This is a genomic window from Micromonospora sp. NBC_00860 (assembly GCF_045207375.1).
Classification (GTDB): Bacteria; Actinomycetota; Actinomycetes; order Mycobacteriales; family Micromonosporaceae; genus Micromonospora; species Micromonospora vinacea.
Window position 1 is genome coordinate 971,222 of the sequence record NZ_CP108825.1, and the last position, 115,343, is coordinate 1,086,564.

86 protein-coding genes and 3 pseudogenes (2 of these 89 running past the window's edge) are annotated in these 115,343 nt (G+C 68.4%); 35 read left to right on the top strand and 54 right to left on the bottom strand.

Annotation, left to right across the window (positions count from 1 at the left end):
- A protein-coding gene (locus tag OH804_RS04430; protein WP_406062921.1) for a helicase-related protein crosses the window boundary here: on the bottom strand, positions 1 to 3,230 show its 5' portion. 271 nt of this gene lie to the left of the window's left edge; only the first 3,230 of its 3,501 coding nucleotides appear in the window; it begins with the start codon at positions 3,228 to 3,230; its stop codon lies off the left edge, out of view.
- 349 nt (positions 3,231 to 3,579) lie between these two features.
- On the opposite strand from OH804_RS04430, the pseudogene OH804_RS04435 reads away from it, so the two are divergent.
- A pseudogene (locus OH804_RS04435) lies at positions 3,580 to 3,777 on the top strand (transposase); the annotation flags it as partial.
- Here the strand turns inward: OH804_RS04435 and OH804_RS04440 are convergent.
- Together OH804_RS04440 and OH804_RS04445 are read right to left on the bottom strand one after the other, a co-directional pair.
- Positions 3,757 to 4,237 (bottom strand): annotated as a pseudogene (locus OH804_RS04440) (prepilin peptidase); the annotation flags it as partial. The pseudogenes OH804_RS04435 and OH804_RS04440 overlap by 21 nt on opposite strands.
- A 120-nt stretch (positions 4,238 to 4,357) precedes the next feature.
- Positions 4,358 to 8,152, bottom strand: a complete 3,795-nt coding sequence (locus tag OH804_RS04445) for an NACHT domain-containing protein (protein ID WP_406062923.1) — start codon at positions 8,150 to 8,152, stop codon at positions 4,358 to 4,360.
- Positions 8,153 to 9,108: 956 nt separating this feature from the next.
- On the opposite strand from OH804_RS04445, the gene OH804_RS04450 reads away from it, so the two are divergent.
- The 4 genes from OH804_RS04450 to OH804_RS04465 all read left to right on the top strand — a co-directional run bounded on the left by OH804_RS04450 (position 9,109) and on the right by OH804_RS04465 (position 16,442).
- Entirely contained in the window at positions 9,109 to 12,471 is a 3,363-nt protein-coding gene (locus OH804_RS04450; RefSeq protein ID WP_406062925.1) for a hypothetical protein, read from the top strand.
- A gap of 264 nt (positions 12,472 to 12,735) precedes the next feature.
- On the top strand, positions 12,736 to 13,086 hold the full coding sequence (locus OH804_RS04455) for a hypothetical protein (protein ID WP_406062927.1): 351 nt from the start codon (positions 12,736 to 12,738) through the stop codon (positions 13,084 to 13,086).
- Complete coding sequence (locus OH804_RS04460; RefSeq protein WP_406062929.1) at positions 13,086 to 15,587, top strand: hypothetical protein; 2,502 nt, start codon at positions 13,086 to 13,088, stop codon at positions 15,585 to 15,587. The genes OH804_RS04455 and OH804_RS04460 overlap by 1 nt, the downstream gene beginning before the upstream one ends.
- Before the next feature lie 186 nt (positions 15,588 to 15,773).
- Positions 15,774 to 16,442, top strand: a complete 669-nt coding sequence (locus tag OH804_RS04465) for an HNH endonuclease family protein (protein ID WP_124771555.1) — start codon at positions 15,774 to 15,776, stop codon at positions 16,440 to 16,442.
- A gap of 51 nt (positions 16,443 to 16,493) precedes the next feature.
- Here the strand turns inward: OH804_RS04465 and OH804_RS04470 are convergent, their stop codons facing one another.
- The 4 genes from OH804_RS04470 to OH804_RS04485 all read right to left on the bottom strand — a co-directional run bounded on the left by OH804_RS04470 (position 16,494) and on the right by OH804_RS04485 (position 17,879).
- Positions 16,494 to 16,745 carry a hypothetical protein gene (locus OH804_RS04470; RefSeq protein WP_141910295.1) on the bottom strand — a complete coding sequence of 84 codons (252 nt, stop codon included), beginning with the start codon at positions 16,743 to 16,745 and terminating at the stop codon, positions 16,494 to 16,496.
- 129 nt (positions 16,746 to 16,874) lie between these two features.
- On the bottom strand, positions 16,875 to 17,108 hold the full coding sequence (locus OH804_RS04475; RefSeq protein ID WP_406062932.1) for a hypothetical protein: 234 nt from the start codon (positions 17,106 to 17,108) through the stop codon (positions 16,875 to 16,877).
- Entirely contained in the window at positions 17,108 to 17,266 is a 159-nt protein-coding gene (locus OH804_RS04480) for a hypothetical protein (protein WP_406062934.1), read from the bottom strand. Before OH804_RS04480 ends, OH804_RS04475 begins: the two co-directional genes overlap by 1 nt.
- A 151-nt stretch (positions 17,267 to 17,417) precedes the next feature.
- Entirely contained in the window at positions 17,418 to 17,879 is a 462-nt protein-coding gene (locus tag OH804_RS04485) for a DUF6745 domain-containing protein (RefSeq protein WP_406062936.1), read from the bottom strand.
- Positions 17,880 to 18,230: 351 nt separating this feature from the next.
- Between OH804_RS04485 and OH804_RS04490 the strand changes: the two genes are divergently transcribed.
- The 7 genes from OH804_RS04490 (at position 18,231) to OH804_RS04520 (ending at position 34,518) form a co-directional block, all read left to right on the top strand.
- Positions 18,231 to 18,470 (top strand): pentapeptide repeat-containing protein, encoded by a 240-nt coding sequence (locus OH804_RS04490; protein ID WP_406062938.1) that lies wholly within the window; start codon positions 18,231 to 18,233, stop codon positions 18,468 to 18,470.
- The gene (locus OH804_RS04495) at positions 18,388 to 18,561 is read left to right on the top strand and encodes a pentapeptide repeat-containing protein (RefSeq protein ID WP_406066424.1); all 174 of its coding nucleotides are present in this window, start codon (positions 18,388 to 18,390) and stop codon (positions 18,559 to 18,561) included. Before OH804_RS04490 ends, OH804_RS04495 begins: the two co-directional genes overlap by 83 nt.
- Before the next feature lie 263 nt (positions 18,562 to 18,824).
- A complete protein-coding gene (locus OH804_RS04500; RefSeq protein ID WP_406062940.1) occupies positions 18,825 to 22,085 on the top strand; it encodes a DNRLRE domain-containing protein in 3,261 nt (1,086 codons plus the stop codon).
- Positions 22,085 to 25,747, top strand: a complete 3,663-nt coding sequence (locus tag OH804_RS04505; RefSeq protein WP_406062942.1) for a LamG-like jellyroll fold domain-containing protein — start codon at positions 22,085 to 22,087, stop codon at positions 25,745 to 25,747. Before OH804_RS04500 ends, OH804_RS04505 begins: the two co-directional genes overlap by 1 nt.
- A gap of 466 nt (positions 25,748 to 26,213) precedes the next feature.
- Positions 26,214 to 32,222 carry an RHS repeat-associated core domain-containing protein gene (locus OH804_RS04510; RefSeq protein WP_406062944.1) on the top strand — a complete coding sequence of 2,003 codons (6,009 nt, stop codon included), beginning with the start codon at positions 26,214 to 26,216 and terminating at the stop codon, positions 32,220 to 32,222.
- Between the two features lie 172 nt (positions 32,223 to 32,394).
- Positions 32,395 to 32,937: a DUF1877 family protein gene (locus OH804_RS04515; RefSeq protein WP_406062946.1), complete on the top strand. Its 543-nt coding sequence runs from the start codon at positions 32,395 to 32,397 to the stop codon at positions 32,935 to 32,937.
- 444 nt (positions 32,938 to 33,381) lie between these two features.
- Entirely contained in the window at positions 33,382 to 34,518 is a 1,137-nt protein-coding gene (locus OH804_RS04520; protein WP_406062948.1) for an IS701 family transposase, read from the top strand.
- A gap of 538 nt (positions 34,519 to 35,056) precedes the next feature.
- On the opposite strand, the gene OH804_RS04525 is transcribed toward OH804_RS04520, so the two are convergent.
- From OH804_RS04525 to OH804_RS04535, 3 genes are all read right to left on the bottom strand, one after another.
- Entirely contained in the window at positions 35,057 to 35,455 is a 399-nt protein-coding gene (locus OH804_RS04525) for a cupin domain-containing protein (protein WP_406062950.1), read from the bottom strand.
- A 19-nt stretch (positions 35,456 to 35,474) separates the two neighbouring features.
- A complete protein-coding gene (locus OH804_RS04530) occupies positions 35,475 to 35,774 on the bottom strand; it encodes a hypothetical protein (protein WP_406062952.1) in 300 nt (99 codons plus the stop codon).
- A gap of 463 nt (positions 35,775 to 36,237) precedes the next feature.
- The gene (locus tag OH804_RS04535; RefSeq protein WP_406062954.1) at positions 36,238 to 36,405 is read right to left on the bottom strand and encodes a hypothetical protein; all 168 of its coding nucleotides are present in this window, start codon (positions 36,403 to 36,405) and stop codon (positions 36,238 to 36,240) included.
- A gap of 467 nt (positions 36,406 to 36,872) precedes the next feature.
- Between OH804_RS04535 and OH804_RS04540 the strand changes: the two genes are divergently transcribed.
- The 5 genes from OH804_RS04540 (at position 36,873) to OH804_RS04560 (ending at position 46,963) form a co-directional block, all read left to right on the top strand.
- Entirely contained in the window at positions 36,873 to 38,612 is a 1,740-nt protein-coding gene (locus OH804_RS04540; protein WP_406062956.1) for an Hsp70 family protein, read from the top strand.
- 1 nt (position 38,613) lies between these two features.
- Positions 38,614 to 40,713: a hypothetical protein gene (locus tag OH804_RS04545; protein ID WP_406062958.1), complete on the top strand. Its 2,100-nt coding sequence runs from the start codon at positions 38,614 to 38,616 to the stop codon at positions 40,711 to 40,713.
- A gap of 377 nt (positions 40,714 to 41,090) precedes the next feature.
- Positions 41,091 to 44,150, top strand: a complete 3,060-nt coding sequence (locus OH804_RS04550) for a BTAD domain-containing putative transcriptional regulator (protein ID WP_406062959.1) — start codon at positions 41,091 to 41,093, stop codon at positions 44,148 to 44,150.
- A gap of 215 nt (positions 44,151 to 44,365) precedes the next feature.
- On the top strand, positions 44,366 to 45,757 hold the full coding sequence (locus OH804_RS04555) for a hypothetical protein (RefSeq protein ID WP_406062961.1): 1,392 nt from the start codon (positions 44,366 to 44,368) through the stop codon (positions 45,755 to 45,757).
- Between the two features lie 354 nt (positions 45,758 to 46,111).
- On the top strand, positions 46,112 to 46,963 hold the full coding sequence (locus OH804_RS04560; protein ID WP_406062963.1) for a hypothetical protein: 852 nt from the start codon (positions 46,112 to 46,114) through the stop codon (positions 46,961 to 46,963).
- 391 nt (positions 46,964 to 47,354) lie between these two features.
- On the opposite strand, the gene OH804_RS04565 is transcribed toward OH804_RS04560, so the two are convergent.
- From OH804_RS04565 to OH804_RS04610, 10 genes are all read right to left on the bottom strand, one after another.
- Positions 47,355 to 47,855: a hypothetical protein gene (locus OH804_RS04565; RefSeq protein ID WP_406062965.1), complete on the bottom strand. Its 501-nt coding sequence runs from the start codon at positions 47,853 to 47,855 to the stop codon at positions 47,355 to 47,357.
- Positions 47,856 to 48,188: 333 nt separating this feature from the next.
- Positions 48,189 to 48,650 carry a DUF4262 domain-containing protein gene (locus OH804_RS04570; protein ID WP_393227643.1) on the bottom strand — a complete coding sequence of 154 codons (462 nt, stop codon included), beginning with the start codon at positions 48,648 to 48,650 and terminating at the stop codon, positions 48,189 to 48,191.
- Between the two features lie 16 nt (positions 48,651 to 48,666).
- Positions 48,667 to 49,035, bottom strand: coding sequence for a hypothetical protein (locus OH804_RS04575; RefSeq protein ID WP_406062968.1), 369 nt, complete (start codon positions 49,033 to 49,035; stop codon positions 48,667 to 48,669).
- Positions 49,036 to 49,140: 105 nt separating this feature from the next.
- Positions 49,141 to 49,458 (bottom strand): hypothetical protein, encoded by a 318-nt coding sequence (locus OH804_RS04580; RefSeq protein ID WP_406062970.1) that lies wholly within the window; start codon positions 49,456 to 49,458, stop codon positions 49,141 to 49,143.
- 219 nt (positions 49,459 to 49,677) lie between these two features.
- The gene (locus tag OH804_RS04585) at positions 49,678 to 50,289 is read right to left on the bottom strand and encodes a hypothetical protein (protein ID WP_406062971.1); all 612 of its coding nucleotides are present in this window, start codon (positions 50,287 to 50,289) and stop codon (positions 49,678 to 49,680) included.
- A gap of 272 nt (positions 50,290 to 50,561) precedes the next feature.
- Positions 50,562 to 52,199: a VWA domain-containing protein gene (locus OH804_RS04590; RefSeq protein ID WP_406062973.1), complete on the bottom strand. Its 1,638-nt coding sequence runs from the start codon at positions 52,197 to 52,199 to the stop codon at positions 50,562 to 50,564.
- Between the two features lie 36 nt (positions 52,200 to 52,235).
- Entirely contained in the window at positions 52,236 to 53,411 is a 1,176-nt protein-coding gene (locus tag OH804_RS04595; RefSeq protein ID WP_406062975.1) for an AAA family ATPase, read from the bottom strand.
- 352 nt (positions 53,412 to 53,763) lie between these two features.
- Positions 53,764 to 54,240, bottom strand: coding sequence for a hypothetical protein (locus OH804_RS04600; RefSeq protein ID WP_406062977.1), 477 nt, complete (start codon positions 54,238 to 54,240; stop codon positions 53,764 to 53,766).
- A 107-nt stretch (positions 54,241 to 54,347) separates the two neighbouring features.
- Complete coding sequence (locus tag OH804_RS04605) at positions 54,348 to 55,442, bottom strand: DUF4314 domain-containing protein (RefSeq protein ID WP_406062979.1); 1,095 nt, start codon at positions 55,440 to 55,442, stop codon at positions 54,348 to 54,350.
- Between the two features lie 68 nt (positions 55,443 to 55,510).
- Positions 55,511 to 56,182: a hypothetical protein gene (locus OH804_RS04610; RefSeq protein WP_406062981.1), complete on the bottom strand. Its 672-nt coding sequence runs from the start codon at positions 56,180 to 56,182 to the stop codon at positions 55,511 to 55,513.
- 224 nt (positions 56,183 to 56,406) lie between these two features.
- Here OH804_RS04610 and OH804_RS04615 point away from each other — a divergent pair, with 224 nt between their 5' ends.
- Entirely contained in the window at positions 56,407 to 57,234 is an 828-nt protein-coding gene (locus OH804_RS04615) for a DUF4253 domain-containing protein (RefSeq protein ID WP_406062983.1), read from the top strand.
- Here the strand turns inward: OH804_RS04615 and OH804_RS04620 are convergent.
- From OH804_RS04620 to OH804_RS04695, 16 genes are all read right to left on the bottom strand, one after another.
- The gene (locus tag OH804_RS04620; RefSeq protein ID WP_406062985.1) at positions 57,194 to 58,336 is read right to left on the bottom strand and encodes a M23 family metallopeptidase; all 1,143 of its coding nucleotides are present in this window, start codon (positions 58,334 to 58,336) and stop codon (positions 57,194 to 57,196) included. The two genes, OH804_RS04615 and OH804_RS04620, sit on opposite strands and share 41 nt — an antisense overlap.
- Positions 58,337 to 58,443: 107 nt before the next feature.
- A complete protein-coding gene (locus tag OH804_RS04625; protein ID WP_406062987.1) occupies positions 58,444 to 58,857 on the bottom strand; it encodes a hypothetical protein in 414 nt (137 codons plus the stop codon).
- Between the two features lie 135 nt (positions 58,858 to 58,992).
- On the bottom strand, positions 58,993 to 59,391 hold the full coding sequence (locus OH804_RS04630) for a hypothetical protein (protein WP_406062989.1): 399 nt from the start codon (positions 59,389 to 59,391) through the stop codon (positions 58,993 to 58,995).
- Positions 59,392 to 59,608: 217 nt separating this feature from the next.
- Complete coding sequence (locus OH804_RS04635) at positions 59,609 to 60,196, bottom strand: hypothetical protein (protein WP_406062991.1); 588 nt, start codon at positions 60,194 to 60,196, stop codon at positions 59,609 to 59,611.
- A gap of 104 nt (positions 60,197 to 60,300) precedes the next feature.
- A complete protein-coding gene (locus tag OH804_RS04640) occupies positions 60,301 to 60,978 on the bottom strand; it encodes a GGDEF domain-containing protein (protein ID WP_406062993.1) in 678 nt (225 codons plus the stop codon).
- A 94-nt stretch (positions 60,979 to 61,072) separates the two neighbouring features.
- Positions 61,073 to 61,990 (bottom strand): MarR family transcriptional regulator, encoded by a 918-nt coding sequence (locus tag OH804_RS04645; RefSeq protein WP_406062995.1) that lies wholly within the window; start codon positions 61,988 to 61,990, stop codon positions 61,073 to 61,075.
- A 154-nt stretch (positions 61,991 to 62,144) separates the two neighbouring features.
- On the bottom strand, positions 62,145 to 62,537 hold the full coding sequence (locus OH804_RS04650; RefSeq protein WP_406062997.1) for a hypothetical protein: 393 nt from the start codon (positions 62,535 to 62,537) through the stop codon (positions 62,145 to 62,147).
- Complete coding sequence (locus OH804_RS04655) at positions 62,534 to 63,166, bottom strand: hypothetical protein (RefSeq protein ID WP_406062999.1); 633 nt, start codon at positions 63,164 to 63,166, stop codon at positions 62,534 to 62,536. The genes OH804_RS04650 and OH804_RS04655 overlap by 4 nt, the downstream gene beginning before the upstream one ends.
- A gap of 458 nt (positions 63,167 to 63,624) precedes the next feature.
- Positions 63,625 to 64,341: a hypothetical protein gene (locus OH804_RS04660; protein ID WP_406063001.1), complete on the bottom strand. Its 717-nt coding sequence runs from the start codon at positions 64,339 to 64,341 to the stop codon at positions 63,625 to 63,627.
- A 479-nt stretch (positions 64,342 to 64,820) separates the two neighbouring features.
- The gene (locus tag OH804_RS04665; protein ID WP_406063003.1) at positions 64,821 to 65,696 is read right to left on the bottom strand and encodes a replication-relaxation family protein; all 876 of its coding nucleotides are present in this window, start codon (positions 65,694 to 65,696) and stop codon (positions 64,821 to 64,823) included.
- A 209-nt stretch (positions 65,697 to 65,905) separates the two neighbouring features.
- Positions 65,906 to 68,383, bottom strand: a complete 2,478-nt coding sequence (locus OH804_RS04670; protein ID WP_406063005.1) for a helicase HerA domain-containing protein — start codon at positions 68,381 to 68,383, stop codon at positions 65,906 to 65,908.
- 32 nt (positions 68,384 to 68,415) lie between these two features.
- The gene (locus OH804_RS04675; protein WP_406063007.1) at positions 68,416 to 70,206 is read right to left on the bottom strand and encodes a VirB4 family type IV secretion system protein; all 1,791 of its coding nucleotides are present in this window, start codon (positions 70,204 to 70,206) and stop codon (positions 68,416 to 68,418) included.
- Positions 70,203 to 71,126, bottom strand: coding sequence for a PrgI family protein (locus OH804_RS04680; protein WP_406066426.1), 924 nt, complete (start codon positions 71,124 to 71,126; stop codon positions 70,203 to 70,205). Before OH804_RS04680 ends, OH804_RS04675 begins: the two co-directional genes overlap by 4 nt.
- A gap of 35 nt (positions 71,127 to 71,161) precedes the next feature.
- A complete protein-coding gene (locus OH804_RS04685) occupies positions 71,162 to 72,076 on the bottom strand; it encodes a conjugal transfer protein TrbL family protein (protein ID WP_406063009.1) in 915 nt (304 codons plus the stop codon).
- A gap of 5 nt (positions 72,077 to 72,081) precedes the next feature.
- Positions 72,082 to 72,462 carry a pilin gene (locus OH804_RS04690; protein WP_406063010.1) on the bottom strand — a complete coding sequence of 127 codons (381 nt, stop codon included), beginning with the start codon at positions 72,460 to 72,462 and terminating at the stop codon, positions 72,082 to 72,084.
- A 742-nt stretch (positions 72,463 to 73,204) separates the two neighbouring features.
- On the bottom strand, positions 73,205 to 74,083 hold the full coding sequence (locus tag OH804_RS04695; RefSeq protein WP_406063012.1) for a hypothetical protein: 879 nt from the start codon (positions 74,081 to 74,083) through the stop codon (positions 73,205 to 73,207).
- An 845-nt stretch (positions 74,084 to 74,928) separates the two neighbouring features.
- Here OH804_RS04695 and OH804_RS04700 point away from each other — a divergent pair.
- The 9 genes from OH804_RS04700 to OH804_RS04740 all read left to right on the top strand — a co-directional run bounded on the left by OH804_RS04700 (position 74,929) and on the right by OH804_RS04740 (position 81,011).
- The gene (locus tag OH804_RS04700; RefSeq protein ID WP_406063013.1) at positions 74,929 to 75,858 is read left to right on the top strand and encodes a hypothetical protein; all 930 of its coding nucleotides are present in this window, start codon (positions 74,929 to 74,931) and stop codon (positions 75,856 to 75,858) included.
- Positions 75,851 to 76,834, top strand: a complete 984-nt coding sequence (locus OH804_RS04705) for a DNA methyltransferase (protein WP_406063015.1) — start codon at positions 75,851 to 75,853, stop codon at positions 76,832 to 76,834. The genes OH804_RS04700 and OH804_RS04705 overlap by 8 nt, the downstream gene beginning before the upstream one ends.
- The gene (locus tag OH804_RS04710) at positions 76,831 to 77,697 is read left to right on the top strand and encodes a hypothetical protein (protein ID WP_406063017.1); all 867 of its coding nucleotides are present in this window, start codon (positions 76,831 to 76,833) and stop codon (positions 77,695 to 77,697) included. Before OH804_RS04705 ends, OH804_RS04710 begins: the two co-directional genes overlap by 4 nt.
- Positions 77,694 to 78,245, top strand: coding sequence for a DNA cytosine methyltransferase (locus tag OH804_RS04715; protein ID WP_406063019.1), 552 nt, complete (start codon positions 77,694 to 77,696; stop codon positions 78,243 to 78,245). Before OH804_RS04710 ends, OH804_RS04715 begins: the two co-directional genes overlap by 4 nt.
- Positions 78,214 to 78,951 (top strand): hypothetical protein, encoded by a 738-nt coding sequence (locus tag OH804_RS04720; RefSeq protein ID WP_406063021.1) that lies wholly within the window; start codon positions 78,214 to 78,216, stop codon positions 78,949 to 78,951. The genes OH804_RS04715 and OH804_RS04720 overlap by 32 nt, the downstream gene beginning before the upstream one ends.
- Positions 78,952 to 79,061: 110 nt before the next feature.
- A complete protein-coding gene (locus OH804_RS04725) occupies positions 79,062 to 79,445 on the top strand; it encodes a helix-turn-helix domain-containing protein (protein WP_406063023.1) in 384 nt (127 codons plus the stop codon).
- Positions 79,433 to 80,068: a tyrosine-type recombinase/integrase gene (locus OH804_RS04730; RefSeq protein ID WP_406063025.1), complete on the top strand. Its 636-nt coding sequence runs from the start codon at positions 79,433 to 79,435 to the stop codon at positions 80,066 to 80,068. Before OH804_RS04725 ends, OH804_RS04730 begins: the two co-directional genes overlap by 13 nt.
- Positions 80,058 to 80,555, top strand: a complete 498-nt coding sequence (locus OH804_RS04735) for a tyrosine-type recombinase/integrase (protein ID WP_406063026.1) — start codon at positions 80,058 to 80,060, stop codon at positions 80,553 to 80,555. The genes OH804_RS04730 and OH804_RS04735 overlap by 11 nt, the downstream gene beginning before the upstream one ends.
- A gap of 18 nt (positions 80,556 to 80,573) precedes the next feature.
- Positions 80,574 to 81,011 carry a hypothetical protein gene (locus tag OH804_RS04740; RefSeq protein ID WP_406063029.1) on the top strand — a complete coding sequence of 146 codons (438 nt, stop codon included), beginning with the start codon at positions 80,574 to 80,576 and terminating at the stop codon, positions 81,009 to 81,011.
- 76 nt (positions 81,012 to 81,087) lie between these two features.
- Here OH804_RS04740 and OH804_RS04745 read toward each other — a convergent pair whose 3' ends face one another.
- Complete coding sequence (locus OH804_RS04745) at positions 81,088 to 81,618, bottom strand: hypothetical protein (RefSeq protein ID WP_406063031.1); 531 nt, start codon at positions 81,616 to 81,618, stop codon at positions 81,088 to 81,090.
- 82 nt (positions 81,619 to 81,700) lie between these two features.
- Entirely contained in the window at positions 81,701 to 81,952 is a 252-nt protein-coding gene (locus OH804_RS04750) for a transcriptional regulator (protein ID WP_210787601.1), read from the bottom strand.
- Between the two features lie 53 nt (positions 81,953 to 82,005).
- On the opposite strand from OH804_RS04750, the gene OH804_RS04755 reads away from it, so the two are divergent.
- Positions 82,006 to 82,653, top strand: a complete 648-nt coding sequence (locus OH804_RS04755; protein ID WP_406063034.1) for a hypothetical protein — start codon at positions 82,006 to 82,008, stop codon at positions 82,651 to 82,653.
- Positions 82,654 to 82,662: 9 nt separating this feature from the next.
- Here OH804_RS04755 and OH804_RS04760 read toward each other — a convergent pair whose 3' ends face one another.
- The 4 genes from OH804_RS04760 to OH804_RS04775 all read right to left on the bottom strand — a co-directional run bounded on the left by OH804_RS04760 (position 82,663) and on the right by OH804_RS04775 (position 86,525).
- Positions 82,663 to 83,412 (bottom strand): hypothetical protein, encoded by a 750-nt coding sequence (locus OH804_RS04760; protein WP_406063036.1) that lies wholly within the window; start codon positions 83,410 to 83,412, stop codon positions 82,663 to 82,665.
- 36 nt (positions 83,413 to 83,448) lie between these two features.
- The gene (locus OH804_RS04765) at positions 83,449 to 83,766 is read right to left on the bottom strand and encodes a hypothetical protein (RefSeq protein ID WP_357633324.1); all 318 of its coding nucleotides are present in this window, start codon (positions 83,764 to 83,766) and stop codon (positions 83,449 to 83,451) included.
- A complete protein-coding gene (locus OH804_RS04770; protein ID WP_406063038.1) occupies positions 83,759 to 84,421 on the bottom strand; it encodes a hypothetical protein in 663 nt (220 codons plus the stop codon). The genes OH804_RS04765 and OH804_RS04770 overlap by 8 nt, the downstream gene beginning before the upstream one ends.
- Positions 84,422 to 84,629: 208 nt before the next feature.
- Positions 84,630 to 86,525 carry a tyrosine-type recombinase/integrase gene (locus tag OH804_RS04775; RefSeq protein WP_406063040.1) on the bottom strand — a complete coding sequence of 632 codons (1,896 nt, stop codon included), beginning with the start codon at positions 86,523 to 86,525 and terminating at the stop codon, positions 84,630 to 84,632.
- 622 nt (positions 86,526 to 87,147) lie between these two features.
- Between OH804_RS04775 and OH804_RS04780 the strand changes: the two genes are divergently transcribed.
- Together OH804_RS04780 and OH804_RS04785 are read left to right on the top strand one after the other, a co-directional pair.
- Complete coding sequence (locus OH804_RS04780; protein ID WP_406063042.1) at positions 87,148 to 89,799, top strand: DUF3696 domain-containing protein; 2,652 nt, start codon at positions 87,148 to 87,150, stop codon at positions 89,797 to 89,799.
- Positions 89,799 to 90,845, top strand: coding sequence for a hypothetical protein (locus tag OH804_RS04785; RefSeq protein ID WP_406063044.1), 1,047 nt, complete (start codon positions 89,799 to 89,801; stop codon positions 90,843 to 90,845). The genes OH804_RS04780 and OH804_RS04785 overlap by 1 nt, the downstream gene beginning before the upstream one ends.
- A gap of 525 nt (positions 90,846 to 91,370) precedes the next feature.
- On the opposite strand, the gene OH804_RS04790 is transcribed toward OH804_RS04785, so the two are convergent.
- On the bottom strand, positions 91,371 to 95,006 hold the full coding sequence (locus tag OH804_RS04790) for a hypothetical protein (RefSeq protein ID WP_406063046.1): 3,636 nt from the start codon (positions 95,004 to 95,006) through the stop codon (positions 91,371 to 91,373).
- A gap of 1,330 nt (positions 95,007 to 96,336) precedes the next feature.
- Here OH804_RS04790 and OH804_RS04795 point away from each other — a divergent pair.
- The gene (locus OH804_RS04795; protein ID WP_406063048.1) at positions 96,337 to 96,798 is read left to right on the top strand and encodes a DUF6924 domain-containing protein; all 462 of its coding nucleotides are present in this window, start codon (positions 96,337 to 96,339) and stop codon (positions 96,796 to 96,798) included.
- Between the two features lie 184 nt (positions 96,799 to 96,982).
- On the opposite strand, the gene OH804_RS04800 is transcribed toward OH804_RS04795, so the two are convergent.
- The 5 genes from OH804_RS04800 to OH804_RS04820 all read right to left on the bottom strand — a co-directional run bounded on the left by OH804_RS04800 (position 96,983) and on the right by OH804_RS04820 (position 99,841).
- Complete coding sequence (locus OH804_RS04800; RefSeq protein ID WP_406063050.1) at positions 96,983 to 97,339, bottom strand: AEC family transporter; 357 nt, start codon at positions 97,337 to 97,339, stop codon at positions 96,983 to 96,985.
- Positions 97,340 to 97,362: 23 nt separating this feature from the next.
- Positions 97,363 to 98,583 (bottom strand): HEAT repeat domain-containing protein, encoded by a 1,221-nt coding sequence (locus OH804_RS04805; RefSeq protein ID WP_406066428.1) that lies wholly within the window; start codon positions 98,581 to 98,583, stop codon positions 97,363 to 97,365.
- 109 nt (positions 98,584 to 98,692) lie between these two features.
- Positions 98,693 to 99,160 (bottom strand): hypothetical protein, encoded by a 468-nt coding sequence (locus OH804_RS04810; RefSeq protein WP_406063052.1) that lies wholly within the window; start codon positions 99,158 to 99,160, stop codon positions 98,693 to 98,695.
- On the bottom strand, positions 99,136 to 99,270 hold the full coding sequence (locus OH804_RS04815) for a hypothetical protein (RefSeq protein ID WP_406063054.1): 135 nt from the start codon (positions 99,268 to 99,270) through the stop codon (positions 99,136 to 99,138). Before OH804_RS04815 ends, OH804_RS04810 begins: the two co-directional genes overlap by 25 nt.
- A gap of 136 nt (positions 99,271 to 99,406) precedes the next feature.
- Positions 99,407 to 99,841 carry a hypothetical protein gene (locus OH804_RS04820; protein ID WP_406063056.1) on the bottom strand — a complete coding sequence of 145 codons (435 nt, stop codon included), beginning with the start codon at positions 99,839 to 99,841 and terminating at the stop codon, positions 99,407 to 99,409.
- 816 nt (positions 99,842 to 100,657) lie between these two features.
- On the opposite strand from OH804_RS04820, the gene OH804_RS04825 reads away from it, so the two are divergent.
- Both OH804_RS04825 and OH804_RS04830 read left to right on the top strand, forming a co-directional pair.
- On the top strand, positions 100,658 to 102,328 hold the full coding sequence (locus OH804_RS04825) for a glycoside hydrolase family 10 protein (RefSeq protein ID WP_406063058.1): 1,671 nt from the start codon (positions 100,658 to 100,660) through the stop codon (positions 102,326 to 102,328).
- Positions 102,329 to 102,678: 350 nt separating this feature from the next.
- Positions 102,679 to 105,684 carry a family 16 glycoside hydrolase gene (locus tag OH804_RS04830; RefSeq protein WP_406063060.1) on the top strand — a complete coding sequence of 1,002 codons (3,006 nt, stop codon included), beginning with the start codon at positions 102,679 to 102,681 and terminating at the stop codon, positions 105,682 to 105,684.
- A gap of 403 nt (positions 105,685 to 106,087) precedes the next feature.
- On the opposite strand, the gene OH804_RS04835 is transcribed toward OH804_RS04830, so the two are convergent.
- Together OH804_RS04835 and OH804_RS04840 are read right to left on the bottom strand one after the other, a co-directional pair.
- Entirely contained in the window at positions 106,088 to 106,651 is a 564-nt protein-coding gene (locus OH804_RS04835; RefSeq protein WP_406063062.1) for a hypothetical protein, read from the bottom strand.
- Positions 106,648 to 106,980, bottom strand: coding sequence for a PadR family transcriptional regulator (locus tag OH804_RS04840; protein ID WP_406063064.1), 333 nt, complete (start codon positions 106,978 to 106,980; stop codon positions 106,648 to 106,650). Before OH804_RS04840 ends, OH804_RS04835 begins: the two co-directional genes overlap by 4 nt.
- 1,177 nt (positions 106,981 to 108,157) lie before the next feature.
- Here OH804_RS04840 and OH804_RS04845 point away from each other — a divergent pair.
- Complete coding sequence (locus tag OH804_RS04845; RefSeq protein ID WP_406063066.1) at positions 108,158 to 110,731, top strand: hypothetical protein; 2,574 nt, start codon at positions 108,158 to 108,160, stop codon at positions 110,729 to 110,731.
- 128 nt (positions 110,732 to 110,859) lie between these two features.
- On the opposite strand, the gene OH804_RS04850 is transcribed toward OH804_RS04845, so the two are convergent.
- Positions 110,860 to 111,294 (bottom strand): CHAT domain-containing protein, encoded by a 435-nt coding sequence (locus tag OH804_RS04850; protein ID WP_406063068.1) that lies wholly within the window; start codon positions 111,292 to 111,294, stop codon positions 110,860 to 110,862.
- 157 nt (positions 111,295 to 111,451) lie between these two features.
- On the opposite strand from OH804_RS04850, the pseudogene OH804_RS04855 reads away from it, so the two are divergent.
- Positions 111,452 to 112,054: pseudogene (locus tag OH804_RS04855) on the top strand (IS5 family transposase); the annotation flags it as partial.
- On the opposite strand, the gene OH804_RS04860 reads toward OH804_RS04855, so the two are convergent.
- The 3 genes from OH804_RS04860 to OH804_RS04870 form a co-directional block, all read right to left on the bottom strand.
- On the bottom strand, positions 112,023 to 112,640 hold the full coding sequence (locus OH804_RS04860) for a hypothetical protein (RefSeq protein ID WP_406066791.1): 618 nt from the start codon (positions 112,638 to 112,640) through the stop codon (positions 112,023 to 112,025). The pseudogene OH804_RS04855 and the gene OH804_RS04860 sit on opposite strands and share 32 nt — an antisense overlap.
- Before the next feature lie 102 nt (positions 112,641 to 112,742).
- Positions 112,743 to 114,707 carry a hypothetical protein gene (locus OH804_RS04865; RefSeq protein WP_406063070.1) on the bottom strand — a complete coding sequence of 655 codons (1,965 nt, stop codon included), beginning with the start codon at positions 114,705 to 114,707 and terminating at the stop codon, positions 112,743 to 112,745.
- 172 nt (positions 114,708 to 114,879) lie between these two features.
- Positions 114,880 to 115,343, bottom strand: partial view of a CHAT domain-containing protein gene (locus OH804_RS04870; RefSeq protein WP_406063072.1) — the end only. It continues 829 nt past the right edge of the window; only the last 464 of its 1,293 coding nucleotides appear in the window; its start codon lies off the right edge, out of view — the gene reads right to left on this strand; the stop codon is at positions 114,880 to 114,882.

Sequence of the window (115,343 nt, forward strand, 5' to 3'; positions counted from 1 at the left end):
GTGCTTGAGCGAACATCGTAGCCGGGGTTGTTGTGAGCCATCTCCTCCGGGATCCGTCCCAGTTTGCGCTCCTCCTGCAGGACCAAATCGACTGCGCGTCGTTCCACCAGCGCGGTGTCTCGGGCGTACACCTCTGGCGGGCCATCCCGAGAGCCGGCCAGCCGGTCGAGCAGCCCTTGCGGGATGACCAACGCGGCTCCAGCCACCCGCGGTGGCCGGATCTGGAGCCTCTCGGCACAGTCGAGTTCGACCATGCGGCGTTCCAGACGCTGTTCAAGGTCCCGTGCGCGCCGCGCCGCGATCTCAGACTTGATCTTTACCGACTTGCCAGCGGCTTCGGCGTCACGGATATCAGCCTGCCGAGAGTCCCAGTAGTTGATTTCTTGGAGAAGGCGTTGGCGGACCAGGCGCCGGGTCCGCTCGGTCTCGATCGACACCCGCTGCTGGATTTCCGCCACGTGCGCCGCTAGCCCGTCGGATATCGCCCAGCTGATCGCGATGTCCTCCACGCCGCTGGCAAGCCAATCCTGCTGGGTTACCGCCGCGACGAGGCGCCGCTCCTCCTCACTTGCCGGCGCGTAATCGAGGTAAGGGGCGGAACCCGCAGCACGGGCATGGAACTCGCCAATCTCGACGAAATCGAACCGCTTGCTGATGGTGCGGGGCCGCTCGTGCCCGTCGGCTATCTCCTGGGCGACAGCGACGAGTAGGTGCGGCTCTTCGCCGACGTCGCGACGGTTTACCAGCACGGCCCCTTGCTTGAGTTGCGTGCCGTAGCGCTCGACGATCAGGGCAACAACCGTGTCGAGAAGCGGGTGACCGGGGGCGACGAGGTCGGCCTGAGCCACGCCCGCGGGGCGGACAAGGTCCCGGTCGAAGGTTACACGCTCGTATCGGCGCAGGACCGGTGTGCCGATCTTTATGAGTCGCTCGTAGCCTAGTACGTCGCCGGGAACATAAGTGATCTCGTAGCGGCTCGGTTCGCGCTCGGAGATCCGGCCGCCTAGCAGCTTAAAGGCGGCGATGAAGAACGCCTTGATGTAGTGCGGTTGCAGGCGGCGAGCGCGCGCCTCCTCCATTCGCAGTCTCCAGGTCGCGACGTCAGACTCGGCCAGCTTCTGGTGCGCAAGGGCGCGCTCGGCGAGCAACTTCTCCAAACCCTCGCCTACCGATGCATCGATGACCTTGTTGAGCCGGTCACGGACCTCGGGCCGGTCACCATACTGGATGGCCTGCATGAGAAGTCCCCGCAGCGGCTGGTCCTGGAACGCCTCGCCGAGCACGTCGAAGACCTTGCCCTTGTACGCGCGGCGCTGCTCATCGATCTTGTGGAGGAGGCGGATAAAGACTGCACCTTCCCGGGTGTCCTCGGCGACGAGGTTCCACAGGTGGCAGACCTCGGTCTGCCCGATGCGATGGATGCGGCCGAAGCGCTGTTCGATCCGGTTGGGGTTCCACGGCAGGTCGTAGTTGACCATCAGGTTGGCCCGCTGAAGGTTGAGGCCTTCACCGGCGGCGTCGGTGGCCACCAGGATCCGGCAGTCCTTGTCCTGCGTAAATAGCTCCTTGATCTTGCGGCGGTTGTCCCGGGATACGCCGCCGTGGATGGACACGACGGCCTCTTCGCTGCCGAGCAGGGCGCGGATACGGCCGACTAGGTACTCCAAGGTGTCCCGGTGCTCCGTGAAGACGATTAGCTTGCGGGGAGTGCCGTCACTATCGCGGATCATGGGATGGCTGAGCAGCAGCTCGCTCAGCTCGGTCCACTTCTTGTCGGTACCCAGGTCCCGGACGCGGCGCGCAACCTCGACCAGGTCGGCGAGGATGGCGATCTCCTTGTCTAACTCGGCGATGGTTTGGGCGGTGGTGGCGGCGTTCACCACGTCGTCTTCGAGCGCTTCACGCTCGGCGCCGGGCATGTCTTCCAGCGCAGCGTCATAGTCCACCGGCCCTCGGCCGAGGATGCCCGCGAGGCGATCACGCAGTCCACCGTCCGGGGCGCCATTGACGATCAGTTCCTGGCGGAGCAACTGCAACCGGCGGTGGCGGCGTACCAGTGACTGAAGGATCGCCTCGGGGCTGGAGGCCAGGCGCCGCTGCAGGACGGTCAGGGCAAAGCCAACAGTGTTGCCCCGCCGGCTCTCGCCACGTTCGGCGAGTTGTTGGGCCTTGCCCATCTGTTCGCGCACGTACTCGGTGACCACCTCGTACAGCTCCCACTCGGGTTCGGAGAGCTGGTACGGCACCGTGTACGCCCGGCGCTCAGGAAACAGCGGCTTACCTTCGAAGGTGAGCAGGTCTTCCTTGACCATGCGACGCATGAGGCCGTCGGTGTCGGTCGAGCTGACACCGTCGCGATAGCGGCCCTCGAATCGGTCGGAGTCGAGCAGGCCCATGAACAGCTGGAAGCTCGCCTCGTTGCCGGCGTGCGGGGTCGCTGTCATCAGCAGCAGGTGCCGGGTGTGCTTGCCGAGCAGCTCACCCAGGACGTACCGCTTGGTCTTCTTCAACTCGTCGCCAAAGTAGCTGGCAGACATGCGGTGCGCCTCGTCCACGACTATGACGTCCCAGTCGCTTCGCGTGAGCTGCTCCTGCAACTCCTCTGAGCGGGCAAGCTGATCCATGCGGCCGATGAGCAGAGGAAACTTGTCGAACACGCTCTGATCGATCTGGCTGGCGATCAGGTCGCGGGTCAACACCTCAAATCGGAGGCCGAACTTATCGAGCAATTCCTCCTGCCACTGATCGATAAGCCCCCCGGGCGCCACGATGAGGCAGCGCTCCAAGTCACCACGAAGCATCAGCTCCTTGATATAGAGACCAGCCATGATCGTCTTGCCGGCACCGGGGTCGTCGGCGAGCACGAACCGAAGCGGGCTGCGGTCCAGCAGGTCGCCGTACACCGCCTGAATCTGGTGGGGCAGTGGTTCCAAATCGCTGGTAGTGACCGCGAGCATTGGATCGAACCTGGCCGCCATCTGGATGCGTAAGGCCTCGGCGGCCAGTTTAAACAGCGCGCCATCGCCATCGAACCCGTAGGCCGAGGAAACCTTTTGCACGCGCAGACGGGCCTCGTTGTCGCGGTAGAGCAGCTGATCGGCAACCTGACCGCTCTCGTCGCGGTAGGTGACGTTCACGGCATTGCTGCCGTACCACTTCGCAGCCACCACGACCACCGAGCCGGCTGCCGTCACCCCGCTCACGATGCTGCCCGGCGTGAGATCCTCCAACCTTGCGCCACTCACTGCTGCCCCTCTCGTGAGCCTCCAGCCCGCTGGCAAGGTACTTCGTGATCGTCTTGCGCCAGCCCTACAGCATAACCTGACCTTCGATACATGCACGTGATCGCCCCTGCGGCGAGAGGGCCATATAGCTCGCTCGGTCAGGACCTGACTATTTCGGGGAAGAAGGGATATGGCTCAGTTCTCGGGGCGGGTCGTTCGGGGACTGGCCGAGTAACGGTGCAACCGGTCGGGCCTGATACGCCGAGAATGGTCGGCTTGGCGGGAAGGGCACGCAATGAAGGAGATCGTCAAGTCTGTGCCGAGATCGAAGGATACTCGACAGTTCGTGCAGTAGCTGGTGAAGCAGGCCTGCGCCGAGGGGTGTGGACCTACTCGGCCAGAACGGGCTGCTGTCCGGTCTGACGAAGACGGTGCTGGAGACCGCCCTGAAAGCGGAGGTGACCGAGCACCTGGGCTGTGACTACACGAGCCGGCCGGCCGCGACGGCACCCACTCCCGTAACGGAACTCGGTCAAAGACCGTACTGGCCGAGATCGGACACTCCCTCGGCACGTGATCGGCTGTTGGCCACGGCCGCTATCAGCGCCCCGGCGACGAGGTACGGACCGAAGGCGACGCTGTGCGCACGGCGCAGTGCCAGGCGTGCCAGTGCTTCGGGGACGGCGAGCACGAAGGGCAGTAGGCCGCCGAGGAGCACCGCAGGCCAGCCGGTGGCGCCCAGTGCCGCGCCGAGCAGAGCGAACAGCCGCACGTCACCCAGGCCTATTCCGCTGCCCGCCACGAGTACCAAGGCCAGATACAGGCCGCCTAGCGCCGCCGCGGCGAGCATGGCGGTGACCAGCGTGTGGGCTTGGCCCGTCGTCGCTGCTTGGCCGGCCAGTACGACGCCGACGGCCAGGGCGGCGGCGCTGATCGCGGGGGGTGGGCAGCCTGCGGACTGCGATGTCGACGGCGGCGAGCAGCACGCCGGCGTGCACCACCACCAGCCAGACCCATCACCCTAGAGTCCAGGTTCCCACAGAGCTGAGGCCTCACGAGACACCATAGTGACCCTTATCGAGGCACGAAGTGACGTGCCCCCGACTGCGCTTGCGAGCTGCTCGCCGCCCGAGTCAAAGTCTGGTCCCCCCAGTATCGCCGCCCATACCTGATGAGACCCAGTCGCCGGGAAGGGTGAACTTGACCGCTTCGAACGCCTCGGCGGTGTCCGCCTGAACACGGAGGCGATGACGACCGTCGTCTCGCAGGACCACTTGCGGGCCGGAGAACCAGCGGACTGGCGGGCCGTCCGGGCGCGACCACAGCAGGTGGTCGGGGAGCGGCAGGCGGGGGTAGCGCCGCTCCAACTCGGTCAGGGTCTGCTCGTCGAGACCGCGGTGGCCGGCGAAACGGACGGTGCCGAATAGCGCCTCTGACATCATCATCTCCACGAAGGCCGTGGACACCCTGCCCAGGTACGGTCGCCACTCGCCGCCGGCATACCCATCGACCCGGATCATCACCGGCGTCCCGGCTCGCAGCGTGTCATCCAGCGGGACAGCCCACTCCGCGGCGCCGTCCTCGGCGACGCGGAAGACCAGCATCTCGCCGTCGACGTGTAATTCGGCCGGCCGCAGCAGCCGATCGCCGCGCTGCGCCGGGTCATCTCTCCCGCCAATCAGGTCGTACGCCCGCGCGAAGGCCCTCGGCAGACTGGTGCGCAGTTCCGGCGCTATGCCGTTTCGGTCCGGCCGATCGGCGCGACCGATCGGGCAGCCCTGGTAGGTGGCGTACTCGCGGAGGAACCGGAGCTCGGACGCGGTGTTCGTTACCGCGCGGGCCAGCCGGGCGGGCAAGTCGAAGCCGGTGGTAGCCATCGCTCGCACCTTGGCCTCGATCAGCGCAGGCGACAGTTCGGTGCTGAGCACGCCGCGGAGGCGGTCCAGCCACAGCTCGTCGTTGATTACCGTGCGAAGAAAGGCGAAGTGTGTACTGCGGTTCACCGGTCGCTGTTCGAACATGGTCATGAGCTGCGGCACATCGTCCAGGAGCTGCGGAAAGACGGAGAGCGAGACGACCAACGGCGACCAGTCGGTCCGGCGCTCGGTCCCGCCCTCGACGACGGCCGAGACGAGTGCGCGAACTTCGTCGTAGTCCCACTGGACGGTGACCAGCCCCAACGCGTTGATCAGCATCTGGCGGAGGTCGTCGGGCAGTGGCTGCCCGAAGGCGCTAGTCAAGGTGTCCGGGAGGTTCAAACCGCTGTGCAAGGCCGAACGCAAGTCGCCTCCTGCCAGCTTGGCAAGAATCTGGCGGCGGAGGTAGCCGGTGTGCGGCGCGTCCCGGTCTCCGCCGAGCCGCTCGGCTAGCGCGAGCGCCTGCGCCAGGGCCGGCATGCCCAGCAGTCCCGCTTCATAGGCGGAGGCCCGTCTCGGACGGTGGTCCAACTGGAAGATAATGTGGTCGCCGGGGCGCAGCGCCATCGACGAGGCGAGACCGCGCCACGAATCCTCGGCCAGTACGGCCTGCCACAGCCGCGCCATGGCTCGCCACTCACGCACCTCGTCGGTGGCGTCCGGCACGATCACGGAGAGAGGCACGCGGCCCTGGCAGGACAGCAATGTCACCAGATTCGCCGTGTACGCTGCCCGAGCTCGTACCGGATCGAGTTGCTCCGGCTGATATCTCTCGAACTCGACCGAGATCGTCCGCCGTCGCGCCTGCGCCAGCAACCGCGCGAGCACGCTCTGGACGGCCGCCCGCTCCGCGTCAGGCAGAGTGTCGGCGGTGCTCCGCAGGAATCCCAGCACGCGTGGCTCCGCCGCAAGGGCCCGGAAGGACAACAGCGCATGTAGCACGCCGTCGTCCAGACGGGGTGCCAAGCGCACTCGCCGCGCGGCCGGTTCCACCGCTGTTGCGATTTCCCGCACCTCGTCCAGGACACTGCTCGCCACCAGGTACTCACCGAACGTGCTATGCAGGAACTCGTACGATTCCCGCCGCTTGATGTAGTCCGGGACCTTCGCGGACGCCGCGTGCACGAAGAAAAACTGGCCGATCACCTCGTGACCGCCGCCAGCCGCTACCGGCGCGCCCAAGCCGGCCAAGTCCGCCTCTAGCTCGCTGTCGAGCACGAATGTCCGCCGTCGGTTAAACATCGACAGGGCCGCCACCCCCAGTTGCCAGCGGCGGCGGGCGATTTCGCTGGGCAGGTCCACCGGGGCGATCTGACCGTCCTTATCCACCTCGCGGCGGATGAAGTTGTCGATCAGGCGATCGTAGAGGTCGACCGCCGACGTGTCGCCGCGCAAGTCGGGGCTGTTCGGATCTGCGGCGTACAGGGCGATCAACAGGAGGAGCAGCGGCTGCCGGGCCAGGTCGGTCAGCGATCGCACGGCCTCGGCGCTTGGGAGTCGGATACCGTGCCCGCCCGCGTTGGCTGCGTGCCACCCGGTCACCCAGGCGCCGACCTGGTCATCGTCGAAGTCGGCCAGTTTGATCGCGAGGCAGTCGGGCGGCACCCACATCCGTCCGGTCACCAGGGTGCGTGAGGTGACTACGGCGCACACCGGCGAGCCGGCCGCCGCCTCAACATCCTGGAACTCCTGGATCTCGCGCAGGTAGTTGCGGCCCACGCCGACGCTCTGGATCAGCTCGTCCAGACCGTCGAAGATCACGACCCGGATCAGGGCACGGCTTTCGTCGGCCAGCACGTTCCACTGCGCGCGACCGTTGAGCAGGTCGTCGAGGGCCTCCTGCACCTGCACACGTACACGCTGATCGGCTGTGACCTCTCGCAGCGGCACCCGGACCACCAGGTACCGGTCGGCGGGTAGCCGGGCGGCAAGGACCTTGGTCATGGTCGACTTGCCCGAGCCGGGGTCGCCGAGAACCAGTAGCGGGGACTTAGCGGCAGCCGGCGACATGAGATGCCCGGCTAGGAAGGTGTCCAGGTCGTGGTTGACCGAGTGCTGGTTCCACCAGTTGTCGTCGGCGATGTTGTCGTCCCGGCTGCGCACCGCAAGCCGATAGTGCGGCGTGACGTAGCCTTCGTCAATCGACGGGAAGCGCAGACCCTCTACGTACCGCAGCGTGTCGGCGGTGATCGGGGGCCGGCGCAGAACGGCCAGGTTCGCCTGGTGCAACAGGACCGACTGCCCGGCCGGGCCTGGGCCGGGCTCGGGCGGCGTCAGCAGGGCGGTGAGTCGCGCCAGCCCGGCCGACTGCTCACCGGCCTGACGCGCGAGGTCGGCGCGCAGCGAGTCCTGCCCGGCCAGGATTGCCCAGATCAGGAACTCCCTGACGTCGGCCGCGAGCTGGAGATACAGCGTCCGGTACCGGTCGAGCGCGTCGCCCACCACCTCGTCGGCCAGTTCCGGGGCTGCCAGCCAGGTGTGCCGCTCCCCGGCGGCCAGCCCGGCGAAGAACGACTGACCGGCGGCGACTGCGCGGCTCAGGTACGGCTCCAGCTCGGACCGGCCCGCGAAGCCGGTCGGCATTGGAATCTCCGACCGGGCCAGCACCTGAACCAGGTCTTCGCCGTCCCGATCGGTCAGCAGCCGGATCCGCTCCTCGCGGGTGACCTCTAGCTCGGCCCACACAGGACCTAGCCGCGCTTGCCATGCCTCGAACAGCGCCGCTCCCACGATCGCCGTGTGCGCTGCCTGCAACAGCTCGAACCGGTCGCGGCCAGTTGCCCCCGACAGGCGCCCGGCGCCAGCAGCAACCAGTCCGCGTAGTAGCCGAACCGCCTCGTTCTTCTGATCCACCGCGCCCCACAGGAATGCCGCCGCCTGCGCCCCGCCGAACGATGTCGGCCCAGCCGCTAGGATCACGCCGCCGAGCAGACCGTCCAGAAGGGTCAGCGCCTTCAGGTCGTGCCGGCCGAGGAGACGCAGCGCGCCCTGGTAAGTGAGAGCGGGAGTCATCCCCGAACTTTAAGCGTCCGCAAGGATCTTGTCCGTCGCCCCGAATAGCCAGGGTTGATCCAGGGGGCGGATGATGGAGAGCCGTCTTCCACGTTTCGCAGCCTTGGCCGAGTTGCTCAGCCCCATCATCGTGGGCGAACACCAACGAGGGCCTGGCCGCCAAGTTGCCCCCAGGCGTCCCGGCAACGCTCAACGGTGCCCCCGTTACCCCCGAAGAACCCTGCAAGTGTCTACGCCCCACGGAGTTGAACACCATGCCACCAGTACCCGAGGACTGTCCGTGTCGCAGGCGGCGAGGGCAACGTAGTGCCTCTTATGCAGGCCGAGTTGCGGATGTCAGGTCCACGATCTCGCGTCTAGGTCTGAGTCCTTCGGTAAGGGTGTCGTCGTCAAGCCATCAGTAGGCCGTGATCTTGACGTACGACCACACCCCGCTCCTCGTGCCCGGGCGCGGCGCGAGCACGGGGCGCAACTCGGAGATTGGCTCGGGCCAGCCTAGTAAGGTGCTCGCGGGCACCCGAGGTAGGCGCCGGTCTGCGGCAGGCGGCGGGCCGATCGTTGATCCGTCTGAGAGATTGACTGCTATGATGCGATCGAGCATGGCCATCTTTGGGACGTGTGCCGCAGTTGCGGTGCCGCCGTCTGGTGTTCTGGCTCGTTGACGACAGCAGTTTGGGAAAGCTCAGCCGGCGGTCTCGGCACTGGCTTTGGTCGCTGCGCTCGGCATCGCGATCTGGGCCGCGCTGCGGCCCGACACCCGGAACTTCCGTTCGGCCTACGGCGGGGCCGGCGGTAGCGCGATCATCTGGGAGGTGATCAGCGGGCTGTCGGTGCGGCGTGGTCAATCGCTGTTCGAGCGGCACGTCGACATCGAAGGGACTGGGCGGCCGAGGCGTCCGACGGCGGACAGGCAACTAGCGGCGCCGCCCTCTGATCCACGAGAGCGAGCATCACCGATGCCACGACGGATTGCCGCCTCGCAGACTGGGGCGGCCACCGCCAGCCCGGGTGGCGTTGCCATTTCCGGTGTGCACTGTGGCGACATTTACGTGCAACCGCAGACGCCGTGCCGGTCGCTGTACCGCGACAGTGTGGTCACCCAGATAGCGCCGACGTCCTTGCAGGGGCGGGGGACCGAACTGGACGAGCTCAGGCACTTCTGCACCGTGCCGGATGGCGAACCCTACGTGTGGTGGCAGGCATCGGCCTGGTCAGGCAAGACGGCCATGCTGTCGTGGTTCGTGCTGAACCCACCGCCGGGCGTACGCATCGTCTCGTTCTTCATTACCGCGCGGCTCAAAGGCCACGCCGATCGATCGGCGTTTCTGGAGTTCGTGCTGGCCCAGCTTTCGGAGATCCTTGACGAGCCGATGCCGATGTTCACCGATGCTTCGGGCGAGGTCGAGTTCCGTGATCGTCTGGCACGCACTGCCCGGTTCTGCGCCGAGTTGGGTGAGCGTCTTGTCCTCGTGGTGGACGGGCTCGACGAGGATCGCGGGGTGATGGCAGGTCCGGACGCCTACAGCGTCGCGGCGTTGCTGCCGCAGGATCTACCCGACGGCGTCCGCGTGATCGTCGCCGGCCGTCCGAACCCGCCGATACCTGCTGATGTGCCAGCGGCCCATCCCCTTCGGCGGGCATCGGTTGTGCGGGCCCTAGCCACCTCACCGCATGCGACGGCGATTCAAACGGACATGCGCCTGGAGATCAGGCGGCTACTGCTCGGGTCGGACCTGGAGCGGGACCTGCTCGGTCTGGTCACAGCGGCCGGAGGTGGTCTCAGCGGCCCCGACCTCGCCGAGCTCACGCATACACCGGTGTTCATCGTCGAGGAGCACCTTCGCACTGTCACGGGCCGCAGTTTCGCCAAGCGGCCGGCTGATTGGCGACCCGATGCTCACCCCGAGGTGTATCTGCTCGGACACGAAGAGATTCAGGTGGAGGCGGTCAACCGTCTCGGGGAAGCCGTGTTGCGGGAGCACCGGAAGCGGTTGCACGAGTGGGCGGACAGCTACCGCACCCGCGGCTGGCCGGCGGAAACCCCGGAGTATCTGCTTCGTGGTTACGGCCGTCTGCTGCACGAGGTCGGCGCACTGTCCAGAATGCTAGCCATCACTACCGACCAGACGCGGTACGACCGCTTGTTTGCCATCAGCGGGGGGGATTTCGCCGCGCTAAGTGAGATAGGCGCCGTTCAAGAGATGCTTCAGACCGGGGCCCCTGGTGACCTCGCGAGTCTGGGACGTGTGGCAGTGCACCGGATTCGCATCACCAAACGAGCAGAGAGCATCAGGGTCAATCTGCCGCACGTCTGGGCCCGGCTCGGTCAGCCCGAGCGGGCGGAGACCCTCGCGCGGTCGATGCCGGACCCGGATCGCCGGGCGTGGGCGCTCGCGGGCGTCGCACGAGCGGTCGCCGCTAACGGTCAGACGGAGAAGGCAGCGCGGATCACGGACGCCGTCACCGTGCCGCGCTGGCGTAGCTACGCCCTCACGGGGATGGCGAGAGCCCTGGCTGTCAGCGGTGAAGTAGACCGGGCGCGGCAGTTGGCGCTGCAGGCCGAAGAGACCGCCGAGGGCGTGGAGGCGATGGCCGGCCTGATGGAGGTGTACGCGCTCTGCGGAGACAAGGAACGGGCACGGCACATGTTCCTATCCTGCAAACGTGACGATCAAGATGCATGGGCTCTTGCCGGGCCGCTGGCGACAGCTGGGGATGTCGCTGGGGCGCAGGAGATAGCGGCATCAATAGACCAGCCGCGGTGGCGCACGTACGCCCTGGTCGGGATCGCTCACGCCCTCGCGAGGAGCGGCGATCGAATCCGGGCTCAGGAATTCGCTGCGCAGGCCCGCGACCAGGCCGCGATGCTCGAAGGGTCCGGCCAGCACGGCTTCGCGATGGCACCCCTGGTCACCGTTTTGTTCGCGACCGGAGAGCAGGAACAGTCCGCCCGCCTCGCCGATCGGATTGAGGAGATCATAACCGCGGGCGAGCCGACCTTCTACCGGGCTTACGCATGGGCGGAACTGGCCAAAGCCGTCGCCGCGACCGGGGATCTGGACCGCGCCAGCGAGTACGCGGAGCGTGCCGAGCAGGCCACTGTGGCGGAGATTGGCATGGATCGCGAGTTGGCCGCCCTCGTACAGCCGTTGCGGGCAATCGGCGAGCCCGAACTGGCCCGGCGGGCCGCTCAGCAGATCACCGAGCCGTACGTGCGCGCCTGGGCGCTGACCGCGGTGGTCGACACGGCCGCCGATACCGCCTTGGCGCAAGCGAAAGCGGCGGCGATGTCCATCGCCGAGCCAGGTTTCCGTCTCAACGCGCTCGGCGCCGTCGCCGACGTGGCGTTGCGGGTTGGCGACGTACCGACGGCTCGGGCGCTCATCGACGAATCCGTCGAGGTTTCCAGAGCGCAGGGAGATGAATTCTATGCAGTCTCGGGCCTGGCATCGGCCATCGGGCTCGCCGGCCAGCTGGGGGAGAGCGGTCGAGCGCGCGAGTTGGCGAACCGGGCCGAAAAGGAGGCATCCTCGATCACCCATCCGTCGGTGCGGGCGGCAGCCATGGCTCCGGTACTGGCGGCCTTAAGCGTGTGCGGGGAAGTCGACCTGGCGTGGGAGATGGCTCAGCGCCTGGAACGGTTCGCCGTCGAGGTTGACGACCGCCTCGACGCTGATGTCGCGCGGGCACATCTGGCAGTGGCGCTCGCTCCGGCCAGCCGGGCGCACGCGACGGAGGTCGCCCGTCGCATAGAGAACCCGGTCGCGATGATGACCGGCCCCGACGTCATTGCTGTGGTGCTGACCGGTGACTTCGATCGAGCAGAGCAGACCGCCAGAGCCATTGATGATGGCTTTGCGTGGATTTTCCTGGCCCAGTTGGCAGACGCTGCCGCCGCGAACGGGGATCCACGACGGGCGCTCCGGCTGGCCCGCGAGGCGGCCCAGGGCAAGGATATCGACCTAATGCACGACGCCGCGCTCGTCATACTCATCGGCGCAATGGTTCGCCTGGGTGAACGCGGTAAGGCCGCCGACCTCGCCGCCAGGATTCGCAGCCTCCACAAGCGAGTCTGGGCGGTGGCCGAGTTTGCTCAGGACCCCGCCGAGCGCCGAGCGGCGGTCGCCTCCGCCCTGCGGGTCACCGACTGGTCGCCGGTCTGGCAGCCGGTCCTGTCACCTCTTGATTCAAGACCGCCGGAGCTACAAAAAGATCTGGTGCTTGTGCCCGCCCGCATCCTCGCAGCCGCCGCACCCGAGGCTCTGAAGACTGTCGCCGAGGAGCTACTTCTAATCACGGAAAATGAGATGCGACGGTGATCCGAGTCGTCTCCGTATCGATGCTCAGCCACCAGCGGGCTGGCGCTGCTCGCTGCGGATTAGGCGGAGGACGACATACCGCTGATCAGACCATCGGACTGCTTTCAGGCTGGTTCGGGCCGACCTCCGCCGAGGCGCTGGAGCCAGTCCGCCACCCTGCTCCGGACGCTTCGACTCGGCCTGCTCCCGCCGGGCCTGACAGCCACGGCCTCAACCAGGGCTCTTCGGTGGCCCATCGCTTGACGAGCACGTCACGATGACCATATGAAGCCGAGCCGTCACGTCGTGCTGTTGATCACCGGGTTGCTGGTCGCCGTATTGGCTACCGCCTTCATTGTCCTGCGGTGGGACTCGGCCGACAGGATCGCCACTGGGGTGTCCGCGTTGGCGGGGCTCGCTGGGGTCGGGGTGGCTCTGTGGGCCGCTCTCCCGGCGGTCCGGTCCGGAGTCCGCGCCAGGGAGACGGGGGCGACGCGGGCGCGGGGCGCCGGGTACGCCAACTCGGGCATCGATGCCCCGGCCGGCGACACCACGCCGATGGAGGTTTCCCGCACCGGGGACGCCACGGCCGGCGACGGTGGACAGGCGATCACCGGAATCGTTCGCCGTCCCTGATGAACCGGGACCACTCCGACGTACCCACCCCGGCCGGGTACACCCTCTCCAACACCGGCGACGCCTGGGCGGACGCCCCGGGCAGCATCGCCATCTCCGGGTTCGTCGACGGCGACGTCACCCTCGGGCTGCCGCGCTATCGACTGACCGCCCTGGCCGGCGCGACACCACGCGCGGCGGAGACCCTGCGCCTGGCCGAGCTGCTCGACGCGCGGCACCGGGTGGTCCCGTTCCTCGGCCGCGACGAGGAGCAGCGGTCACTGGGGGAGTGGCTGACCGCAACACGCGACCGGCCGGACCGCGCGGTCCAGCTGATCCACGCGCCGGGCGGCCAGGGTAAGACGCGCCTCGCTGACCAGTTCGCGGATACCGCCCGCAAGGCCGGCTGGGAGGTGCTGCGGGCATACCTTGATCCCGGTGAGCCGGATCGCTTCGCCACGGGCGATCAACGCCGGGCCATCGCCGGGCTCCTGGTGCTCGTCGACTACGGCGACTGGTGGCCCGCCACCGACCTGCGAGCCCTGTTCACCGACCCTCGACTACACCGCGGCGGCCCGGTCCGGGTGTTGGTACTGGCTCGGGCCGTGGGGTACTGGTGGCACGCGTTGCGGTACTGGCTGCGTGCCACCCTGGGGGTGGCGGTCGGTGAGTTCCAGCTGGCCCCGTTGGCACCCAACACGGACACGAGGGAACGGCTCTTCCGCACCGCCGCCGCCCGCTTCGCCGCACTCGTCTCCCATTCCCGAATCGACGCGGTGCGCGTACCGGATCTGGCCGACCCGGCGTACGGATCGGCACTGAGTCTCCAGCTCGCCGCGCTGGTCGCCGTGGCGGTCAGCCACGATCGGACCCTGCGGGTGCCGTCCACGTTGGTGGACATGTACGGATACCTGCTCGACCGGGAGGTCGGGCACTGGCGGCAGTTGCTGGCCGGCAACGCCGTCACCAGCGGAATCGAGCAACTCGATCGCGTGGTTCTCGTCGCGATGCTGGCCGGGCCCGTCCCGTACTACCTCGGCCAAGCGGTCGTGGGCTGCGCCGGTGTGGGCAGCGAACCGGGCAGGGTGGCCCAACTCCTAGCCGACCACTCGACCTGCTATCCGCCCCGGAATGCCGGGTGGGTGCTGGAGCCGTTACAGCCCGACCGCCTCGGGGAGGCGTACCTGGCGCTGGCAATTCCCGGTCACGGATGGTCGTCGCACGCTCCGAAGCCGTGGGCAGTCGGCGTCGTCCGCGCGCTGCTGCGCGGTGCGGGCATGCCCACCGCGCAGGCGGCTCGGGTCCGGGCTGGCGCGCTCACGGTGCTCGCCGAGGTTGCGGCCGGCTGGGCGCATGTGGCCGCCGCGGTTCTCCTGCCGGCCCTACGTGACGACCCGGCGCTCGCCACCGCCGCCGGCGGGGCGGTCCTCGCGAAGATCATCGACCTGCCGGACGTGGACGTCGAGCTTCTGGCACGGATAGAACCCTTCCTGCCACCCCGGCGCCACGTCGACTTCGACAACGTGGCGCGCGAGGTGGTGGCCCGCCTCGCCGCGGACCGCCTCGCCCGAAACCCGGACCCGGTCGAGCGGGCCCGCCTGCACATCGCTTACGGGCGCCGGTTGGCCAATGCCGGGGACCGCGAAGCGGCATTGGAGCAGACCGACCTTGCCGTCGCGGCCGGCGAGGCCGCGGTGACCACCGCCGCGTCGCCGGAGACGTTCGCGCTGCTCGCCTTGGCTTTGCACCTGCGGGCTCACCGACTCGCCGCCGTGAACCGTTATCCTGCGGCGCTGGCTAGTGCGGAGCGGGCCGTGGAGCTGCTCACTCCGCTCGCCCAGGGCCGGGGCGACAGTGCCGGGTCGTTCCGGTGGGCACTCGCGGAGGCGCTGGACAATCTCGCTCTCCGATTGTCGAACGTCGGGTCCCACGAGAAAGCCGAGGTGGCGGGTCGACGGGCGGTCGAGTTGTTCACCGGTGGTTCCCGGTCGGCCCGGGGTGAGCGGGGCCTGGCCGGGGCGCTCACCAACCTGGCGGTGATCGAGGCACACCTGGGCAGGGGCACGGAGGCGCTGGCGACCGTCCGTGACGCGGAGCGGATCTGGCGCCGGCTCACCGACGAAGAGCCGTCGGTGTACCGGCCCGAACTGGCGCTCACCCTGAACACTGTCAGCCTGCGCCACGCCGAGTTGGGGCAGATGAACGCCGCAGTCACGGCTGCCGAGGAGTCGGTAGGGATCTTCCGTAACCTCGTCCGGGCCAACATGGTCGCGTTCGAACTCGACCTGGCCGCCGTACTGGCGAACCTGAGCGGATACCTCTGGCAGCTGAACCGTCGCACCGAGGCGTTCCAGTACAACACCGAGGCCGAGGCGATCTTCGACCGGTGGGGCGGGGCGAACCCACAAGCATTCTCCCTGCACCTGCGCCACCTCCGGGAGAACATCGCGGCGATGCGCGCCCAGCAGTCTCCGGTCGACCTGCGCCGCTGGGAGTTGGGCGCCCAGTCGTTCAACAGCTGACCGCGTACCCCGCATACCCTGAACAGGCGGCCGGCGAGGCTGCGTGGAGTCGACCCGCCTCGTGCCCGCCCGCCGCTTAGCGTTTCAAAGTTTCCTGGCTGCTTCCTCACCCCTTCACAAACACGCCCTTCGATGGCCACGATCGTCAGAGACGGTTGCCGTCCACCCAGTACCGAGGAGGCCCCAATGCGGGTAACCCAAGTCTCTGCCCGTTTCCCACGCACCACGCGCCAGGCCGCCGCAGTCATCGCCGTCGCCGTCGCCGCCCTGGTCGGCATCAGCGCGCAGCCCGCGTCGGCCACACCTCCCGGGATCCCGTCGAAGGCCACGGCCCAGTCGCAGCTCAACGCCCTGACCGTGGCAACCCAAGGCTCGACCAGCGGCTACTCAAGGGACCTGTTCCCGCACTGGATCACGATCAGCGGCAGCTGCAATACCCGCGAGCAGGTCCTCAAACGCGACGGCACCTCCGTCGTCGTCGACAGCGCCTGCGCCGCCACCTCCGGCCGCTGGTACAGCCCGTACGACGGCGCCACGTGGACGGCGGCCTCCGACGTCGACATCGACCACGTCGTCCCCCTCGCCGAGGCATGGCGCTCCGGGGCCAACTCGTGGACGACCAGCCGCCGGCAGAGCTTCGCCAACGACCTCACCCGGCCGCAGCTGATCGCGGTGACGGATAACGTCAACCAGTCCAAGGGCGATCAGGACCCCTCCACCTGGCAGCCGCCTCTGTCGTCGTACCGATGCACCTACAGCAAGATGTGGATCACCGTGAAGTACAGCTGGAGCTTGACCCTGCAGTCGTCGGAGAAGTCCGCACTGCAAAGCATGCTCAACACCTGTAGCTCCTGAGCGCGATCCGGCTTCGGTCTGCGCCTCGAGGCGCAGACCGTCAGCCGGGTGCTAGGTCTGCTGTGGCGGCTGGCTGTCGCCGGACTGCTTGCGCCACTGGCCGCCCGCGTCGGCGGCGAGCAGACGCTTGACCATGGCGAGTGCCTCGTCCTCGGTGTCGAACTCCCACCGCAGCACCCGGCCGGTCTCGCTGTCGCCGGCTCGGGCGGTGACCTTCCACCGGACCTCGCGGGCGAGCCACACATCTCGGCGGCCCAAGCGACCCCAGATCCCGTTCCACCAGCGCGCCGCCACATCCTCCACCAGCGAATCGTACAAGTGTTCGATCAGTGGATGATGTTGGGTAGCGATGTGACCGGGCTGGGGTGGTGTCGTTCTCTGGTCGGAACGCGGGCCGCCGCGGCTTAGGTCGGTCGGCAGGCCATGCCGACGTCACTGGTCCTGGCCAACAGGGCCGTCGTACCGGAAGGTTGGCGGGTCGACCTCGCCGGCGCAGCGGAGGTAGCGGTGCTGCACCGGCTGGCTGGGATGATCGCGAGCACCGAGGTAGGCGCCGCTCTGCGGCAGGACGATGGCCTGCGGAAGGGACCCGTCGTCGTCAACCTCAATGTGGGTGAAGCGGCCGTCGGCAGGTCCGCCGAGCAGCCACGCCTCGACGGCGGGCATCAGCGGCTCACCGTCAGTGTGGCGGCAGCTGTCAGCAGCCCGGCGACGGCGGCGATGAGGGCGGCCGTCGCGCCGATCAGGCCAGTAACACCAGCGAGGTGCTCCAGCAGTGTCGGCCTGTCGGTGCGCCGCGATCGGCTGCGTCCACCCCGGGTCATGGCTGCGCTCCTTCGTCATCGGATGGGACATGGCGTCGTCCCCGCGCAGGTACTTCAGCAGTGGCGGTCCCGCCGATCAATGCCTGATCGCATTAGCTGTGGACAACTCAGGCGCCTGTGGATAACCCGATGATCACTGCGGCTTCTGAGATCATGCGCCTCGCGTTGCCGACCAGGAGCGAGGTGGGCCGATGAGAACGCCGTCATGAGCCCACATGTGGTGACCGTCGCGCCATTGAATAGCTGGCCCGCCGTCGGCATGGAGACGGTCCTGCTCGTCGAGTGTGAGCAGGGTGGGTCGCTCGCTCATGACCACGGTTTCCGGGAAGGGCCACCAGGGTCCGCTGGTCAGAGCGACGTCGCGGCAGCCCTGCCAGGCGGCGCCGGGGTCCGTATCGAAAACTCTGCGGTAGGTGTCGATGGCCGCCAGGACCATGAGATCGGGGTAGAAGCACCAGGCCGGGTCGAAGGATCGGTCGTGGAGCCCGGGTGTGCTGTAGCGGACGACGGCACGAGCCTCGTCGTCCTGGTCGACGAGCCCGTGCCCGTTGACCAGTACCAGGCCGGTTGGAGCGTGTATCGCGCTAATCGTGCGGTCGATTGCCGACCACATAGGGCTCAGGACGTGCGGGCAGGTCGCGCACCGGGCGGGGATTGCCGCAGCCGCGTCTGGCGGAGGCTCCGGTCGCGGTCGCCGAGTATCTGCTGACCACTGGTGTGCGGGTGCCGGTCGGTGCATTCCTTGTCCCTTGTGATGTCGGCGCTGGCGGGGAGGTGACGGTGCTGCGCCGCGGGCCGGCCGGGTTCGAGGTCCTCGCGACCCTCGCCGACGCCGCGGCCGGTGGCACGGCAGTCGATCACGCGCTCGCCAACTCCCCATCGGCGCGTCGACGGAAGAGGGCCAGCGCGCGTCGCGCACCTCGGTGGCGGGCAGCGTTTGGATTGCCAAGGCAGCGAAGCGTTGGTGCGTCTGCAAGGGGTACAGCTTCCGCAGGCCGACTTGCAGCGCCCGGGACTGGACAAGCGACGTCAGGATGGGGACTTGTTTGCGGCCATCCTGCAGGCGGCGCGCCTGGTCAGGGCGGATCTCGGGCGCGGGGACTTAAGCGGGGCGAATCTGCATCGCGCGAACGGCTGCGCCGAACCTCGAGCACGCGAACCTCAGCGACGCGAACTTGCAGCGCGCGGATCCGGCCGGGGCTGACCTGGGCGGGGCGCAGATGAACGGCGCGGACCCACGCTGGGGATGCGGCGGTTGCAGCCCTCGTACGTGGGTGCACACCGAGGTTAGGTGAAACTGCCTGGCGGCGGGAGTCGGTGCCACGCCCAAACCCGACTGATCTGTGACGTGCAACACATCTGTAGCTCATTGTTAGTGGGCGTAAGCAGATCGCGATCATCACGCAGAGTTATTCCTGCACTTCGCGCGGCATCGGCCGGTTGTCGGAGAATTCAGATGGGTATCTGGCCTCTGCCAGCGCCCGGGTGGCGTCGGTAGCGCATCTTCCGTAGACCCTCATGTTGGCTTACCGTCTGCCAAGTTGATACTGATCTTGGAATGACGGGGGACGTCATGGCGTCCGGTAGTGATCAATTTTTCGGCAATGATCAGAGCGGCGACGTGAGGCCAAGGCCTGGATCCATTATCGAGTTCATGCTGGTAGCTGCCATGGTGGTAGCAGGTTGCGTCGCCGTCGTCAGTTCGACTTCGATGGCGGAGTCGATGGATCCTGTGGCCGAATTCGCCAATGACCAGGCGGCGCCGGGACAAATGCCGCAGCAGGCTTCCGAACTCGCTCGTAGCTCCGCTACACGGGTCCGCGTCGACGAGTTGACGTCGGAAACCACCGAGGTGTGGGCGCTGCCAGAGGGCGGGTTCGAAGCTGTGCTGAGCGCAGGGCCAGTCCGGGTGCGGCGAGACGGCGAGTGGGTGCCAGTAGACCTGACCCTGGTCAAAGCTCCGTCCGACGGTTCCGTCCGAACGGTGGCTGACCCCAACGAGGTCCGGCTGTCCGGCGCTAAGCCGACCGGCTCGCACGAATTGGTAAGCCTGGGCAATGGCGAGAACCGAGTTTCACTCGGTTGGACCGGCGCACTCCCGGAACCCGTGCTCGACGGCAGCCGGGCCACCTACCGCGAGGCGATTCCTGGCGTCGACCTCGAGGTCGACGTCACGCGCGGCGGCGTGGAGACGTTCCTCGTGGTCAAGAGCCCAGCAGCGGCAGAACGGGTAGGGGACGTTAGTTTCGCGATTGGCGGGCCGAATACGTCTGCCCTCAGCCGCGACACCGTTGGCAACACGCAGATCCTCGACAGCTCGGGCAGACTTCTCGCCCGCTCCCCGGCACCAGAGATGTGGGATGCCGCGCGGGATCCGCGTACCCACGAGCCAACCAGGAAAGCTGTGGTGGAGACACCTCAACTCCGTTCACTGACCCGAGCTGCGGACACCGATCCGCTTGAACTGCGGCTCACCCCCGACCTGGAGTGGATGCGGGACCCAGCGACGAAGTGGCCCGTGACTATCGATCCGCAGATCAACCCTGCAAGCACGACCTTCGATACATACGTCATGGAGGGCGACCTCACCGAGAACGGCGGAGCGAACGACTACGAGCTCGGTCTCCTCTCCGGCGACATCACCCGGACGCTGGCCCGTTGGGACACGACTGCGCTGGTCGGCAAGCAGATCACCTCGGCGACAGTTAGTTTCTGGAGCTGGTGGTCGAACACCTGCACCGCCAAAAGTTGGGAGCTGTGGACTACCGGCCCCGTCGCCGACGGCATCCTCTGGGAGAACCAGCCGACCTGGAACAACCGCGAGGCCACCAGCACGACAACCAAGGGATTCGACTCGTCCTGCGCTGACGCCTGGGTATCTATCTCCGGCACCAGCTTCTTTCAGCGCGCTGCCACTGCCGGCGATACTCGTGCGGACATGGGGCTGCGCGCCACCGACGAGACTGACGGCGACGCCTTCAAGCAGTTCCGATCCCGCAACGCCGACGATTCAGCACAGGTGCCGTACGCCGTTGTGAACTACAACTCTTATCCAACTGTCGGTTCCCGGTCGACGGTCCCGGCGTCGAACTGCGTCACCGGCACAAGCCGCCCGACGATGAACACCGTCACGCCGCAGTTCACCTCGGTAATAAGCGATCCCGACGGCGGGACGGTCAAGGCAGAGTTCGAGTGGTGGGCCGTCGGAGGCACCACGAAGATCGGCTCAGCGGTGACCGCGCTTGCCGCCACCGGCTCTACATTCTCGACGACGGTACCTGCCGGCGCCTTCGCCGAAGCCGGCAGCTACCAATGGCGGGTTCGCGGCAACGACGGATCGCTAGACGGGGCCTGGTCGTCGTTCTGCGAATTCAAAGTAATGATAATGGCACCGCCAGTACCAGGCTGCAGCAGTAGCAGCGTCGACGGCGACGTCAACGGCGACGGCACGAAGGACGTGGTAATCGGTGACCCGAAGGCGACGGTGAACGGCCAGGCTGCAGCCGGGGCGCTCCACGTTGTCGACGGTGTGAGCGGCACCACCGCCACCGTCACTCAGGACGGCGCCGAGATTCCCGGTACCTCCGAGCCCGCCGACCAGTTCGGACACACTTTGTCGGTCTACGACGCCAACCGCGATGGCTGTGCCGACGTAGCGGTCGGCTCGCCATACGAGGACAACGGAACGGTCGCTGACGCCGGCGAGGTACAGATCCTATTTGGCTCGCCGGCTGGCTTGGGCAAGAGCCCCACCGCTACGGCGATCGTCTGGACCCAGGGAGTGAACGGCGTACCGGGCACCCAGGTAAAGGAGGACCTGTTTGGCTTCTCCCTCGCCAGCGGCCGGACCGCTGCGGGCGAGCCCTTCCTCGTCGTCGGCGCGCCCGGGGACGACGTCAGCGGCAAGCTCGACGCCGGCACCGTGACTTACCTGCGTGGTGGCACAAAGATCACTTTCGACCAGAGCTCGGTCGGTAACATTGGTGGAGGAGCGGAGCAGGACGATCGCGGCGGCTGGGCACTTGCGGCCACCCCGTACCACTTCGCGGTGGCGTACCCCGGCCAAAGAAGCAGCGCTGGAGCGGCTGGCGTGTTTTCCGGACGGGTCTGTGTGTTCACCCACATCCTGACCTCGAGCTTGCCGGGCGTGGTGGGCTGCGTTGACCAGGACAGCAGCGGTGTCAGCGACGCCATGGAATCCGGCGACACTTTCGGCAAATCTGTCGCGATGGCTTCCTATTGGCCGACGGGGGATTCGCTCCTGGCCGTCGGGGCGCCCGGCGAGGATGCCGTCGGTGGGTCCGACGTCGGTCTGGTGCACCAGTTCCGGGTGTCGGGCACGACCATTGCGCAGCTGGCAGCAATAGATCAGAACACCGCCATGATCGCTGACACCAACGAGCCAGGCGACCTCTTCGGCGAAAAGATCACTCTCGTCAATACGAACCCAGCGGTCGCACCAACCGCGCAGACACTCTTGATTGCCGTCGGCGTGCCGGGCGAGGACTATGGCTCGGCCGTTGACGCAGGCAACCTGCACGTCTTTGCCGCCGGCACCACCAACCCGACTTTCGACACCTTGGTCGAGCGGGCAGCCGGCAAGCTGCCCGGCAGCCCGGCTAAGCGGGAGCTGCTGGGCTTTGGCGGCGGCGGTTCTGCGAGCGCATTGTACGTGTCCTCCCCGTACGCGAATCGCGCGGTTTGGACTCTTCCCTGGCCTGCCCTGGCGGCCGGCAGCGCTGCTCCGACCCGGACTTTGCAGCCGGGTCTGAACGGAGCACCGGCCGACGCCGTCGCCTTCGGCGAGCAGGTCGGCTGATGGCAATGGAGAACCTTGAATGCGAACTTCGGAAAGGCGATCGGGTGCGAAGGTGGCAGGGACTGGCCGAGGCGCGCCATTCGTGGACGCGGCGTGGCGCGCTGGCGTTATCGGTAGCGCTGGTCGCTGCGGTGGCATGGTTCGGCGTAGAGACAAATGACATCGAGCTGCAGGCTCTGGGGCCGTCGGACCAGCCCAGCCTCGCAGCTCCATGGACCGAGTCGCAGGCGCGCGTCGAGGCCGTGAAGACCGGCAAACCGGTGGAGGTGCGCTCGGCGGCGACCGAGCGCGAGTCCACTTACGCCAACCCGGACGGCTCGTTCACGCACGAGTCACACGCGCAGCCCTTCCGCACGCGGCAAGGGAGCAGGTGGGTGCCCGTCGACATCACGCTGGTCCGCCACGACGACGGCACCGTCGGGCCGAAGGCCGCCGCGACGGCGATGCGCTTCTCGGGTGGTGGTAAGGGCATCCCGCTGGCGACCATCTCGCGCGCGGGCCGAGTCATGAATGTGTCGTGGCCAAGTGACCTGCCGCGTCCCACCCTGTCAGGAGCCGCCGCCACCTACCACGACGTGCTGCCCGAGGTGGACCTCGTGGTCCACGCCTCCGCCACCAGTTTCACCCACGTCCTGGTGGTGAAGACACCCCGGGCGGCAGCTCTGCCGCAGGTGAAGACCCTGTCGTATGGGCTTTCCGGGACGAACCTGCGCTTCAGCGCCAGCCAGGACGGTCGCCTCGTCGCGGCCGACATCGGTTCGAGTCAGCCGGTGTTCGAGGCGCCAACACCGAAGATGTGGGACGCCGGTGATCCCGCCGAGGCAGCCGCGGAGGGGAAGGACTTCGATGCCTCTCGATCGGCGCCGGACACCGCACGCCGGGCGGATCTAGGCGTGCGGGTCGACGGTTCCGTCCTGCGGCTCAAACCGGACTCGGCGCTCCTGGCCGACCCGCAGGCAAGGTTCCCGCTCTACATTGACCCGTACACCAGTCCGACCTCGAACACATCCTGGACGATGGTCGACTCCGGTTATCCGAGCGAAGAGTACTGGAAGTTTTCCGGTGACCAGCGGGTCGGTCTGTGCCCAACGGACGGGAGCCGCTGCGACAGTTCGAAGGTGAAGCGGCTGTTCTTCACCCTGCCGACGCCCTACCAGGACGACCGAATTATCGTCTCCAGCGCAACCTTCAAAATCACGATGATCCACGCGTACGACAGCACGGCCCGTAACGTCTCGCTGTACCGCACCGGCGCGATTTCCTCGGCGACCAACTGGGGCAATCAACCCGGAGGCTCATCCTGGAAGGGCGCGACCGAGCAGGACACCCGGAGTCCCACCGTGACGCAGGGCTCGTGCACGCCGACCAACCAAAACGTGACCTTCACCGCTACTCAAGCGGCGAGCGCCGCAGCATCTGGAAACTGGCCAACAGCCACCTTCGGGCTAAAGGCCGACAGCGAATCTGACTACCACTACGTCAAGCGCTTCTGCGGCAACGCGGTCCTATCGGTGACGTACAACCGGGCACCGGCTGCGCCGATCAACCTGTCCACCAACCCCGGCGGTGCCTGCAAGACCGGCACCCCGACCGTCGCCTGGTACGTCTCCAGCGTGCCAAAGCTGTCGGCGTACTTGTCGGACCCAGACAGCGGTGACGCCGAGCCACTGAACGCCAAGTTCACGGTCACTTGGACGCCCATCGGCGGCACTCTGCAGACGAAAACCTGGACATCACTCGCGAAGGCCAACAAATCCACGTTTGACTACAACCTTGCGGACGCGAGCACAGGCGTACCGAATTTGCCCGAGCAGGTCGTCGTCTCCTGGTACGTCGAGGCGTATGACGGCAGCGCGTGGAGCGGCAGGAGCCCCACCTGTGGCTTCAGATTGGACAAGACGAAGCCGGTCGGCCCGGACATCGACTCTGCGGAGTTCCTAGCTTCCGACGCGACAGACCTTGGTCCGAGCTGTGTGGAGAGCGGCGACTGGATCGACGGCCTTGGCCGGTACGGAAAGTTCACCTTCGACTCAGCCGCCACCGACGTGGTCTCGTACAAGTACGGCTTCGACACCGACCCGGTGCCGACGAACACGCTGAGTCCTACAACGCTGGGCGGTGCGGTCAGTTTGACGTGGATGCCCCTTACCGAGGCGCCGCACTTCGTGACGGTCATCGCGATCGACGGCGCCGGTAAGGAGAGCGATACTTCGATATGCCACTTCAACATCGCCAGCGGCCCCGCTGCCGGCCAGTGGAACCTCGCCGATGCGCCCGGCACCACTGAAGCCGCCGATGAGCGCGGGGCTAGCCCAGCCACGGCCGGTCCCGGTGTGACGTTCGCGCAGCCAGGCCCCGGTGGTGGCGCTCACCCCTCGGTCCAGCTTGACGGCACCAGTGGGGGCTGGCTGGCGACGTCGACCACGGGCCTGCTGGATACCTCAAAGGAGTTCGCCGTTTCGGCCTGGGTAAAGATTGACGATCTTACCCGACCGCAGGCGGCCGTCTCCCAAGACGGTACCGGCCAGCCCGGCTTTTACCTCGGCTACGAACCGAATGGAAGCCGTTGGCGCTTCGGCATCCCGACCACCGATGTGCAAGCCCTCGGCGCTTGGGAGGTGACCAGCACTCAGCAGGTCACCGCCTCAACCGGGTGGACACACCTGGTCGGGATCTTCGACCCGCTGAAGGACACCGCCTCCCTTTACGTCAATGGAAGCCTCTCGGCAACTGCGACCGCGACCGCACAGTGGGCGTCGCACGGCAATCTCCAGTTGGGCCGACGGACCGAGCGCGCGGGATACACCTGGGCCTGGCGGGGCGGACTCGCCGACGTCGCCGTCTATGACCGGATGTTGGGCACCGCCGAGATAAAGTCGCTTGCCGCTCCCCGTCTTCAGAGGCAGGTGTACTGGTCGCTGGACGGCGGCGACGTCCCGGACGACAACCCGAACGTCACCGTCAGCCCGGAGACAGTCAACGACGGCGCCACGCCTGACCCCAACCGCAGCCTCACCCTGTACAACGGTGCGTCGCTGATGGTTCCCGACCCGGAAGACATCTTTGCCGAGCCGGCGCTGGTAGGCGCGGGACACATGGTGCTCGACGGCATGTCCGGGTACGCGGCGTCGCCCGTCGCTCTGGTGGGCCAGACCCGAAGCTTCTCCGTTGCCGTTCGGGCGAAGCTCGCCGCCGCGTGTGCCCGGGAACAGGTCGTTCTCTCCCAGCCGGGCGCGAAGGTGAGCCGATTCCGGCTGCGGTGCGTAACCGTCAATGGTCAGATGCGCTGGCAGTTGAGCCTGGCCGACAACGACGCAGTCAACGGCGCTACCACCGTGCTAGTCGACGACGTCCACCTGCCCGACCCGGATGACGCGGATGGGCAACATCTGGTGGTCACGTACAACGCCTTTACTCACGAGGTGTTCCTCTACGTCAACGGGGAATTGGCAGTTAGCGCCCAAGGCACCGATGACGGCACCTGGAACGGCCCGGACAAGGGCGTGCAGGTTGGCCGGGCGCTCCTAGATGGCAGCCAGCAGAGCCCGGTCTACGGCGGCTACTTGTCGGGCCTTGTCGACGAGGTCCGCGTCTACAGCGGAGTTCTCGACCCTGCAACCGTGGTACGGCTGGCCAGCACGACCGCCCAGTCCGACCTCTGACGAACCGATACACCGGTCGGCGCCCCACCGTGGGCGCCGACCGGTCCTTAACCAGACCTTCCGCCCCTCCTCCTCCCGTGGTGGTAACGGCCTCATGCTCGCTCAACTGACTAATCCACGACCGGACCGCTCCCGCGCATTCCGGCTCGCCATCAGCCTGCTCGCCGCCGTCCTTACAGCGAGCCTCGTCCAGGTCCCGACACCCACTTCCGCCGCTGCCAGCCCAGGCCGTCCGGCCCTGCCGACGAGCTCGCAGGCGGCTAAAGGCAGGGCGTTGCCGACACAGCGACCCAGCCCCGACCCGACCGCCAACAAGGTGCTATCCGCCCCCGATGCCGTCGATTGGCCAGCCGGCGGCACCGCAGACGTCGACGATGCCACCACCGTGGGGGGTCTACCTGTTGCGGTCTCCCGACCTCGTGTTTTCCGCTCCTCCGCCCCCGTAGCAGGCAAGGCTCGGATCCAGGTGTACGACCGGACGGCATCCACCCGCGCCGGTCTTGACGGCCCAGTACTGCGAGTAGGCGCCACCGACACGACGTCGCAGGCAGCATTTAACTTGACGATCGGCTATGGCGCGTTTGCGCACGCCGTCGGCGGTGACTGGGGCGCCCGGCTTCGGCTGGTCCGATTGCCGGAATGCGCGCTCACCTCGCCGGCCCGCGCCGAATGTCGCCGAGGCACGCCACTGGGTTCAATTAACGACCCGACCACGGGGACCGTGAGGGCGGACCTGAGCGCCATCTCTGGCACCACTCTAATGGCGATGACCGCCAGCGATTCCTCAGTGATGGGCGACTACAAGGCCAGCAAACTGTCAGCCACATCTTCGTGGCAGACAGTGTTGGGCACAGGTGGGTTCGGTTGGACCTCCCCGATCCGCATGCCGGCGACCGCGAACGGCTTCAGTCCCGCCGTGGGGATCAGCTACTCGTCGCAGGCAGTCGACGGCCGCACCGCGGCCACGAACAACCAGGGATCGTGGATCGGCGAAGGCTTCTCCTACGAGCCGGGTTTCATCGAGCGCCGGTACAAGCCCTGCTCTGACGACGGGCACGATACGTCAGGCGACCAGTGCTGGGCCCGAGACAACGGCGCCATCATGCTCTCCGGCAGATCCGGCGAATTGGTCAAGGTTGACGACAACACCTGGAAGCTGTCCAACGACGACGGCTCGACCGTCGAGCGGCTCATTGGCGCGAACAACGACGACAACGACGGCGAGTACTGGAAGCTCACGTCTACTGACGGAACGCAGTACTTCTTCGGTCTCAACCGGCTACCCGGCTGGATGGACAAAAAGGAAGAGACGCGATCTGCCTGGTCGCTACCCGTTTACGGTGACGACTCCGGCGAACCCTGTCACAAGTCCAGTGGCTTTGGCGACTCGTACTGCAACCAGGCGTGGCGGTGGAACCTCGACTATGTTGTCGATCCACGCGGTAATGTAATTTCCTACTTCTACAGCCCGGAGCTCAACTATTACGCCCGCGGCGGTCGTACCGACATCGATGGCACCAGCTATGTCCGAGGTGGCTCGCTGGCTCGTATTGACTACGGGCAACGCGATCAGCAGGTCTATGCCACAGATGCGCCGGCCCGAGTAGTGTTCACCGTCACGGAGCGGTGTATTCCCGGCGGCAGTGTGGACTGTGACCCGCAAGACCTTAATCAGACTACGGCCGCCTCGTGGCCGGACGTGCCGCAGGACCGTATCTGCAGCGCTGCCACCCACTGCAAGGACACCCAGCTCTCGCCGACATTTTTCACCCGCAAGCGGCTCACCAGGATCCAGACCCAGGTCCGACAGAGCACTGGCTGGACGCCAGTCGAGTCATGGGATATCGATCACGTTTTCAAGGCTAACGACGATAACTCCCGGACGCTGTGGCCCAGAAAGCTCACCCACATCGCCCACTGGGGCGGTACCGATGTCACCGCGCCCGCCACGGAGTTCGACGGTATCCAGCTCGCCAATCGCATCGTCCGCAACGGCGACAACCTGGGTTCGCTCATCCGCTACCGCCTCGCGACGATCAAGACCGACACCGGCGCGCAGATCACTGTCAACTACAAGGCGCCAGACTGCACCAAGGACAGCATCCCCAAGCCGGGCGAATCAACACGGCGATGCTTTCCCGTCATCTGGAACCCGCTGGGTGGCGGAGACGAAAACAAGGTAACCGACTGGTTCCACAAATACGTGGTAGAAAACGTCATCAGCGACGATTTGGTCGGCGGCAATGACGACGAGGTAGTTTCATACCAGTACGTGGGCGATGCAAGCTGGCGCAAGGCCGAGCCAAACGGCATCACCAAGGCTGAGGACCTCACCTGGGCGGACTGGCGGGGCTATCGCCAGGTGATCGTCCGCTCGGGCGATGGTCAGTCAATGCCACTGCGCACCGATCACTTTTTCATGCAGGGTATGAGCGGCGCGAAAAGGCCCGACGGTAGCAGGCCCAGCATCTCCGTCAGCGACTCCACCGGCCAGGAATTTGACGACCATGATGAGCTATCGGGCCATGAATATGAGTCAATTCGTTATAACGGCTCAGCGATCGTCTCTAAGGAGATCAACGATCCCTGGCGGCTAATCAGCAAAACTCAGTCGGAGAGCTGGGGCGTCCTGACCGCCGCCATGGTCGGCACCGGCGTCGCGCGCAAGCTCACCGCGCTGCCCGATGGTCCTCAGGGAGACGAGCGATGGCTGGAGACCCGCCTCGCCAGCAAGAGGGACGGGCGTGGCCGCCTCGTTGAGATCGACGACCTAGGCGACGTGGGCACCGGCAAGACCAGCGACGACCGTTGTACCCGCACCTACTACGTCGACAACCCCGACAAGCAGATGTACTCGTACGTGTCTCGGGTGCAGACAGTCTCGGTCAGCTGCGCCGACGCCACGCCAGATCTCACAACCCAGCTGATCTCCGACACCCGCACCAGCTATGACGGCAAGGGTTGGAACATCGCGCCAACTACTGGCACTCCTACCCGGACAGAGGACCTCGACCGGTACGACGGCACCAGGATTGTCTACCTCACCACGTCCGAAACCACAGCTCTCGACGGTTACGGCCGACCCAAGACTGCCAAGGACGCGCTCGGCAACGCCACCAACACCGAGTACACCGAGACAAGCGGCATCACCACACAGATCAAGACCATCAATGCGCTGTCACACAACTCGATAGTCACGCTGGACCCGGCCTACTCGGTGCCTACCCGAACTCTCGATGCAAACGACAAGCGTACGGATCTGACCTACGATGCTTTCGGCCGGCTTACCTCAGTCTGGCTAGCCGACCGGGACAAGAGTCAAGGCGCAAGTCCAAATTTGAAGTTCCGCTACCAGCTACGCAACGACAAGACCACCGTCGTCACCACCGAACGGCTCAACAACGACGGCAGCTACCGGGCCAGCCACGAGCTATACGACGGCCTACTGCGGTTGCGGCAGACCCAGACGCCGGGCGCTGCTGGCGGCTGGCTCCTGACCGACACCTTCTACAACGGCACTGGACAGGCGTACAAAAACAACGACGCGTACCTTGCCACGGGAACTGCGGGTGACGTCCCGATCGTGACCGCCGAGGGCGCCGTCAACGGCCAGACGACCACCGTCTACGACGGCGCGGACCGGCCGATCAAGGGCACCTTCTCGGTTGCCGGCGACCCCCGCTGGGAGACCACAACCTCCTACGAGGGTGACCGCACCAACATCGACCCACCCGAAGGAGGCATCCCAACCACAGTGGTAGTCGACGGGCGGGGCCGCACCACCGAGCTCCGCCAGTACAAGGGCGACAGCCCGACCGGCCCTGCCGACACCACTCGATACACCTACACCTCCGCTGGCTCACTGGAATCCGTCACCGATCCTGCGGGCAACCTCTGGCGTTACCACTACAACCAGCGCAACCTCAAAGACCTCGTCGAAGACCCGGATACTGGGGACAGTACCTACCAGTACGACGCGTTAGGCCGGTTGACCGCAACCACCGACAGCCGAGGTAACAAGCTGTCGTATGTCTACGATGCTGTCGGCCGGAAGACGGAGACTTGGAGCGGTGACGCTGGCACTGGCACGAAGCTGGCCGCGTGGTTCTACGACAACACCGGCAATAAGGGCCAGCTCTCCTACAGCCAACGCATCGCCGGGAACCAGAACTATTACACCATCATCCTGACTCGCGACCAGCTTTACCGGCCGACGAAGACCCGCTACAGCTTTCCGTCGGGGGGAGTTGGGACCCAGTTAGGTAAAACCTACGACTTCACTACCGCGTACAACACCGATGGCACCACGCAGTCCATCGGCATGCCTGCGGTAGGCAGCGTCATGGCGGCCGAATCCGTAGGCACTACCTACGACAGCCTGTTGCGGCCGACCACGCTCATCGGTGCCAACAGCTACGTCACCAATGCCTCCTACAGCAACAACAATCAGCTCCTTCAAGCCGAGCTCCATACGGGTGGCAACAACAAGAAGGCCTGGCTCACCTACGATTACGAGCGAGGCACTAGCCGCCTGAAGACCGTCAAGGTCGACCGGCAGGGCGTTTCCACCGGCGACATGAACGCCACCTACCAGTACGATCCGGCGGGCAACGTCAGCACGGTTATCGATGCACCCGCGGGCGGCGCCCGAGACGTCCAATGCTTCACCTACGATCACCTGCAGCGTCTCACCGAGGCCTGGTCAACCAACAGCACCACTGCGGCTTGCGCCGACGGGGCTGGGCAAACGGGGGTCAGTGGCCCCGCGCCCTACCACCACTCGTGGACCTTCGACACGGCCGGCAATCGCGACGTCGAAACCATTCACTCAACCACCGGAGGCGCAGACACCAAACGCGACTACGTCCTTCCCCAGCAGGGCGCGGGACAGAACCAGCCGCACGCAGTCACCGCTATCGACGAGACCGGGCCGAACGGCGCTCGCACCTACAGATACGCCTACGACTCGGCTGGCAATACCCAGTGTCGGCCCCACACGGCGGCCACGAACGTTTGTGGACTCGGGGGCGAATCGGGGTACCAGACGCTGGACTGGGACGCCGAGGGACACTTGGCCACCAGCAAACCAGCGGGTGGACAGGCCACGACGTACATCTACGACGCCGATGGCAATCGAATCGTCCGAAAGGACCCTGGTGGCGCCACCCTGTACCTGCCGGGCATGGAGGTCGGACAGGTGGGGGCCACCCTTACCGCCATCCGCTACTACGCCTTCGCCGGCAAAATGGTCGCCCTTCGCACTACTAATGGCGTATTTTTCCAGGCCGCTGACCACCACAACACCGCCACGTGCACCATCAACGCCACGACTGGTGCAATCGCGTGGCGGCGCACCACGCCGTACGGCTCAACCCGGCAACCGGCCGCGCCGGCCTTTTGGCCCGACAGCCGTGGCTTCCTAGGCGGTACCCAGGACAGCACTGGTCTGACCCACCTCGGTGCACGTGAGTATGACCCGTTGCTGGGCAGATTCGTCTCCGTCGACCCGCTAATCGACCCGAACAATCCCAAAGACCTTGGCGGCTACGGGTACGCCGGAAATAACCCTGTCAGCGCGTCCGACCCTACTGGGCTGATCCCGTGGGAAGATTACAACGTTCCAGGGGCCGACAGCAGTATCGGGAGCGGTACCGGAAACACCCCACTGACCCAGCCCAACGCCACGACCTACGTGGACCAGAATGGCACCCCACATCGTCTAAGGCGGGCAGGATCGAAGGTGTCAGCCTCGGAAAGTGCTGGCGCGAGGTTCCTCAACGACCAGCTCAAGGCCTCCGGCCAGTTGTACGACCCGAAGACCGGAAACGGATCACGGTACTTCCTTCAGGACGAGGAGAACATCGAGTCGCAACGACTGAAGGGCGCCGTCACGCTCCCAAACGGAGACCTCGACGTAGCCGGTACTACTTCTGACACGATCAAGGTGTCATGGGTCAACGGCAAGATAGTTAGCGTTGACTCTGTCGACCTGACCGAGGGAGGAAAGGGCCGCGAGAGCTATCACGTCGGTACGATGCAAAACAAGTTGAGAACCTCCGGTGACGGGGCCAAGAAACAAGCGCAAATCTCCGTGTTCGTAGCCGCCGACGACGAACAAGCAGCAATCATGCGCGAAAAGTTGGCCGGCAACCCTAACGTCAGGGTGATTAATCCAAAGACCGGCTTCGACACAGGCGAGGTTTACACCAAGACGCATTGGGCAGCGATGGCCACCCTGCGCAACAGGACCGTTGCCCCCCGCGGACCGGCCGGGGAACCCGCGACAGGTCGAGGCCGCGTCGGGCCCGGTGGCCGCGGAATCGGAGGCGGAACGGCCGCCCTGGGCATCGTGGGCGACCTGTACTTCGTCTACGAGGGTTCCCAGGCGTTCGCGGATCCAGATAAGGGTGCCAACATGATGTGCGAGATGGGGTACACGGCTCAGTGCCCCATGCCCCCAGGTTTGGTGGGGTAGGGCACAGGCGCGACCCAGGTTGCTCCGGGGGGCCGGGCACCACCAGCCGGCTCCCCGGGCAGCGCCTTTAAATCGCGGAGGTGGGATCCCGGGTCTCGCCCGCTTGACTGCCGTTCCCGCCGCTGTCAACATGACGCGGCGTCGTAGGTTAGTACTCGAAAGGTGATGTTCGGTGAGCGTACTGGGTGATTTCGTACGGCTCGATCCCGAGACGTTGACACAGCTCCGCTCCACCCCCGTTGAGGCCTACGAACGACTCACGCTCTTCCCAGAAGCGGCAAGGCTCGACCTGGGCCAGGCGTGGCGACGATTGGCCGCTCTGATGGACGCTGCGCATTTCCCGATCAACCCCATCACGGCAGGTTCGCTTTATCCTGACGAACGCCACGCCTGGGGTGCACAGGCCGATAGCCGATGCCTCGGGGTCGAAGAAGTCAGTCGATCCTCGCTGCACCTGAGCCGGACCCCGTTCGATGTCCTCACACCCCACCTGCGGCAGATCTTGGAAGAGGAGCAGGGAATCCTGGTCGACCTTGATCCCGCGTCCCCCCAGTACCTCGAACCGCTATCCGCTGAGATGGCTGCGGACGGTCCTATGTCAAATGAGGAAATACACAACATCCAGCTCGTTCTTGCCGACCGCTACGAGGCGTTGGTCGCCTTCTTCGGTGCTGCAGCCAAAGGCGGTCAATGCACGGTCTTCTGGGCCGCGTAATGGGAATTGCCGATTCGGCCGTTGTCAGACTCTGCTTCCGATGTTTGCGGGGGGCGTGCAACTCTCGCCGCTTGGGCGGCGAAGAGTCCTGATGTCAGACGGCGACACAAGCGACCACTGCGTGATCGCGCCTTTGCAGCTGTTCAGCGCCGATTCTTGGCAATCATTGACGGGGGCCGGGATGGTTGTGGATGGCAACCAAGGTCGTCGGTTCGAATAGGGTCGACCCGACAGGCGAGCTCCGACCAACGAAGACGTTGGTCGGAGCTTCTGCCATGATATGAACACTTGCCAGAAGCCCATCCCAGTAACGTGGATATGCAACTAACTTCGTGGTCCCGTATGTCGTTGCGTGCTGGGGTTCACGTTGTCCATGCGGTGGGGCACCTAGTACTGCAACGGCAGTAGGCGAATCGAGTTCGGTTCGCGTTCGTTGGTCTGCCTGTGACGGACGTAGATATCGATCAGTGGCATGGCGAGTTGGACCGGTTGCATGCCCGGATCGGGCCTCGGTTTCGCCGGGCGGAACCACGACGGCGGGCGCGGCAGTACCTGTGTGGGCTGGTCTCCGGCCTGGGCCGCAAGAACGGCTGGACCCTCGCTGAGCAGGCCGGGGATCTGTCGCCGGACGGGATGCAGCGGTTGCTGCGGTGGGCGGACTGGGACGTCGACGCGGTCCGTGACGACGTGCGGGACTACGTCGTCGAGCACCTCGGCGACCCGGCCGGAGTGCTGATCGTCGACGACACCGGGTTCCTGAAGAAGGGCACCCGGTCGGCCGGGGTGCAACGGCAGTATTCCGGCACTGCCGGGCGGACGGAGAACTGCCAGGTCGGTGCGTTCCTGGCCTATCGTTCCAGCAAGGGCCACGCGCTGATCGACCGGCAGCTCTACCTCCCGGCGTCGTGGACCGATGATCGAGACCGGTGCCGGGCAGCCGGGATCCCGGACGAGGTGCAGTTCGCCACGAAGGTGCAGATGGCCCGGGAGATGCTGGCCCGCGCCTTGGACGCCGGGGTGCCGGTCGGGTGGGTGACGATGGACGAGGCCTACGGGCAGTCGAAATCCCTGCGGGTCTGGTTGGAACACCGGGATGTGGGTTATGTGGTCGCGACCCGCCGCAACGACGACATGATCACCACCAGCATGGGCACTGCCCGCGCCGACCAGCTCATCGCGAACCTTCCTGCTCGGGCGTGGTGCCGGCTGTCCGCCGGCGCCGGTGCCCACGGACCTCGCGAATACTGGTGGGCGCGGGTGCCGGTGCGTATCTGCTGGCAACCGGGCCGCGGTCACTGGCTGCTCGCCCGGCGCAGTATGACGACCGGGGAGATCGCGTACTACGTCTGCTACGGACCCCGCCGCACCCGCCTGGTCGACCTGGCCCGCATCGCAGGAGCCCGGTGGGCGATCGAGGAATGCTTCCAGCAGGCCAAGAACGAAGCCGGCCTCGACGAGTACCAGGTCCGCGACTGGCGAGCCTGGTACGCCCACATCACCCTGTCCATGGCCGCCCATGCCTGGCTGTCGGTGGCCCGATCCCTTACTGCAAAAGGGGATCCAGCTCCGGCGACGACATGATGATCGGCTACACGGTACCGGAGGTCCGAAGACTGCTCACCGCACTCGTAGTCCGATCAACGCACCCACCCGAGCATGTCTGGGCCTGGTCCCGCTGGCGCCGACGACGCCAACACCAAGCCCCGGACCTGCCACTACCGACGACACGGCTACCCCTGACCAACTGCCGTTGCAGTACTAGGCCCGGGCAGCACGCGAAGGTACTCCGCGGCGACGGCATCGATCGTAAGGGATGAGACCCGAAGCGAGGGCGTTGACCGCCGCCATCCATTCACCGTGCAGCGCCCAGGAGCACCGGCCGCAGTTCGTGCCGGTAGACGCTCTCGGTGACCGTCGTGCTGATCCCCCGTGGATCGAGGACTTCCGCGGTGACGTCGAGGCGGTCCGGCAAGCCGACCCTCATCCTGCACGGCACGAAAGGCAACGTCCCTGCCGATCACCGCGCTGAAGGGCTTCCTGTCCCAGTAGCGCACTGGTCGGCGGGGGGAGTCAGCGCTGACTGCCTCCGTGGACAGCACCGACGGGGCGGTGCTGCTGCTCACGGCATGTGGAAGTCGGCGAACTCGAAGCCTGGACTCACCACGCAGCTGACGAGAACGTGCTCGTCGCCCGCCGGTCTCGCGGACTGCCACTCGCCCGCCGGCACCAGGATCTGCGGGCACTCGGCACTCAGGATCGTCGGCGCGTTGTCCCTGCCGACGGTCAGCGCCAACGGGCCACCTGAGTGCCAGAACCAGATCTCGTCCGACCGCACGGTGTGCCAGGCCGACGAGTCACCCGGTTCGAGGAGGAAGAGGATCGCCGTCGCGGCGGCACGGCTGCCCGGGTAGCCGTCCGGCTCGAATGCGACAGCGGACCGATAGGTTTCCCGGAACCAGCCACCTTCGGGATGCGGCTGCAGATCGAATTGCTCGGCAAGAGGCGGACGTGCGGTCATGGAGGCTACTGTAGTGACGTCACCGCGATGCGGTCAGTGATCCGGTGTCGGCGAGGAAGGCCCGCAGCGTCCGCGCCGGCCGTCCGCTGACCCGCCCGACCGTCTCGGCCACCTCCGCGAAGCGGCCCGCCCGGACGCGTTCGAACGTCAATACGGCGAGATCTCGTTCGAAGCCGCTCGTGCCGGCGACCGCCTCCACGATGGTCACCTGCCGGTGGGTCACGGGGCTGCGGAGACCAGCTCTGCGGTACGCGGCAGCGACGGTGTCGCCGTACACGTAGACGCCGTGCCCACTGCCGTTCACGCTCACCAATCTCATGCGCGACACGCCGGATGAGTTGGCGACGATTCTGCTGGACGTTTCCGCCTCCCGCTGAGCAGCCAAATTGACCCTTAGCCTGTCGTATTCGGTTTCGTTTCGCCTGCCGGTCGAGGTACTGGTCGCGCCGGAAGCGGCCTGAACGCCGTGGGGGTGGTTGTTGGGGCGGCCGCACCGCGCTGTTGTCCCGCTTCCGCTCGCCACCTCACCGCAGGTCATCGGTCGGATTGCGGTGGGGGAGTCGACCGGCCGGCGCGGGCGCCGGATGCGGTGACCGCGCGTGGTAGGTCGAGGAGAGCTGCGCGAACCTACAGCAAGATGTGGATCACCGTGAAGTACAGCTGGGGTCTCACCCTGCAGTCGTCGGAGAAGTCCGCCCTGCAAAGCATGCTCAACACCTGTAGCTCCTGAGCGCGATCCGGCTGGCGGTCTGCGCCCCAAGGTGCGGACCGCCAGCCGGGTGCTAGGTCTGCTGTGGCGGCTGGTTGTCGCCGGACTGCTTGCGCCACTGGCCGCCCGCGTCGGCGGCGAGCAGACGCTTGACCATGGCGAGTGCCTCGCCTTCGGTGTCGAACTCCCACTGGAGCACCCGGCCGGTCTCGCTGTCGCCGGCTCGGGCGGTGACTTCCACCGGACCTCGCCTGCGCTGCGGTAGGCGGCGCGGGCTGCGGCTTCGGCGGTGTCGTGGTCGGCGGGTTCGGTTGTCAGGACTGCGCGGGTCCATGTGCGGGCGATGCCGTCGGTGGGGTGCGCGGGTGTGTTCGATGGCTTCACGGTTCCATCCAATGCGTGTTGGTGTCGTTGGCAAGAGGCACGCAGGCGGGAAACGGCCTCACCACGCGGATTCCTCGTGGAGATTCGTCGGCGGTTCGGCGGACGGTGACGCTGGTACGGTTCGGCTGGCCTCTGCTGGCCGTGAGTGATTGACAGGTGACGTGAATGTGATCCTCATGTTTGACTATGGACATGGGGTCGGGGGAAGCACGGTTGTCGATCGACTGCGGCAGCGCCGGCACCCAAGCCGTCCTGGCGTGGGCCGACGGCAGCGCGCACGTGCTGTCATTCGACGGGAACCCAGCCCTACACAGCGCGTCATATATGCCCGGGAACGGACAGGCGGCGGGGCAGCCCGCGGCGTTCATTCCGGGGCCGCGCCATCCGGTGGAGGACGCGACGGCAGGTGACGCTGGCGGCGACGCGCTGGAGGTGGCGGCGGCGCCGCTGCGCAGGGTCGCCGCCGAAGCCGAGCGGGTCGTCGGTCAGCCGGTGCGGGATGTGCGGGTGGTAGTCCCGGCGGGGTGGGGGCCTCGGCGGCGGACCTGGATGCGGCAGGTCGCGCACCGGGCCGGGTTGCCGCAACCGCGTCTGGTGGAGGCCCCGGTGGCGGTCGCCGAGTATCTGCTCACCACCGGTGTGCGGGTGCCGGTCGGCGCGTTTCTTGTCATCTGTGACGTCGGCGCTGGCGCCGAGGTGACGGTGCTGCGCCGCGGGCCGGCCGGGTTCGAGGTCCTCGCGACCCTCGCCGACGCCGCAGCTGGCGGCACGGCAGTCGATCACGCGCTCGCCGACGCCCTCATCGGCGCGTCGACCGGAGAGGGTCAGGGCGTGTCGCGCGCGTCGGTGGCGCACAGCGTTCGGGTGGCCAAGGAAGCGTTGGTGAGCCATCCGGCTGTCACGGTTCCGCTCCCGGACCGGCCGCCGGTAGTCGCGAACAGCGCGATGCTCGACGAGGCCGCCCGGCCGGTGGCGTGGCGCGTGGCGCAATTGACGCAGGAGACAGTCGCCGCCGCCGAACTCACGGTCGGCGACCTCGCCGGCATCTACTGTGTGGGCGGCAGCGCCCAGCTACCGCACCTAGCGGCGGCGATCGCCGAGCACACAGGCACCGCACCCATAGTCGTGCCCGAACCGGCGCTGGTCGCGGCCCGGGGCGCCGCGGACGTCGGCGCCGTCGATACCGCGACGGCCGAGCGGGTGGAGGTGCCGGTGCCGCCCGTGCGCCGAGCGGCGGCGATCGCGGTACCCGGCTTCGCGTCGCTGGCCCTGATCTGGCAGTGCCTCCTGACCGCCGAGGAGCACGGGGTGCTCGGTGTCTACTACTCGGTGAGTGTGAACTGGGGCGAGTTCACGATGGCGGCGGTGATGGCTCTGCTGGCGTGCCTGGCCGCGGGCACGGTCCTCGGTTCGCTGATCGCCGCCCGCAGTCCCACCCCCGGCACCCGAACCGAAGGGGGAAGGGTCAGCGTCGGGATCCTCGCCGCGGTGTCCCTCGGCGCGGCGATCGCCGGCCTGTACGCGGTGGTCACCAGCCAATACTTCGGAATGCCCGTCGGCCCGTACCTGAAATGGGCGCTGTGGCCGATCGCACCGGTGTCGGTGATGGCCGTGGCGATGGCAGTCGTCGCCGCCCGGCAGTGGCGTGCCCCACACGGCGGCTGGTCGGCGTTGCTGGCCGCGCCGACCGGATCCATCGTCGCCGCCACGCTCGGCATGGGGTTGATCCAGTACTCCCTGACCGCCGACCGGTGGCCGGACCGGATCCTGTGGATCGACATCGCCGGCCGCGTCGGCGGTCTCCTCCTCGGCGTCGCCGTGGTCATGGCAGTGGTGACACCCCTGATGTTCCGCCTCATCCTCGCCGCCCCCCTCGCGGTGATCTTCGCGGCGATCGTCAGTAGACGGGCCGCCGGGATGCTCGGCGTCATCTACGCCATCGCCGTCGCGACCTGGTGGGCTACTCGGCTATGGAGCCGAATCCTGCGCCCCACCCCACCCACTCCCACCGCACCTCCCCTGGGGCCGGTTCGGGCGGACATGTCACCGGGTGGAGGCGGGTGACATGCGGTGGCCGCGGCAGCTGATGTCGCTGCTGTTCGTCCTCACCCTTCTGACGGGCCCTCCGATAGTGCTGCTGTCACTGATCGGAGCACCCATACAAGGGTGGCCGACCGCCGCGCAGGCACGCGAGTGGGTGCAGAACCCGCTGACCGAACAGACCCTCACCGCCGCGCTGACCATCGCGGCCTGGATGGTGTGGCTCCTGCTCGCCTACACGGTCACGATCCGGGTGCTGACCCGCCTGAGCGCGACCGTGTCGTGGCTGCGGCGCATGCCGCTGCCGACACCCTGGCAAGCCACCGCCGGTGGCATCGCCGGCGCAGCCGTCCTCGGCGTCAGCTCCCACGCGATCGCCGCACCGCCACCGCCGCCCACGCAGCCGGTAGCGGCAGGAACCCTGGATGAGGCCGGTAAGCCCAAGCCACCAGACGGTGACGTCCTCGCCGACGCGGGGATCAGCGTCACCGGCGGCTGGCTGCCGCGTGAGACAGCGGAGCAGGTCAGCGCGGCGGCGGCGCTGGTGTGGCTGCGTCGCCGTCGCTCCTACCGGCCCCGCCCGCCCGGTCCACCGAGCCGCGAGGACACGGACCTGGCTCCGCTGCCCCCGACAGTGGCGGCCGTGCAAGCCGCCCTCGCCGACTCGACGCCACCGCCTACCGAACCCGGCGCCGCCTCGGCCGGCTCGCCGCCGCTCGACCGGCCAACCGTTGGCGAGGTTTTCCCCCGAACTGGGGTCGGTCTCACCGGGCTGGGGGCGCAGGACGCGGCGCGAGGCCTGCTCGTCACCAGCCTCCTAGCTGGGCGTCATCACCCGGCCGTGTCCGTGGTCGCCACCCGATCCGTCCTGGCCGGGTTGCTCGGCCCCACCGCCGAAACGCTGGCCCGGCGCCTGCCCGGGCTGGCCGTCATCGACAACCTCGGGCAGGCAGCAGGGTTCTTCTCCGGAGACCACCCTGGTCGTGGCCTGGGCGGACGAGACCCGGCACACCGAGACACGCAGGAGGGCGCCGGCCCACCTGGACCAACCCTCATCGTCGGCGAGGCGTCCGCGACGGACGACGCCGAGACCCTGGCGAGTCTGACCACCGCCTCCGCCGTGGTGGCCGTGCTTGGACGGTGGTCGGCCGGCCAGACATGGCAGGTCGACCCGTCGGGGCGCACCCACCACCAGGACGGCAGCGGGTCAAACGCGCCACGGATGTGTGTCCTTACCCAGGTCACGGCCACCGACCTGCTCACCGTCATCGCCCACCCCGACCCGGCACCGCCAGAGCCTGGCACCTCCGGCCCGTCGCGCAACCCCGCCCTGGCAGGCCGGTCCCCGCAGTGGGAGGCCACCGCCCAGGACCACCCCGTCCGCTCCGGCAACGACACACGACGCCTTCAGCTGCGCGTGCTGGGCGAACCGACACTGCTGCTGGACGGCCACCCTGTGGAGATCCGGCGTACCGCCGCGCTCCAAGTCCTCGTGTTCCTCGCCGCCCACCCCGACGGAGCCGACACCCGACAACTGACAGACGCTATCTGGCCGGGCCTGCCCCGCCGCTCTCTCACCGGCCGCCTCTACACCACCCTCAGCGACCTCCGCGCCACCATCCGGTCCACCGCAGGGGTGACCCTTATCGAGCACAGCGACGACCGGTACCGCCTCGACCCCACCGGCGTCACCGTCGACCTGTGGCACTTCCACCACGCGGTCCGCGACGCCACCATCGCCGTCGCCACCGACGCGACGACCTGGAAGGCCGTCATCGACGCCTACCCCGGCGACCTCGCCGCCCGACGGACCTGGCCCTGGCTCGACCCGATCCGCGAGGCCACCCGCCGGCACGTCATCGACTCACACGCGGCTCTCGCCAGCGCCAGCCCTGACGCCCGTGAAGCCCTGGCATGGCTGCAGGCCGGCATCCGCATCGACCCATACAACGCCGACCTGCACACCCGCGCAGTCAGCGCACTCATCACCCTCGGCGACCACGACGCGGCCGACCACCTGCGGAAGGATTACGCCCGTCGTCTCGCCGCAGCGGGCATCCTCCCCACCGACACGGCGCTCACGACAGCCACCCTCCGGGACCATCCCGCCATCCCCACCCGGTAACGCTGCCCGCCCCGAGCGCACGGGTAGCCCGGTTCGGGAAAGCCCGAAGTGTCCTACCGCCATGCGCTTCCGGCTTCGCTCCCGTTATCGCGTGCCCCCGTGCTCGGTCCCAGACAGCCAGCCCGTCCTCCCGGCAGAAGCCGCGTCCTGGCCTCAGCAGAGGCCGCCGATCGCACCGTCTCTACTCCTATCGCCGGCCTGTGAGCTGGGGTTGTGAGGTCGTGTGAGGTCGTGTGAGGTCCTGTCAGCTAGCGGAACCGCGTCGTCTTCTGCCGCTCGCCCTACGGTCGATTCGGGGCCAACGTTTCACCGCGCCGCCAAGCCGGTTCGGTGCCGGTCGGCGTCCGGGTCCCGCACATGGCAGCAAGGGAGGGGCGATGAGGTTCAGGGGCGCTTCGGCCGCTCACACGTCGGCGGTCACGCTGCTGGTCGTCGCTGTGCCGGTCACGCTCGTCCGCCTCGGCAGGTGGCCACGCCCGCAAGGCTCGTGGACCACTCTGCTCCGCGGCTGGGTCGAGGAGCCCCTCAGCGGCGGCTTCCTCGCCGGCATCGCCTACCTCGCGGCGTGGCTGCTGTGGGCAATGCTCGCCGCCGCCATCACGGCCCGCCTGTACGCCCAGGCCGCCCGGATGTCACGGCGACTGCCACGGCTGCACATGCCCGGGCCGCTGCAGGGCATCACGGCGGCTGTCCTGGGAGCGACCGCCGTCAGCACGGCGGCCACCGCGACACCCGCCCACGCCACCGCGACCACCGCCGCCGCGGAGACAACCCATGCACCGCAAGGCCCAGCAGCCACCGCGCGCACCCACGCCGACGACCAGACCACCTCACCAGCCAACGGCAAGGACCAGGCCGAGCACACCTACACGGTGCGGCGTGGCGACACCCTGTCCCGCATCGCCCAGGACCGCCTCGGCGACGCGGACCGCTGGCCCGAGATCTTCACCGCCAACCGTGGCACTCGCTTTCCTCACACTGGTGGGACACTTCGCGACCCTGACCTCATCTACCCGGGCTGGACACTGCGACTACCTCCCACGCTCGAAGCACCACGCCCGTCGCCCCGACCGGCGCCCGCCCCAACGCCGACGACATCAGCTCCGTCAGGACCGTCCAGCAGCCCGACCGGAACGGACACCGACGACGGCCTCGTCGAGTCCGCCCCAGCGCCCACGTCCGCGCCAGCCGACCACGCTTCGGCGTCGGGACCGGCTGCCACGCCCACCACTCGCACCGCCGACGACCGAACCGCCCCAACGCCGCGACCTCAGCCTGGTGTGTCGCTCGGCACGGGTAGCTGGCTCGACATGGGACTCGCCGCCGCAGTCCTCGCCGCAGTTGCCCTCGTTTGGGCACACCGCCGTCGCCGCTACATCCCCCAGCAACCCACCGCGCGCCCACGCCTCGACGACCCGAGTGTCGAGGCGATGCCGGCGGTGGTCACCCGGATCCGTCGCGGCCTACGGGCCCTCACACCGAGCGCGACGACGATTCCTGACCCCGGCCCCGACCTCGACCCTCCGCCCGACGAAGCCGTCGTGGACGCTGACTCGGACCCGGCAGACGCGGCCGACAACGCCACCTACAAGCTCACCGCGCACGGGTCGCAGTCGCCTATACCCCCGCCGGCCCGCCCGCTGATCGAGGTGTTGCCGTCTGCGGGACTCGGTCTGATCGGGCCCGGAGCCCAGGCAGCGGCCCGAGGCGCACTGGTGTCCGCCCTCGCCGCCGGCGGACCGGATGACCCCGATAGCCGCCACCACGTCGTCATCGCCTCGGACACCCTCGCCACGCTGCTAGGCACCACCACAACCACACTGGCGGACACCCTGCGGATGACCATCACCAGCGGACTCAGCGACGCTCTGACGCTGATCGAAGAGCGCACGCTGCACCGCGCACGCATGTGCGGCGACCACGAGCTCGACACGATCACCGACCTGCGCGACCGGGACCCGACCGCCGAGCCCGTGCCGCCGACGGTGCTGATCGCCGCCCCCACCGCTACTCATGAGCGCACCCGCATCGCCGCGCTGCTCACGCAAGGACACCGACTCGACATCCACGGCGTCCTGCTCGGCGCCTGGCCCGACGGCGACACCATCTCCGTCGCCGAAGACGGCTCCACCAGCATCATTAAGCACGACGCGAAACAACACAGCTGTCCATCCGCCGTCGGCCGCCTGAGCGTCATCAACCGCAGCGAGACCACCGAACTGCTGCGACTCCTCGCCGAGTCCCATACCGGCGAGCCTCAACCGCCAGCACCCGCGCAGCACACACCACTACCCGCAACCGTCGACGAAAACAGCAGTGCGACACCCCCGAGCGACAAAGAGGCTGCCCCGCGGCCCGGCCCGCGCCCCGCCAACGCCGGTCGCCTCAACGTCCTTACCCCGCCCCAGAGCGTCGACATTCCCGCCGAAGTGCAGCCCAGCGAGCCCCGCGCACTGGTACCGACCGCACCGCCGCGCCCTGTCATCGGTCAGGGACCACGACCGGCCGCAAACGACATGAGCGACCCCGACAGGCTGGTCAGCGCCGCCCACGAGCCGAACCCCACACCCGAGAATTCCGTCGCCGCAAACCCGCATCAACGCTGCGATCACGCCGGGAATGAACCGCACCCGGCGGGCGACGATCGGTCTTCCCGTACCGGCGGACGCGTCGACGTTCGAGTGCTCGGAGGGGCACGCATCGTGGACATGGACACGACCACGCCGCTGCGCGCGAAAGCCCTCGAACTGCTGGTCTACCTCATCGTCCAAGACGGCGACGCCGCACAGGACAACATCCTCGACGACCTGCTGCCCGACGCCCCCGCCTCGAAGGCACCGCACCGCCTGCACACCTACGTATCCGCACTACGCAAAACCCTCATCCTCACCGGAGGTCCCGCCACCTACCTCACCCACCCGTCGCGCCGCTACGCCCTCAACCGCGACGCCCTCGACACCGACCTATGGCGCATGCGCGCCGCACTGCGCGACGCCGCCCTCGCCACCACCGACGCCGACCGCACCGCCGCACTCCAGCGCGCCGTCAACGCCTACGACGGCACACTCGCCGACGGCTTCGACTACGAATGGATCGAGGCATACCGCGAGGGCATCCGCCGCCAAGCCCTCGACGCCCACCTCGCCCTCGCCGCCGCTACCACCGACCCGACACAAGCCCTGGCCGTCCTCGAAGCCGCCATGCGCCACGACCCGTACGCCGAAGCCATCTACCAGCAAGCGATGCGCGCCCACGCCGCACTCGGACACCTCGAGCAGATCCGCTCCCTACGCCGAGCCCTCACCCGCCGGCTCGACGAGATCGACGCCGAACCCAGCGAGGACACCCTCAGACTCGCCGATCGGCTCATCGCCGACCTGCGACGGCAGAAGCCCACCGGGAAGACCGACTTTCACAACAGCGGACTTCACCCATGACGACGGACCCTTCGGCGGCAAACGACGCACGTCGTGGCAGCCTGCACGATCAGCCCAACCGCTGCGGCGACGGCCCGCAGGCGACAGGCTGGGACCGCAACGGCACCGCGTGGCCCCTGCGAGCAGCCGTACGCACCGGCCATCCTGGGCCCGCCCGCGGCCCTCAGGGCGGGTCGACGCACCGGCAAGCTTCGTCCCCGACGACCCTCGACGCGGTGGACGCCGACCTGGCCACAGCAGTCCGGCACGCCGCCTGGATACGCCAGGTGTTCTACGTCCTGGTGCTGCTGGTCGCCCTCGTTGGACAAGTCACCGGCGCCGTCCAAACACTCGGCGTCCCGCTGGTCGTCGCGGTCCCCGCCGTCGCGGCGCTCGAACTGGGCGGCGTCGTCGTGATGGCCAACGCCGACGTGCGACGCCGGCTCGGTGAGCGGGCGATCGGATCACGCCTGCTGTCCTCCGCGATCGCCGCCGGAGCCGTCACCTTCAACTGGGCTGCCCACCCCGACCACCTAGCCGGCGGCTTCTACGCGGGTATGTCCGCCCTCGGATACCTCGTCTGGCTGATGCACGCCGGCAACCAGCGCCGCGACCGGCTGCGCGTCACCGGAGGCCTGCCGCCCACACCACCCGCGTACGAGGTGTTCGGGCACTGGATCTGCCACCCCGTCATCACCTCCCGAGCGCGGTCCATCGCCAAAGCCGACGGCCTCGACCTGTACGAGTCCCTCGCGGCGGCCCGCACCGCGATCGCCCGCCGACGGCGCGACGCCGCGATCGCCAAGGTGCTCCATCGCAAGATCAGGGCGGCGATGGACCCCACCACCGCCGACATCGCCGTGCGCGTGTACGACCTGGACGAGATCGCGACACGCCTCGCGGCTACCGCCGACTACAACGGGCTGACCATGCTCCTGGCCGCTGACCTCGCCCCGGAGCGGATCGTGACAGCTCATAGTTTCCGTCACCGCCGTCGCTGGTTCAGGGGAGAGCGCGTCGCCGACGCGCCATCGGCACCTGAGGCCGCCCCCTGCGCGTCGGTGGCGGACACGCCTCGCGATGACCGGCAGGAGCCGAATCCAGAGCCAGAGAAGAACCCTCGACCGGCCCCGAGCGGCCACCAGCAGAGTGCCGAGAGCCGCGACGCCGGCCCGCCTGAAGCTCTGTCCCCGGACGATCCGGCCGTCGCGGACCCGGCAGGCAGGACCGTGGATGACAAGGACGTCCTTGGCGCGAACGCCGACGATGAGGCGGACGGCGACGATCAGGATGCTGCCGCCGACGACGCCAACGACGACGAGGACTCGGAGGTGCCCCGGGGAACTGCGCAGGCAGTGGCCTACTGGCTGCGCAAGGAGCCGAACCTGGACCCTGAACTGCTCGCCGAGAGGATCGGCAAGTCACTGCGATCGGTCTACCGATACCTGCCGCCGGACTACCCCCGCCGACCGGGGATCGCCAGGCGACGGACCGACGCCAGCCCCGCCCCGCCCGACGCGCGAGCCACAGCGAGTGACGTCAACAGGCGCCCCGCCCGCCCGACGATCGAGGAAAGGGCTGCACTTCCTACTCGAGAACCCGCAGGTGGGCTAACACCGCGGAAGTGAGACCAGTGCGGGATGTCGCCCAGTCTGTAAGGGATGGTCGAAACGAGGTAAGCGAACAGGCAATGGATTTCGTTGCTGCTCAGCGGTATCAGGCTGCTGTCGGCGTACCGGCTCCCGTGCAGAGACAGGTACGGCTTGACGTGCAAGGCCGCACCGGGGCAGGCGAGTTTTGATGGTTGGCTGCCTTGACGTCTGTGGGACTGACCGGCATGCCCGGTCGATGACGTTGCGTGACGGGCGTCCAGTCGACATCTCCACACGGCATCCGCTCCTGCCAAGATGAGTGCGCCGACCGGCGCGCCCCGGCAGCTTTATGGGTGGCACGGCGAAGGCGAGCACGACCATAATCCGACCGTGACAAGTCCGGTGGTCGACTGGTCGCCTGCGGACAACCCCGAGGCGATTGCGGTCTCGGAGATCCAGTGGTGGCAGCGTGCAGCAGAGCTTGCCCTCTTGCGCATGCGCGATTCCGATGACCACCGGATCTCCTGGTTCAGCTCGCGTCAGATTGACGCGCGCCAGCTCATCTTGGCTCTGCGGCAGCTTCTCGGCGCTGTCGCACTCGTGGACGGCCGACTGCAGGAGCTCGGTCTCGATCAGGCTCAGCACGCTCTCAGTGAGGCAAAGAGCGAGTACGAGCAAGCCTTGCCGGGATTGACCGAGGTGCGAAATGCTCTGATGCATTTCGAGGCTTGGGCGCTCGGGACCGGCCGCGGCCCGCAGAGGCGGCGCATCGCCGCGGGCGCTCCGGCGCGTGAGGTCGCGAGTGAGTTCTGGGGGTTCGCATACGAGCCCCACACCGAGACAATCTCCCTCGGCCCGTACACCATCTCCGTAAATGCTGTTACCGGCGCCGTCGCTCGACTCGTGGACTCCGTGTATGCGGCTGCCCGGACAGTTGACCGCCGCAACGCGGTCGATTTGGGCGCCGACGTCATGAAGGCCCTGACTGCTGGAGGGATCTCGACGGATGAGGGACCATCGTCTCTAAGGCTGATTGTAGGCAGTGATAACAGGCTTCGACTGTCGCTGAACTCATACGGAGACGCCGACGAAATCGACCGTCATGCATTGGCGAACCGTGTCGTCAGAACTCTCCGCACGGTAAACTTCAAGGTCATCTGGCCTGAGACGCCCAACGAGGCCGATGTGGCTGGCCCGTTGGCTCGTGGGGTGGCCCTCTTATGCGAGAGAGGTCCCAGCTGAGCCGGCCGACGGGCAATTCGTCGTATCTGCGAGACGCAACTGTTGTAGACGATGGCCGATCGACTCGATCCTACGGACGGGTGACCTCGAGTGTGGTGCCCCTGCCTGCTGCCGAAGCTGCTTTCATTCAACGCGTGGGACGAGGTGGCGAGGCCGCGCTGGCATAAACGATCATCCGGGTTGTTCCTGTGCTGGTGCGCGAAGCGGTGTATCGAACCGCTGCACGTTCGGCGGATGGACGTGAGCCGTTCGTGCGCTGGCCGCAGGAGATGTGCCGGTTAAAACCGTCGACGGTGGGCCAGGGAATCGACCCAGACCATGGTGCCAGAACTCGCGACCATCCCAGAGCCACCGGAACCTGACCACGTCAGCGCCCAGCCCCGCAATGACGTCAACGACCGGAGTCCGTCTGCACCACCAGGTCGTCCGCGAGCAAGTCCGCGTTGGCCATGACCTGGCGGCGCTGAGCATCCAGGATCCGTGCCCGCAACTCCTCAGATACCTCCACGACGAACAACTCGACGCCGAACTCCGCAGCCGCCCGGGCGAGCCAGCCAGAGATCGAGTTACGTGCCTCATGACTCGCGAACGCGATGATCGTCCGGGTCCTCTCCCAGCCGGGCTCCCGCTTGAGCAGAGCCAGCTTGAGCACATCCTGCGCGATCTTCTTCGGCTGCGCCCCCTTCAATCTGCCCTGCCGGGCATATGCCTCGACCACCACACCCATGTCCGATGTCGCTGCATCCACCTCGACGAACACACCACCAGACAGAGCAACTCTCTCCGGCTTGGCCAGGACCACACCCAGAGACGCGGCAAGCCCCGCGAGGATCTCCTCCTCAGCCTCACGCTGTGTATGCGAGTCACTTTGATGCGAAGCACCCTCAGGCATGCTGCCGAGCATAAGGCCACCAAGTAGCGCAACGGCACAAGCCAGCTTGTATCGGAATCGGTCGCTTGGTCGTCCGGAATCCGGGTTGAGCGCCGGGCCGGTGAGCATCCAGGTTCCCCCGACCGAGTGACGAGGGGAACTCGGGTCGACCATCCTTGGCTCCGTCGTCATGTGGATCTTTGTACGTAACGGCGTACCGACCTCTGGACTCCGATCTGTACGCCGACAGCTGCCCTCACTGGTGCTGCCACCTTTGTGGGCCAGCGGTTCGGTCGTGCCCGGGATCCGGCGCCTGGGGGGCGTCCGGATCCCGGGCGGCGCCGCTTGGTCGCGCTACGTCTGGGCGATCAGTGGCTGTGCCTGCGGTTCGAAGTTGTACCCGCTGTCCCAGGGGAACCGGCCCTGCTGGTCGGGCCAGACGAGCTGCTGGAGGCGGATCTGGTGACGGCCGTAGCGCGCGATCGCCATCCCGGGCAGCAGGTCATGGGTGGGTGGCCCGTCGATGATGATCGCGTCGTAGCCGGCGATGAGGTCGCTGATGCGCTGGCCGTGGCTGAACCGTTCAGCCCTGTCATAGACCCGGCAGGCGAGGTCATTGAGCAGGCAGTGGGCGACCTCGGGGGGTAGCCCGGCGGTGAGTAGTTCGGGGTAGTGGTGGGCGGTGAGTCCGACGGTGTAGGCGAACGGGGTGGTGGTGTCGGGGTCGTCGTCGGTGGGCAGGACGTGCGTGACGGCCCAGCCGATGGTGTCGATGATCTGTTCCTGGCGTCGGAGGACGTCGTCGATGTTCGGCATGGTGGGTGTCTCCTGGTCACTTGGGAGTACGGGTGGGGTCGGGGTCAGGTGGCTCGACTTCGACGAAGCCCCAGAGTCGTTCCATGACCTGGAGTTGCCAGGTGCGGTAGCGGTCGGCGAAGCCGCGGCAGACCGCAGGCGGGACCGGGCTACCGGCGTACGGCAGGGTCGAGTGGCAGATGATGTAGCCGGCGTCGCCGCGCGCCGCGGTCACCATGTGCTTGAGCCGGCCGGGGTCGAGGTGCATCGGGTTGCCGGGCTTGAAGATGCAGGTGGCGCACTCGCGGGCGAGCAGGCGGGTTTTGCGCAGGTCCGGGTCACCGACGTTGAGCCGGGGCGGGCGATCGCCGGCCGGTTCGTCAGCGGGCTGCGACATGCTGTCCATCGTCAGCTCCTTGTCGTTGCGGCGTGGGGCCCGCATCCACGGATGCGGGCCCACGAGTCCGGGTGAAGGGGATGGCCCGGCGCCGGTTGGGCGCCGGTGCGGTTGTCAGAACTGCCTTAGCCAGGTCAGCACCGCGTCGATGTCGGCGCGGCGTAGCCCGTGGTACGGGTTGACCGGGCGGAGCAGAGTGGGCGTCCCGCCGGCGATGCGCTGGTCGGCGTTGGAGGGGTGCTTGCCGCCGACCTCGTCGTCGAGGACGGCGAGTGGCCGCCGCGCGGCGCAGGCGTTCAGAGGACTGAGTTTGCTCTGGTGGCCGAAGCGGCTACCGCCCCCTTGGACGGGGACGTGCGGCCAGGTGTCCGGTAGGCCCAGCCGTGGCGCGATCCATCCGGCGGCGAGGTGGTTCCAGCTGGTGCACCACACCGGCTGGGCGTGGTCGTCCAGTTCCGGCAGCCATGGCCCGTGGTCGGGGTGGAGCCAGACGGTGCCGGTGACGTGCCGCCGTCGGGGCCGGGCCCGTCGTAGCGGTGCGGCTGGTGGCCCAGCGCCGTGGCGTGGGTGGGGTCGTCGGGGTTGAGCACGCCGTCGACGTCGACGGCCACGATCGGTGCCAGCGTGGGGCGTGCCAGCGGTGGGGTGCTGTCACGGCCGGGCCTCCTGGACGGTGACCGTGTGCAGGGGCACGATGAGCCGGTCGGCGGTGCGGCCGGGGCCGTCGTCGGGTTGCCAGGTGTCGGCGGCGGCGTGGGTGGGGAACGGGCCGACGGCCGCGAGCCGGCCACCGGCGCGGTCGAGCAGCACGAGGACGGCGCTGCGGGCGTCCTCGAGTGCGGGCCGTAGGGCCCCGGCGAGGTCGGTGGGCAGGTCGACCCAGCAGGTGGCGGGCAGGGCCGTGGCGCCGGGGTCGTGCAGCGGTGTGGGCCTGGTCGCGGCGAGGGTGGTGCTGTCGAGCGCGAGCGTCGCCGCGTGGGAGTCGGCCGCAGTGGGGCCGCCGGTGGGGCCGTGCGCGGCGAGTTCGCCGCCGGTGTGGACGGCGAGCAGCGTGTATGGGTCGCGGATCTCGAGTGAGTCGAGGATCGCGAGGGTGATCGTGTCCCCGGTGTGCAGGTCGGCCATGGTGAGCATGACCGGCCGGCCGTCCGGGTCCCGGTTCCAGGTGATGACGTCGAAGTGTTCGCTGGCGATGTCGCCGAGGCGTCGCCAGGCACGGTTGTCCGTGTCGAAGGGGTGTTCGCTGTCGGTGCCGTAGCGCATGGGGTGAACTCCTTGTGATGGGCATCGTCGTATCGCGTCCGCGTCCGCGTTCGGTCGGTTAGGGCCTGTCGGGGACGCGATGCATGCACGCTTCGATGAGGCGGGATGGTCAAGTCGCGGACCGGCGGCGGGAAGCCGGCGGCGGGGCCGCGCGATCTGGAGGGCTGGGGTACTTCGCGGGACGCCGCGCGCGGCGCTGCCCGGCCGCAGCCGTTGCAGCGCGCGGGGGTGGGACTGGTTCGCCGTCCGGACGGGTCGGGTTTGGCCGGGGTTCAGGCCTGGGCGAGCGCCGTGACGGCGGCGTCGGCGATCGCGGTGATGGCTTCGACCGGGTCGGTGACGGTCAGGGTGGTGGTGTGCGTGAAGGTGTTTCCCCAGATCTGGTCTGGGTCGGTTGGCTCGCCTGCGGTGGGTGGGTCGGCGGGGTGTAGCCACAGCACGGCACAGCCGGCGCGGTGCAGGGTGGTGATGAGCTGTTGGCCGGCGGGGATGTCGTCGAGGTAGCCGTCGGAGACGACGGCGAGCATCCGTCGGGTGCGGCCGTGGCGCAGGTCGAGGAGGTGGTCGGCGACCTTGACCGCTTCGGGGAAGGTGGCGGTGGCGAAGTCGGTGCGCATGTGCAGCACCTGCCTGGGGTAGGTGCGTGGGGGTACCAGGACGGTGGTGCGGTCGCCGAAGCCGATGGTGGTGGTCGTCGCGTCGGCGCGGCGGGCGGCGTGGGCGAAGATCCACGCCGCAGAGGACATCGCCTCGGTGTGGCGGTCCATCGAGCCGGACAGGTCGACCAGGATCGCCAGGTGCAGACGGGGTTTCTCGGGCGGTAGGTGGGCGCGTCGCTGCCACGGGGCGGCCGTTGGCAGTTGCCCGGCGGCGGTTTGCGCGTCGGCGGTGATGGCGTGGCGGGTGCGCAGCCGGCCGGGTGGGATCGCGGAGGGCCGCCGGCCGGGTTCGGGGTGGCTGGTGCGGGCCTGCCGCAGCCGGTTGGCGAGGTCGCGGGCCGCGCGGTGTTCCTGCTCGGTCGGGTCCCGGCGGTCCCACTCCGAGGGTGGGCTGTGCCGGCGGGCCAACATCGATGCGGCGTACGCGGCGGGGGTGACGCCAGCGGCGACGGCGAGGTAATCGACGAGGGCCGCGGCGAGGCGGCCGGGGAACAGGCCGGCGTCCGGTACGGGGGTGTCGTACTGCTGGTCGGGGTCGATGCCGAGGACCTGACACCAGCGGCGGGCCAGGCAGATCATGGTGTCGGCGTCTGCGTCGTCGCAGATCTGGGCCTCGCGCCAGATGTCACGCAGCTGCCGCAGGCGTTTGCGTCCGAGGACGCCGGTGACGGCGGCGCGGACGGGGCGGACGTCTTTGCTGGTGACGATGCGGGCGTCGACGCGGGCCAGCAGCAGGGCGGCGAGTTGTCCGGCGTGCCACGGGTCGTCGACGGCCGCGCCGTCGGGGTCGAGGAGGGTTGTCACGACGTGGCGCAGCCATCGGCGGTCGCCCCGGCGGCGGGTGCGTTGACGTCCTTCGGCCCGGGATTCCTCGAGCATCTTGGCGACGTCGGCGAGGATCGGCGGGGTGCCGGGCGGGGTGGTCCAGTGGCTGTGCGCGGCGTGCGCGGCGCCGTGCACGAGCAGCCCGTAGCCGGTGGGCACGAGGCGCTTGTGGCGGGCCTTGGCCGGGTCGGTGATGTCGGGGCGCTCGGCGATGTAGGTGGCGTCGACCTCGATGCGGTGGAGGTCGGGGTAGAAGCATTCGGGTGCGTCGCCGGCGGCGCCGGGGGCGACGAGGACGGTGAGGTCGGTACGGCCGGTCAGCAGCGGGACGTGTTTGGTCCAGGCTGCGGACCAGTCATGCCAGTCGCTGGCGCCGGTCGGCGTCGGCGGTGCGCCCTGCTGTAGGTGGGTGCTGGGGTGTGACACGGATTGGCTCCTTCCAGAGATCCGTGGTGGATGAGGTCAGCGCTTGCCGAGGGCGAGCGCGGTGATGGGCGTGCCGGTGTGCCGGGACAGGGCGGCGGTGACGTCGTCGCGGGCGTCCTCGGGGGCGATGCCGGCCAGGTTGGCCAGGGCGGCGGTCATGCCCAGGTGGTCGCGGACTGTGACGAAGCCGAGCAGTTCGCGCAGCTGCGGTGCCCACACGGTCTTGCCCGCGGTCAGGTCGGCGTTGAGGTCAATCGCCGCATTGACCACCGGCTTGGGGACGCCGAGTTGGCGGGCGAGGTCCCAGTCGGTGGTGACGTGCAGGTGGACGGTGAACCGGGAGGCCAGGGCCTCGGTGAGCACCGCGCCGTGCACGCCCGGGTTGTGGCCGGCGACGATGTAGAACCCGTCGACGGCTTCCACGGTCTCGTTGCCGTTGGCGGGGATGGTGATGACCCCGCGGCCGTCCATGGCCGGGTACAGCACGGCCAGGACGCGGGGCGGGATGAGGGTGGCGTCGTCGACCAGCAGGACCCGCCCGTCACGCATGGCGGTGACGAGGGGCCCGTGGACGAACTCGTAGCCGCCGCCGGGGATCGGGTTGTAGGAGCCGAGGAAGTCGTCGACGACGGTGTCGCCGGTGCCGGCGACGGTGAGCAGGTCGGGGAACGCGGCCTCGACCATGGCGGTCTTGCCGGTGCCGGGCGGCCCGTACAGCAGCACCGGTACCTGCTGGGCGCGGAGTCGTCGCAGTTCCTCGACGTCCCAGCCCTTGCCGAGCCGCCGCGGGTGGTACAGCGTCCCGTTCGGGCGCGGTACCGGCGCGGGCCGGGACTGACGGCCACCACCACCAGTGCCGCCGGAGCGGGTGCGGGGCGCGGCGGGCGGCAGGGTACCGGCGGCGTCGACGCCGGGCTGGGTGATCTGGAAGCGGTGGTGCGGGTCGCGGTGGTGGATGGCGTGCCCGGCGGCGGCCATCTTCTTCAATGCCTCGAACACCGCCCCGGACGACGGTGCGCCGATCGCCCGGGTGATCTCCCCGACCTTGAAGATGGCGTCGGGATGGTCGGCCAGGTGCAGGGCCACTTTGCGGTAGAGGTAGCCGGACCGGCCGGAGGCGGCCTCGGTCATGGGCGTCTCGTCGGTGCCAGCAGGGGCCGGGCCGTTCTGCGGCGGACCGGCCTGCGGGGCCGGCGCATGTGGTGTGGTCATGTGGGTGCCTCGATTCCAAGGGTTGTGCCCGCGCACCCGTCTCCGGGTGCGCGGGCGGTGGGTACCGCACAGCGGAGACGGGTGGGGCCAACCCCTGCCGGCCCGCATCGGGCCGTGCAGGTGGGCGACCACACCCCGGTGGTGCTGAAGGGTTACGGCGACACGTCGGGTCGCCGCTGGTGCGTGCTGGTCGGTGTCGAGGCCGCGCGGGCGGTGTCGGCGCCGACGATGGAACCCCAGTCACCCCAATCGATCAAGTCGGATGGGTTGGCGGGTGTGGGATTACCGGGAGCGCCGGCTAACTACGTGTGCACCGTGAGGGCCGGGAGCGATGCGTGCGGTGCGGTCGTGGTCAGTCGGCGCAGCCCCGTTCGCAGCCCTGTGGGTCGCACTGCTGTCCCTCGGCCATCCGGGCCAGGGCCGGCCTGTCGTCGCCGTCGAGGTCGTCGAGGAACGGCCAGTCGAACCCGTCGGCGAACGCCTTGACCTTGGGTGCCCCGTACATCGGGTATCCGGCGTGATCCATCGCCACCACGATGTCGTCGCGGCCGAGGAGCCAGGCGAGTTCGCCGAGCTTGTCCACCGACCGGCTCGCCGAGTTGCCCCGGTGGTCGATGATCTTCCCGATGGCGAAACGCAGGTAGTCCCGGGCGTAGGACTCGTGGTCGACCCGCTGGGTCCACTCACCCGGGCGGCGGGGGGTGAGGACCTGGCAGGCGTGGTCGAGATCGAGCGCCTCCACGAGCACCTCCTCCCGAAAGCCCAAGATGTCCCAGCGGTTGGCCCGGAGAGCCCAGACCCGGGTGACGATTTCCTCTTGGGCGCGCATGGTCACTGGCATTCCTTCCTGAAGGTCTTACCTGTCGTGGCCGGGTCGCCGCGGCCGATGCTGGCCCGGCTTCCGGTGACGCGGTGGGGCTTGGTCTGCGGGCCGGCCTATGCCTGATCGGGGTCGGGCAGGTCGCCGACTATCCGGTCGCAGGCGTACGGGTCGACGGCTTCCCAGCACCAGCTGCGGCCCATCACCACGTACCGGCCGTCGCCGTCCGGGGTAATGCGTTCGACGGCGTCGGGGTCGTCGAACATGGCGCGTTGGTCGGCGATGATCACGTCGCCGTCGAAGGACAGGTTGGCCAGCGCGGCGTCGACCCGACGGTCCAGTTCGTCTGCTGGCACGCCGGTGTCCCGGAGGCTGTCGCGGTACTGGTCACGATGCCGCTGCTGGTCGGCGACGATCGCCTCGGCCACCAAGCGGGTGCAGGAGAACACCGCCCACCCGTTCCAGTGCTCGATCAGGGTGCCAACGAACCCCACCTCAATGCGGTCCCTGCCGTCCGGGTCGGCGGTGCGCGCCCAGTCGCCTGCGAACACGCCGACGTCGCCGATACGGACCCGGTCGGGGCGCAGGTGGGACACATCGACGCCGCTGGGGCTGGCCGCGAGGCGACACAGGTCGGCGATCCGGTCGGTGGCGGCGGTGTCGAAGGCGTCGCGGTAGACGGTCATCGCCTCGTCGTGCTGCTGGATGCGCAGCCCGAACCAGCCGCAGACGTCGCCGGTAGCGTCGGCGAACAGCCCCCATGCGGCGGTGTCGACCGCCTCTGCGGCGAAGGTGAAGCGGGGCAGGGCATCGAGGACGGCGGGATCCCCATCGTCAATGCCGGCCAGGACCCGGCGGGCGGCCAGGCGGGTGTCGCCGGTGACCCGGGCGCCGATCGTGTCCTGTGCCCACCATTCGGCGGCGGTGCCGCCGGCCTCGGTGCCGGCGGCGCGCATCCGCTGCAGTGCGGCGGCCCATCCGGCGGCCTCGTCGACGGGCCCACCGGTGGGCGGCGGTGTGGTGCTGACCGGTTGGATGCGGTCGCCGGCGTCGAGGCACATCGACAGGGCCGAGCCGCTGTCCCAGGTGACCTCGACGATGTTCTGCTGCTGGTCGTGGCGGCGGACGGTGCCGGTGTCACCGGGCCGCAGCCGGGTGTGCGGGTCGCTGGTGTGGACCAGGGCGACGCGCTGGCCGGGCTGGTAGGTCATGGTGCTCTCCGATCGGCGAGTGGATGGGACGCGGCTGGTGGGCGGCGGTGGCATCGGGTCGGGCGTGCTCATCGGGTGCCGCCTTTCGTGTCACCCGTCGTGGGGGCGTGCGGTGGCCAGGGCTTGCGGGTGAGGTGGGCGCCGAACATCGGGTCGGTGGCGACCGAGGAGCCGCAGCGGGTGCAGCTGGTGGCGGTGTCGTGGCCGTAGCCGGCCATGGACGGCACCTCGACGTGGTCGATCTCGTCGACGGCGCCGCAGACGGTGCACACGGTCATCTCCGGGCCGCCCTCGTCGAGGGCGGGTGCGGTGACGAACAGGTCCTCGATCGGGTCGAGGTGGTGGACGCTGTGCCGCAGCCAGCGGCCGTGGACCGTCGCCTCGTACACCACCAGCAACCGCTGGTCGGGGCGCAGCAGGTACATCCACTCGTCGAACCCGTCGAGGTCCTCGCGCAGCGAGCCCTGCCGGATGGTGTTGTTCTCGGTCACGGTCGGGTAGCCCAGCCCCGCTACGGGCGCCTGTCGGTGCCATCGCCGGGGCTTGGGGTTGACCGCGAGGCTCCACCAGTTACGGGCCAGCAGCGCGGCGGCCAGGGCGTCGGTGTCGCGGCCGAACGTGTCGGTCCAGATCCGGCGCAGCAGCGGCACCAGGACCTCCGGACCCTCGCCGAGCTGGATGGACCGGGCGGTGTACCTGCCGCGAAACGCGGCCACACCGATCAGCGCGGGTGTGCTCACGTGTATCTCCTCCTCAAAGGACGTGGGGTTGCGCGGTCGTCCCGGGTGGGACGACCGCCGGACTTGGATGGCATGGACCCGCCGGTACTGCTCGCGGCCGTCGCGGGTGACCGCGGTACTCGAACCGCGCGGTGTTCCTCCCAGCGGCCACCTCCGGTGACAGAAGGTGCGGCTGAGGCGGGCATGTCGGTGCAGGGAATTACCGTGCTCGTATGGCTGCACGGATGGACGACGCCCGGGACATCGCGGCTGCCCTGCGGGGGACTGCTCTTCAGGGCCACCCCGTGGGCGAAGGGCTCGGCGGCACCTTCCTGGTGGAGCAGGTCGATCCTGTTCGGCTACTCGATGCGTGGCAGGCTGCCCGTGCGGCCATGCCGGCTACCGGTCGGTGGCCCGTCTTCACGTTGCCGGGCGACCTCGACCACGAACCGGATGCTGATGAGCTCGCTGACCTGGACCGGGTGGCTCGGACGCTGGATCCGTGGTCGGTGTATCAGCGATACGGCCGCGAGGACGCCCAGGACCACGGAGACGTGGAACGCTATGTTCGGGCGTTTCTGGGTGACGACATGGTCGCCTCGGCTCTTAAGCAGTTGGCCCTGCCCACCACCTCGACAGCTCTACAGCGGTGGACCTATGACACTCTCCTCGCCGATCCGGAGCTCGCCTCCCGAGCCTTCAGCGGGTGCGAATACCTCGTCGGCACCGCCCGATGGCATACGTTCCCGGACGTGCAGCTGGTGCTGCTGCCCACGACGTCGCAGTGGCTGGCCCCCACCTGGGTGCCCTACTTCGGAGCCGCCCGCGACAACGGCATTCCAGGGTTGGCAGCGGCCATGTGGCAGTGGGATCAGCGGTGGGGCGCCGCCCTCATCGCCGCCTGGGGAACCATGCTGCAGCTCACCGCGCAACGCCGCCCGCAGCCCGGCCCGCAGGCGTGGGAGCTCGCCGGGCAACTGATGGCCGTCGGTGGCAGCTTGCAATGCGAACAGTGGCAACTCGCGATCGCCCTTACCCGAGGCGACGCATGGTTCCTGCACGACCGCCCCTGATCGGCGCCCCATCACCGTCTGCCCGCCCAAGCGGGGCGCCGTGTGCGGCCATGAAGGGCACCGGGTCGATCGCGCCGTTCGGGCTGGCATCATTGTTGTGCACCTCGTAGTGCAGGTGCGGGCCGGAGCTGTGGCCGGTGGAGCCGACGACGCCGATGGGCTGGCCGACGGCGACCGGCTGCCCGACCGTCACCATCGGGGGTTGGTCCATGTGGCAGTAGCGGGTGAGCAGGCCGCCGGCGTGGTCGATGTCGACGTACCAGCCGCACCCGCGCGTGCGAGCGGGGTCGCCGTCGCGGTCGCAGCCCCAATCGGCGCCGGTGTCGGCGTGGACGGCGTTGCAGCGCACGGTGCGGACGGTTCCGGCGGACGCGGCGCGGATGATGGTGCCGCGCGCAGCGCCGAGGTCGACGCCGTCGTGACCGGGCCGCTCCGAGCTACGAAACCTTGATCCGACAGGGGCGAGGACCGGCTGCGTCCACGGGCCGGTGGCCCCGCACCCGGCCAGGCCGTCGATGGGTAGACCCGTGGTGTCGGCGATCGCGGTTACCAGCAGGGTGGCTGGTGCCTCCCATGTCGCGTAGGCGTCGGGGAAGGCGCTGACCTGCACGGCCTGGGCGGCCTCGGTGAGCGGCATCGCCTGCCAGCCGCGGATCGTGGCCAGCTCGTCGAAGAACTTCTCCGACGCGTAGACGGGGTCCTGAAGCCGGGCGGGGGTGCCCCACCCTTGGCTGGGGCGCTGCTGGAACAACCCGACCGAATCCCGGTCGCCGCCGGCCAGGTTCCGCAGGCTGCTCTCCTGCATGGCGGTGGCGACCGCGATCACCCAGCCGCGCGCTGGTAGCCCGAGGCGAGCGCCGGTGGTGACGATCGCAGCGGCGTTGCCGACCTGGTCACTGTCCCAGTCACCAATCGCCGGCCACAGGATCGGCGGCCCGGGCGGCGACACCGCGCCGTCTGACGTGGACCCGGGAGAGGTGACCATAGGGACGCATCCGGCGGTGGCCGAGCCGCCGGCGAGGAATCCGCCGAGCCCACCGGCGCAGAGGATGAACACGGTGACGATCGCCACCGCGACTGACACCAGAGATCGGAGCTTCACGTCGGTCCCCAGCGGCCGAGGGGATAGGTGAGGTAGGGAGCGGGGTAGGGCGTGGAGTGGCGCTGGACGAGGGGAGAGGTGTGGGCGGGCATGACTGGTCCTCCTGGCTAGCCGAGGCTGTGAACACCGACCGGATCGCCGTCGCCGGTGTGCACGGTGACGGTGTCGTCAGCCGGGCTGATCACGTAGATCCACGAGGCGTCGAGGTCGCCGGCGCGGCTGAGCGGGAAGACGGTGGTGGACTCTGGCTCGGTGTCGTCGAACGTCACGCCGACACCGCCGACGGGGTGCTGGTGGGGGAACGACCGGGTGTCTGGGGTGACGTCGGATCCGAGGTAGTACCAGTCGTGGGCGAGGACCGCGTCGATGAGGGCTTGAGTGTCGCGGCGGGCGGTGGTGGCCCAGATGCCGCGCAGGTGCGCGATGAGCGCCAGGGGGTAGCCGTCGAAGTGGACGTAGCGGGCGTGGACGGTGCTCGGCTGGGCGGGATCGGTGGCGCTGACGTAGCAGATGGTTCCCACGGGTCGTGTCTCCTCGTCGTGGTGGTGTGTTCGGGTACGGCGACGACCGCGCGGCCGTGGTGGGCCACGCGGTCGAAGGTCGTGAGGTTCTTGGTCCGGGCCGGGCGGCGTTTGGTCGTTGCGTCTGGGCTGCGGCTACGCGGCGTAGGCGGCGGTCAGGGTCGCGCCGGGGACGCGGCGGGGCAGCCGCTGCGGGACCCGCGGCAGTAATTGCGTGGCAGCGGCGGCGAGACCGTTGGCGAACCAGCCGACGAATCCAAGGGAGTCGCGGGCCGGCCGCTGTGGTGTGGGCTCACGGACGGGTGCCGGCTGTGGCGGTGGTGTGGCTCGCGCAGCGCGCATCGCCCGTTGTGCCTGCCTGGCAGCCGAACACGGCCCGCTCTGGTCGGCGCACTGCAGGTTGACGCACCCGTTGCCGGGTCCGGGTTGGTGGGCGGTGAGGACGTCCACGGCCAGCCGCCACAGCAGGGGATCGGTGACGTCACGGGGGAGCAGGGCGCGGTGAGACGAGCGGGTTCGGCTGCGGTCAGACATGGCGGGTGACCTTCCGTCGGGGTTGTGGGCAGGGGTCACCGTCCGGTCGTGGCCGGTCGTGTTGTGCCTGATGGACGCCCCGGACAATGACCTGGTTGATCGACGCTTCTCTCTCGATGAAGGTCAAGTCGTCTGCCTGGGGTGGTGCCGTAGGGGCACGGGGTGTGACGCGCGGGTGAGGTTGGGACCCGCGCTGCTGGCGGGGCGTCGGCGGCCGTCAGGAGGCTGTCGGTGTGATTCGGCCAGGTCTGCTGGTGGTCTGGACGAGACGCGTCAGTGCGGAGCGAGTGGCCGCTGCGTCGTGGCCGACGTGGTCGTCGACGCGGACCACGGGGTGCGGTTCGCCCCGCAGCCTCGTGATCCGGTAGCCGCGGCGGTCGGCGTCGACCGCGTCAACGCGGCGGATCTCGTGCAGGCGGCCGTCGGACTCGACGAGGACGTCCTCGTAGCAGATGGCCCAGGCCAGCAGGCGGAGTCCGGGGGTGGGATCGGCGAGGAGGTCCGTGATCAGGCCGATGTCGACGCAGGCCGCGAGGGTGGGCCGGGCGACCGGCTGGTTGCTGTCGAGCGCGGTGGCGAGGTCGGGCAGGAGGTCGGCGAGTCCGGCGCGGTAGCGGCCCATGCGGGTGTCGTTGAGCGGTAGGTGCACGGCGCGGATCTGGCGTCTCGTGCCGTGTGGTGCGGTTGGGGCCGGCCGGTCCTGGACAAGCAAGAGGAGCGGCGGGCGGCCCCAGCCGACACGGTCGGCGTTGGCCTCAATGTCCAGCAGGCACCTGGTCAGGGCGTGGACGGTGTGGAAGGACATCACGGGGATCGGGCTCCTTGACATACGCGAAGCCCCGCAGGCCGAATGGCCTGCGGGGCTTCTGGGGCGGGCGGGGACGTGGTGCGGTTGGTGCCGGGGGCGTGTTACCGCAGGTCGCGGTAGCGGATGACAATTCCCGGCGGCGTGGCGTGGTCCGGGTCGTGGGCGCGGACGCCGCAACGCGTGCGTTTGGCCAGGTACATGGCCTGGTCGGCAGCGTGCAGGAGATCGCGGGACAGCATGTCCGGCTCGGCGAGCGCATAGCCGACACTTGCGGTGACGATCACCTGCTGCCCGGCGATCTCGTACGGGAGCTCCGAGATGCGCCGGTGGGCGGCCTCGGCGGCAGTCCCGACCTCGCCGGCGTCGCCGTGCACGACGAGGGCGAACTCGTCACCGGCGAGATGCGCCGCCAGGGCTACCGACGGCCCGAGGGCCCTCAGGCGGCGTCCGACCTCGCGCAGCAGGTCATTGCCGTGCTCGTGGCCGTAGGTGTCGTTGACCTGCTTGAACCGATCCAGGTCGATGAGGACGAGCCCGAGCGGTTCCCCGAGCGAGAACGTGGCCTGAAGGTGGGTCCACAGGGCCCGCCGGTTCGGTAGGTCGCTCGTGTCGTTGTGCGTGGCCAGCCGGCGCCAGTAGGACCGGTCACGGTCGCGGGCAGCCAACGCCTGCCGCTGATGGTGAATGATGTGCCGCTGCCGGGCGAGCAGTGCCGCGGCGACGGCGAGACCAGCGAGGATTCCGCCAGCCGCCGTGAGGTACGAGCTCAGGTGACACACTTGACATCGCTCCTTGTCTGTTAAGGAGCACCGGGGCGGGCGTGGATCCGCCAAGTTCGACGCCCGCCCCGGGCTACCAGCGGTAACGGGTCTGCTAGGTGGTCGTCGGGGCGAGTTGGAAGGTCGCCGGCTTCTCGGCGACCTGAACGGCGACTCCGTCGGTGACGAGCTTGTGCACGGCGTTGACGACCGCGCCCGCGCTGGCCTTGGCCGAGTCGGTGCCCTCGTTCGCCTGGTCGATGGCCTTGCACAGTTGGCTGGTCTTGAACGGCTGGCCCGGATGGGCTTCGAGCACGTCGAGGATGGCCCCGCGCAGGCTGCCCTTGGACCGGCGCGGCTTCCCGCCACCTGACGCGCTCGGAGCCTCGGATGGGCTGCTGGGCGCAGCGGTTTCGTCGCTGCCCGCCGGGTCCAGACTGGGCGCGGATTCTGCCTGACCGGACGCGTCGGCTGCGGCCGGATTCTCGGCGTCGGCCGGGGAAGCCTCGCCGGCCCCCGCGTGGGTCGTGGTCGGTGCGTCGGGGACGTTGTCCGGCTTGGCGGGTGAGTCCTGTAGGGCTGGCCGACCCGCGTCGCTGTCCGGCGTTGGTCGGCGTTCGTCGTCCGGCTGGAGACTGGTCGACTCGTCGTCCGGTCCCGCCGCCATGGCGGTGTCCGCCTCCTCTACCGGTCCGGGAGCCTCGTCCGGTCCGTGAGCCTCGTCCGCGTTGTCGTCCGTCAGTGCGGGCGGCGGGTCGCGCCTGGCGTCGGTCGTGGTCGCCTGCGGGTCGCCGCTGTCGGTGCTGGTCGCCGTGTTCGGCAGGTGCCGCCAGAGCGTGCGGCCGTCGTCAGCGCGCAACGATTCGGCCTGGCCTGCCTCTGCCAGGGTGCGAAGTCGTTTGGTGGCCGTCGAGTAGCCGACGCCGGCGCGCTGCGCGATCGCGGCGGCCGTGTCCTGGCCAAGTGCTGCCAAAGCGGCGGCGACCTTGTCGAGGGCGCTGGGCGCCGCGGTCTGATCGGTGGGGTTGTCCATGAGTCCTCCCTGTGGCTGTTGTTGCGTCTGCCTGGATGGGGGCGTGCACTGATGCACGCTTCGATGGCGCCTCGTGATCAAGTGCGGTGACCGGATCTCGGGATGCCATCGACGCTCGGGGCCTGCCAAGCCCCGTGCTGGTGGGGCGGTGCGGCTATGGCTGGCCGAAGACGTGGTCGCAGCGGCTCGGCTCGACCGGTAACCACGGCAGGCCCCAGCCGATCCGGTACCGCCCGCCGGTGGGCTCGACGAGGTGGACGCCGCCGCCGAGGGACACCGGCCGGGCGATGGTGAGGGTGTGTCCGTCGAAGCCGACGGTGCGCCAGTCATCGCCGACGTAGGTGGCCATAGCGTCGAACGTCTCGGTAAGAGCGATCACGGCCTCGTGGTCGAGGGCGAGCTCAAAGCTGCCGTTCCACCAACCGGTCACCGTCGCGAGGTATCCCTCGTGGTAGCGGTGGAAGCCAGGGACCGGTTCGTAGCGCAGCCACCGACCGGAGAAGACGGCTGTGCTGCCCTGACGTGGCGTGTAGTCAGGACTCGTCACTGCTGGCCCTCCGGCGGGTCGATATCGCCAGCGGTGGAGGAGGCGCCGAGGTGACTCGCGGCCGCGACCTTGCGGGCGCTGGACCAAGCCATCCCTGACGCCTGCGCCGATTGGGCGAGCGAGTTGGCCGCGTCCTGCAACCATGCGCGGATGTCGTCGACGGCGTCGATGACCTCGCTGCGCCCTTCGCTGTCATCGAGGCTGGCGAGGTGCGCCTGGCGGGCCTGGTCGAGGAGGTAGGACCCGGTCTGTGCGTGCGCCCGGGCGAGCAGCCGGGTGCTGCGGTGCAGGTGCCCGATCAGGGATGCGGCGTCGGAGGGTGCCGGCAGGGTGAGCAGCGCGCTGAACGGTCCGGTGGCCGTGTGCAGCCAGCGGCTGAGGTGCTCGGCGGCGGTGATGGCGCTGCCCAGTCGGGCGGGGTGGTAGGGACCGTCGACGGCGAACAGGCGGCTCATGTCGTCGAGCCAGGTGTTGGTCTGACTGTCGACCGGAAGCGGGTCGGCGACGAGGGCTGGCTGGGAGTGTTGGCCGTCGGCAGCCGCGCAGATGGGGCTGTTGTCCGCCAGATGCCACCACGGGATGCCCCCGCGGTAGGCGTTGGTCCAGTGCGTGGCGGGTTGGTCTGCCACCGGCTCATCGCAGACGGGGCAGATCGGAAGGTGGATCATGGAGCGGTGTCCCTTCAGGCAGGGTGATGTCGGCGACCAGGGCCTGGTCGCCGACGGCTCGGTGCGGTGCGTAGGGGTTGTGGCCGGCGTTCGCCGGCGCTTATGCGCAAGAGGGAAAGGGCGGCCGTCTCGCTGGCCGGCAGCGCAGTCAGCGCCCCTGCCAGGGGCGGCTGGCACGCCGGGGCGAGATGCGGCGGCTCGCGGGTATCTGCCGACACCGTGAGCCGGTCGCCAGGATGGTGAGCAGGGCATCGCGTCGGCGCGTGCGGCGGCCCGAAGCTGCGCGATGAGGTGCGCGTGAACGGCTAGCGGTTTGCGGCGCTGCGGCGCGGGGCGCGGACGCAGGCGGCGAGGCGCTCGACCTCGTCCGGCGGAACATGACGGGCCCGTCGGGCGTGTTTCCTTCTTGGCCGGCTCAGTCAGAGCGCGACCGCGAGCAGTCGCTGGTCGGGGTCGATGGCGTCGAGCAGCCGGTTGGCCTGTTCGAGGTAGGTCACCCGGTCGGCCATGGCGTCGCTGGCCGGGGCCAGCTTCGCCCCTTCGGCGGTGATCAGCGCGTCGCCCGCGAGGGCGGTGAGGGCGCTGTGGTGCTGGTAGGCGATGCAGCCGGCCTGGTACATCTCCAGTTCGCTGAGGCGGATCTGCCCGGCGCCGTAGGTGGCGGCGTTGTGCATTCGGATGGCGTTGACACGGGGTTGATGGGTGAAGTCCGCGACGGCCGTGTCCCACGGGTACTGCTGCGGGTCCGCCAGGTGGCGGGCCTCGTAGACGTGCCACGGATTGGCGTTGCGGGTGCCGTGCACGGCGCGGCTGAACAGTTGGTGGCGGATGCCCGCCCCGACACCGGCGGCGTGGCGCATGCCGGTCAGGTCGAGCAGTCGCGCTGGCCCGCCGGCGCAGTAGGCCGGGCGGCCCTTGCGCAGTCCGAACATCTGGCTGCGCTGCCACAGGCGCAGGGCGGGGCTGGCCCAGAAGCGGGGCGACAGCGTGCCCTGCACGCCGAAGTTGCGGTCGAGCTGGTGTGCGGTCAGGGACTCGCGGGGCAGGTCGCCCGGCACGCAGACGATCATGGTGCGGATCGTCGCCGTCGGTGTGACAGCCGGCGAGGTGGCCTTCCTGGTCGGGTTCTTGGGCATGAATCGTCCTCCTTGGGGTTGGCGCGTCAGGGCGCGCGCAGATGACCGGCCCACTGGGTGCGTGGGTCGGTTGCGGGAGAGGTGCGGGTGCGGGTTGGTGCGGTGCGACCTGGGGTCGCCGCGCGGCGCGGCGCCGACCGGCCCGGGGAGGGGCGGGTGGGCGTGGCGCACCGGTAGGTGCGGCGGTGGTTCCGAGGTGGGACCGGACCGGGGTGGAGATTTATGAGGTGGTGTTAGTGCCGTGAACGGTAGCGGTCTGTTCTGTCAGGTCGATCCGACGAGTTGATCGCCGGAGAGTGGGGTTGACCTGCGCTGTGAGGCATTCCGGTTCGTAGCGGAGTCCTCGTCGGCGCGGATGCTGTGAGCCTTCATGAGTCTCACAGGTGATCTTGTTTGCTGACAGACGTCGCCGACGGTGGTCGGCTTGCCGGAGGTGCTGACTCTGGCAGGTGTCGGCGCGCTGGCCCGCGGTGTGAGTTCTATGGGTGGTCGAAGCGCTGCGGGTTGGTGACCGTGTCGGGGCCGTGGTCGCAGGGCAGCTCGTGCAGGTACCGCCGGTGGGTAGGGTCCGAGGCGAGGGTCCACACCCGACCCGCCGGGTCGGGGCCGTGCACGGCGGTCGCGATCGGGCTGGCGCTGCGCAGTCCGGCGAGCACTGCGAGGAGGCTGGCCTCGCGGCGCCGGCTGGGGACCCAGAACAGCACGGGGTAGCGGGGGCCGAAGGTGGTGAGGCGTTCGTAGCCGCGCAGCTTGGCCACGACTCGGGCGAGGTTCTCGGTGTCGTTGTCGTGCTCGACGAAGAAGCCGGTCGAGGTGTTGCCGACGGTCCACACGCCGTGCCCGTCGGGGCGGATGCCCGCTTGGGCGTAGACGGTGGTGGCGTGCTGCTCGGACCACCAGCGCGACAGAAGAGTGTCGGGTGTGTGGCGGGCGGTGGCGATGAGGTCGGTGAAGAACTGGTTGACGCCGAGCAAATGGTTGACCTGGCCGCTGGCGGCGATCCGCTTGGCGCGTTCCAGGGAGCTGCGCGGCGCTTTGCCGCTGGTGCCGGTGGGGTCGTGGTAGACGGTTGGGTGTAGCTGCAGTCCGACGGGGCCGAGGGTGTAGAGCAGCGATCCGTACCGGCCGTGGGCGCCGCTGCGGCCGAAGCGGTGCAGCACGTCGAGGCGGTGCAGGATCGTCAGCCGTCGTTGGGCGGTGCGCCGGGTGTCGAAGAGGGCGCTGGTGATTTGGTCGGTGGACAGCAGGTAGTGCTCGGCGAGCAGCCTGAGGAGGGCGTGGTCGCGGGGAACGATGCGACCGAAGACGGCTAGGGGATCGGGGTTGCGGGAGGCGGGGGGTACACGGGAGTACACGACGGTTGCTCCTGGGCAGGATGGGGTTCCCTCCCGATCGGGAGGGGTGTCTGGGACGAGGGAGGTCAGTGCGGAGGACCTGTCAGGGGCGTGTGCGGCACTGACAGCCCAGGTCAGCACTGTGCTGCGGATGCTTATCGGTCACCGGTGGCGATCCCGGTGACGAGCCGGTGCGCGACCCGGGCGACGCCACCGTCTGACAGAGACAGTTAGCTCCGGGCGCTCTTCGGACGGGATCGACGGTCGTCGGGTCTGCGGCTGAGCCGTTCGACGAGGTCGTCGACGGCGCTGGTGTCCTGGGTCGGTACCGCTGCGGCGGCGGCCTGGCGGATGGCGGTCGCCTCCCCGACGATCGGCTTCGGCGGCCGGGTCTTCATGGTGAACGCCGGGGTCTGGCGGCCGTTGACGACCAGCCGCGCGGCGGCGGTGTACGCGTCGAGGTGGGCGAGGTCGTGCTCGCCCAGCTCCGGCAGGGTGTGCCGGGACAGGACTTTCGCGTCCTCCGGCGCCACGGTGAAGTAGACCTTGTTGCGGGCATTGGCCGATGCCGCGGCGAGCAGGTCGCGGGGGAACTGGGCGAGGTCCTGGTGGGCGAGCACGAGCGACAGCCGGTACTTGCGGGCCTCGGCGAGCATCGTGTCCAGGGAGTTGGCCAGGGTCAGGAAGTTCTGTGCCTCGTCGATGATCAGGGTCGCGTCGCGGCGCCGATCGGGCTCGACGCCGGCGCGGGCAGTGGTGGCCTGCCACACCTGCGCGAGGATCAGGGAGCCGAGCAGCCGGCTGGTGTCCTCGCCGAGCACGCCCTTGGGGATGCGGACGAGCAGCACGCCGCCGTCGAGGACGCGGCCCATGTCGAAGCTCGAGCGGGGGTAGCGCATGGTGCGTTTGACGAAGTCGCGCAGCAGGAATGCTCGCAGCCGGGCGAGGACCGGTCCGATGACCTGGGAGCGGAGGCTGTCGTTGAGGCTGTCGTACCACTGCCAGAAGCCGCTGAGCCCGGCCGGGTCGTCCAGGTCCACCGTCATCGCCGAGCGGAACTGGGGGCTGTTGAGCAGCGGGGGGATGTGTTGCAGGGTGACGTTGTTGTGGCGCAGCAGGGTCAGGCAGGCCACCCGCATGACGTCGTCCATCCGCGGTCCCCATGCCTTGGCGAAGATGTTCCCGAAGATCGACACGAGGTTGTCGACGACCAGGTCGGGGTCGTCGCCTTCGAGGGGGTTCAGTGTCGGCGGGTTGTCCTGGTCGGGGTCGAAGAGCACGACGCGGTCGGCGACGCCTGCGGGGAGCCGGTCGAGGATGTCCAGGACGAGGTCGCCGTGCGGGTCGATGACGACGGTGCCGCGGCCGGCGTTGATGTCGTCGAGGGCCATGTTGACCAGCAGGGTGGTCTTGCCGGAGCCCGTGGAACCGATCACATGCATGTGATACCTCGCGTCCGCCACCGTCAGCCCGACACTGTGGCCACCGATTTCGGCGTCGCCGAGCATTTTCACCCCACGGCCGCCGCCGGGGACGGCGACCGGTGCCGGCATGGACGCGGCCTGCGCCCGGTCGAGGCCGGGCACGGCGAGGTCTTGCGGCAGGGCGGCGAGGGCGGCGAGTTCCGGGGCGGAGGTGAGGAATCCGGGGCCGAGGCGGCGTGCGGCGAGGACGGTCACCGGTGCTCGCATGCGGGCGCGGTGGGTGAGCCGGTTGCGGCCGGTGTGGATGGCGAATGCCGAGGCGAGGGTGTCGGCGATGCCCCGCAGCCGGCCGGTCGGGTCGGCGCCGGGGCGCTGGTTGGTGGTGGCGACGGCGTAGCGGATTCCGGTCTGCCACAGCGGGTGTGCTGTCTTGTCCAGGATCGCCCGGACGTCGCGCTCGACGGTGGGGTCCCGACGGGACGCGGGCGCCGTAGCGCGGCCGGTGGTGCGGCTGCTGGGCAGGAACGCGTCCAGCAGCCACAACATCGGTGCGGCCGGGTTGATCGCCGGGACGGCGGTGGTGCCGGCCCGTAGCCGCCCGGCCGCGCGGCGGGCCCGCGTTACCCGCCGGGGTGTGGCCGGGCGGGCGAGAATCTGCACGCAGGCGTACTCGCGGGGTTTGAGCTGCGCGCCGGCGGCCATCAGCGGGCGCAGCGGGTCGGTGTCGTGGTCGGTGGCCAGCGGCAGCCACTCCGCGTACACGGGTAGCAGGTGCCCGCCGGCTGCGGGGTGGGCGTCCAGGGGGATTGGCGGCGGGGGGTTGTCGTCGGTGGTGGTGGCCGAGCTGGGCCACGCTGCCCGCACCGCGGCCTCGACCGCCCCCGGCGGGACGGTGCCGGGAACCCAGATCGAGATGAGCAGGTGCCGGCCGGACCACGTGTATTGCCACACGACGTGCGGGGCACCGTAGAGCAAGCGCCGCCGCCGTGACGGAGTCAGCACGCCGGCCAGGTTCGCCCACAACGCTGGCGCGCTGTGCAGGTCAACCTCCGGCGGCGGCGCGATCGTCACGAGGCGCGCGCCACGGGCGTGGTGGCGGTGCCGCCAGATCTCGACCAGGTTGCGCGCCGCGATCCACAGGATCAGCCCGCCGGCGGCGACAGCCGCCAGCCACGGCCGCTGTGTGGCCCACACGGCGGCGTCGAGCAGCGCGGCCGCTGGTCCGGTGGGGGGTGGGATGGGGCCGGCGCCCGGCCCGCTGGTGGGGCTGGGCGCCGGTGACACGAGCGTTGAGCGGAGGGCTTCGGTCGGCGGTGTCACAGGTCGCCCTCTTCCTCGTCGAGGTCGGCCAGCTCGTCCGGATCAGTGGTGCATAGGGCGTGTTCCGCGTCGGAGGCGATCGACTCGAAGCTGGTCCTGCTCGCCCCGGAGATCAGCAGCCCTTGGCCGCGGCGGGTCGAGAGCAGCAGTCGCCGTTCACCGTCGGTGAGCCCGAACGCCTCGCCGACGGCGTCGATGGCCTGCGGCGCCTGCCGCAGCAGCACCTGGGTGGAGGCGTTGGACACCACCGCCTGGCCGAGGTCGGTGCCAAGCACGTCGGCGGCGTCCTGGGTGATGACGGTCAGTCCGGCGTTGCGCTTGCGTGCCGCCTTCGACATGCGGAACAGGAAGCGGGCGCCTTCGCCGTCGCGCATCAGCAGCCACGCCTCGTCGACCACCACGAGCCGCCGCCGCGAGGGGCGTTGTGGGGCGTCGACGGTGCGCCAGATCGAGTCCAGCGCGAGCAGGGTGCCGACGGTGCGCAGTTCGTCGGGCAGGTGCCGCAGCGACCACACGACCAGGTGTCCGACCGGGGTCTGGGTGGTGGGTGCGTCGAACAGGTCGGCGAAGCTGCCCTGCACCCACGGTGCGAGCCGGGAGGCCAGCGTCGCGGCGGCCGGGTCGTCGTCGGCGCGTAGCGTGGCGGCCAGGTCGCGCAGCAGCGGCGCGGGCCGGTGGTGCGTGGTCGGGTCGGCGGTGATCCCGGCGGCCCGGTAGACGGCGAGGATGGCACGGTCCAGCGCGGCGCGCTCCGCCGGTGGCGGCTGGTGGCCGAGCAGCACGCTGATGAGCGTGTGCAGGAACAGAGCGCGGCGGGTCAGCGTGTCGGGTCGCCGGTCGCCGACGGGCAGGTCCAGGGGGTTGATCTTCACGCCGGGCATCCCCAACCGGACGATGCTGCCGCCGACCGCGTCGGCGAGGCGTAGGTACTCGTCCTCGGGGTCCACCACCGCGACCTGGACACCCTGGTAGAGGTTGCGCAGGATCTCCAGCTTCACGAAGTACGACTTCCCGGCTCCGGAGCGGGCCAGGACGATCGAGTTGTGGTTCTCCTGTGTCCAGCGGTCCCACCAGACGATGCCGGCGCCGGCCGGGTTGATGCCGTAGAGGACACCGCCGGTGGTCGGCGGGTCGCCGGGCAGCGGTGCGGGCAGGTCCGGGCTCGACAAGGGAAACGCGGCGGCGAGGGCCTGGGTGTCCATGGTGCGCAGCATCCGCAGCCCATCGCAGGCGAGGGGCAGGGTGGTGGTCCAGCCGGGAAGCTGCCGCCACGTCGCGGGCTGCACCTCCAGAAGGGTGGACGCGGCGGCGGCCCGGACCTGCGCGCACGCCTGCAGGAGTTCGTCTTCGGTGCGGGCGTGCACGGTCAGGTACAGGCCGACGCGGAACAGTTTTGCCGCTCCTTGGGCCAGTCGCTCGGCCAGGTCTCCGGCGTCGTGGGCGGCGGCGTCGACGTAGGGGTCGGCGAGCTTGCCGCGTTCGGAGTCGGTCCGCCGGGAGGACTCCAGCCGTGCTCGTTGTTTGCGGAGCCGGTCGGCGGCGATCGGGGCCGGCAGCGGTTCGATGTGCAACGCGAGGTCGAGCCGGCCGGGCCAGGACAGTAGCGGCTCCAGCCACGCCGGGCCGACCTCGGCCGGGTATCCGGTCACGGCGAGGGTCGCGGCGAAGCCGTCGCCCACGCGCAGCCACCGGGGTGTGACCTCGACCGTGGCTGGCGCGACCGCCGACGCCAGCGAGCCCGGCCGCGGCTGTGCCCTGTCGTCGCCGGACCGTCTGTTCCTGATCATCGGCTTCTCCTTGTCCTGGGGGTGGGGGCAGCGGCGGTGATGACGGCGTCGGGTGCGGCCAGGCGGCCAGGCTGCGGTGGCCGGTACGGGTCGGCGGCGCCGGCCAGAGCGGCGGTGACCTCCGAGCCGTCCAGCACCCGGGGACTGACGCCGAGGCCGGCCAACGCCCGCACCGTGTCATCGGCTCGCCGCCGCGCGGCATGGGCGCGCTCGCCGGCCGCCGTGCGGGTGACGACCAGGACCTGGCGACGCAGCGGGTCCCGCCGGGCGGCGAGGTCGCCGAGGAACTCGGCGTGATCGGCGCACGCCGCGCGCAGCCGCGGATGCGGCTGGGCGTCCACGGACGCGGTGAGAGCCCGGCTGTGGGAGGCCAGGTCAACCGGTTGCGCGGACACGACGATCTGCGTCTGCGTCGACAGGCTGTTGAGCCACCGACCCCACCCCTCGATCAGGGCCGCCTGCTCGGCGGGTGTGCGAAGCGCGAGGTTCACCGTGGTGGTGCCGACGATCGCCGCCCGCGCGCCACCGAGTCTGACTTCCCCGTCGTCGTCGATGGCGTCGGCGGGCAGCCGCAACGGAGCCGGCAGCGGCACCCGGCCGCTCTGGGGCGTGTCGACCCAATCCGGCGTTCCGGTGTCCGCGGCGACGGTGGCGGTGGACAGTGACCGGGGGGTGCGGGTGTGGCGGATCGCGTGCAGCAGCCACAGATCCATCGACAGGCCGTCGCGGCGGCCCAGCGCCAGGCCGATGACCAGCCCGCCGAGGACCACACCAGCACCGATGAACACCGGTGCCGGCACGACGTCGTGCACCGTGCGCCACGCGGCGTAGAAGCAGAGCGCGCCGGTGGCGACGATCGCCAGCTGGTGGAACGTCAGCCCGTAGGCGACCTTGTCGGGGGCATCGACGTCCGCGGGCATCCGTGCCCTGATCGGCGCTTCGGATTCGGGTCGGGTCATTTGATGGTCCTCCGAAGGGTGTTTAGGCCGGGGACGGTGCGGGCGAGCTGCTGCACCACGACGACGCGGACCACCGCGCCGAGCATCGTGCTCGTGCTACGTCCGGTCTGGCCCGCCCAGCGGGCCAACAGTGTGGGGATCTTGACGGTGGTCCAGAGCAGCACCACCACGACCAGGAGGTTCAGCGTGCCGCCCGGGTCGACGGGCAGGCCGAACACGGGCAGCATGGTCGCCGGGTCGAGCAGTGTCTGCTGCCCCGCGGTGAGGAAGAACGCCTGCGCCACGGGTATCGCCAGGCATCCGGCGTAGGCGCGCCACCACAGCCGGGCGAGACCGTCGGTCTGCGGCAATGCGTGGCAGGCCAGCGCCAGCGGCGCGATGCTCGTCATCACCAGCAGTGCCACGAACCGGCCGATCAGCTGAAACGCGGCCGTCACGACCAGGACGGTGATGAGCAGGATCAGGATCAGGAACAACAGCGGGACGGTGCGGTCCTGTGCCGCCGCGAGGTGGGTGCGGATCGCGGTGAACGCGCCGTCGCTGTCGTAGCCGCCCTCGCTGATCGCCGCGGTCAGAGCGTTGGCCACATCGATGAGCTGGTCGCAGGCCAACTGAGAGAAGTGCGCCGCGGTGAACCCGACAACCAGCCGCGGGAGAAGGTCCTTGACCGTGTACCGGGACTGTTCGTCGCCGCCGGCGACCATGACGAGCACGCCGGCGGCGACGAACGCCAACACGAAGACGGTGTCCACGATCCAGACCGACCGGCCGGTGAGCGCCTGCACCTGCGGCAGTACGGTGACCTTCGGGGTGGTGAGCAGAATGCCGGTGATGAGGTCGAAGATCGCGTTGAGGCAGGCCAGGATCGCTGTGGTGAGCCAATCAAGAACCTGGTCGAGGACCCATCCCACGACGATCAGCCCCCCACGATGCCCCGGACGACCTGCAGCAAGATCGGGGCCAGGACGGCCAGGCCATAGCCGACCAGCGCGTTGCGCAGGGCGAGCTTGGCTTTCTCGACCTGCGACGGGTCACCACCGGCGGTGGCCCAGTACACGCCGGCCAGGACGAGGAAGAGGGTGGCGATGGCGGCCAGGATGCCCATGACCCAGGCCTGCAGGTTGGCGATCACCACCGGCAGGGAGTTCGCCGTCAGGTAGACGGCGGCGCCCGGATCGGCGAACGCGGCGGCAGGGGCGGCGAGTGACAGGCCGACGCCGACCAGCGGTACGGCCGCACGGAGTGCGAGACGAACGACTCGCGGGATTCGGAGAGTGTGCTGTGGGGTGCGGGACATTGCGGTTCACCTCCCGCCGCCCCTGATCACGAAGACGTGTGACCGGGGGGCGGCGATTGCTCGAAGCGGTCCGATGGGACCGCCGGCGGGCGCACGGGAGCAGCGCACGAACCGCGTGAGCCCCGGGAGGAACTCGTCCTCCCTCAGGGGTGGGTTGCGGTCATTAATGTGGTGTCAGCGCATCAACTGGCGCGGCACCCGAGGCGTGTGGTTCGCGGCTGCTCGTGTCGCCCGGCGGCGGACGGGACCGGCGAGCGGTACGGCTCGCTGAAAGTCCCGCACCCCCAAACCGGGATTCGTGAGCCCCGGCGAACACTTGCCGCGCTCACCCAGCTCCGGGCACGGCTCACAGCGCAGGTCGCCACCCTTTCACCGCCGACAGCGCGGCCCACAGGCGAAGACCTACAGCCGGACCGAGACGGGCTGTCTGTGGGCGCTGTGAATGCAGCCGGCGCTCACAGCTCTTGACACGGCCGCGTCGGTTCGCCCGTTCCGGGTGCTCCAGACGGTGACGGACAGTTTCTGCTCGTCGGAGCGGAGGGGACGGCCGAGCGGCGCCCGCGCCGCAGAGAACGTGACGGCGGGGCAGGTCGGCTGCCAATCCTGCACTGGTTCTCTCCGTCACTCTGCTGCCAGCGCACTGCGCTGCCTCCAGACACCTCCACTAGAGACGGGTGCTCGGCACACGGAAACGGCTGTGGCCCGACGGTGCACGTCGGGCCACAGCCGTGCCGGTTGGCTGTCAGGCGGCTGCCGCACCGTGCTGCCGGGCGGCTTCGCGGCGGGCGGCCGCGGCGCGTCCCGCGCGGCGCAGACCGCGCTGCTCGGCCTGCTGCCGCAGTCGCGCCGTAGTCTCCGGCGACGCGACCCCGGTCAGCAGTCCGTCCGCGAGGGCGGCGGCGACGCGGCTGTCGATGCGTGACAGCCGCATGCGCAGGGCGTCGACGCTGACGCCATTCCTCGCGGCGATGGGCTCGATCGCCCGTCGACCGAGCCGCACGTCGATGTAGGGCTGCTCGTCCTCCGGGTCGAGGATCCCGAGGGTCACCGCGCGGCGGACCAGGAGATCCGGATGCCCGTACGGCACCGGCGGGGTGCGGGAGCCGGAAACGAGGTGCTCGATGTCCTGCACCGGCAGGCACTGATGCTGCTGCAGCCGCAGGTCCCGCCCGGTCCGCCACGCCGCCTTGCACAGGCTCGCGTACGGCGCGGGTTTGGTCAGGTCGGCCCGGTCGCGAAGCGCGGTCAGAAAGCCGGTCAGGATCTCGGCGTCGATATCGGCAGGGTCGCCGGTGTAGCCCTCGCACAGATGGGCCGCGTACTGCTGCAGCGCCGGCATCGCCATGCCGACCGCGGCGACGACCCAGTGCGGCCCGTCGAGCCTGGCGCGTCGGATCAGCTCCCGCCACACCTCGTCACGCGCCGTGTAGGCGCGGGGGTGGCGCAACAGCCAGTCCCGCAGCGCGGGCAGCGGCATCACCGGCTGCGGCAGACCCGCGGCGGAGAAGAACGCCGTGCAGTCGAGAGCCAGCGGCGCGGGCTCGCAGGTCAGTGCGGCATAGGCGGCCCCCGCCGCGTCGAGGGCGGAAGTCGGCCAGTTCGTAGCGTCGGACACGCTCATGTCAACACTCCTGTGACACCGAAGGGATTCGAATGCCGTCGCCGGCGTTGTCACGGCGATCGGTGGCATCGATTGCGCCACAGCGGGCTTACACGGTCCTGACAGAGCCGCTTACGGCGCTGTTCGTCGCCCTCGAACCGGGCCTCTGTCAGTGGCCCGCCCGCACGGCGTGCCATCGCCGCTGATCGTTAGCAAGAGTCTGACAAAGGCCGGTTGACCTGCCCTGTGACACCCTGACAGAGCCTGTTGCCGCACGCTGTTCGGAGCTGGTGACACAGGCTCACGTCGCGACCCGCGAGACGGCGCGGACGACCTCACAGGGGACACGCGCGGCCGGGTGTGACAACCGGGTCGGCTCATAGCGCCACTGTCACTGCTCGCCGGGGACGGCCCGCGCGGTCTGCGGACGTACCTGTGACAGTCGCGGGCAGGCTGTCACCGCTGGACATCCCGCACCCTGTGACAGGCGGCGCCGCGCCGATGACAACGGCCCCGTACACACGACGCTCGGCGCGTCTCACAGTGCCGGTCAATGCTCATATCTACGTCGACAGTCGACGCCCGACGCGTTCTCCTTAACCGGCGCCGGCACCGTCAGTGCCTTCTGTCAGTGACCCAGCGTCACTGACTGGGTTGAGTAGGGACGAGGCCGGTCCCGTCTCGGTAGGGCGAATGCCGATGGCGGCTGTTACGCCGCGCGCACCAGACAGACGAGGAAGACCGGGACAAGCCGCTGCCGGGTCGGCGTTGTGAGCGGTTGTGGGTTCGGCAAGTGTTCGCCGGGGCTCACAGAACCCGGTTTGGGGATGTCAGCGCTTCACGGCGCGGCGCGGAGCCGACAGCATATGAGCGAGCACACGCCGCACCCGCACCAGCAGGCCGACCACAGCGAGCCGGCCGACTCCACTCTCATCGACCTGATCGCCGGCGACCCGCCGGTACCGATCACGGTCTGGCGTACGGCCCGTACCGACGCCGACCCGCACCCCAGCCTGCCCACCCGTCTGGCCTACCGCCTCGTCGCCGCCTACAGCCGGCCCGGGGAGGCGGTGGCCGACCTCACCACTGACCACGTCCTCGCACCCATCTGCGCCCAGGGCGGTCGCCAGCACCACCGCGCCTGGTTCACCGACAGCTCCAGCCTGATCATCGGACCCGCCACCGCCGGCCCGCCGACGCCCACGACCGCAACCAACCCGCTCACCGCGCCCGAGCCGGAGGCCGGCGACGCGCAGGACCCGCCCGAGCTGATCGACTGGTTCGGCGACGACCTCACCGACCCCGACCTGCCCGGGGCCGACGCCACGGTCGTCCGGCCGCCCCACGACGGCCCGCTGGACGCGGCCATCAGCCTGGTGGTCGCCTGCTGGCCGCTGCATGAGGCGGGCACGACCGCCCGGGTCCGCCTCGCCTGGCTCCTCGCTGCCTGCGCGCGGTTGCTGCACCCGGGTGGCTGCCTCGTCCTCGTCGTCGGCGTCCCCGCCGGCACGCAGCCCACGCCGGAGGACTTCGGGCCGCTCGTGGCCGCCGCCTCCGCGGCGGGACTGGGCTACCTGCAGCACATCGTCGCCGTCGAGGCCGACACCGACGGCGACCAATTCATCTACCTCGGCACTGATGAGGAACTGCTCACCCTGGCCCACGCCAACCCCGAACAATGGTCGGTCGCCCACCTGCGGGTGCACGCCGACCTGATGGTCTTCACCCCACACTCGACTCCTGCGGCGGGGTCGGGGCGGCGCCGTGGCCGCGACGGTGGTGAGCGCCATGGCTGAGCACACCACCGCAGGATCCTTCGGCGCGAGCGAGCCGGACACCGATAGCCCCGCCGTCGGCAGGGACCACCCGGGCCGGCACCGCGACTACGAAGGCCGCCACCGCGCCGATCCTGAGGGTCTGTCCGTCTGGGCCACCGCCCAGTCGACCGGCCCCGTCCAGCGACGCGGCCGGTACGTGCCGGAATCGGTCAAGCATCCCGCCCGGATGCTGCCCGCGATCGCCGCCCACGCGATCGCCGCCTACACCCAGCCCGGCGATCTGGTCCTGGACCCGATGTGCGGCATCGGCACCACCCTGGTCGAGGCCGTCCACGCCGGCCGCGACGCCTTCGGCATCGAATACGAGCCGCAATGGTCGAACATCGCCGACGCCAACATCCGCCACGCCCACGACCAGGGCGCCAGCGGACGCGCATCGGTCATCCGCGGCGACGCGACCCGGCTGATGTCCCTGGTGCCGAAGGCCCTCACCGGACAGGTGGCGCTCGTGGTCACCTCACCGCCGTACGGGCCGACCGTCCACGGTCTCGTCCGCCCCGGCGAGCACGGGGTCGTCAAGTACGACGACCGGTACAACGACGGCGAGGACAAGGGCAACCTCGCCTACCGCGACCTGACCGGTCTCACCGACGGGTTCGCCCAGATTCTGCGCGGCTGCGCCACGCTGCTACGACCCGGCGGCGCCGTCGTGGTCACCGCCCGCCCGTGGCGCAAACGCGGCGAGCTGGTCGACCTGCCCAGCGCCGTCATCGCCGCCGGCCTGCGCGCCGGACTCGTGCCGACCGAGCGGTGCGTCGCCCTCCTCGCCGCCGTCCGTCACGGGCAGCTCGTCGCCCGCCCGTCGTTCTTCCAACTCCAACAGGTCCGCAAGGCCCGCACGTCCGGGGTGCCGATGCACCTCATCGCCCACGAAGACGTTCTGATCTTCGCCAAGACGCGCACGCCTGAGGACGGATCCGGGGTGGTCGCGTGAGCGCACCCACCCACCGCTACCTGTCCCTGGGCGCCGGCGTCCAGAGCTCCACGCTCCTGCTGCTCGCCGCCCAGGGCGCGATCCCCAGGTTCGAGGCGGCGATCTTCGCCGACACCGGCTGGGAACCGGTAGCGGTCTACCGGCACCTGGACCGCCTGACCGGCATCGCCGAGCAGGCCGGAATCGAGGTGGTGCGCGTCAGCGCCGGTGACATCCGAGCTGACGCGCTCGACCCACGCCACCGGTTCGCCTCCATGCCCCTGTTCACCCTCGGCCCTAACGGTGAGCGGGGAATGGCCCGCCGGCAGTGCACCTCCGAATACAAGATCAAACCCATCAAGGCTGAAGTGCGGCGCCGACTGGGCTACCCACACCCCAGGCGCGTCCCGGCAGGGGTCCGGGCGGAGGTCGCGATCGGCATCAGCCTCGACGAGATCGGTCGGGCTCGGGACTCCGACGTCGCGTACATGCGCAACGTGCACCCGCTGCTCGACGTCGGCTGGCGACGCACCGACTGCCTACGCTTCCTGACCGCGCACGGCCTCGCGGACACCCCGAAGTCGTCGTGCGTGGGCTGCCCGTTCCACGACGACGGCTTCTGGTTCGCCCTGCGCGAGCACAGCCCGCGGGAGTGGGCCGATTCCGTCGCCTTCGACCAGTCCATCCGCAACGGCTCCGCCCGGGCCAACGCGGACGGGCACCCCTTGCGCGGCCAGTTCTTCCTGCACCGGCAGCGAGTGCCGCTCGACGAGGTGCAGCTGCGCCCACGTCCTCAACCCGCGGAAGCGCCTGGTTGTGGCCCGTGGTCCTGCCCGCACGGCGAGCCGGTGACAGGCGACGCCGGGCACGGGGAGGTGACGTGAGCATTGCCCACACCACCGCCCCCCGCATCGGATCGCTGTGCACCGGCTACGGCGGCCTCGACATGGCCGTCGAGCTGGTGCTCGGCGGCCAACTGTGCTGGTACGCCGAAACCGACCGGCACGCCCGCACCGTCTGCGCCCACCACTGGCCCGGCGCACCCAACCTCGGCGACATCCGCACCGTCGACTGGACCCGCGTCGCGCCCGTCGACGTCCTCACCGCCGGGTTCCCGTGCCAGGACATCTCCAACGCCGGCAAGCGCGCCGGCATCACCGGGACGCACTCCAGCCTGTGGAGTGCCGTCGCCGACGCCGTTCGCGTCCTTCGACCGCCGCTCGTGTTCGTGGAGAACGTCGCCGCCCTCCTGCGGCGAGGATTCGACGTCGTCGAAGCCGACCTGGCCACGATCGGGTACGACACGAGCTGGCTATGCCTACGCGCGTCCGACATCGGCGCCGCCCACCGCCGCGACCGGCTGTTCCTGCTGGCCGCACCCACCACACGACCCGCCGGAGGTGCGGACGCTGCCGACACCCTGCGCCCGTGACGGCAAAGGACCCGGCCACCAGCACGGCCTGCCCGACCTCATCGAACCGTCGGGCTCCACCCACGGCCTCCTACCCACCTCCAGCGCGGGGCGCTTCGCTCGCACCGGTCAGCACGGGCACACGCGCACCGAGGGCCCACGGCTACTGCCCACCCCCAGGGCGAGCGACACCGGCACACCAGGGCGACGCGCGGGCGCCGGGTTCCGGCCCCCGCTGTCTGAGGTGCTGCTGCCCACCCCGCGGGCGACCGACGGCGAGAAGGGCTGCCCAGGGCAGCGCGGCTCGCACGGCGACCTCACCCTCCCCTCGGCGGCGGTGCGGGTCCCGGCCCGGATCCTGCCCACCCCGCGTGCGTCCGACGGGCGCGGCCCCGGGCGCCACGGTGACGGCGGCGCGGACCTGCGCACCACCATCGCCGCACTCGGGCAGCCCGACGAGCAGCGGTGGGGCGGCTACGCCGCCGCGGTCGCCCGCTGGGAGTTGCTGCTCGGCCGCCCCGCACCCGAACCCACGCAAACCGGCCGGCACGGCAAACCCGTCCTCGCACCGCCGTTCGTGGAATGGCTCATGGGCCTGCCCGAGCACTGGGTCACCGACCCCACCCTCGGGCTGCCCCGTACCACCGCACTGCGGGTCCTCGGCAACGGCGTCGTCCCCGCCCAAGCGGCGACCGCCCTGCGACTCCTGCTCTGCCAGCACACCTAGCCGCTGCCAGCCCAGGGTGGCTCGTCGTGGCTGCATCCACACACCGTCCGCGACGAGCCACCACCCGGGGTGTCCAGCCGCCAGAACCTCCGACGTTCGGGAGCCCACCCATGCCTGCCAACCTGCCCCGCGCCCGACGGCACCCGCCGCCGGCCGCCCCCACCCTCCAGCACACAACAGCGGGCCACGACGAGCAGGATCCGCGGCTCTACACCCCGGCCGAGGCTGCCGCCCGACTACGCGTGCCGGAGTCATGGCTGCGCCGACGCGCCGGCCGCCGCCAGATCCCTTGCACCTTCCTCGGCAAGCACCTGCGTTTCTCATCCGCCGACCTCGCCGCCATCATCGCCGCCGCCGCCCAACCCCCCACCGGCCGGCGCGGTACCCGACGACGCCGGCACCCCACCGGCGACTTGCCCCACCCCGACAGTCACGCGTCAATCACCCCCGCACCTGACACCGACCGGACGGAGAGCACACCATGGCCTGGGTAGAAAAACGCGGCACCCGATTCCGCGTACGGCTGCGCATGCCCGACGGCACCGTCACGACCGACTCATCCCACGATCTGCGTGCCGACGCCGTCATCCGCGCCAAAGAAATCGACGTCGAGGCGGCCCGCGACACCTACATCGACCCCCGCGGCGGACGCATCCCCCTCGCCGACTGGGTCCCGATTTGGGAAGCAACTCACCAAGCGGGCCCTGCCACCTGGGCCGCCTACCGCAGTCACATCCTGCCCGCCCTCGGCCGGCTGCCCCTGGTTGACATCCGCCGCCAACACGTCAAAACCCTCGCCGTCACCCTCGGCAAACGCCTCTCACCACGATCCGTCGCCGACGTGATCATGGTCCTGTCGATGGTCCTGCAAGAAGCCGTCGAAGACCGACGCGTCCCCTTCAACCCCTGCCGAGGAGTCCGCATCCCCAAAGGCATCCGCGCCGAGCGACCGCACGCCACCGCCGAGCAGGTCGCCGCGATCGTCGCCCGCCAAGCCCGCACCAGCGATGGGCTGCTCATCCTCACCGCCGCGTACACCGGCATGCGGTGGGGAGAACTCACCGGACTCACCCGCGACAACGTCGACCTCACTCGGCAGCATCCACGTGCACCCTGACGTCGGCGCGCTGCACGAGGTCGAAGGCAAGCTGTTCCTCGGCCCACCCAAGACCAACGACTCGGTGCGCCACATCCGGCTGCCCCGCTTCCTGACCAACCTCCTCGCCGTCCACCTCGCCGAACAACCCCACGACATCGTCTTCCCCGGCGCCCGCGGTCATCACCAGCGGCGCTCCAACTTCAACCGCCGCGCCTGGACCCCCGCGGTCGCTGGCAACCTTCAACGGGGCATCCCACCGGTCCTGCCCGGCATGCACTTTCACGACCTGCGCCACACCCACAAGACGTGGCTCATCGAGGACGGCATCCCCGAGATCGCCCAAGCCCGCCGCCTCGGTCACCGCCTCACCGGTGTACGGGGTATCTACAGCCACGTCACCGAGCCAATGATCACCACCGTCGTCGAAGCGCTACAACGTCGATGGGAAACCACCCAGCCCGACCGTAGCGGCGACGCCGTCCGACGACTGCGCGCCGTTGCCTAACAGGGGAGAGGATGAGTCATGCTCCAGGCCTTCGTAGCGGAACCACCGTGCGCGGTGTGTGGGCGACCGGCAGCACACGTCGAACTCGTCGCACCTGGTACCCGACCTGCGGACTGGCAGCGCTGGTCACCGCAGGAGCGCGACGCCTACACCGCTGCCCGACAGCGTCACGACGACCAGCAGTGGTGGCTGCTGTTCTCTGGGATCGAGGCGGGCAACGGATCCGGCAGACCGGTGGACCTGGCAGAAGCACAACGGATTGCCAACGCCTTCGCCCAGCCGTACCGGTACGCCGCCGTAACCTCCGCGGGCTTTTACGACGACGCCGGATTTTGCGGCCAGTGTGACGCCCCGTACTGCTACCAACATTGGAACGTCTCCAGCACTGGCTACGGCAAATGCCCGCGAGGCCACGGCAAGAGCCTTGATCCACACTGGTGGCCCGATGACCTTTAGGAGCCTTAGGCCGCGAACCCAGTGGGAGCACGTGGCTAATGCGTCCGCACAGATGGCGGGGACGCCGTGGTCGCGCTCAGTGCGTCCAGCCGGCGGCGTGCAGACTGTTGTGGAACCAGCCGCCTTGACTGAGCGGCCGGATTGTTCTGTCGTCGCCGACATGGTGTGGGAAGAGGGCCAGGACGTGGGCGAGATCCTGCTCGGCCGGTCGGGGCAGTTGGAGGATCGCCTCGTCGAGTGTCAGGCCGCTCGCCTTGACGAACTCGGGATGCTTCCTGAGGTATGCCACGACGTGGTTCACTACGGCGGCGAGACGCTGGCGCAGTCGGTCGGCGTCGGGTGCGTCGCGGCTGTCCCGTAGGTCAACCAGTTGCCAGGCCGGCCCGAACACCGGCACTAGTTGGCCGCCTGCCGCGCTGAAGAATTCCAGGGCCCCTCGACGGGTGTCGGCATCACCGAACCCTTCCTCGATCATTTGCCGCACGTTCGAGTAGACGTGGGCGAAGGTGTCGTCGGAGGCGATCGCGATGATCGTGGTGATCGTGCGCGGGGCGGTGGCGATTGTTGTCGAAGATTCGTCCACTCTGCTTTCCTCCCGTGCAAGCATGATGTGGAAGCTCGCCTATCTCTCATAGGCTAGGCAGTCAGGTCAACCGCTGACGCGCCGATGGGGCCCGACGTCTACGGGCTCACCTGCGTCGCATGATCGCGTGCAGTGTCCTGCTGCTCCCAACCTCCGTCACGTTAATGAGTTCCCATCCCGTGTGGCTGAGGTAGTCGGCGGCGGCGAGTGCCTGGCCGATGCTGGCCCCGCCGGGGGCGTAGGCGGCCACGGCAAGGTGGCGGTGGGGGTAGGCGCGTAGATCGACCAGTTGCTGCAGAACCGCCGCCGCGGTGATGGCGCGGGAGCGAGCGACAGATTCGATGGTCTCGCGGGGCATGCCTCGACGATAACGGTAACCAGCACGGGCGATCGCCTGGCGCAGCTGACGGTATGGTCAACAGCGTGGAAGCTCGGTCCCGGAAACGGGCGCTGGTGGTCGGCCTACTGGTAACGCTCGCGGTTACCGGAGGGTGTGACGACGGCGGATCAGCGACGCCCCGTGCCGTCACCACCTCGCCGATCGCCGGTACTCCCGCCACGAGTAGCCCGGCGCCCGCCGTCGGCCCTTCCTACGACGCCACCAACCTTGACTTGTGCCGGCGCACGGACCTGACGCCCCTGGCGGACTTGTCGGTGAGGGTCGCTCGTACCGATCCGAAGCCGCCGCTGGCGCGGCAGGGCTCGTCGTGCCTGTTCGAGATGCGCACCGCGGACGACCACCAGGCGAACTTGCTGGTGGAAGCCTCCTCGTTGACGAGCGCCGAGGAGGCGGGACGCCTCTACACGGCGACCCAGCAGGTGACCGGCATGACGGCGGACGGCCCCGTCGCCGACGTCGGCGAGGAGGCCGAGGGGTTCCTCAAACGATCGGACCCTGGCTTCAAGTACACCGAGTACATGCTCCACGCCCGGGACGCCAACCTGGTGGTGAAGGTCTGGCTCGCGGTCGGCGGTAATTCCTACCTGCCTAAAGAGGCACTCGCCGCGAAAGCTCTGACGATCCTCAAGGCGACCTTCACCGCCGTGCCGCACGCCTGACGACAGGCTCTACCCGCGGACGGCTTCGGGCCAACGGCCGCCGGGGAGCTTGGAGTAGTCACCGACCTGCGTCGCGATGTCCCGGACGTTACCCAGCGCGTCAACGAAACGTTCACCGATCCGCAGGAGGGTGTCCAACCCCGCGGTGACGATATCGCCGACAGACCCGGCCAACGTGTCGATGGCCCAGGGAATGTTGATGACCGTCGTCGCGTCGACGGCGGCCTGGGCGAACTTACCCGCCAGCTTGGTGACGATCGTCGCTAGCTCGACCGCGTAGTCAACGTTGGCCCTAGCGATCTTGAACAGCCACTGACTGATGAACTCCGCCTTGAGAACGGACTCGTCAACCGCCGCCCGCTGTTTGACAGCCTTGTCGGCATAAGCGCGGGCCGCGTCGCCGGTCCACTTGACCAGGTTCTGGTCGACTGGCTCACTGATCGCGAACGACAGCTGGGAGACGGGCGTCTTCACCTCGGTGACCCACCGGAAGCTCATCGAAATGAGCGACAGCACCGGCAGCTGGTGCTCCAACGCGTGATCAACCCGATCCATGACCTCCCGCAGGCCGCGGCGCGCGGCATCAATGTTGTGCTTGATCCACAGCAGCGCCGCCGGGCCGATCAGCCACGCCCACTCGTTGACCCGCGAGACGACGTCGTTGAACCCCTCGACGGCAAGGTCCACGCCGACGCGGATCTGGTCGAAGGCCTTGTTGAACGGCTCGCCGTATTCCAGGTCCGGCGGTGCGGGCTGCATCGGCTTGTGTGTCCTTTCGGGTCGTCGCGTCCGTGCTTAGGCTTTGTAGATCGTGTTGAGGTCCAGCGAGATCACCTCATCGGCCCGGTCGTAGGCGTCGGCGACGCGCCGAAGGGCGTCACCGACCTGCTCAAACTCCGTCGCCGCCCCGGCGAGGATCGCGACCATGAAGGTGTGGAAGTCGCGGTACGCGGCTGAGTGGACGCCGGCGTTGACGTCGCCGATGTAGAAGGCAGACGCGTCCAAGCTCAGCCCTTCTGCGGCGCCCTTGATGGCGGCTGCGCTGTCGGACAGCTGCAACCACTTGCCGCCCTCGGTACGCAACGCATCCGTGATGACGTTCAGCTCATCCACCTGGCCACCCCTCAAGGTCGTGTTGATCTGCCCCTGCCAGGTCGAAGGCGCGAAAGACGGACCGGGCTTCGAACTGCAGCTGACCGGCGTCGGCGCGGGCGATCCGTCCCGTGTCGCCGGTGATACCGACAATGCTGTTCGCGCGAATCCGCAATGTCAGACAACCGTTGGGGCTGGTCATGATCTGCTCGACTGGGGAGACGCGCAGTTGTGCCACCCGATCCAGCTCCGCGTCGAGGCCCTGCAGCGTGTGCCACGTCGCCCGGGACCACACGTCCGCGTCGAGCTCCTGCGACGCCTGCATATCGGTTCGGCGTGGCGGTGCCGGCGGAGCCTGCCCCTGAAGTTTCTTCAAGGCGGCCTGTTCCAGTGCGGCGCCGAGGCCGGCGCTGTAGGCCTCGAAGAGCGCGGTTGGGAACCGAGCCACGCCAACCTCGCCGCGCCACTCACGGCCAACCGTGACGGTTTCCACGCGGCGTTGCGTGTCGATGACCACGGAGACCGATCCGGTGGCATCAGATCCACGGAAACCACCCGTGCGGGAGAGATGCCCACTCTCCCGCAGTAGCTGCCCGACCTGTCGCTGAAGCGCGGCCTCGTCACCGAGGAAATCAAGGTTTGCTAGCGACAGGCGTGGGTCGCGTCTGTCGTTCATCCGTGCCTCGGTTCCTCACGTCAACCAACGAGTGGCCATCGGGCTGATCTCCAGAAGGCAGGACCACCGTACGTGAAACCTTGTCAACTCGCAGTACCCGTGCCCGCCCGTCGATGCGACGTCGTCATCGGGCGAACTGGCCGAAGACGCGGATCGGGCAGCTTGCCAATGCCTACGCCTTCGGGCGCAAGACCCACCGTCCTCTTCACTAGGGACGAGTGCTGATAGCAGCTACCCGCGCGGTAGCCCGTCCTCGGTGGCGGGAAAGGAGTTCGGCGGCGGCTTCGGCTTTGGCGCGTTCGACGTCGAGTTCGGCGATGACCGAGGTGTAGACGTCGGTCATGGCGGTGGAGGAGTGGCCGAGGAGTTCCTGGATGTCTTTGAGGTCGGCGCCGACGGCTTTGAGGTAGGTGGCGGCGCAGTGCCGCAGGTCGTGTAGCCGGATCGGGGGTAGGTCGGCGTCGCGGACGAGGGTTTCGAAGCGGTCGGTGACGGCGTTGGGGTGCCAGGGCTTCCCGTCAGGCTGAACGAAGAACAGTCCGGTGTCGGGCCAGGCCTGACCGGCGGCGAGTTTCCACTGGGCGCGGCGGGCGTGGTGGGCGCGCAGGACGACGCGGGTGATGCTGGCCATCGCCATGATCCGGTTGCCGGACTCGGACTTGACCTTCTTGATCACAGGTGTGTAGCCGTGGGTGGCCATCTGTTGGGTGACGCTGATCATCGAGGTGTCGAGGTCGACGGCGGTGTCGGTTAGTCCCACGGCCTCGCCGCGGCGCAGTCCGCGGTGCAGGATGAGCGCGAACAGCGGATAGAGGGCGACATCGTGCTCTTCGGCGTGGTCGAGGAACGCGCCGGCCTGCTGAGGTGTCCACACCATCACCGGGCTGGGCCGCTCGCCGGTGTCGCGCCACCGTTGTAGGGCTTTGGCGGTCCAGACCCGGGCTTTGGGGCGTACCCCGGAGGGCAGCTCGATGTGGGCGGCGGGGTTGAAGTCGATGAGCCGGTTGTTGCCACGGCGAATGGCGTCGTTGAGTGCCTTGCGTAGGGTGGCGCGGATGCGGTGCATGCTGGCCGGTTTGGTGGTGCGCAGGCCGCGGACGCTGGCACGGATGGCGGGGTCGTCGCTCTGGCGGGCGATCTCGATGGCGGTGCTGCCCTCGGCGATGGCGGCGAACATGGCCTCGACGTGCTCCACTCGCAGTTTCACCAGGGCGATGGTGCCGAGGTGTGGGACCAGGTGGACGCGGATGTGCGACTCGTAGGCCAGCAGGGTGTTGGGTTGGACGCTGCTGAGGCTGCGGCGGGACGCCAGCCACGACTGCAGGTACTCACCGACGGTGGTCGTGACGGTGGCGGGCAGTCCGGCGCGGACCCGTCGGGCGATGGTGTCGCGGTCCGGCAGGGGTGCGCCGGCGGTGACGGCGAGGAGCATGTCGGCGATCTCGGCGGCGACTGCCGGGTCGTCAGCGGCGAGGGCTAGCAGGGCTTTGGCATGGTCGCGGTCGCCGGTGGCGGCGTCGCGAGTGTCGAAGGTGCTGCGGCGTAGCTGCCGGCGCGCCTGGCCAGGGTGGGTGGGCAGTTCGAGTTGGTAGGCCCACCGGCCGTGGGTGGGATTCCACGCTCCGCTCGCCCGGCGGAGCTGCGGGCAGCGGTTGCCGAGTTTGCGGCCCTCGCGGTCCCGGCAGGAACAGCGTTTGAAAACGGACCCTTTCGCCCTGTTCACGTGTGTCCCTCGGACCGAGCCTGCGGCAGTAGGTGACCGCGGGATCGGTCGAGGACGGTCCTGAATTGCCTCTCCGCCTGCGGTTGGCTCGTGCTCCGGCGGATGGCCGTGCTGGTTGGGCGGCAGGTGCAGGGCGTGGAGGATGGCCGCAACCGGCACCCGGTAGCGGCTGCCGAATCGGAGCACCGGGACGGGGAACTGGCCGGATTTGGCCAGGTCGTACGCGACCGAACGAGACAGTCCCATGATCCGCGCAGTGGTCGTCAGATCGGTAACTGCGCCCAAGGCGCTGATTCGCTCACCAGTCCAACTGTTGTCCGGGCCGTCGCCGCCAAACCTGGCCGGTGACACCGCATTAGAGACATGTTCCGAGATCTTCATCGCAGAGCGGTCCGCCAATGACCAAGTAGAGACGATGCTGACTGTGAACGGACCTCAACGCCAAGCGAGGGCATCCTGGGAGAGAACGCGCCGACGAGTGCAGAACCCTCGCTGCTCCCTGCTGACAATTCGAACCGAACACTGACAGTTTGTGATCAAAGTGCTTGGCAGGTGCAGCGCATCCTGTCCGAGTCGGCTATCTGACTCGGGGGGACCGTTTTGGACGCAGCCGGCATGCGGCGGCGACGGCCAGCGCAGGACCCGCCGGGCAGATGCGAATGCCGGCTGCGGCCCGGCACCCTTCCGGTGTCGCTGTTCGCATCGCGCGCCTGGGCCGTCTGCCGGGCGGCCATAAAGAGCCCTGCTGATCAGGAGAGTTTGTGACTCAATGTGGGACCAGGACGCCTATCGGGTCTTCGAGTGGTCTGGTCCCGGTCTCTCATCGCCAGGTGTGGCACCGCTGGGCCGGCGAGGAACGCGCTGTGCTCGCTACGAAGGTCATGGGACGTATGCTGCCCGGATGAATTTCACTTGCAGCTCCCGAGTGTGATGGGACTTTACGTTGATTGATGGGGCAGAGCCACGACGGCAAAGTGCCGAGGCCTTACTTAGCTGGCGGCTGTTGGACGCGGTCCGGGGCATCGGCATCGAACGCGGCGCTGACCTGGTCTTGGAAGTCCTGTTTGTACGGTGGACAACGGCGGCGATGCGGCATCCTGCCGAAGGCGCGTGGTCTGCGCTGGCAGTGGCGAGCCCGAAGCGGAAGGCGGAGCTGCTGCCGCGGCTGTTTCCGTTCGCTGACACCGACGGATGGCGGGTGGACCAGTCCGACTCGTTCTGCCTTGCACTCGAGGAGTTAGTCAAGATCGTCGACCGGCTGGACACCGGGGACCTCGCTGATCTGCTCCGAACCGTGGCCCTGACCTACGATGCGGTCCTCGATGCGCTGGAGGATCGAGGTGGCCACAGCAAAGCTGAGTTCGCCGAGTTCACCACGCCGAGGTCCGTCGCGGAACTGCTCGCGGCACTGACCGTAGAGGCCGGCGACGACGTTCACGATCCAGCGTGCGGGTCGGGCAACATCCTGTTGGCGGCACACACCAGCGCACCCAATGTTCGTGTAACCGGCAACGACGCGAACGCCCGCGCCGCGATGAGAGCCCGGATGCGCCTCTACATCCACGACGTCTACCAGTGGATCAACGTCGGCGACGCCTTCGAGGAGTTCGAACCCAGCAGCGCGGACGTGGTCCTTGCGCAGCCACCATGGGGCCTGCGCAAGGAGGACGACAGCAAACGGCTGTTCGCTCGGTACCTGCAGGGATCCGAGGCGGCCTCTCGCCCAGCCGTCACGCAACCAGGCGATCTGGCTTGGCTCGCTCTCGCCCTCGGCACCTTGAGAATGGGTGGCCGGGCCGCAGTGGTCCTGACCCCCAACAGCGTCTTCCCGCCGCACACGGCGAGCCAAGAGGAACTTCTCGCCCGTGACGCCGTTGAGGCCATCATCTCGCTGCCTGGAGGGCTGTTCCGGCACACCGTCGTCCCCACGGTCATTTGGCTGCTGCGCAACGCCGCCACGAAGAGATGCCGGAACAAGGTGCTGTTCATCGATGCGGAGAGCACGATAGAGGCCACGGGCAAAGGGGAACTTGAGCTGCCACCCCCGGCGATCGAAAAACTGGCCAGCCTTGTCCGTCGCTACCGGCAGACGGGCACTGTCGATGCTGATGGCTTCCTGGCACGCATCGTTCCAACGTTCGACATCGACTGTCGTAAGGGACTTCATCCTCGGCGGTTCCTCGACGATCCGCCTCCGGAAGCGGTCACTCACCCCGCGCCTGAGCGCACCATGCTCACCCAAATCCAGATCGCCAACTTCAAGGCATTTGGGCCGAATGGGACCATCGACCTCGCACCACTGACCCTCCTGTACGGCGCGAACTCCGCCGGCAAGTCCAGCGTCATCCAAGCCATGTTGCTGCTTAAACAATCCATGGCACGTGACGGGCTCGTCACCCAGGGCCCGCTCGCCAACGCAGGAGGATTCCCGGCGGTGGTGCACCAGCACACTGCCGCCTGGGTCAGACTGGGCCTGACCTATGGCGTGCTGCCCTCTTGGCTGCCACCTGAGGGGACGGTAGACCCTACCCTTCCCCGTACGGTCGACTGGAGTTTCGCGACCGGTACGCTGCCTTCGGGTGCTCTACATACGACCAGGTTCGCTTTTGGCTCTCATGTATTGCAGTTTGATGCGGACGAAGACCTTCTGCGTACCGATCTCGAGCAGGCTGCGGAACTCTTCCGTGATATTGGCTTAGGTGCCCTGATCTACCCATTCAGCGAGGACCGTACACGTGGTGACGTAGCTAAATGGCAGCGTAACCAGCACAATAACGCCCGTCGCGCGCTACGGGTTCTCCGAACCGGAGGCTCCGATCTTTCACTTCGGCGCCATGGTCTTCTGCCCGGTCCGGAGCCGATCCTGTCACGATCCCTGCAGGTGATGCCCGGTTTTCAGGACCACAACCTCGCCACCGCGTACGCCGGCAGGGTGGCCCGGATCGCCTCGGGGATCTCCATCGAGGTCCAGCAACTGCTCGAAAGCCTGGTCTGGCTTGGACCGCTTCGTTCCGCGCCGAGACGCGTCTACGACCGCACGTCGACCGGCTCGGATCCTGGCGACGGGATCCACACCGCGATGTTCCTTTTTGACCACCTCAGCGCGGTCGAGCAGGTGAACGAGTGGATGGCTCGCCTCGAGGTGCCGTACTCGATTGAGGTTGTGCCGCTGAACAGCGGATACACCGCAGATCTTGTGGGAGACCTCGTCACCATCGTACTGACCGACCAACGCTCCGGTGTTCGGGTTACCCCCGCCGACGTCGGGTTCGGCATCAGCCAGATTCTTCCGATCGTGGTGGAGCTACTGTCACGGCGAGAGTCGATCATCATGATTGAGCAGCCCGAGACCCACCTGCATCCCCGACTGCAGTCCCGGATTGCCGACCTCTTCATCGAGACGGCACAGGCGGGCGGCCGCGGGAACCAGCTCATCATTGAGACCCACAGCGAGCACATCGTGCTGCGCCTGCAGCGGCGTATTCGTGAAGGGGTACTCGATGCAAGCGACGTGGCGGTCATCTACATCGACCAGGACGACCGCGGCCGCGCCGTCGTGCACCGGCTCCGGCTCGACTCGGAGGGCAACTTCGTGGACGAGTGGCCACACGGATTCTTCGACGAGCGGCTCGATGACATGTTCGGAGCGTTCTAATGCACGCCCGCGTCGCTATCGCCTCGAACGCTCTTGACACCGCCGACCTGCCTCCTGCGGCAGCAGTGACCCTCCACCGCCTTCTACTCGATCGATTGCGGGCTTACGGGCGGCTTGCCTTCGCCAGCGATCCTGATGTCTCCGACCTGCTCTACGCGATCCGGAACGGTCCGGGGCTTCCTCCGGATGCTCGAAAACTGTGGAGTGAGGTGCTTCTGTCGTTCCACAAGCACCAGCGCATTTCCGTACAAAAGCCCAACACCACCCCGCTGGCCAATATCAAAGACATCGACGATCTCCGTGCTCGGTGGAAGAGCGCCGCCGACGTCGCTGTTGTGGCCTCCGCTTCCTGCTCGAAGCTTGGCGTGCCCGCGGACAAGGGCCTCCTGACGATCCCCGGCCTAAGCCCCGATGTGGCCACCACGTACGGCGCCGCATTCAGCCCAGCGATCGAGAAGTTCCGGAACCTTGCCGACGACGGATTCCTTCCGCACGGCAGCTCACGAAGCAGGTTCCAAACAGACGTGCTCGAGCCACTCGCCGCCGGGGCCCGCACGGCGACGATCGTCGACCGCTACTACTTCGCACGCCTCTGGCGAGCGACCACTGGCCACACCAGCAACGCGACCGGACACGTGGCTTGGATGCTCAGGCTTCTCGATGAAGTCATGGCCCCCGGCGCCGAGGTCCACATCATCGCCGATCGCTTCCCCAGCGCGCCATGGGTAGATGTCGACAACACCGCCGCGGCCCTGCTCGCGGCGTGGAGCCTCTCGCGTCCTGGCCGAGTCTGCAAAGTGTCATTGAGCCTCACCAGAGGAACGTCTGCCCATCCATTCCCGCACGACCGACACATCAGGTTCAGCACCGGCGCCGCCGTTCTACTCCCGTCGGGCTTCGACCGGTTCGAGCAACAGAACGTGACCGATGTCAACGGTGTCAACTGGGGCTATTGCTGGAAATCGGAGAAACTGGTTGCGCTGCAAGCGACGGAACAGCGAGCGGCAGCCCTGCCGCACAGCGCCAAGGTCATCGAGCGGCCATGACTTTGAGCGGCGCCGAGAAAACCTTCAAGCCGGCGATTAGGTGTCCGCCCAGGCGACATCACTCTTTGTCGCGTGGTGATGGACATCCCGAAAGTTTCGGATGCCGGGCTTGTCTGGACGAATGACCATGGGCCCTCGAGGTCCGGCACGTGAGCTCGGTTCTGCTGTCTAGCGCGCTCGGGTTGGCCGGCGTCGAGTGCCTGCTGAGTCCGGAGGTGCTGCTCCAAGTGCGTCGAGTGCAGCCTGCTCTGGCTACAACTGTCATCGGGGGCGGTCACGATGTCCGGCCGGTGGGGCAGGGTGAAGGGGCATCAGCCGGCGGGGCGAGCATGTCGACGGCAGTAGCCGACGCTCGGCGACGACGGGCGGCTCGCGGGAGCGTTCGAGGAGACAGGGGCGCCTGCCACTTATGCCGGTGCCGGGGATCGGCGTTCGTCGGCCGCCTTCGGTCGGTCGGCGAAGGAGCCGCGGCTCCGCGCGAATGGTGCCGTGGACGGCGCCGTGCTCTTCGTGCCGTGCAGGCTCTCAATCGCAATGGCGACATCCTCGCCTGAACCCTCCGGCTGGCACGAGGCTGAAGATCGAAGTGCCACTGGCGACGAAGATCCGACCGTCCTGGCCTGCGGCGAGGTCGTTCACCACGTCAACTACGTCGATAACGAAGACGTCGTCCTCCTGAACCCCGGTCGCCTGCACCGTGGCATCGTGGCCACCGGTGACTACGACGAGTTCGTTGCCGATGTAGGTGGCCGCCACATGGAACACCTCGCCGTCATGCTGCATCAGTTCTTCCACCGCGACCCCGGTCAGCGGATCGACGAGCAGTACCTGCCCGTCTTCGCGGGCGGTGACCACGATGTCTCGGCCTTGCAGCGATCCAGTGGCGACCGCCCACACCGGTCCGGCGGCTTCCGACAGATCGCTCAGCTGTTTCCCGGTCGTAGCGTCGAAGACGCGACAGGTGAAATCGTTGCCCACGACGGCCACGAAATTGTGCTTCTCCGCCCGCCCTATGGCCACTTCCCGCGCGGAGGAGAATATCTGGCAGATTTGATGGCCCGTCAAAGCGTTCAGCAACCGTACGCTGCCATCGTTGGCTCCGACTGCGAGAACGTCTCGGCCGTCGACGATCCCGAGAGCGAGAGCTGTCACGCAGTACCAGTTCTCATCGCTCCAGTCGCCGATTTCCTCGCGAGTCACCGCGTCGAAGACCTGCAAGGCGCCGCCGAAGCCGCCGCAGACGATGACGTCGCGGCCGGAGACGCGACCGGCGGTTATTGACATGTGCGACCGCACGCCTGACAACGGAGAGCCGACCGGCCGACCGGTGTCCGCATCGAACATACGCACGCCGTCGCCGGCGGACAGCACGGTAGATCGCCCGTCGATGAGCGCCACCGCCACTGCATCCACTTTGGTTTGGTGTCCAATCCGCGGGGTACCGGGGGCAGCCGTTAATCCGAGGTCATGGATGCGCACCATCGAATCGAGGCTGCCCGACACGACTACGTCACGTCCGCCAACCGAACCTACGGCGAGGCTTATCACTGTGTCAGTGTGTCCGCGAATCGTGCGTGCGACCTTTCCGGTGCTGCAGTCAATCAAGTCGATGGCGCCCCTCGTGTTGGCGGCCACCAGGAAGACCTGGTCGTCGCCGACGGTGGCGATGCATGTGGTCATCGCGTACCAACCGAGTTCACGGACCCGTTCGCCAGTGACCGGGTCATGCACCTGAATCGGCCCCATGCCGCTGGTGACCACGAGATCGCGGCCCTCCACACGGGTGAACGAAATCGCTGATACGCCGTCCTCAACGTCGCAGGAGAGCTCGTTGATGGTTGTGCCGTCGCGGCCGTCGAGTAGCACGACGCCGCTGCGTGCGGAGTACGCGATCACATCGCGCGTCCCGACGCGACCAATGGTTACCGCCGCATCGGTAGGCAGTTCATCTGCCACTCGATACACGAGCCGATCGGACACGGGATCATGCACCAAGAGGCCGGCGTCATCCCCAACGACTACCACGTCAAGCTCGCCTATCCGGCCTAGCGCCAGCGGGCCATGACCGCTGACCAGTAGCGAACTCGATGTCAGGGTGTCGGCGATGCGGACCTGGCCGCTTCCCGCCGTCACCACGACGTCGCGGCCTCCTATGTTGCCGACCGCGACGGCGTCTACTCCGCCGGGATGGCCGGGAAGCTCTGCCAGCAGACAGCCATTGACCGCGTCGGTAAGCTGCACCGCTCCCTTGGCGTCGCCACTGACAACTACTGTCCGCCCAGCGAACCGTCCGATCGACACGACCACGCCCTCACCCGTATGCCCGCCGATCACCTGGTGAGGATTGCCGAGGGAGTGTGCCCACCCGACTCGCAAACGGTCGGTGGACAGTGCCCCCATGGAAGCCTGGAGCTGGCACAGACCAAGGTGGGCCGCGCTGAGTGCGAAGAGGCGTCCCCGACGTCGCGGAGAGCGCCAGCGTGCATCGGTCGCCTGCCGTAGGACTGCGGCAATGGGTGCCACTTCCGGCGGCGGATGTGCCGGCAGTAGTGACAGCAGGCGGTCGAGGTCGGCCACTGTAAGGAACCGTGGATCATTGAGCAGCACCGGCAGCATTCCGGCCGCCTCCGCGTGGTCAGCGGCATGCGTGCGCCGATAGGCGTCGGCATCTGCCCAACCCCGTCCGCCGTCCGTGGCTGGAAGTAGCGTAGACAGCAGAGCCCGCTCGTCACGGTGTGGATCGTCTTGCTGGCGGAGCAGTTCGTCGTTCAACGCCTGGTGGAAGAGCCGAATGGTGCGGTCACCATCGTCGGTCTCATGATGTTCCAGGTACGCCGATGCCGGCGACTGCCGCAGGTCCTGAACGTGCATCCGCGTGACCGGATAGCCCAGCGCCTCGGCGAACTCAACCCAACGCCGCTCGTCGATGCCGTCCCCTCGTGCGTAGGCCAGCGCCGTCAGGAGGGCCCGCGTCATGGCTCGTTGCGAGGTCGGCACGGCATCGAGGTACTTGGTGATCGCCTCGCCTACTGTCGAGGGGATGACCGTGGGTTCGAATTCCGGATCGGCTGGGTCGACCGTTCGGTCACGCCAGCCGAGTTCAGTTGCCGCTAATGCTGCTACCAGGTAATTGCTTCCGGCGCGTTCGCCTATGGCCGTTGCAAGCCGTCCGGTAAGCGCCGGATCCGTCTGGTAGGAGGACCACGAGCCGCCTGGCAGGCCCTGGGTGAGCACCGCAGCGGCGAAGGCGCGCAGCCCGGCAGCGTCGAAGTACGTATCCGCATCGAGATCTATCAGATTGGCGCCTGCAGCAGAGCTGGCTCCCAGGCTGTAGAGCAGAGTGCCGGGGGCATGACGCTCTCGCCCACCCAGCGGGCGGGTGGCCACGACGACGCGGAGTCGCGGCAAATGGGCCAAGCCGACCAATAGATCAGCGATCGCCCGACGGTCGGTATCCGTGGCGGCCTCATCTAAGGCGTCGACCGCCAAAAGGAGGGATGGGCCACCCTCGCCGCTCAGGGCATGCAGCAGCTCAGTGGTGCTGTGGACGTCCCGTAGGTCCGCGAGCGGGGCTATCGCCTTGCGGACCTCGGCTTCATTGAGGCCGCGAGCGTGCACCGCCGCACCGCGGCCGACGTGGACGGCTTCTAGTCGCAGCACCGCATGGCCCAGCAGGGCCGATTTGCCGCCGCCTGGCTGTCCCGTTACCACCAAAGGTCGTCCCGGTGATCGTGCCGCAGTCCACCATGCGCATACCTGTGCCAGCGCCGCCTCGCGGCCGCGGAACAGGTCAGTCCCGGCCAGCCCGCTGCGGTGCCCACGGGCGCGGTGGGTGAAATGTCCCCGTGCCTCCGCCGACATAATCCATCTAGACGATGCCGCCGTCTGCGGCACGTCCGCTTGGCCCGGATAGATCCTCTGACGCTTGACTAGCCACGGACCATGCTCCTGCTCGAGCAGCCCGCAGCCGAACAGGAAGCCTCGCAGCGACCTCTCGGTAGCCGTCTTGCCGATGATCAGGTTCGAGGCGGTGCTACGAGAGATGCCTTTGCCCGCGCGGTGACTGAGTCGTTCCACGCTGTCGACGGAATGACCACGCTCGGCCATCAGCAGCCGCAGACAATCCCCGAACTGCTTCCGCTCCTGCGCCTGATCCAGCAAGGCAGAAAGATCCTGCTGGTCCCTTGGACCCACCGCACCCTCCAGTCCCGTCGCCACCGCCCCTGGATCTCGCCCAGGACAGAACCCGCATGAGATCAGATTATCGGCGCACACCGATTAGGAGGTCCATCGTCCAACTATGTCCAAGCCTCTTTCCGCTGGACCAATGGACTCCGATCGTGGTCATCACCGATGAGCTTCAGCCGTCGGACGCCGCGACACGACACGAAAAGGGGCTATCACATGACAAGGTTGGAAATGCGGGGCCTCTGGCTGGCTTGGGGACTGCTATTGAGCCTGATCACCGGTATCAGTGGCGGTGTACTTGTACACCTGAGCGGCGCCCACCCCGCTTCCGCGGTCATGACTGGTGCGGCCACGTTCTCGGCAACGCTGACGCTGATCCTGCTGACGATTTGCTTTCTCGCCTCTGCAACATCCACTACGTCCAGGCGGCGCCGATAGAGCCGACGCCGTCATTGTCGCCGGTCATCATGAGACCCCGCGCGTCCGTGAGAGTTGGCTGGGTGAGCTGGCACAGGGTGCGTCTTAGGCAGGGGAATGACACCACGTGGCCCGAAGCCCACACGGGCGCCGCCTGCGCGAAGGGAAGCCACGCAGGTCGGTCAACTGCCGGCGGTCTCGCGCCAAGATTGGGGGAGCGGGTTGGGAGCAGGCGGATGCACTGAACGGCGTTGAGCAGCGTCCAACGGCACCTAACGACATTCAACTGCACCCACCCCGACCTGCGCGTTCTCCTTTCCGCAGGTCAGAGTCGGTGCGGCGTCCTGCTTCACACCGGAGTGCTCTGCGGTTCTGCACAACAGTCGACAGCGCTCTATGTCGCCTGGTAGGGGAGTGTGCGCAGGTCAAGGCGGTAAGTGGCTGTTGGTTGGCCCGGCCTTGCAAGTGGGAGCAGATTGGGTGCAGGTTGGCGAAGTGGTCTCCGCGCCCGAAGTGCTCACCGACGCCAGACAGGGACGAGGCTTTGACCTGTGGTGATGCGGTGGAGCGGTGCGGCGTGACCTCCCAGTAGAGGTCGAAGTGGTCAGGCGTTGCTGCTCCCGGGATGGCTGGCGCCGGCCGGCGTCTCGGTTCGCCTAAGGACACGTCTGCAGACCGTGCTGCATATCGATGTGGAACGTTGCGGGTGAGCTTGCTGGAGTCCGCTGCAGTTCCGTCATTCGAGACACCGATCCCACGGGCAACGCCCTGAGCAGGCCCTTCAGGCTGGAGACCACTTCGGCGGCACCGAAGATGTCAGCCATGGTGCTCCCGGCCGTCAGTTGGGTGACGTCCGCTCAGCTGCCGGTGGCCTATCCTCCCGTGCGTGGATGAGCGCATGTGGCACCAGAGTTCCGACGTATCCCTTGTCATCCGTACCGATTTTGCCCATCCACAGGAATGGACAGCGATTCAGGCGGCGATCGCTGAACCGCAGACAGAAGATGGGTTCACCGCTTTCGTTGCATTCGTCGATGATCGTGCGTTCGAGGGGATCACGCCGTCGCAGCTCCTGGAGGTGGTGCCCGCGGATTTCAATCATGCCGTTGCCTTCCTCGTCGACACGAAGGCGCTGACCCACCCTGATCGGCCGATCCTGGTAGTCAACCTCTACGACTACGTGGAAGATCTAGAGGACCAGGGCAAGGGGCCGCAGTACGGTGCCACGTTCCGAGTCCTGCCGTCCGAGATGTGGTCGGTTCAAAACAACCTCACGATTTCGAACATGGACTGGGAAGATTTTTCCGACAATGCGAACGGCGAAGGCATCTTCCGCGGCTTCTACTAACACGCAACCTGATGCGAACATCTGCCGCCGACATGGCGCATTAGCCGTCCGTACACCCTCCCGGCCAGTACGGCATCGAGATCGCCCGCCGAATCATCAGGCGATGATCGTGGCTGCAGACCCGGCCGCCAGCGCCATGGTCGGCGTGACTCACCATGATTGCTGGACGAGTCAGCTGACGGACCTACCCGAGCAGCGCCGCCGCCGCGGCCAGGGTGGCCAGCGACAGCGTGGTGGTCACCACCACCGCCCGGTTGGCCACCGCCTCGCCGAGGCCGTACTCCTGGCTGAAGATGAACGTGTTCTGCGCTGTCGGCAGGCCCGCGCACAGCACCACGGCGAGCAACTGCGGCGCGGATAGGTGCAAGGCCAGCCCGGCCGCGTACGCGATGACCGGCTGTGCGACGAGCTTCAGCGCGGTGATCACGGCCAGCTCGGCCAGCTCGGCCGGCTCGGCCCGCGACGGCGCCGTGCGGTGCATCGACGCGCCGAGCGCGACCAGGGCGGCCGGAACCGCGGCGCCCGACAGTCTCGCCAGCAAATTGCTGACTGTGGGCTGCCGGGTCAGCGAGCGGTGGGGTTGGCTAGTCGGCCCAGTTCGGTTGCGGCGAGTTGGCGCAGGGTCTGGTCGGGGTCGCGGGTATACCGCTGGAGGATGTCCGGGGCAGCGTCGGGCGCGAGGTGTCTTGCCACGACCGCGACGCGCTGACGGACCAGTGGATCTGGGTCGTCCGCCAATTCGATCAGGAGTCGCCCCCGGAGTGATGGCCCGCGATCGGCGCTGGCGAGTCCGCTGAGGGTGGCCGCTCGTACTGCGGCCTCGCCGTCTCGTGCCAGCATCGTGAGTTGCGGCGTCACACGGGGATCCGAGTCGGCCGCCTTCGCCAGCGCTTTCGCGGCTTGGACTCGCAGTTGTGCGTCTTGGTCGGCAGCCAGCACCAGCAGCGCATCGACCGCCGCCGACCCTCCGACCGAGCCGAGAGCTTCCGCGGCGTTCTCGCGGACGTGCCGATCGGGGTCCTGGAGGAGCCGTTGCAGGGCCGGGGTCGCCTCGTGACTGCCGAGTCGCCCGAGTGCGTAGGCGACTATGGACCGTACTCGCGGTGTCGGATCGGCGGCGAGGGCAACGAGCGGTGCGACCGCGTCAACGCGGCCGGTGAAGCCAAGCCTGCTCGCGGCCGACACCCGGACCTGCTCGTCCAGGTCACGCAACGCCAGAACGAGCGCGCCGAATGCCCAGTCGTCGCCGGCTGGGTCAGGGATCGAGCCGACCGCCATAGACCTGATCTCTGGGTCGGCGTCGGTCACGGCAGCGGCCAGCAGCTCGACATCCTGTGCGTCGACCACGAACCCGAGCGCCCACAGCCCCACACGCCGCAGCTCCGGCGTATCACCCATGGCGAAATCACGGACCACACGCCGGCTGGTCGCCTGGTCTGCGTGCAGCAGCTCGATGATTTCGGCCTGGAGGCTGTCCTGGTCGTCCCCGAGATCCCGCGCCGAAGCGCGTAGCAGCACCGGCAGTGCCGCCACGCCCTCGATGCCTGCCAAGACACCGGCAATCAGATCCCGGCCGTAGAAGTTCCCCTCGTCGAGGAACCGGTCCAGCACCTCCCGCAGTCGGGGTACCAAGGTGGTGTCCCCGGATGCGGCCAGTGTCGTGACCGTCGGCGCGATGTCGTCGTAATCGTCCTCAAGCTCCACGGCATGCCGGACCACAGCCTCCAACGCCCCACGGCTGTCGATCATCCGGTCACCCTGCCACATCAACCGGCGGTGGAACACCGCACCCAAGCACGCATGGTCTATGGATCGAGCACGGATCTGCCGCAGACAACGCGCGCTACCCAATGTCACCACAACCCGATTGAGCCGGCCATCGGTCGTGCTGATGTCAGCGCAAATTCGAAGCTTCGATGATGGTGGCCGTTCCTACCGCGGGCCGGCCCTCGTGCATGGTGATCGTCATGCCCGGCCGCAGGTGACGCCAGAGGGCTGGGGACAGTGGGCCCAGGCGGACCGACCCGGGAGCGCCTGGTGGCAACGCTGGCGCGGACTCCACCCAGACGCGTGCCACGAGCAGATCGGGGTCGCCCGCTCCCGTACGGCGGCCGAGGTCCCACAGCGGTCGGAGGATGCCCTTGCCCGGGATCGGTGTTCGTCGGCCACCTTCGGCCGGCGACAGGAGTCGCAACTCCGCGCGGACGATTCCGTGGATGCTCTCCCACTGGCCCCAGTGGCACCACGCGGCGGCGTCGGGAAGCCACATCAGCCCGGCGCTGCCGATCAGCAGATCCCACCAGGCGGTCGGGGGTCGCCAACCCGTGTCGAGGTCTACTAGGAGATCGAGCGCGACTCCCACTCGTCGTGGTCGAGGTACTCACGTACGTCCACCACCGTCACGCCGGCTTCGTTGACGACATCAGCCGGGACCATGGCCGCAGCTCGAGCGAGCAGTTCGGCAACATCCACGCGCGGATTATTCAACGTCCCCGCAGCATCAGCGCAACGGCTCCCACCGGCCCATAGATCTGCCGCTGATCGGGCGAGTGAACGGCCGGTGGCCGCTCGGCAGGTGTGCGTTGCCGGTGCGAGTGCCCGGAAAGGGCTATGTCCAGGGTGGGATGTATCGGCCGATGTAGTCGCGGGCGCGGGGGCGCGGGTCATGCCAGTACTGGTTCGGCATGCGGTGGTGGTGCTTCTGGCAGAACTCAGCGAGACCGTCTGTGATCTTGAGGCGCTCTAGCGGTTGGCCTTCGAAGTCTGTGTTGACCGCCAGCAGTTGAGGCTCAAGATTCCAGCCTGAGTGGTCGAACGCCCAGCCGTCCCAGGCCGCGTAGGTGTGGAAGACCTGCCGCTGGCCCGGAAGGCGCACCGCGGCTATCTCGATGGACCTGTCTGGATAGGAATCCCGGCAGACCCAGGCGAGGATGTGACACGCTCCGGCAGCGAAGAAGGCCTGGTCCGTCCGGTCCCATGCGACCCGCTGGTCTGACCGCTCGATCGGCGTCCGACGAAACGCTCCCGCCGCTCTGGCTGCCATAGCCCGGACGGTAGTGGATGAGCCGACACATCCGGAGGGCTATCGCGCGCGGTTCCAGAGCGGTGTCGCGGCCAACGCGTCCAGAACGGCTCGTTCGAGGGCTACCGCAGCCGGCCTGTCTGCAGTGGTGGTCCATCGGAGGTGCAGGTCGGCCGACCCGGGCCCGATCGGGATTGTCGGTGACGAGGGCCCCGAGCACCAACGGAATGTCGAGCCGGGTGAGGCCGGCCAGTTGCGCGGTGATCATCGCCGCGGTGAGCGCCACGGTGGCCACCAACACGAACAAAGCCCATCCGGCCCAGTCCCTCTCAGCGGTGGTTGACGTCGCGGGCGTTCTCAGTCGGTACGGCCGCTTCGGCGGCGCAAGCGCCGGCGACGCCCGGTCTCCCGATGCAGGCGTCGGTCGGGCGCGCAGATGACCGGGTGTGAGCTGCCGAACCGCAGATCCGAGCTGTCGTCACCGGCACGCCGAGGTCCTCTCAGTCATCGCTCCACCCTCCGGCTGGACAAGGTGAAGATCCTGCGGAGCCGGACCGGACACCCGTTCCACACCAACAGGCGACGACAGTGGCCGCCCGGTTTATCGCCATAAGCGACCGGACCGATCACGCTGGCCTGCTCACCGAGATACGTGGAACGCCGTCACCATCACCATCGGCGACCGCTTTCCACCAGCCGCTGAAACCTGGTGCCCGCGTGACACTGCCCGGACGGGGCGAAGCGGGGGAGCGAGCTGGCGTCGCGCCGGCCTTAGCTGACCGTTAAGTAACGGGCCGCCTGGTTCACCCGGTGAGCCACACTCGGCAGACTGTGACAATGCCCGCCGCCGAGCCGTCCGCTCCCACCACCCACCGTCGTCGTACCCAGGCTCTCGTCGCGGTGGTCGTCGCGCTCGCTGTGGCGCTTGGGGTGGGCGGATGGTCGCTGCGGCACCGGGTTGTCGGCGACGGCGGCGCACCGAAGACCGGGGACGTCGCCGCGTTCGGCGCGGCCATCGACGCCGGCCCAACGGGCGGTCCGCCCAGCTGCGCCGGCCGGCCAGCCCGGGCGCCCCGCGAGCTGCGGGGCATGTGGATCACGACGGTGAACAACATCGACTGGCCGAGCCGGCGCGGGCTGCCGGCCGAGACGGTGCGGGCGGAGTTCCGGGGCTGGCTGGACCTGGCCGTGCGGCACAACCACAACGCCGTCTTCGTGCACGTACGGCCCAGCGGGGACGCGCTCTGGCCGTCCAGCTACGCACCGTGGTCGGAGTGGCTGACCGGGCACCGCGACGGCCGCGACCCGGGTTGGGACCCGATGGAGTTCATGGTCGCCGAGGCACACGCCCGCAACCTGGAGTTCCACGCCTGGTTCAACCCCTACCGGGGCGGCCAACCGGCCACGGTGGGCGGCCCCGGACCGAGGCTGGACCAGCTCGCGCCGGCCCACCCGTTACGGCACCACCGCGACTGGGTGGTGACCTACCCCAGCGCCGACCGGCCCGGCAGCCGCCTCTACTTCAATCCGGGCATGCCGGAGGCGCGCAAGTTCGTCGAGGACTCGATGCTGGAGGCGGTCCAGCGCTACGACGTCGACGGGGTGCACTTCGACGACTTCTTCTACCCCTACCCGGAGGCCGGGCAGGACTTCCCGGACGACGCGACGTTCGCCCGGTACGGCCGGCGCTTCGCGGACAAGCACGCCTGGCGCCGGGACAACGTGAACACGCTGGTCCGGGAGATGAGCGAGCGGATCAAGGCGATCAAACCGTGGGTGAGGTTCGGCATCAGCCCGTTCGGCATCTGGCGCAACGAGCGCACCGATCCCGCCGGCTCCGCGACCGCCGGCCTGCAGAGCTACGACGACATCTACGCCGACACGCGGCTGTGGGTGCGGAAACAGTGGCTGGACTACGTCGTGCCACAGCTCTACTGGCACGTCGGGTTCGCCAAGGCCGACTACGCCAAGCTGCTGCCGTGGTGGGTCGACACCGTGCGGGGCACCAGGGTGCAGCTCTACATCGGTCAGGCCGACTACCGGGTGGGTGAGCGCGGCGCCTGGCGCGACCCGGCCGAACTGGACCGGCAGTTGGCCCTCAACCGCCGAAACGGCGTGCACGGAAGCGTGCACTTCAGTGCCAAGCAGGTCCGCGCCGACAAGCTCGGGGCGGTCAGCCGCTACAGCCGCGCGCACTACGCCGGCCCGGCGCTGGTGCCCACGATGGCGCAGCTCCCGGCGGCGCCGCCCGCCGCACCCACGCTCACCGACGCCCGGCGTGCGGACGCCGGCGGGGTGGCGCTGACCTGGCGCGGCGACGGCCCCACCAGCTACGCCGTCTACCGGGTGGACGGCGACGAGGCCCGGCTCGTCGGCACCGCCCGAGGAACCGGCTGGATCGATCGCACCGCCCCGACCGACCGTCCCCTCTCCTATTGCGTGTCCGGGCTGGATCGCAGCGGGAACGAGGGCCGACTCGGCACTCCGATCTCCGTCGCCGGGCCCTGAGGGATACCTACGACAAGGAGCCGACCGCCAGCCGGTGAGGCGTCCTTCGTCAGCGCCCCGCGCCGGGCGGTAGTCACCGCGCCACCGTGGTAGCGGCGTTTCGTCGGTCTCGCGCTGCCTTTGCCTCCGCTCCGCGACGTCGCCACATGCCCCGCTCGCGCTGCCCCAGATGCCACCAAGGTCATGGGCCAACAGGGGCCACTTTCATCTAAAAATCTAAAAGTTTAGTTTGGTCAATCCAAAGTGATAGCGTCTGCGATCGATCTTTTGTGTTCCGAGACCGTACTGGCCCGTCCAGGGAGGAGAAAGTGCCTCCTACCTCGGCCAGGACCCACCCACCGGGAGGAACCATGCCCGCACCGAACCGATGGCGCCGTCGCCGTCGCGTCAGTCTCGTGGCCGCAGGTGCCGCTGTCGCGGCCCTGCTCGCTGCGGTCCCCATCACCCCAGCCGGGGCCGCACCCATCACCGCCGATGTCCCGCCGCAGGAACCCGGCGTCACCCTGCGCTCGTACGACATGGGAGCTCCGCTGTCGGCGCTGTGCGACCTCAAGCCGGCACAGACACCGAACGTCGACAAGCTCATGCCGCAGGTCAGCTGGACCACCACCGACGAGTTCGGCCTCTCCGACCGGTTCATCAGCCACGTCATCGCCAACCTCGCCGCGCCCGTCGACGGCGAGTACACCTTCCGGCTCACCAGCGACGACGGGTCACGGCTGACGATCGACGATCAGCGTGTCGTCGACCACGACGGGCTGCACGGCGAAACCTCCAAGGAAGGGTCGGCCACCCTCAGCGCCGGCCTGCACCCATTGCGCATTGAGTTCTTCGACAACGGCGGCGGCCAGGTCCTGCGGCTCGAATGGCGCCGCCCGGGTGCGACCAGCTTCGAGCTGGTACCGAACTCCGCGTTGAGCACCGACGCCGACGTCGTACGCGTCACCGCGCCGGGATGGAAGTACTGCGAGGGGGCCACCGACTCGGCCGGCGACGGCCTGCCGCTCGACCGGGTGCACCCGGGCTACACCCTCACCGACCTGCGCCCCGAAGGGCTTCAGCCGCAGGTCACCGGTATGGCGTTCCGGCCCGACGGCGACCTGATGATGTCCACCTGGGGCGGCACCGACAACGCGACTGGCGAGATCTACGTTGTCGAGGGCGTCACCGGACAGACCAGCCCGGAGCAGGTGGCCTACCGTAAGTTCGCGGAGGGGCTGCGCGAGCCCCAAGGCGTCGCCGTCGTCGACGGCACCGTCTACGTCAGCCAGAAGCACGAGCTGACGGCCCTGCGCGACACCGACGGCGACGGCCTCGCAGACGACCGCCGCACGGTCGCCACCTGGCCATGGGGCGGCAACTTCCATGAGTTCGCGTTCGGCCTGCTCTACCGGGACGGGTACTTCTACCTCAACCTCTCGGTCGCCATCGACCTGGGCGGCGCCACCACCGTGCCCCAGCCGGCGTCGAACCGCGGAACCTCGATCAAGGTGGACGCCAAGACCGGCGAGATCACCTATGTCGCAGGAGGGCTGCGCACTCCCAACGGGATCGGGTGGGGCCCCCGCGGGGAGGTCCTCGTCACCGACAACCAGGGCGGCTGGCTGCCCGCGTCCAAGCTGGTCCAGATCCAGCAGGGGGCGTTCTACAACCACTACACGACGCCCGCGGGTCCGTTCGACGACAAGGCCGTGACGCGTCCCATCGTCTGGATCCCGCAGAACGAGATCGGCAACTCGCCGTCGACTCCGGTGCTGCTGAAGCAGGGACCGTACGCGGGACAACTGGTCGTCGGTGACGTGACCTACGGCGGCCTGCAGCGCGTGTTCCTCGAGAAGATCGAGGGGCAATACCAGGGCGCGGTGTTCCGGCACACGCAGGGCCTGGAGGCCGGCGTCAACGAGGTCACCCTCGGCCCCGACGGCGCGCTCTACACCGGTGGCCTGGGCGCCGGCGGCAACTGGGGCCAGGAGGGCAAGCTCTCCTACGGCCTGCAGAAGCTCACACCCAACGGCACCTCGGTCTTCGAGGTCAAACAGATGCGCGCGTCGCGTGTCGGGTTCGAGCTGGAGTACACCGAGCCACTGTCGGCCGAGACCGCGCAGGAACTCGCCGACGCGTACCAGGTGACGCAGTGGCGCTACGGCGCGACGAGCCAGTACGGCGGTCCGAAGCTCGAGCTGGAGACGCTCAAGGTGACCAAGGCCGAGCTGTCGACCGACGGCCGCACCGTCAAGCTCAAGATCCCGGGCCTGAAGGAGAACCGCGTGGTGCACGTGCGCTCCCCGCGTCCGTTCTCGTCCGCCGACGGCGAGGAGCTGTGGAACACTGAGGCCTGGTACACGCTCAACGAGATTCCGGGCCGGGTGGTGCAGCCGCAGACCTTCTTCGAGGCCGAGGAGGGCCGTACGGCCGGCGTCGGCATGGCGACCGACCACGCCGCCTACTCCGGTGCCGGCTTCGCCGCCGGGTTCGCCCAGGACGGCTCGTCGACCAGGATCTCTGCCGATGTCCGCGAGGCCGGGACATACGACCTGGCGATGCGCTACAGCAACGGCCCGAATCCGTACTCCGGCGAGAAGCAGCTGAGCCTCTACGTCAACGGTGAACGGGTCGAGCAGACGGTCTTCCCCTCCACTGTGACCTGGGAAGAGTGGGGCACCGTCACCACCACCGCTCGCTTGAACAAGGGTCGCAACGTGGTCGAGTACCGCAAGGAGGCAGCGGACTCCGGGCACCTGAACCTGGACGTGCTCGCCGTCCGGCCACACGGCAAACGCATCACGCTGTTCAACGGCGGCGAGCTCACCGAGTGGCAGCACACCGACGGGCGCGAACCCTCGTGGTCCGTCGCCGACGGCGCCATGACGGTGCGTAACGGGGACCTGCGCACGGTGGAGGCCTTCGGTGACTTCCGGCTGCACGTGGAGTTGAACCTGCCGCTGTATCCGCCGGACGTGACCGGCCAGGCGCGCGCCAACAGTGGGGTGTACCTGCAGGACCGCTACGAAATCCAGGTACTGGACTCCTTCGGCATCGACCTGCCGCAGAAGAACGACGCCGCAGCCATCTACACCCAGAAGGCCCCCGACGTCAACGCGGCGCTGCCGCCGCAGACCTGGCAGACGTACGACATCGTCTATCGGCAGGCCCGCTACGACGCATCCGGGCAGAAGGTCGCCAACCCTCGCGTCACCGTGGTGTGGAACGGCGTCAAGGTGCACGACGACGTCGAGATCCTCGGCCCGACTGGCGGCAGCCGGCCCGAGGGCCCGGCGACGGGTGCCATCCGACTGCAGGACCACGGCAATCCGGTCCAGTACCGCAACATCTGGATCGAGCCGCTGGACCGGTAGTTTCGCCAGTGGTCAGAACGCGGATGGCCGGGTACCGGTACGCCGGCCCGGCCGTCCGCGGCACAGCCTCTGCCCTACTCAGCAGGGCACGCAGGTGCGGACTTGAGTGCCGTCCTCGTCAGCGAGGGCTACTGCCGAGGTGGTCCAGGCGCCCACCGCATGCCCACTCCACGAAGACATCCGCGCCCATCTGGCCGAGGGTGAGGTCAATGGTGATCAAAACATTTATAGAGCGTCGAAGACGGACGCCGAGATTGCCGACGTGCGGAACGGTGGCGGCGGCATCGTCCGCCAGGCGCAGAGGTAGAGAGCGGGGGATGCGGCGCCCATCGGCACCGCACCCCAAGAGCGTCATCTGGACAGCGGGCTGCCCGTTCGACGGCTACAGCACTGGCGTGCTGGCCTACCTGCGTCGAGGCATGAGACGGCGCATGAGCCCTTTGAGCTTGCCGTGTTCGTTTCCAGGCAGAGCCATCATCCGCTTTTGCCAGAGCCTGTTCTCATGCCAGGACGTGACATCCACCGTCGCACGCCAGGACTTGACCTCTATCGCGACGCCATCCAGCTCAAGGTCCTGGGCATACTCGGGCTTCCACTCGTCCACATAGAAGACACGCTCTCCCGATATCGGATGCTTGACGACTTGCAGGATTTTCGTGGCAGACGTCTTCCGTAGCCGGTAGCGGTCACGGGCCGAGCGGATGGCCCGATTGGCGGCCCTGGGTGCAGCTCGACCGGCAGCCCCGAGGGTGAACCGCACGGCGGTCAGGAGCTTCAGCAGCTTGCCGGGTCGGTCGTCGATGACTGCCGTCCACTCCTCGGCGTACCCTGCGGCCATCTCGGGGTCGGTCGTCCAGCGGTAGGCCGACCACTGGGCCAGCTTCCGCGCGGCCCAGGGCGAGATGTCGGTGACCTCGTTGACGAGGAGTCCGAACAGGATGCCGAGGATGATCTCCCAGTGGTTCACGCCTGGCACCAGCCGAAAGCCAGGCGGGTCCGAATGGTCGACGCGGTCTTGGGTTGCCGTTGGGCGATCAGCTGTCGGGCACTGGCCACGCCGTGTCCGGTGAGCTGGTAGTAGCGGCGGCGAGGCTTGCCGGGTTCGGTGTTCGTGTCCCAGCGGGAGGTCACCCACCGCGACTCACCGAGCCGCTCCAGGATCTTGTAGATGGTCGGTCCGGACTTCCCGGTGGCCTTCATGATCGCCCAGCCGTGCAGCTCGTGGTCGTCGGCTTCGAGTAGGGCGTTCAGGACGGCCAGGAGTGGTCCTGTAACGCGCACAGGTCCGTCAGGCATGCGCTTAATGATAGTAGGTGAAATAAGGCTCGTCTACTCTCGACGCGCTGTCACATAGGAGCCCACTTGCATTGGGGTCGCCTGGTGGCGGGCACGGTCCGTCGAGGTGCAGGCGTAAGAAGGCGGTGCGGTGCCGATCGGCACCGCACCGCCTCGCGTCTATCTCACGGGCCGCCACCTCCCGCAGGAGGTCGCGCGGCCTCCTCGGCGGGCTGCGGTACGGACGCAGCAGTCACCTCGGGTTGCGCGGTCTGATCCTGAGCCTCAGCACGCGAGTGGAGGCCATCAGGATTGGACGAATACTTGATGCGGAACGCGACGGTTTTCCAGTCGACCTCGAAGCTTCCGCCCTTCCTGTCGACCTGCCTCACCAGCAGGACTACGACAAGAAGGAGCAAGATCGCGATCGCCGGGGGAGTGGCCGCCGCCGCGCACGCGGTAGCGGGAACTCCCACAGTTGCGGACCTAGCTGCTCGTCATGGGCATGTGTGGCGCCCACCTTTCGTGGCTCGTCGGATGGCACACCGCACGGGCAGGCTGGAGCGTTCTGGTCGCCTGTCCGTGCCGACGCAAGCTTGGTGGCGAGGTGAGGCCGCCTCCGTCACGCCGAGGACCTCCAGACATCACCCATGCCTGGGATCCATTGGTTCCCTGCCATGTTGCAGCCCTGGCTGCCTTGATCGGAAGTGGCCCTCACTGGGTTACGCTGTGCGCTGAACTGCCGATGCTGGCTGCGGGCCGGTCGGGACTGAGATTTCTACCGTGCTGAGGAGCCGACGGTGGAATTCGAGATCCCTGGGAGCCTGGACGGGCTCGACCTCGACGCGCTGGGCCAGTTGGAGACGCAGGCCGTGGCGGCGTTCGACGCCCTGCGCGACGACCCGGCCCTGGACGCTGCCGGGCCGGGAACCACATCGTCGGCTGGGCGGCTCGGCCCTCCATGCTGCCGGTGTGGGCGGACAAGACAACCGAGCCGGAGAACCGGACGGCCAGCTTCGTGTCGGATCCGCAGTTGGTGCGATGTCGGTCGGATACATCTGCCGTCCGATAGTCCGGCGGGGGTTTCTCGGCGGCACGCGCGGCTCGTACTCTGCGCTCAAGCCGTTGCGGCCGCGGCATTGCTTCGCCGTCTTGCCGCACGCTCGTCGGTGACCTCGACGGAGGGATGTGTTGGTCGATGTCGAATAACGCCGCTGCCGGGGATCCCACCGCGAGCCCGGCTTTTGGTGCCGCGTTCGGCGCCGTCGAGTCTCGAGTTGTCGAATACGGACGGGCTCGCGATGCCCGCCTGGTGATCTACGATGATGCTTGGCGCGAGGCCATGACGCTGTTCGGCATGGCGGACCGGGCGTTCGGCGGCGAAGTGACCAGTCCCGCGTTCTTCCTTGTCGGTTGGCTTTGTTGGTGCCGTTACCAGGAGGCGGCGCCGGGCAGCGACATAGAGAACGACGCGCTCCACGCCGCCGTTTCGGCCTTCGCCCGGCTGCCACACGCGTTGCACTCGCGCATACCAGAACCGCTCCGTCAGCTCGTTGCGGTGATCTGGGACCGGTCGAAGCCCCGTGCGAACATGCCGGACCTTGGGGCAGATGGCCTCTTGAGCCTGTATCAGGCCTCGGGGGAGAAGGAAATACTTGAGCGCGCCATCGCGGCGGCACGACAGGAGCTGGCGGCCGATCCGTCGGCGGTGAGCTTGGTGCACTTTGTGTACGCCTTGAAGGAGTACTACAGCCGGACGGGAGACATGCATAGTCTCGACGAGGCCATTGATGTCGGCACGCAGTGGCGGAGTGAATTCAGGGGCCAGTTCTTCTACCCGTCGGTGCTTGCCAATCTCGGGACTTGTCTGCGCGAGAGGTTCGTGGCGACCGGCGCAGGGAATGACCTTAGTGAGGCTTGCGTGGCCCTCGGCGAGGCGTGTGAGGCCATGGGCCCAAATTATCCTTTTCGACCCGCTATCATTTCTGACCTAGCGCTCGCACTGCGGAGCCGGGCCTGCCGGGACGAGGATATTGAGGGGTTCGCCGTGCCGCTGCGGTTGGGGCGCGAGGCCGTTGATCTGTCGGCGGAGCCGGTAGAGCGCGCGAAGAGGCTGATCAATCTTGCGGAGACCTACCGGGCACGGTATCGGGTGTCAGACGACCGGCGTGACATCGACGCCGCGATGGAGGCCTGCACGCAGGCGCTGGGCCACTTCCCGATCAGCTACGATGGTCGATCGGTCGCGGTGCGCACGACGTTGGAGATCCAGGAGATGGTTGCCGCCGGGGCCACTCACGCCGCACCGGACAGCGCTGATCCGCTCAGCGCCGCGGCTCCACCCGGCTCTGCCGATGACTACGACGAATTCCAGCTCGGAAGTCTGAGACTTCAACGGTTGTTGGTCACCGGCGACACCGCCGATCTGGACGCATCCGTCGAGCTTCTCGGCGCCGCCGCGGCTGCGGTCGACCAGTCGAGTCCAGTTTTCTCAGCGGTTCACAACCAACTCGGAGTCGCTCTGCGCCGCAAGTTCCAGGCGACCGGTGATCTCGCCCTGCTGGGATCGTCCGTGCGCTCCGGTCGGCTGGCTGTCGCGCATGTCCGCCCCGAGAACGACCACGGCGCGGCCGAGTCCAACCTCGCACTTAGCCTCCGCCATCGGTATCGCCGGATCGGCGACCTTGCCGACCTCGATGAAGCGGTCACGCTGCTGTCGCGGTCCCTCGATCTCGTCACGGCGGTGGTCAACGGAGGCGCGGTAAAGGAGCCACCGGCAACAACCGGATCCGAGCTACCCGAGCCGGGCGGGGTGGCATCCGTTGACCCACGAGAGCTGTCCCTGACGCTCAGCAACTTGGGTGTTGCGTTGAGGCTCAGGTATGAGGCGTTGCGGGATCCGGCTGATCTGAAGCAAGCGATCGAGTGCGGCAGGCGCGCGGTTCAGACAGCCCGCGATGACGACCGTGCGAGAGGTCAGTTCCTCAATAACCTCGTCAGGGCCCTGCGGCTGGCCGCGCTGAGCGATGGGCTTGGGGAGGCCGTCGCCGCGCTGAGGAGTGAGCTGATCGAGACGGCGCGGGAGGCTGTCCGGGTGACCCCGCAGGGAGACCCAGAGAAGCCGATGCGGATGTCGACACTCTGCGAGGTGCTCAGCGAATGCGCTGATGGCGATCGTGCCCTGCTCGACGAGGCCGTGGTGATCGGGCGCGGTGCCCTTGCTCGCACCCCACCCGACATGCCCTCCATGCCGGCGTCGCTCGCCGCACTCGCCAGCGCTTTGAAGGGCCGCGTCGAGGCCGGATACGCCGACCGGTACGACCTCGACGAGACGGTGGCCGCACTGAGGATTGGCGCGAACCTACGGACCGCCACCACCGCCGAGCGCCTCCATTTTATGGCGCAGTGGGCCCACTACTCGCGGCTGCGGGGGCGCGATGAGGAGGCGGTGGCGGCCTACGCCTCAAGCGTCGAACTACTTCCTTTCGTCGCGTGGCCGAGCCTGTCGCGTGGTCGGCGTGAGGAACTCCTGGTGCCATGGCGGGATCTTGCCAGAGACGCCGCCGCCCACACCCTGTCGACCGGCCGGGCGGATTTCGCGGCGGAACTGCTGGAGGAGGGGCGGGGCATCCTGTGGACGCAGTCTCTCAATCTGCGGTCGGACCTGACCGCGCTGACGGAGGTCGATCCCGAGCTGGCCGAGCGCCTGCGGCTGGTGCGTCAGCAGCTGGTCGTTGTGCCCGGGGTGGGATTTAGGGGCCGATGTGCATGAACGGTGTCCACACGCTGGGGTTGTTCGGGGATCGCTGACGTAGCCGGGATACCGCGTCGTGGAGTGCGTGGCGGATCGGTCCGGGTGCAGGTTGCCGTCGTCGACGATTGCGCGGTACACGTCTTCGGCTACGTCGGCAGCACTGGCGTCCCAGACGACCAGAGGGTCGCGATCACGTGGCGGTATCCGGTGTAGTGCAGGGCAGCGGCCAGGGTGATTGCCTCGTCGGGGAGGCCGACGCCTCCGGTCGCCGTTTTGCAGGCTGACAGGAAGGCGAAGTCACCGTGATGCTGGCGGGCACTGATGTCCAGGATCGTGAGCATGCCGTCGTGTAGGCGCAGGTCTCCGCGGGATGGGTCGGTGAGGTTCTGGTCTCCGTGACAGCTGAAGTGAACCCACCAATGGGTGGGCAGCTGTGCGAGCACGGCCTGCGTCGTGGCTCGTGGGCCGTCGAGGAGCACCCTCGCGTCGGCCGGGAACAGCGCGTCCAGCAGTGCCACTTCACGCTCCACGTTGGGCAGCGGTGGCTGCCCCGGCGTCTGCGGAAGTGCGACGATCAGCATCGAGTTGTGAGAGGGCGGTCCGAAGTTACTTGATCTGATCTACGCGATGCGTCCGGTTGGAGGCCTTCCGGTAGGTTCGCTGTCGATAGCGGCTGGTCGATTTGCGGGATGTGAGTTTTGGTCGTGACTGTCGGGCGGTAGCGGCGTTAGCCTGGGCATGGGTGATCGAAAGCGGTATCCCAGTGACGTCAGCGATGAGCAGTGGGCGTTGATCGGGCCGTTCCTGGACGCGTGGAAGGCCCGGCGTGTCGCGGTGTCGGTGTCGGGCCGTCATGGTGACTACGACTTGCGGGAGATCGTGAACGCGATCTTCTACCAGAACCGGACCGGTTGTCAGTGGGCGTAGCTGCCGCACGACCTGCCGCCGAAGTCGGCCACCTACTACTACTTCGCCCTGTGGCGTGACGACGGCACCGACCAGGTGATCCATGATCTGTTGCGGTGCCAGGCCAGGGAGACGGCCGGCCGTCGGGAGGATCCGAGCGCGGTCGTGTTGGACACCCAGTCGATCAGGGCGGCGAACCACGTCCCGGTCGCCACGACCGGCAAGGACGCGGCGAAGAAGGTGTCGGGGCGTAAGCGGGGCTTGGCGGTGGACGCGCTGGGTCTGATCATCGCGGTCGTGGTGACCACGGCGTCGGTCACCGACAACGCCATCGGCATCCGGCTGCTCGACAAGGTCGTCGAACATACCCCGACGGTGATCCGTGCCTGGGTCGATGCCGGGTTCAAGCAGAACCTGGCGTTGCACGGCGCCGTGCCCGTCCGGCATGATCGTGGGGGCACGACCTCACGGCTTCCCGCCCAGCCCGCACCGCCATTTCCAAATCGGCCTCGTCGCCGCCCCGGTCGAAACGAACACGCAACGCGGTGGCCAGGTTGGCGAGTGCCAGTGCCCTGACAGGCCCGGAGGGCAGTGCGGCGAGTTCCGTCGTCAGCCGAGCGACTGCGTGCTCCAGAGCTGCCGGATCGCCTGTGTTCGCCGCGCGTTCGAGCCATTTCGCTCCACTGTCCATGCCGCCGCCAGTGCGTTTCAGCAGGTACGCGCGGACGCCTGCAGGCATCACCAGGGGGTCCGCGTCGGGCAACAACCCGAACAGCACTACCGCCTCTTGAAGATCTGTTTCGCGCTCGCCGGGCGGTAGCACGGCCGCTCGGTACCAGCGGTACCACGCGAGCACGTGCAGAACCTTTGGCGGGTAGCGGCCCGGCGAGAGCGCCCCACACCGCAGTAACTCCCAGGCGTCGGCCATGATTGCGGGGTCGAGGATGCCGGCGTGGTCACCAGCTTCGTACGCCTGTATCCGCCGGCTGACCGTGTCGATCAACTGATCAACCTTGGACATCCGCGGCTCCCAACAATCTAGAGGCATGCTCCACGACATAACAGAACTGAGCTTCGAAACGGGTCCTCTGCGGCCACCGCCTACCGCACTGCTGAGGCCTACCTACCGGTGAATTGGCTTGGCGCCGCCCGCCTCAGCCATCATCGCCGCGACGTGGCTCAAACGGTCCGCCAGCTCCGGCGCGACCGCCCGCAAGCTGGCCAGGTCACCTCGGGCGTCCAGCAGCTGCGACCACTGCACGGTCCGCCCCCGCTCGACCAGCGTCACCGCTGCTTGCGGGTGCCCGGCGTGCAGGGCCGCCGCCGCCGCATCGGCGCTGAGCTGCTCCGCTTCCCTACGCAGCATGCGCTCCTTATCGGGCCGGGCCAACCCGCGCCAGGCAAGCCGGGGCAGCAGCTCGACAGCGGCCACGGCTGCATCCAGCGCTTCCGGCCAGTCCCGGTCGCCGGCGGCGAGAGCCAGCCAGGCCTTGGCGCTCTCCATCCGGTTCGGCGCGGAGGCCGCCTCGTCGCGGGTGGCCGCCCGATATGCCGAAATCGCCGCCTCCAGGTCGTACCGGGAGGCGGTCATCCGATGGCGGGCCGCGTGCGTCTCTCCGAGCCAGCGCCGGAACCACCAGGCCTCCGTCCGGGTACGCCGGAGCTCGATCGCGGCGGCTTCCGTGGCCAGGGTGACGGCCTCGTCGAGTGACGCGCGATCGTTCCGCTTCACGAGCAGGTGAGCGAGATTGCCCATCCGAACCGCCTGGTACCGGTGGCCAGCGGGCGTGTGCGCGACTACGGTCCGCATCACCTCAATAGCCTCGTACAGGTCGGCCGCGCTTCTCCGCAGGTCGGCCCGGGTCGATAGCGCCCCAGTGAGGCTGTTCAGGTAGCTGAGGCGGTCGGTGTGGTTTAGGTGCGGCATCGCCACGGCGGAGCGGGCGGCCTCGACCGCGCGGTCGGCGTCAGCAGCAACGCCCCGCACGACCAGCCGGTCGAGCAGTGCCATGCTGAGCCGCGAGAGCATGTCGGCCGCCGCCGGCGACGGCTCGCGGGGCGCCTCTAGCGTGGCGATCGCCGCATCGAGGTCCGCGACGTTCCCGAAGCGCACATGACGTCGCCGGAGCAGGTCGGCCAAGAGCGCTTCGTCGGCGTCCGGGGCGGCGCGCAGTGAGGCCACAGCGTCGTGCAGATCGGCAGGGTCGCCCGTCCAGTCGTACCGGGTCCGCAGCGCCTGGGCGTGACCCGCGACTGCGCCGGGGCGCATCGGCGAGTCCGTGCCAAGCCCGGCGACCCGGCCCGCGGCGAGGGTCACGATCCGGTCAAGGTCCTCGGAGTTGCGGGTCATTACGTACCGGCTGGTCAGCAGCGATTGCAGGTTGAGCAGCCGGGTGCCGGCCTCCCTGAGCTCCAGAGGTGTGCGCGTCACCACCCCAGTGAGCAAATCGATCGCCCGGTCGAGGTCGCGGACGTCGGCGGTCGCCTCGCCCCGGGCCCGCAGCGAAAGCGCGAGCATGGTTTCGTATGACGCCTGGTCGTCCGGATATTCGGTGTCGCGTACCGCCCGCGAGGCGCAGTTGACCGACTCGTCGAGGTCGGCGAGCCGGCCGGTCGCGAAGTAGCGATCTCGCAGCGAGACGCCGAGGTTTGACAGATAGAGGGGTAGCCCAGGCCCGCCCAAGGCGACCGCCGAGCGGGCCGCGTCGATCGCCGCATCGAGGTCCGGCTGGCTCCCGGTCCTCTCGTACCGGCTGCACAGCAGCGCACAGAGTCCATTGACCAACTGCGGCCGGGTGTCGTCCTCCGGCCCTGCCAGGGCGAGCGCACGCCGGTTGAGCCCGAGCGCCGTCTCCAGATCTTCCTCCGCGCCCGCGAGGAAACGGTCGTAAGCCAGTCGGGCGAGCGTGAACAACTCGCCGGGACGATCGCTGTGCTGTTCCAGTAGCTGTCGTGGCCCTTCCGGTACGAGGTCAGGCTGCCCGCGCAGCAGGTGGCGGTACAGGGTCATGGCGTGGTTTATGGCGTCACCGTCGTCCATGTCGGCCTGGTAGCGGGCGAGATGCACGTCGGCAAGCAGGCGCAGCACCGGCGGGGCGATGGTGCCCGTGGTGCCAGCAGTGGCCGTCCACAGAGCCTCGGCCTCGGTGGCGGCGGCCGGACCGCGTACCCAGGAGGCCTCGCCAGTGGTTAAGAAGGACTCCACACGCCGGGTGAGCGAGCGGTAAAGTTCGTCGACTGAGTCTGTCATGGGTAGGCCGTCATGGTCCGATGTGAATAAACGGGATCCAGACGCTCGGCCGGTCGAGGTTGCGCCCCCGTAGTTCCACCACGGCGCGATGCAGCGCGGCCGCTGACCGCTGAGGATGCACCCGGCCGTCCTGGACTATCTGTTCGTACACAGATTCGGTCACGTCGGCCGCACCGCGGTCCCACACCGACCACAGTGTGGCGATAACGTGCTTGTAGCCGGTGTAGTGCAGTGCGGCCGCCAGGGTGATTGCCTCATCCGGCAGGTCGAAACCTCCGGTGGCGGTCTTGCACGCCGACAGGAATGCGAAATCACCATGATACTGCCGGGCGGTGATGTCAGTGATGCTTAGCAGGCCGTCGTGGAGCAGCAGTCCCCCCTGTGACGGCTCGGCGAGGTTCTGGTCACCGTGGCAGCTGAAGTGAGCCCAGCGCCGGGCCGTCACTGTCTCCAGCACTGCCGCCACGGTCGCGT

Coding starts and splice junctions, on each gene's coding strand:
- OH804_RS04445 (WP_406062923.1), bottom strand. CDS start 8,152: ATGACTCCCGCTCTCACTTACCAGGGCGCGCTGCGTCTCCTCGGCCGG.
- OH804_RS04450 (WP_406062925.1), top strand. CDS start 9,109: ATGCCACGACGGATTGCCGCCTCGCAGACTGGGGCGGCCACCGCCAGC.
- OH804_RS04455 (WP_406062927.1), top strand. CDS start 12,736: ATGAAGCCGAGCCGTCACGTCGTGCTGTTGATCACCGGGTTGCTGGTC.
- OH804_RS04460 (WP_406062929.1), top strand. CDS start 13,086: ATGAACCGGGACCACTCCGACGTACCCACCCCGGCCGGGTACACCCTC.
- OH804_RS04465 (WP_124771555.1), top strand. CDS start 15,774: ATGCGGGTAACCCAAGTCTCTGCCCGTTTCCCACGCACCACGCGCCAG.
- OH804_RS04475 (WP_406062932.1), bottom strand. CDS start 17,108: ATGCCCGCCGTCGAGGCGTGGCTGCTCGGCGGACCTGCCGACGGCCGC.
- OH804_RS04480 (WP_406062934.1), bottom strand. CDS start 17,266: ATGACCCGGGGTGGACGCAGCCGATCGCGGCGCACCGACAGGCCGACA.
- OH804_RS04485 (WP_406062936.1), bottom strand. CDS start 17,879: ATGTGGTCGGCAATCGACCGCACGATTAGCGCGATACACGCTCCAACC.
- OH804_RS04500 (WP_406062940.1), top strand. CDS start 18,825: ATGACGGGGGACGTCATGGCGTCCGGTAGTGATCAATTTTTCGGCAAT.
- OH804_RS04505 (WP_406062942.1), top strand. CDS start 22,085: ATGGCAATGGAGAACCTTGAATGCGAACTTCGGAAAGGCGATCGGGTG.
- OH804_RS04525 (WP_406062950.1), bottom strand. CDS start 35,455: ATGACCGCACGTCCGCCTCTTGCCGAGCAATTCGATCTGCAGCCGCAT.
- OH804_RS04530 (WP_406062952.1), bottom strand. CDS start 35,774: ATGAGATTGGTGAGCGTGAACGGCAGTGGGCACGGCGTCTACGTGTAC.
- OH804_RS04540 (WP_406062956.1), top strand. CDS start 36,873: ATGCCCGGGAACGGACAGGCGGCGGGGCAGCCCGCGGCGTTCATTCCG.
- OH804_RS04545 (WP_406062958.1), top strand. CDS start 38,614: ATGCGGTGGCCGCGGCAGCTGATGTCGCTGCTGTTCGTCCTCACCCTT.
- OH804_RS04550 (WP_406062959.1), top strand. CDS start 41,091: ATGAGGTTCAGGGGCGCTTCGGCCGCTCACACGTCGGCGGTCACGCTG.
- OH804_RS04565 (WP_406062965.1), bottom strand. CDS start 47,855: ATGCCTGAGGGTGCTTCGCATCAAAGTGACTCGCATACACAGCGTGAG.
- OH804_RS04570 (WP_393227643.1), bottom strand. CDS start 48,650: ATGCCGAACATCGACGACGTCCTCCGACGCCAGGAACAGATCATCGAC.
- OH804_RS04575 (WP_406062968.1), bottom strand. CDS start 49,035: ATGGACAGCATGTCGCAGCCCGCTGACGAACCGGCCGGCGATCGCCCG.
- OH804_RS04585 (WP_406062971.1), bottom strand. CDS start 50,289: ATGCGCTACGGCACCGACAGCGAACACCCCTTCGACACGGACAACCGT.
- OH804_RS04595 (WP_406062975.1), bottom strand. CDS start 53,411: ATGACCACACCACATGCGCCGGCCCCGCAGGCCGGTCCGCCGCAGAAC.
- OH804_RS04600 (WP_406062977.1), bottom strand. CDS start 54,240: ATGCGCGCCCAAGAGGAAATCGTCACCCGGGTCTGGGCTCTCCGGGCC.
- OH804_RS04605 (WP_406062979.1), bottom strand. CDS start 55,442: ATGACCTACCAGCCCGGCCAGCGCGTCGCCCTGGTCCACACCAGCGAC.
- OH804_RS04615 (WP_406062983.1), top strand. CDS start 56,407: ATGGACGACGCCCGGGACATCGCGGCTGCCCTGCGGGGGACTGCTCTT.
- OH804_RS04630 (WP_406062989.1), bottom strand. CDS start 59,391: ATGTCTGACCGCAGCCGAACCCGCTCGTCTCACCGCGCCCTGCTCCCC.
- OH804_RS04635 (WP_406062991.1), bottom strand. CDS start 60,196: ATGTCCTTCCACACCGTCCACGCCCTGACCAGGTGCCTGCTGGACATT.
- OH804_RS04645 (WP_406062995.1), bottom strand. CDS start 61,990: ATGGACAACCCCACCGATCAGACCGCGGCGCCCAGCGCCCTCGACAAG.
- OH804_RS04660 (WP_406063001.1), bottom strand. CDS start 64,341: ATGCCCAAGAACCCGACCAGGAAGGCCACCTCGCCGGCTGTCACACCG.
- OH804_RS04675 (WP_406063007.1), bottom strand. CDS start 70,206: ATGATCAGGAACAGACGGTCCGGCGACGACAGGGCACAGCCGCGGCCG.
- OH804_RS04680 (WP_406066426.1), bottom strand. CDS start 71,126: ATGCCCGCGGACGTCGATGCCCCCGACAAGGTCGCCTACGGGCTGACG.
- OH804_RS04690 (WP_406063010.1), bottom strand. CDS start 72,462: ATGTCCCGCACCCCACAGCACACTCTCCGAATCCCGCGAGTCGTTCGT.
- OH804_RS04695 (WP_406063012.1), bottom strand. CDS start 74,083: ATGAGCGTGTCCGACGCTACGAACTGGCCGACTTCCGCCCTCGACGCG.
- OH804_RS04700 (WP_406063013.1), top strand. CDS start 74,929: ATGAGCGAGCACACGCCGCACCCGCACCAGCAGGCCGACCACAGCGAG.
- OH804_RS04705 (WP_406063015.1), top strand. CDS start 75,851: ATGGCTGAGCACACCACCGCAGGATCCTTCGGCGCGAGCGAGCCGGAC.
- OH804_RS04725 (WP_406063023.1), top strand. CDS start 79,062: ATGCCTGCCAACCTGCCCCGCGCCCGACGGCACCCGCCGCCGGCCGCC.
- OH804_RS04730 (WP_406063025.1), top strand. CDS start 79,433: ATGGCCTGGGTAGAAAAACGCGGCACCCGATTCCGCGTACGGCTGCGC.
- OH804_RS04740 (WP_406063029.1), top strand. CDS start 80,574: ATGCTCCAGGCCTTCGTAGCGGAACCACCGTGCGCGGTGTGTGGGCGA.
- OH804_RS04745 (WP_406063031.1), bottom strand. CDS start 81,618: ATGCTTGCACGGGAGGAAAGCAGAGTGGACGAATCTTCGACAACAATC.
- OH804_RS04750 (WP_210787601.1), bottom strand. CDS start 81,952: ATGCCCCGCGAGACCATCGAATCTGTCGCTCGCTCCCGCGCCATCACC.
- OH804_RS04755 (WP_406063034.1), top strand. CDS start 82,006: ATGGTCAACAGCGTGGAAGCTCGGTCCCGGAAACGGGCGCTGGTGGTC.
- OH804_RS04760 (WP_406063036.1), bottom strand. CDS start 83,412: ATGCAGCCCGCACCGCCGGACCTGGAATACGGCGAGCCGTTCAACAAG.
- OH804_RS04770 (WP_406063038.1), bottom strand. CDS start 84,421: ATGAACGACAGACGCGACCCACGCCTGTCGCTAGCAAACCTTGATTTC.
- OH804_RS04775 (WP_406063040.1), bottom strand. CDS start 86,525: ATGAAGATCTCGGAACATGTCTCTAATGCGGTGTCACCGGCCAGGTTT.
- OH804_RS04785 (WP_406063044.1), top strand. CDS start 89,799: ATGCACGCCCGCGTCGCTATCGCCTCGAACGCTCTTGACACCGCCGAC.
- OH804_RS04820 (WP_406063056.1), bottom strand. CDS start 99,841: ATGGCAGCCAGAGCGGCGGGAGCGTTTCGTCGGACGCCGATCGAGCGG.
- OH804_RS04825 (WP_406063058.1), top strand. CDS start 100,658: ATGCCCGCCGCCGAGCCGTCCGCTCCCACCACCCACCGTCGTCGTACC.
- OH804_RS04830 (WP_406063060.1), top strand. CDS start 102,679: ATGCCCGCACCGAACCGATGGCGCCGTCGCCGTCGCGTCAGTCTCGTG.
- OH804_RS04840 (WP_406063064.1), bottom strand. CDS start 106,980: ATGCCTGACGGACCTGTGCGCGTTACAGGACCACTCCTGGCCGTCCTG.
- OH804_RS04845 (WP_406063066.1), top strand. CDS start 108,158: ATGTCGAATAACGCCGCTGCCGGGGATCCCACCGCGAGCCCGGCTTTT.
- OH804_RS04850 (WP_406063068.1), bottom strand. CDS start 111,294: ATGCTGATCGTCGCACTTCCGCAGACGCCGGGGCAGCCACCGCTGCCC.
- OH804_RS04860 (WP_406066791.1), bottom strand. CDS start 112,640: ATGTCCAAGGTTGATCAGTTGATCGACACGGTCAGCCGGCGGATACAG.